Source organism: Serratia sp. szju, assembly GCF_044594185.1.
In the GTDB taxonomy this organism is placed as follows: domain Bacteria; phylum Pseudomonadota; class Gammaproteobacteria; order Enterobacterales; family Enterobacteriaceae; genus Serratia; species Serratia bockelmannii.
The window spans coordinates 1,542,342-1,657,684 of sequence record NZ_CP172576.1 but is presented as its reverse complement, the minus strand read 5'-3'; the positions used below and the strand labels follow the sequence as shown (position 1 = coordinate 1,657,684).

Genomic DNA, 115,343 nt, shown 5'->3' with positions numbered 1-115,343 from the left:
GACGCCGAGCGTATCTTCGTCGGCAAATGCGCCGGCCACCACTGCGTGCCGCAGGAGCAGATCAATCAAATCCTGCTGCAGCAGGCGCAGCAAGGCAAACGCGTGGTGCGCCTGAAAGGGGGCGATCCCTTTATCTTCGGCCGCGGCGGCGAAGAGCTGGAGATGCTGGCAGACGCCAACGTGCCGTTCTCGGTGGTGCCGGGCATTACCGCCGCCTCGGGCTGTTCCGCCTACAGCGGCATCCCGCTCACCCACCGCGACCATGCGCAGAGCGTGCGCCTGGTGACCGGCCACGCCAAGGCCGACGGTGGATTGGATTGGGCGACGCTGGCCGCCGGGCAACAGACGCTGGTGTTCTATATGGGGCTATCGCAAGCGGCTGAAATCCAGCGCCAGCTGATCGCTAACGGGTTGCCAGCCGCCACGCCGGTGGCACTGGTGGAAAACGGCACCTCTTGCCGCCAACGGGTGATCGAAGGGGGGCTCCGCCAACTGGGCGCCTTGTCCCTTCAGGCCACCAGCCCCAGCCTGATCATCGTCGGCAGCGTGGTCAGCCTGCGCAGCAAGCTCAATTGGTTCGCCAGCGAAGAATCGCCTGCCAACCTGGCGCAAATGGCGTAAGACCGACGTAAAAAAAGCGGCCTGTGGCCGCTTTTTCTATTTGCGCCGGCGTTATGCCTGCGGCGGTACGAAACCGACAGCCTGATAGACCTTCGCCAGGGTTTCCTGCGCGCGTGCACGGGCCTTGGCGGCGCCGTCGCGCATGACCTGCTGCAGATAGGCTTCGTCGTTACGGAAGCGGTGATAGCGCTCCTGCAGCTCACCCAGCATGCCGGAGACGGCTTCCGCCACCGCGCCTTTCAGGTGACCATACATCTGGCCTTCGAACTCGGCTTCCAGCTGCGCGATGCTTTTGCCGGTCACACCGGCGAGAATATCCAACAGGTTGGAGACGCCCGCCTTGTTGACCACGTCGTAACGCACGACAGGCGGCTCTTCCGAGTCGGTCATTGCGCGTTTGATCTTCTTGGCCACCGCTTTCGGATCTTCCAGCAGGCCGATCACGTTGTTGCGGTTGTCGTCCGACTTGGACATCTTCTTGGTCGGCTCCTGCAGCGACATCACGCGCGCGCCGGATTTAGGAATAAACGGCTCCGGCACTTTGAACACGTCGCCGTACAGCGCGTTGAAACGCTGGCCCACGTCGCGGCTCAGCTCCAGGTGTTGTTTCTGGTCTTCGCCCACCGGCACCTGGTTGGTTTGATACAGCAGGATGTCTGCCGCCATCAGCACCGGATAGCTGAACAGCCCGGCGTTGATGTTCTCCGCGTAGCGTGCGGATTTGTCCTTGAACTGCGTCATGCGGCTCAGTTCGCCGAAATAGGTGTAGCAGTTCAGCACCCAGCTCAGCTGCGTGTGCTCAGGCACGTGCGACTGCACGAAGATGGTGCTTTTTTCCGGATCGATACCGCAGGCCAGGTACAGCGCCAGCGTATCCAGCGTGGCCTTGCGCAGCTTCTCGGCGTCCTGACGAACGGTGATGGCATGCAGATCGACGATGCAGTAGATGCAGTCGTAGTCGTCCTGCATCTGCACCCACTGACGCAGCGCACCCATGTAGTTGCCGATGGTCAGTTCGCCGGACGGCTGCGCGCCGCTAAATACGATGGGCTTACTCATGTTTAAATTTCCTGATTCTCTAAAGATGACAGCCCAAGAGCGGGCAACAAATCGGCGAAGCGCTCCAACACCCGATCGGGGTGGCTCAGGGCGATCGATTCACCGTAGTTATAACCGTAGGTAAAGCCGACGCTCGGGCAACCGGCGCCCTGTGCGGCTTGAATATCGTTGCGCGAGTCGCCGACGAACAGCAGTTCATGCGCGCGCAGCCCAAGCTTGCCAAGCACCAGGTACAGCGGTGCCGGGTGCGGTTTCTTTTCCGTCACGTCGTCGCCGCCGATCACCAGCGAAAAATAATCGCCAATGCCCAGCGATGCCAGCAGCGGCGCCACGAACGGCGTCGGCTTGTTGGTCACCAGCGCCATCGGGTAACCGTGTGCAGCCAGTCGGGCCAGCGTCTCTTGCACCTGCGGGAACAGGCGGCTGCCGCTGTCAACGGTCTGCGCGTAGAAATGGTCGAAGCGTTCACGTAGCCGGCTGCACTGCGCCGGCGTGCCTTCCGCTTCCGCCCAGCGCAGCGCGCGTTGCACCAGCACGTCGGCGCCGTTGCCGATCCAGGTGCCGACCCGTTCCTCACCCGCTTGCGGCAGGCCCGTCTCTTCCAGCGCCATATCGATGGCCGCCGCCAGACCCGGCGCGCTGTCGACCAGCGTGCCATCCAGATCGAAGGCCAATGCGCGGATCGCGCCGAAATCAGCCATGGGTAACCTTCGCCAGCTCGCCGCGCATCTCATCGATCACCTTGCGGTAGTCTGGCTGGCCAAAGATGGCGGAACCGGCGACGAACATATCGGCGCCCGCGGCGGCGATTTCGGCGATATTATCCACTTTCACCCCACCGTCGACTTCCAAACGGATATCGCGACCGCTGTCGTCAATCAGCTTGCGCACCTGGCGCAGCTTGTCCAAAGTGCCGTGGATGAACGATTGGCCGCCGAAGCCCGGGTTGACCGACATCAGCAGGATCACGTCGATTTTATCCATCACGTAATCGAGGTAGCTCAGCGGCGTCGCCGGGTTGAACACCAGGCCGGCTTTACAGCCGTGCTCTTTAATTAGCTGAATGGTGCGATCGACATGCTCGGAAGCTTCAGGGTGGAAAGAGATATAAGACGCGCCTGCCTTGGCGAAATCAGGCACGATGCGGTCCACCGGCTTGACCATCAGGTGCACGTCAATCGGCGCAGTAATGCCGTAGTTGCGCAGCGCTTCGCACACCATCGGACCGATGGTCAGATTGGGCACGTAGTGGTTATCCATCACGTCGAAGTGCACCACGTCGCCGCCTGCAGCCAGCACGTTAGCGGTATCTTCACCTAACCGGGCAAAATCTGCCGACAGAATGGACGGGGCAATCAAAAACTTTTTCATCCGCTTCTCCAAACGTAGGGTCGAGTTGTTATGCGCCGGGGTGCCCCGGCTTAGCGATACAGCGCCAAAAGCTCGTTCACTTTGCTGCGGCCGAGAATGTTGCGGCTGATTGTGCGGCGCGCTTTCACCACATACAGCGCAGCATTCTGGTACCAGTCGCGCGTCAGCTCGGTATCGTGATTGGAGATCAATACCGGTACCTGGCTCTCTACCGAGAGCTGGTGCGCCAGTTGCGCCAGGCTCTGCTGATCGGCGATGCTGAAGCTGTTGGTGTGGTAAGCGGTGAAATTCGCCGTCGCCGACAGCGGCGCATAAGGCGGATCGCAATACACCACGGCACCGGCCACGGCCTTCGCCATGGTATCGCGGTAATGCTCGCAGACAAAAGTGGCATTGCGCGATTTTTCGGCAAACCAGTAGAGCTCTTCTTCCGGGAAGTACGGTTTCTTGTACCGGCCAAACGGCACATTGAACTCGCCGCGCAGGTTATAGCGGCACAGGCCGTTATAGCAGTGACGGTTCAGGTACAGGAACAGCAGCGCCCGGCGGTAAGGCTCGGTGCTAGTATTGAACTCTTCTCGCAGCAGGTAAAACTGATCCGAGTTATTGAATTCATCGGCGAAAAGCGTGCGGGCATCGCGCACGAAGTCATCCGTGCGCAGCTTAACGATGTTATACAGGTTGATAAGATCGCTATTGATGTCGGCGAGAATGTAGGCGTCGTAATCCGTATTCAGAAAGACGGATCCCGCACCCACGAAGGGCTCGATTAAGCAGTCTCCCGCCGGCAGATGGCGACGAATCTCATCTACCAGCGGGTATTTTCCACCAGCCCATTTTAAAAAAGCGCGGTTTTTCTTCATGCCGTCAATTAGCTACTTATACAATTCAGAGCGGCGGATTGTACTCTGTTTCAGACAGCACATCAGCGCACAAATTTAAATGATTTATTTTTTAAGATCTTGCTGCACTTGGTGTACAGGTCGGACCCACGGTTTTTTCGCCTGCACATCCGCCGGCAACGAAGCAATGGCGCGCTTCGCTTCCGCAGAAGACGCATAGTTGCCGCTCACCAGCACGTACCACGGTTTGCCGTCACGCTTGGTGGCGTACACCAGGTAGTTCTGCAGCTTCTGCTGTTTGGCGTAGGCGTTCAGCGTGTCGGAACGCGAAGCGCTGCTCAGCTGCAAGGTATAGTGGCTGCCCGGCGCAGACTGCAGTGAACTGCCGCTGCTGGCGACCGCTCCCGCTTTCGCGGTGGAAGACGGCTTGGCCGGCGGCGTATACACCGTGGTCGGTGATTTATGCTGCGTCGCGGTCGGTTTGGTGGCGGCGGTTTTCGCCGGCGTTTTATGCTGTTGCGGTGCGGTGCCCTGCACAGGACGCGTCGCTTCGCGCGCCGCGGCGCCGCTCATCACCGTCGCCGGTGCGGTCGGCAGCGTCGACGCTGCGCCGGTCATGCCTTGAGTCGCGGCATCCACCTGCCCCTGCTGCTGCGACAGCGCATCCGCCATGTTGTTGCCCGGCAAATCGACGCGCTGCTGCGCGCCGCCCTGCTGAGGCTGCGTTTGCGCTTCGGTCGGTGTGCCGGAGATCGGCGGAACGCTGACGTTCTGCGGTTGCTGCGGCTGAGTCGCGCTCACGCCGTTGTTATCGTGGGTATCCGTCGTGCCGCCCGGCACGCCGTTATTGGCGGTGGTCAGCGACGAAGAACCGGACAGGTTGATATCGCGGGCCGCGCCGTTTTGCGCGCCGCTCTCCTGAGCCGCTTCATGTTTGGTTGGCGCCTTCAGGGCGGAACCGATGCCGATAATCAGCAGCAACAGCACCAAAATGCCGATGCCAATCATCAAATGCTGGCGCGAAACGGCGAAGCGCGGCGCGGCGGCCGGCTTGCGCGAACGCGTAGGACGACGATCGCTGCTATCAGGTCTGAGATCGTCTTCCGGTTTAAACTCGTCCATCTGAAACCCTCCAACTAGAGGCAAAAGCCCACCACCGTAGACCTACCGTGGCACGGGCAGATTAACCCGATGATGGCAAAGCGACACCCGTCGTGCTCTGCTCACTGTATTAATATAGATGCAAATGGCGGCTAAGCCACTGTTACTTAGTCCGATTTAATTACGCTGCTGCTCAGGCAAGCAGGCGGCGATCGACGCCAGCACCAGCTCATGCCCTACGCCGCCGCGCACTTCCGCCGCACCGATCATGGTCGGCAGCACCAGACGCAGTTCACCCGCCAGCACTTTCTTGTCACGCAACATGTGCGGCAGATAGGATTCCGGCGTCATTTCCTGCGGCCCGCAGACCGGCAAGCCGGCGCGCAGCAGCAGCGCTTTGATACGTTCGATGTCTTCAACAGAGAACTGGCCGAGACGGTGCGCGGTTTCCGCCGCCATCACCATGCCTGCAGCCACCGCTTCACCGTGCAGCCACACGCCGTAGCCCATCTCGGCTTCGATAGCATGACCGTAAGTATGGCCCAGATTCAGCAGGGCGCGCAGACCGCTTTCGCGTTCGTCGGCGGCCACCACCTCGGCCTTCAGTTCGCAGCAGCGGCGGATACAGTAGGCCAACGCCTGCATATCCAACGCCATCAGCGCATCGATGTTATTTTCCAACCAGACGAAGAACTCGCGATCGAGGATGATCCCGTATTTGATGACTTCGGCCAGGCCGGAAGAGAGTTCACGCGTCGGCAACGTTTTCAGGCAATCCAGATCAACCACCACCGAAGCGGGTTGATAGAAAGCGCCGATCATGTTTTTGCCGAGCGGGTGGTTGACGGCGGTCTTGCCGCCTACGGAGGAGTCCACCTGCGACAACAGCGTGGTGGGAACCTGAATGAAGCGCACGCCGCGTTGGTAACACGCGGCGGCAAAACCGGTCAGATCGCCGACAACGCCGCCACCGAGGGCGATCAGCGTGGTATCGCGACCGTGCGGTTTTTCGAGCAGCGCCGCAAACACCTGCTCCAACACCGCCAGAGATTTGTACTGCTCACCATCGGGAAGAATCACCTGATCCACCACGACGCCGCTCTGCTCCAGCACCTGCCGGACACGCTCGAGATAGAGCGGCGCCAGGGTCTGGTTGGTGACCAACATCGCTTGCTCACCCGCCTTTAACGGCATAAAAGAAGCCGGATCGTTAAACAATCCGGCGGCAATGGTAATCGGGTAGCTGCGCTCCCCAAGCGTTACAGTAATTCTCTCCATGTCGCGCTCAGTTCTCTGTATGGTGCGGCGGTGGTTGATCCCCGCAACAGCGGGGAACACAAATCAGTTTTTCGCATTGGCCGACGGCGAACGCGAAAATTGGCAATCAGTTACTTTCCAGCATGTTGATGATCTGGTTAGCAACCACTTTAGCGCTCTGATCGTCGGTGCGGATGGTGACATCGGCAATCTCTTCATACAACGGATTACGTTCTTTCGCCAAGGCTTCCAGCACTTCACGCGGCGGAGAATCAACCTGCAGCAGCGGGCGTTTTTTATCACGCTGAGTGCGAGCCAGCTGCTTCTCGATCGTGGTTTCCAGATAGACCACCACGCCGCGCGCGGACAGACGGTTGCGCGTTTCGCGCGACTTCACCGAACCGCCGCCGGTCGCCAACACAATCCCTTGTTTTTCCGTCAGTTCATTAATGACTTTTTCTTCACGATCGCGGAAACCTTCTTCCCCTTCCACGTCGAATACCCAGCCCACGTCAGCTCCGGTACGTCGCTCAATTTCTTGATCGGAGTCGAAGAACTCCATATTGAGTTGCTGAGCTAACTGACGGCCAATAGTGCTTTTGCCGGCACCCATAGGCCCAACCAGAAAGATATTGCGTTTCTCTGCCATGTTTTTCGGTATTACTAAGACAATTCGTTAATGTTAACCCGCCCCGCCAATCAAATCAGCGGCGGGACCTAAACTGAAACCTCATGAGCGATAGTGCGAGATCAGACGAAAAATTATCTCAACACTCTTGGTAGTTTGGCAACCGAATAAATCGCAATCCACGCCGCGGGAGGGAAACCATATGTTTTTAACGGCGTCTTGACGCTAACAAAAAACCTCGGTGCTCAATTCGGTAACCCTTGTAAGCTAAATCGGCCGCAGCGTCAAACGCAGATCCCCCCAAGGGGATAAAAAAGTGTATCTGCTCATCAACTTTAGGAGATTTGCCGCCCAGCCGACAGGCAGCCGCTTATCCCTTAATCAAGGTCGGCGTAATGAAGATCACCAGCTCGCGTTTTTTCTGTTGTGCGCCACTTTGCCGGAACAAGCCCCCCAGCAGTGGCGCATCTCCCAATCCCGGCACCTTGTCCGCCGTCTTGCCGCTATGCCGTTGAAAAATACCGCCGAGCACCAGGGTTTCACCGCTTTTCACCGTGATCTGCGTCTTAATCTCCTGTTTATCGATGGTCAATGCCTCCCCCGCCCCGCGGCTGATGGCGCGCCCCGGCATATTTTGGCTGATGTGCAACGTCAGCGTGATGCGCCCGTCCGGCAACACTTTCGGCGTCACCTCCATGCCCAGCACCGCCTCTTTGAACTCAATCGCGGTCGCACCGCTGGCGCCGCTCGACACTTCATAAGGGATCTCCGTCCCCTGTTTGATGCTGGCGGTTTGCAGGTGCGCCGTCAGCAAACGCGGGCTGGCGATGATCTCCACCTGATTCTCCTGCTCCAGCGCCGTCAGCTCGAGGCTCAACAAACGCCCGCTGATGCGCGCCAAATGGAAACCGGCGCTCACCGCGCTGCGCTCCAACGGCAGATTAACGCCGAGATTGCCCGGCCGCAGCGGCCGCGTCGGTTTTTCGTCGGCCGCCAATCCCCAACGCACGCCAAGTTCACGCAGGCTTTCGCTGTTGATGGTCACGATATGCGCCGCCAGCTGCACCTGTGCCAGCGGCGCGTCCATTTCCGTCACCCTTTTTTTCAACTGCGCCAGGATTGGCGCCGTGTCGCGCAGTAACAGCGTATTGGTGCGCTTATCCGCCAGCACGCTGCCACGCTCGCTGAGCAAGGCGCCGCGTTGAGCATTGAGGCTTTCGGCAATCTCCGCCGCATCGCCGTTTTGTAACGTCAGGGTCAGGCTGTGCAAAGGCTGCCGCTGCGCCAGCGCTTCTCGCTGCTGTTTTTTTTCCTGCGCGTCCGGCTCCGGGGCGACCAGCATCACGCTCCCCTCCCGCGTCATCGTCAGTTTGCCCATACGCAGGGTCAGCGCCAGCGCCTGAGGCCAGGGCACATTCTCCAGCCGCAGCGTCAGATTGCCGCTTACGCCGGGCGCGACGATCAGGTTCATCTGCCGATAATCCGCCAGCGCCTGCAGGATGACCGTCACTGGCGCATCCTGGAACTCCAGGGAAACCTGCTGTTTATCCTGCGCCTGGACGATGCCGAGCGACAGACACCACAACGCCACGCCCAATCCAGCGAGTCCTTTCATGGTTTGCCATCCTTGTTGTTGTCCATCATGAGCGAGATATCGCCCTGGCTCGCCGGACAATCCGGTTCGGCCGCCAGCGCCGTTAACGTCAGGCTGCGCGCCCGCACCTGCGCCACCTGCCAACGCTCGTCCAGCACCCACTGCTGCGGCCGCAGGCGCAACCACTGCCCTGCCGGCGTCACCACCCAGCCATAGCGCAGCGGCGGTTGCCCGATGACGCCTTTCAGTCGCCAACCCGCCGGCGATGCCTCCTGATGGGCACAAACAGGCAGCGGAGGCGGCGCAAACGGATCGCGCGGTTCTGCACACAAGGCCCACGGCCATAGCAGCCACCACCAACGGCCCGGTCTTTTACTCATCGGCCTGCTCCTCGGCGGCATCCTGCAACACCAACCGCGCCGTCATGCCCTGCGGCGCCGTTTCCACGCTCAATTGTTCGAGACGCAAATCGGCGGGCAGCGCCTCCAACAGCGCCAACAAACCGGCATAATCAATGCGCAAACTCAGCGTTTGCCGCAGCGGTTTTTCCTGCCGCTGCCAGCGCAACAAGGCGCCCCCCGCTTGTTGCAGCACGTTCGCCAGATCGCCGGCGGTGGTCGGACCGATCGGCGTTGGCGGCATAGGGGCTTCCGGCGCCTCGTCCAGTTGGTGCTGTACCATGGAAATCTGTTGCAACAGGCGCTGTTGCCGCTCCGCCGCGTTTTCCCGCTGACGCCATTCGTCTTGCAGCAGCCAACCGCCGCCCAACAGCGCCAGCGTGCCGATGCCCAGCCCTTGCGCCACCAGCAATAGCCAGCCCGGCAAGTTCAGCCAAAAGCGCAGCCCGGATGACAAACGGCTATCCATCACGCCCCCACTGCGCCGCCAGATGAAAGGAATACAGACCGTCGTCCCGTTGCGTTACCTCAGCCAAACGCAGCCGTGGCAACGCAGGCATCCCCGCCAGCCGCCGTTCGAACTGCGTGATGGCCGCAGGAGAGCGGCTCAATCCACGCAGCCGCAGACCGTTCGTCGCATCGCTGTCCAGCGCCGTGAGCCACAGCGGTGGAGGAATGCTGAAGGACAATTGCTGAAGCAACTGCAAATAACGCCGGTTATGTTGGCCGTTGCGCGCCTGCCGTTCGGCGCGGGCGCTGTGCAGCGCTCGCTGCGCCCGCTCTTGCTGCTGCTGATGGGCGAGCAACGTCAAGGCCGCCAGCTCTTCACCCAGCATCGTTAGCCGCGCCTGCCGCTGCGCCTGTTGGTGACGCAGTTGGCTGGCAACCAGAAACAGCGCCAGCAGCAGTAGCATTACCTGCAACAGCAGCGCACCCAGCCAGAAACAGCCGCGCCGCCGATCGCGGCGCTGTCGCCAGGGCAGAAAGTTGACCTGATACATCAGCGATCCTCCTCACGCAGCGCCAGACCACCGGCCAATGCGAATGCCGCAGGATGCGCAGGCAACGGTGGGCGCAACTGCGTGAAGGCGCTGAGCGGCGACCAGGCAAGGCAACCGGCGGGCAAGGCACCTGCCAGCACGCTGCCGGCATAGACCGGCCGATCGTCGCCCGCCGGCATCTGGGCTTGCAGCGTCCGCAGCGCCTGCGCGTCATCGTCGCCCGGCGCCAGACCAAAGGCGAACGCGCCGTCAGCCGGCGCCACCCACAGCCATTCTCGTTCGAGACGGTGCATCAGCCCCGCAGCGGGCGGTACGCCTGCCGCCGTCGCCATCATCCGCAGCGCACAAGGGGTGATATCGACCGCTTGCGGATGCAGGCCAGCCTGACGCAAACAATGCAGCCACTGCTGCAGCTCCTGCCGCCGCGCGGCGGTCAGCAACAGCGCCGCCTCATCCGCCGGCGCGGTGCGATAGTCGAGCGCCAGCGTCTGGCCATCGAGCGGAAACTGCTTCAAACCGTGGCCACCGATATAGTCGCTGCGTTCCGGCTCGCGCAGCCGCGCGTCCGGCTGCGCCATGCGCTGCTGCAACACGCGCTGCGCCGGCAGAGCAATGCGTAAGGAAATATGTCGCGGCAGTTGAACGCGCCATTGCCGCAGCGCCCGGATCAGGAATTCGGAAGGTTCCAGGCAGCCATCGCGTAAAACCGCCTGCGGCAGCGCCTGCTGCCACCAGTGGCGCAACTGCCAGCCATTGCGGCGGCGTTGGGCCGCCACCGCGCGCACGCAGTCGATTTGTATATCCAGCCCCACCTGCCATGCTTGAGGGAACATGTTTCGCAAGCCTCCATAACATCAGATGATAAAAGAACATATCCATGTCGCAGGCTTGCCTTTATACTACCGCGCGGTTGTTTATAAACTGCCCAAATGACTTAGAAATGGGAAATCTCAGGTGAAGTTCGTAAAGTATTTACTAATCCTTGCAGTATGTTGCATCGTGCTGGGAGCAGCCTCGATTTTCGGCTTGTACAAATATGTCGAGCCGCAGCTGCCCGACGTCGCAACGCTGAAAGACGTACGGCTGCAGATACCGATGCAGGTTTACAGCGCCGATGGCGAACTGATCGCCCAATACGGTGAGAAGCGCCGCATTCCGCTGAAACTGGATCAAATTCCGCCGGTGATGGTGCACGCATTTATCGCCACCGAAGACAGCCGCTTCTATGATCACCATGGCGTCGATCCGGTCGGCATCTTCCGCGCCGCCTCAATCGCGCTGGTCTCCGGCCACGCTTCGCAGGGGGCCAGTACCATTACCCAACAGCTGGCGCGTAACTTCTTCTTAAGCCCGGAACGCACCCTGATGCGTAAAATCAAGGAAGCTTTCCTGGCGGTACGCATCGAGCAGATGCTCACCAAGGATGAAATCCTTGAGCTGTATCTGAACAAGATCTATCTGGGTTACCGCGCCTACGGCGTGGGCGCCGCCGCACAGGTCTATTTCGGCAAAGACGTCAGCCAGCTCACCCTGAGCGAGATGGCGACCATCGCCGGCCTGCCGAAAGCCCCGTCTACCTTCAACCCGCTCTATTCGCACGATCGCGCCGTTGCCCGCCGCAACGTGGTGCTGTCGCGCATGCTGGACGAGCATTACATCACGCAGGCGCAGTACGATCAGGCGCGCGCCGAAGATCTGGTCGCCAACTACCATGCGCCGGAAATCAGCTTCTCCGCGCCGTATCTCTCCGAGATGGTGCGTCAGGAGATGATCAAGCGCTACGGTGAAAACGCCTATACCGACGGTTACAAGGTTTACACCACCGTCACCAAACGGCTGCAGCTGGCGGCGCAGGAGTCGGTACGCAACAACGTGCTGGCCTATGACATGCGCCACGGCTACCGCGGCCCATCCAACGTGTTGTGGAAAGTCGGCGAAGCGGCCTGGGATCGCAAACAGATTGTCGACTCGCTGAAAAACTTGCCGAGCTACGGCCCACTGGCGCCGGCGGTCATCACCGCTGCTAACCCGCAGGAAGCGACGGCGATGCTGGCCGATGGCAGCAGCATTGCCCTGCCGATGGCCACCATGCGCTGGGCGCGGCCGTACCGTTCAGACACTCAGCAAGGCCCAACGCCGAAACGCGTCACTGACGTGGTGCAGACAGGTCAGCAGGTATGGGTGCGTAAAGTGAACGACGCCTGGTGGCTGTCGCAGGTGCCGGACGTCAACTCGGCGCTGGTCTCGATCAACCCGAACGACGGCGCGGTGAAAGCGCTGGTCGGCGGCTTCGACTTCAACCAGAGCAAGTTCAACCGCGTGACGCAGGCCCTGCGTCAGGTGGGGTCAAACATCAAACCGTTCCTGTACACCGCCGCGATGGATAAAGGCCTGACGCTGGCCACCATCCTGAACGATTTGCCGATCACCCGCTGGGATGCCGGCGCCGGCACCGACTGGCGGCCGAAGAACTCACCGCCGACCTACGACGGCCCGATTCGCCTGCGGCAGGGGCTGGGGCAATCGAAGAACGTGGTGATGGTGCGCGCAATGCGTGCGATGGGCGTCGACTACGCGGCGGAATATCTGCAGCGCTTCGGCTTCCCGGCACAGAACATCGTGCATACCGAATCGCTGGCGCTAGGTTCCGCCTCCTTCACCCCGATGCAGCTGGTACGCGGCTACGCGGTGCTGGCGAACGGCGGTTACCTGGTTGACCCGTACTTCATCACCAAGATTGAAGACGACAACGGCAATACGGTGTTCGAAGCTAAACCGAAAGTGGTGTGCAGCAGCTGCAACCTGCCGGTGATCTACGGCGACACCCACCGTTCGGCGGTGCTGTCCGACGACAACATCGAAAACGTCGCCACCTCGCAGGAAGGCAGCAACAGCACGGTGCCGATGCCGCAGCTGGAGCAGGTTACCCCGGCTCAGGTGCAGCAGGACGGTGACCAACAGTATGCGCCGCACGTGATCAGCACGCCGCTGGCCTTCCTGATCCACGACGCGCTGAACAGCAACATCTTCGGCGAACCGGGTTGGATGGGCACTGCCTGGCGTGCCGGGCGCGATCTGAAACGTCATGATATCGGCGGCAAAACCGGTACCACCAACAGTTCCAAAGACGCCTGGTTCTCCGGCTATGGCCCGGATACCGTGACGTCGGTGTGGATCGGTTTCGACGATCACCGCCGCGATCTGGGCCGTTCGACGGTATCCGGCGCTATCCCGGATCAGATTTCCGGCGGTGAAGGCGGAGCCAAGAGCGCCCAGCCGGCGTGGGACGACTTCATGAAGACCGCGCTGGAAGGCATTCCGGAGCAGAAAGTCACGCCGCCGCCAGGCATCATCAGCGTCACCATCGACAAAAGCAGCGGCAAGCTCTCCGGCGGTGGCGGCGGCAGCCGTTCCGAGTACTTTATCGAAGGGACGCAGCCGACGGACTACCCATCGCGCGATACCGGCACCACATTGACCGATCCGGGCGGTGAAAGCCACGAGCTGTTCTGATCGAAAAGGGCCAGAGAAATCTGGCCCTTTTTTTATTCGGCGCGAAGCGTATCAGCGCGACGCGCGCAAAAACGCCTCGGAGAGAAACAGCGCGCTGACGTTGCGCGCCTCACGGAAATCCGGTTCCGCCAGCAACGCCATCATGTTGGCGATCGGCCAGCGCACCTGCGGCAAGGGCTCCGGTTCATCCCCTTCCAGGCTCTGCGGGTAGAGATCGTGGGCCAGCACGATATTCATTTTGCTGGAAAAGTAGGATGGCGCCATCGTCAGCTTACTGAGAAAATCAAAGCGCTTCGCGCCGTATCCCACCTCTTCCATCAGCTCGCGGTTGGCCGCTTCCAGCACGCCCTCTCCGGGATCGATCAACCCTTTCGGGAAACCCAGCTCATAGGATTCAGTGCCCACCGCATATTCGCGGATCAGCAGCAGGTCATCGCCAATCACCGGCACGATCATCACCGCTTCGCGATCCGAAGGCCGCATGCGCTCATACACCCGCCGAACCCCGTTGCTGAATTCCAAATCGACCGACTCGACGTTGAACAAACGCGAACGCGCGACCGTTTCCACTTTCAGAATTTTAGGTTTTTGCAGGTGTTTATCCATGATTGCCTCAAAGAGGTTACCCAGGCGTGGACGGGGCAACCGAAATAATGATTGGCGTAACGCACGGCTCGTTGGCGCTCAAATGCTGACCAAATTCGATCCTGATCACATTGTGCGTTAAGGGCAAGCTCCGCCGCAACGAGCATGAACAGTAATTTACTTTCTTTTAACAAGCGTAGCCAGCGGCGGGCGATTTTCCGTACTGATTCAGCAAACAGCACGCATGAAAATAGGATAATGCCGATATCGACGGCAGAGGCCGGTTGCTAGTATCACGCAGGCAAGAATCAGTGATAAAATGGCCTTGCGTCATGAAGGAATGAGATCCAGAGCGAGAATCTGTTTGTTCCCTCATTAGTTCTGGGTGCCTCCTGGCGGTTTACTCCGTATAATATTCAGCTTTTCATCAGGTTGGCGAAATTCACGGGTGTGAGATGGGGATTGCATGAGCACAATAGTGTTGATATTGGCCTTAGTGCTTGTCTGCCTGATTGCCGCCGGCCTGTACCTGTGGTTCAAGGCCCGCAACCCGTCGGCGCTGGCGCACGCGTTGCCGTTTATCAAGCCTGCCCACCGCAAGCTGACCGATGAAGAGCGCGCCGCGGTCGAGTTCTACCTCAATCAGCAAAACAAGCTGAGCAACAAACTGTTGCCCGGCGGCGGCGCTACGCTGCCCGCAGCCAAACTGGCTCTCACCCCGCAAAGCGATAACGTTTATCCCGTCACGCACGCCATCACCCGCTACGGTCTGGCCAGCGACGATCCCAATAAATGGCGCTATTACCTCGATGCCGAAGAGGTGCATCTGCCGCCGTTTTGGGAACCCTACATCACCGCCGACAACCATGTGGAAGTGATCCGAACCCAGACGCTTCCGCTGGTGATTTCGCTCAACGGGCACTCGCTGAAAGATCATATTCACGACCGGCCGCAGCCGCCGGTGGTGACCGCCGCGCCGACCAAAAACGCTTCCATCCGCAAGGAAGAGAGCGAACATGTCGAGCTGGTGAACATTCGTAAGGAAACGCCGGAAGAGCATGCGCTGAACCGGCCGAACGGCATCCGTGAAGCCGTCATCATCTCCGCCGCGCTGCTGCTGCTGTTCTTCAGCCTGATCAGCCCGGTGCTGGTGATCCCGTGGATGATTTTCGTGGCGGTGCTGATGATCGCCTGGGGATGCTGGAACCTGTTCCGCCGTCCGGCGTCACGCGAGCTGAAAGAGATCCACTGCCTGCGCGGCACGCCGAAGCGCTGGGGCCTGTTCGGCGAATCCGGCCAGGGACAGATCAGCAACATTTCACTCGGCATCATCGATCTTATCTACCCGCCGCACTGGCAGCCGTACCTGACGCAAGACTTGGGCAAGACCACCGATGTGGACGTCTACCTCAATCGGCAGGTGGTGCGCCAGGGCCGTTTCCTCTCGCTGCATGACGAAGTGAAGAATTTTCCGCTGCAGCAGTGGGGCCGCAACGCGGTGCTGGTCGCCAGTTCGGCACTGGTACTGCTGTTGTTGCTGATCTATATCCCGCTCAATCTGCCGCTGACCCTCAGCATGGCCTGGCTGCAAGGCGCGCAAAAAGTGGAAGTGACCAGCGTACAGGCGCTGGAAGCTACGCCGCTGCGCATCGGCGACACCCTGAAGGTGCGCGGCAGCGGCATGTGCTATGTGCCGCCGCCGGCCAACGGTGGCGGCGCCGTCAATTTTGCGCCGTTCGATTGCTCCGGCATTTACTGGAACAACGCCGCCCCGCTGCCGCAGCCGGAATCAGAAGTCATAGACAAAGCGACGGCCCTGCTGGCCACGGTCAACAGCCAGCTGCATCCGAGCGGCACCGATCAGAAGATCAACCCGCAGCTGGCCAGCGCCATCGAGAAATCCGGCATGATCCTGTTGGATGACTTTTCTGATATCGTTTTGAAAACACAGGATTTATGCCAGGCAGAAAACGACTGTGTGCGGCTGAAAAACGCGCTGGTCAACCTGGGCAACGCCAAAAATTGGAGCGGCCTGGTGAAACGCGCCAGATCAGGCGCGCTGCAAGGCGTCAACGTCCTGCTGCGCCCGGTAAGCGCCGAGTCGCTGGAAAGCCTGACCAAAGTGGCCACGTCGTCGTTCATCTTCAATGAAACGCGTCTGGCCGCCGCGGCGCTCAACAGCCCGCCGCCGGGCGGTTTCCTGATCCGCAGCGATGAAGGTCGACAGTTGGTCAGCCATCCGCAATCCTCAGCGCCGCAGAGCGAATACAACGCTCTTGACCAGTGGAATGAGTTGCAGCGCCTTTCCACTCTGCTGCTGCATACCCCATTCCAGGCGCAGGGGGTGATCACCAGCCTCAGCGTCGATGCCAACGGCACCCGCCACGTGGCGTTGCACAGCGAACCGGACATGATCACCCTGTGGCGCTACCTCGGTACCAGCCTGCTGTTGCTGGCGGTGGTCGTCAGCCTGGGCTATAACGCCTGGCGGCTGGTACAGCGTCGGCGCATCAATCAGCACCGCGTCGCCGATATCCAGCGTTACTACGACAGCTGCTTCAATCCGCAGCTCAATCCGATGTCAATGCGGCCGATGGCCTGAACCTGACGCCGGGGGTCTCCGCCCTGTCATCTGCTTATGCTACGCTAACGCTATTATTCTCATCTGCGGACCGCCCGTCGGTCCGCCCATGGAGTTTTTATGGTTCCCGAGTTTGATTGGCCGCAGATCGATACCGTGCTGCTGGATATGGACGGCACCTTGCTGGATCTGGAGTTCGACAGCCACTTCTGGCTCAGCCTGGTGCCGCAAGCGCTGAGCGAAAGGCGCGCCATTCCGTTCGACGAAGCCCGTCATATCATTGAACGGGAATATCAGGCGGTGCAGCACACCATGAACTGGTATTGCTTCGATTACTGGAGCGAGCGGTTGGATCTGGACATCTACCGCATGACCAGCGAAATCGGTAGCCGCGCGCGGCTGCGCGAAGACACCGAGCCGTTTTTACGGGCGCTGCGCGACGCCGGTCTGCAAACCATTTTGCTGACCAACGCCCATCCTCACAGCCTGGCGGTGAAAATCGAGCATACCGGCCTCGATCGGCACCTTGATTTATTGTTTTCCACCCACACATTTGGTTATCCGAAAGAAGATCAGCGTCTGTGGCAGGCGGTGCAACAGCACACCGGGTTCAACCCACAGCGCACGCTGTTTGTCGATGACGGCGAGCCGATCCTCGACGCGGCGCGCACTTTCGGCATTCGTTACTGCCTGGGCGTGCAAAACCCGGACTCCAGCACGGCGGAAAAAAGCTTCCAGCGCCATCCGTCGATGCGCGACTACCGTCTGCTGATACCGGCGCTGGCCAAGGGGGAAGCATGAAGGAAAAAGCGACGCGCGACGACGCGGTCCGGCTGGATAAGTGGCTGTGGGCCGCACGCTTCTATAAGACTCGCGCGCTGGCGCGCGAAATGATCGACGGCGGCAAGGTGCATTACAACGGCCAGCGCGGCAAACCGAGCAAGATTGTCGAACTCAATGCCGAGCTTAAGCTGCGGCAGGGCAACGAAGAGCGTACGGTGATCGTGCTGGCGCTGACCAGCCAACGCCGCGGTGCCAACGAGGCGCAGCAAATGTATCAGGAAACCGAAGCCAGCATCGCCAACCGCGAAAAAATGGCGCTGGCGCGCAAGATGAACGCGTTGACCATGCCGCATCCGGACCGTCGTCCGGACAAAAAGGAGCGGCGCGACCTGATGAAATTTAAATTTGGTGAGCCGGAATAACCCCTCACCGTAATGAGAGAAGATTATGTCCAACCATGACCAATTGCACCGTTACCTGTTTGAAAACTACGCGGTGCGCGGCGAGCTGGTTACCGTCAGCGAAACCTATCAGCAGATCCTGAACAACCACGACTACCCGGCGCCGGTGCAAAAGCTACTGGGTGAACTGCTGGTCGCCACCAGTCTGTTGACCGCAACCCTGAAGTTCGACGGCGACATCACCGTGCAGCTGCAGGGCGACGGCCCGCTGAAGCTGGCCGTGATCAACGGCAACAACCGCCAGGAGATGCGTGGCGTTGCGCGCACCCAGGCGCCTATCGCCGACGACAGCACCCTGCATCAGATGATCGGCAACGGCGTCATGGTCATCACCATTTCCCCGACGGAAGGCGAGCGCTATCAGGGCGTGGTCGGCCTGGAAGGTGAAACCCTGGCAGAATGCCTGGAAGCCTACTTCCGCCAGTCCGAGCAGCTGCCAACCCGCCTGTTCATCCGCACCGGCGAAGTGGAAGGCAATGCCGCAGCAGCCGGTATGCTGCTGCAGGTGCTGCCGGCGCAGGACGGCAACCTCGATGATTTCGATCATCTGGTGCAACTGACCAACACGGTCAAAAGCGAAGAGCTGTTCGGCCTGCCGGCCAACGAAGTGTTGTACCGCCTGTACCATCAGGAAGAGGTCACCTTGTACGAACCGCAGGACGTGCAGTTCCGCTGCACCTGTTCGCGCCAGCGTTGCGCCGACGCGCTGATGACCCTGCCGACCGATGAAGTGGCGGACATGCTGGAGCAGGACGGCAACATCGACATGCACTGCGACTACTGCGGCAGCCACTATGTCTTTGACCCGGTTGATGTTGCCGCGTTGTATGCGGGTAACACCGGCGAAAGCGACCAGTTGCACTAAGTAACACCTTTTCGGCGGGCGCCCCCCGCGCCCGCCAACGCCCCCCGTTTGCACGTTTGCTTTTTTCCGTGTGCTATCTCTCAGATAAAAATAACCCCCAATAATATTTTTTTTTTTTTTTTTTTTTTTTTAGTTAAATTTTTATTTGATTGTTTTTTTTATAATAAAAAATTTATTTATAATATAAAAATAATAATAAATAATATAAGAAAAAAGAAAGAATAAATTTTGTATTTAAGATATTGTTAAAATATGATATAATAAGGTATTTTTATAAGTATATTAAGGGAGTTAAAAAAAAAAAACTTTGGGGGGGGGCCCCCCCGGCCCCCCCCCAACGCCCGCCGTTTGCACGTTTGCTTTTTTCCGTGTGCTATCTCTCAGATCGTAACGAAATACCGCCTAAAACGTTAAATATTTGATACCCATCGCGGTTACTCACCGTTAGATCCCTACAATTGCCGCCAGAAATTCTGTGACCAAGGAGTAGTAACATGCGCGTTAAAGGTATAACCCCTCAGGATCTGGCCGCTTACGGCATTCACGACGTTAGCGAAATCGTTCACAACCCGAGCTATGAACTGCTGTTTAAGGAAGAAACAGACCCATCTCTGGAAGGTTTTGAGCGTGGGGTAGTCACCAAGCTGGGTGCCGTCTCCGTCGATACCGGCATCTTCACCGGCCGTTCGCCGAAAGACAAATACATCGTCCGCGACGACATCACCCGCGATACCGTGTGGTGGGCCGATCAGGGCAAAGGCAAAAACGACAACAAACCTCTCAGCCCGGAAGTGTGGGCCGATCTGAAACACCTGGTCACCGAGCAGCTTTCCGGCAAACGTCTGTTCGTGGTGGATACCTTCTGCGGCGCCAACGCTGACTCGCGCCTGAAAGTGCGTTTTATCACCGAGGTGGCCTGGCAGGCGCACTTCGTGAAAAACATGTTCATCCGCCCGAGCGACGACGAGCTGGCTGACTTCGAGCCGGACTTCGTGGTGATGAACGGCGCCAAATGCACCAACCCGAACTGGCAGCAACAAGGCCTGAACTCGGAGAACTTCGTCGCCTTCAACCTGACCGAGCGCATGCAGCTGATCGGCGGCACCTGGTACGGCGGCGAAATGAAGAAAGGCATGTTCTCGATGATGAACTACCTGCTGCCGCTGAAAGGCATCGCTTCGATGCACTGCTCGGCCAACGTGGGCGAGAAAGGCGACGTGGCGGTGTTCTTCGGCCTGTCCGGTACCGGCAAGACCACCCTTTCCACCGATCCTAAGCGTCAGCTGATCGGCGATGACGAGCACGGCTGGGACGACGACGGCGTGTTTAACTTCGAAGGCGGCTGCTACGCCAAGACCATCAAGCTCTCTGAAGAAGCCGAGCCGGACATCTATCACGCCATCAAACGCGACGCGCTGCTGGAAAACGTCACCGTGCTGGCCGACGGCAGCATCGACTTCAACGACGGTTCGAAAACCGAGAACACCCGCGTTTCTTACCCGATCTACCATATCCAAAACATCGTCAAGCCGGTGTCCAAAGCGGGTCACGCCACCAAAGTGATCTTCCTGACCGCCGACGCCTTCGGCGTGTTGCCGCCGGTATCGCGTCTGACCGCCAACCAGACTCAGTATCACTTCCTGTCCGGTTTCACCGCCAAATTGGCCGGCACCGAACGCGGCGTAACCGAGCCAACGCCAACCTTCTCCGCCTGCTTCGGCGCTGCGTTCCTGTCACTGCACCCGACGCAGTACGCCGAAGTGTTGGTGAAACGCATGCAGGCCGCCGGCGCCCAGGCTTACCTGGTCAACACCGGCTGGAACGGCACCGGCAAACGCATCTCGATCAAAGATACACGCGGCATCATCGACGCCATCCTGAGCGGTGAAATCGACAAGGCGGAAACCGTTACCCTGCCAATCTTCGATCTGGCGATGCCGACCGCTCTGCCGGGCGTGAACCCAGAGATCCTCGATCCGCGCAATACCTACGCCAGCCTCGAGCAGTGGCAGGAAAAAGCGCAGGATCTGGCCGAGCGCTTCATCACCAACTTCGACAAATACACCGATACGCCTGCGGGCGCCGCGCTGGTTAGCGCCGGCCCGAAGCTGTAATTCGGTAGCGTTACCTCTTCAGCTAAGGCGCGGATCCCGCGCCTTTTTTTATTTTCATCGATTGCTTTTTAACCAGCAAGGCGAGAAAATAAGTCAATGCAATCATTGATAGCAAAGGAGGTTTAAATGGCGACTATCACCGTCAGAAATCTGGACGACGAAATCAAAGAGCTGCTGCGTATCTCAGCGGCGAAAAACGGCCATTCTATGGAAGAGGAAGCGCGCATGATCCTGAAACAGGCGCTGGTGAAAAAGCCGCCGCGCTATGGATTGGGTACCTGGATGCATCAGCACTTCGCCGAATTCGGCGGCGTTGAGCTGGAGATCCCACCGCGTGACGCCGTGCCGCCACGCATCGTCACCTTTGATGATGAAGATGACAACGCATGATCATTATCGACACCAACGTCATTTCAGAAACGCTGCGTCCCAGCCCGTACTACAACGTCATTAACTGGTTAAATGAAAAGGACAATGACGAGCTCTATCTCAGCGCCATTGTCCTCGCCGAACTGTTCAGCGGCGTCGCCTGCATGCCTGACGGCAAGCGCCAGCGGGATCTCAAGCTGAAATTGGCGGACGCCATTGAATTGAAGTTCGAGGGGCAGATATTGCCGTTTGATGGGCTGTGCGCGATGCAATACGCGGAATTGACGGCAAGGAATCGGCTGCTGGGTAAAGCGATGAGCGTGCCGGATACCCAAATCGCCGCCACCTGCCTGCATTACGGTGCCGCCCTGGCTACCCGCAATACCAAAGACTTCCTCCACTGCGGTATCGAATTAATCGATCCGTGGCAGGCGCCGACCGGCCGCCGGTTGCATGAGGATGCGGCGGAATACTACGTGATGAGCAGAAAGTCCTGACGGGGCCGCAGCGGCGCGGCCCACATCAGAGGTCAGGCGTTTTCCCTGGCCGTTTGATGACCGTTGGTCGACTCTTTTTTCTCCATCGGCAACGGAATATACGCGCGGATCAACAGCCCGCCGCGCTCGCTGGTGCCGATATCCAGTTCGCCGTCATGCGCGTCGATAATACGCTGCACGATCGCCAGCCCCAGACCGGTGCCGCTGGTGCTGCGCGCGCTGTCACCGCGTACGAACGGCTGCAGCAGGTGCTTCAACTCTTCCGGCTTGATACCCGGGCCGTCATCTTCCACCTGGAACCAGCCGCGCTGCAGCTCGCGGCCGCTGCTGACCTTGATCCAACCGTTGCCGTAACGCGCCGCGTTCACCACCATGTTCACCGCCGCCCGCTTAATCGACAGCGGATGCACGTTCATCATCAGTTCGCCCGGTGACAACGCGGTTTCAATCACCCGCTCATAACCGCTCTCCGCCGCAACCACCTCGCCCAAAATGGCGTTCAGGTCGCTGCTTTCGGTCGGCATCTCCTGCCCGGTGCGCAGATAATCGATGAACTGCTCGATGATGGCGTTGCACTCTTCGATGTCTTTATTGATCGACTCGGCCAGATAACCGTCTTCGGCGCTCATCATCTCCGTCGCCAGCCGGATACGCGTCAACGGCGTGCGCAGATCATGGCTGACCCCGGCCATCAGCAAGGTGCGATCGTCCGCCAGCTGCTTGACGCCCGACGCCATCTGATTGAATGCGCGAGTCACCGACCGCACTTCGGAAGCCCCATACTCGCGCAGCGGCGGCGGAATAATCCCTTTGCCCACCTGCAGCGCCGCATGTTCCAGCTCCACCAGCGGGCGGTTTTGAATACGAATAAACAGCCAGGCACCGCCGATCGCGAGCAGCATGATCGCCAGCGTATAACGGAACAGCGGAGAGAAGTCGCCCTGATGGATTTCCGTCAGCGGTACGCGCACCCAGATATCGGGTTGCAGCCAGGTTTTCAGCCACACCACCGGGGAGTTCTTGTTCACCTCCACCCGCACATCGGTCGGCCCGCCGAGCTGCTGCGCCATCTGCTGGCTGAGGAACTGGTAGTGCTGCGCCCAGCGCAGGCCGCTCTCCTCCGCCGCCGAGTTGGTGTAGAGAGAAATGCCCAACTCGCGGTAGATCTCACGACGGAACGCCGGCGGCACTTCCAACAGCGTGCCGTCCTCCAGCTGCAGCCGATCGGTCATCAGCATACGCACTTCGTAAGCCAGTACCTTGTTGAACTGCTGCAGGCTGGGCAGGATGGCGAAGTTCAGCACCACCAGATAGGTCGTCACCAGGCTGACGAACAGCAAAGTGACGATCAACAACAGGGTTCGGGCAAACGAGCTACGCGGTGAAAAGCGCAATCGCCTCATGCCTTGCTGCCGTCCGGGACGAAGACGTAGCCGAGACCCCACACGGTCTGGATATAACGCGGATGCGCCGGATCTTCTTCAACCATGCGGCGCAGACGAGAGATCTGCACGTCGATGGAGCGCTCCATGGCGCTGTATTCGCGGCCACGCGCCAGATTCATCAGCTTATCGCGCGACAGCGGTTCACGCGGGTGGCTGACCAGCGCCTTCAGTACCGCGAATTCGCCGCTGGTCAACGGCATCGGCTCGTCTTCGCGGAACATCTCGCGGGTGCCGAGGTTCAGTTTGAATTTGCCGAAAGCGATCACCGCCTCTTCCTGCGAAGGCGCGCCCGGCAGTTCGTTCGCCTGGCGGCGCAGCACCGCGCGGATACGAGCCAACAGCTCACGCGGGTTGAACGGTTTAGGAATGTAGTCGTCGGCGCCGATTTCCAGCCCCACGATGCGATCGACCTCTTCGCCTTTCGCGGTGACCATAATGATCGGCATCGGGTTGCTCTGGCTACGCAGACGGCGGCAGATGGACAGGCCGTCTTCGCCCGGCAACATCAGATCGAGCACCATCAAATGGAAGGATTCACGGGTCAGCAAGCGATCCATTTGCTCAGCGTTGGCAACGCTGCGAACCTGGAAGCCCTGTTCGGTTAAATAACGTTCTAAAAGCGCGCGCAGGCGCATGTCATCATCGACAACCAGGATCTTATGATTCTCTTGCATGGTATTACTCCCAAAGGCTTTATTGCCTGACTCGAATATTGTTAGAAAACCTTGCCATTTGAGACAGCGTTTAATGGTATGTATTCTAGACGAAATTGTTACAAAGCTTATTCTTTTCCCCATTTATCAACAATTTTCAGTGAATGTCGACGGGGGTTCGTCAAAATTTCGCCCTTTATCGGCACAATGTGGGGCAGCGGCCCAATTTTGTGCAATTTCGCCACCGGGGAAGCGCCCGGTGGCGTTCAGCTGTCGGGTCAGGAGGTCTGCAGGAAACGTGCCAGCTGCCTACGCAGCTGCCGGTTCTCTTGCTGTAGCGCATCAACCCGATCGAGCAGCGTCAGCGCCATGGCGATCCCCGGCCAGTCCAGATCCAGCTCGGCCCGCAGCCTGCGCGCGCGCTGCAGATGGCTCAGCGCCGGATAATCGAACTCCCAGCGCGGCTGCGCCGGCTCCAACGGCACGATCACGCCCAGGCCGACGATCTCGACCAGCTCATCCTCTGAAATCTCCACTCGCTGACACAGCTCCACCACGGTGAATGTGATCTCTTTCTTCATCATGTGCTTTACTCCCATTCCGCGCGCGGGTTGAACGCCGCCTGTTCAGCCAGCTCTCGCCACAGGGCGCTGGCCTTCTCGTTCGGCTTCGGCGGCATCACCACCTTGAGAATGACATACAGATCGCCGGGCTCTTTCTTGCCCGCCAGCCCTTTGCCTTTGACCCGCAGCCGTTTGCCGCTCTGGCTGCCGGCCGGCACGGTCAGCGCGATTTTGCCGGTCAGCGTCGGCACCTCAATGCTGGCGCCGAGCGCCGCTTCCCACGGAGCGAGCGGCGCCACGATGCTCAGGTTGTGGCCATCTATCTCAAACAGCGGGTGCGGCGCGAGGCGGATGACCAGATACAGATCGCCGTTTTGGCCGCCGCCCACGCCGGCAACGCCCTGCCCCTTGAGGCGAATGCGCTCGCCATCGCCCACGCCGGCCGGGATTTTCACGTTCAACGTTTTGTTGGCTTCGCTCACCTGCCGCCCCAGCTCGTCATACACCGGCAGCGTATAGGAGATCTCGCGGCTTTGGCCATGCAGCGTTTCCTCGAGGAACAGCGGCACCTCCATCTCCAGATCCTGGCCGCGGAAGCCATGCCCGCCGTGCGAGTGCGAAGCGGAGCGGTGCCCGCCCGCCGCACGCCCGCCGAACATGCTCTCGAAGAAGTCGGAGAAGTCTTGCGCGTCGGCGCCGCCGCCGTGCCATGAAGCGCTCTGCTGATAGCCGCCGTGATCGCCGCGCGCCTGGCGGCCAAAGTTCGGATCGTTGCGGTGCAGCCGGATCTGATCGTACTCGGCGCGGCGCTCGTCGTCCTTCAGCACCTCATAGGCTTCGGCCAGCTCCTTGAACTTGCTCTCGGCGTCGTCTTCAGTGCTCACGTCAGGGTGATATTTACGCGCCAGCCGGCGGTAGGCCGTTTTGATGGTTTTCAGATCGGCGTTGGGCTCAACGCCCATCGTGGCGTAGTAATCTTTAAATTCCATGCGGTAATACCTTCAATGTGTTGGGTTGTGCGCCAAAATTCCTTGTCTCTCTCGCCAGATATCCTCCTTTCGTCACATTCCTTTTCCGCTATCGCTAAGCATACTCCCGATTGTTAAAAGCTGCGCAAACTGAATAAAAACCGTGCGACAAGGCGCAGGCCCGCGCGCCATTTCTAAAGCCCCCCGCATTCACGTACACTGTGGCGGTGGCCCCATAAAGATAAATCACGATGAGAACTCAACTGATAACCCGTGAAGGGTATGACAAGCTCAAACAAGAGCTGGATTACCTCTGGCGTGAAGAGCGCCCCGAGGTGACCAAAAAAGTGACCTGGGCCGCCAGCCTGGGCGACAGAAGCGAAAACGCCGACTACCAGTACAACAAGAAACGACTGCGCGAGATCGACCGCCGCGTCCGCTATCTGACCAAATGCCTGGAGCAGTTGAAGATCGTCGATTACTCCCCGCAGCAGGAAGGCAAGGTGTTCTTCGGTGCCTGGGTGGAGGTGGAGAATGACGACGGCGAGACCAAACGCTTTCGCATCGTCGGTTACGACGAGATTTTCGGCCGCAAGGATTACATCTCCATCGATGCGCCGATGGCGCGCGCCCTGCTGAAAAAAGAGGTCGGGGACATCGCCACCGTCAATACGCCGCTGGGCGAGGCACAGTGGTACGTAAATGAGATAAACTACCCGAAGTAAGCTTTCAGCTTTTTCCGAACCGCCGCCAACGCCGCCGCCTGAGCTGTTCTCCACGCCGCGGCCGCGCGGCGGCGGCCCGCTTCACTGGCATTTTCCGCGATCAATCCGTATAACTGTCCCCTGTTTATTCACCGTTCTCAATACAGATACCAGACCTATGAATGACCCACTGAGCCGCATTATTGCAACAGAACTGCAGGCCCGGCCGGAGCAAGTCGACTCCGCCATCCGTCTGCTGGATGAAGGTAATACCGTGCCCTTTATTGCACGCTATCGTAAGGAAGTCACCGGGGGCCTGGACGACACCCAACTGCGCCAGCTGGAAACCCGCCTGGGTTATCTGCGTGAACTGGAAGATCGTCGTCAGACCATCCTGAAGTCGATCGATGAACAGGGCAAACTGACCGAACAGCTGGCGGGGGCGATCAACGCCACGCTGAGCAAGACCGAACTCGAAGACCTCTACCTGCCGTACAAACCGAAGCGCCGCACCCGTGGCCAGATCGCCATCGAAGCCGGTCTGGAACCGCTGGCGGACACGCTGTGGCAGGATCCGCAACAGCAGCCGGAACAGCTGGCTGAACGCTACGTCGACGCCGACAAGGGCGTGGCGGACGTGAAAGCCGCCCTCGACGGCGCGCGCTATATCCTGATGGAGCGCTTCGCCGAAGACGCCGCGCTGCTGGCCAAGGTGCGCGACTACCTGTGGAAAAACGCCCATCTGGTGTCCAAAGTGGTCGAGGGCAAGGAAGACGAAGGCGCCAAGTTCCGCGACTACTTCGATCACCACGAACCGATTTCCCAGGTGCCTTCGCACCGCGCGCTGGCAATGTTCCGCGGCCGCAACGAAGGTGTGCTGCAGCTGGCGCTGAACGCCGATCCGCAATTTGAGGAAGCGCCGCGCGAAAGCCAGGCGGAGCTGATCATCATCAATCACCTCAACCTGCGCCTGAACAACGCCCCGGCCGACGCCTGGCGTAAGGCGGTGGTCAACTGGACCTGGCGCATCAAGGTGCTCCTGCACCTGGAAACCGAGCTGATGGGCACGGTGCGCGAACGCGCGGAAGACGAAGCGATCAACGTGTTCGCCCGCAACATGCATGATCTGCTGATGGCCGCGCCGGCCGGCATGCGCGCCACCATGGGCCTCGATCCAGGCCTGCGCACCGGGGTGAAAGTCGCCGTGGTCGACGCGACCGGTAAACTGGTGGCCACCGACACCGTCTATCCGCACACCGGGCAAGCGGCCAAAGCCGCCGCCATCGTCGCGGCGCTGTGCATCAAACACAATGTAGAGCTGGTGGCCATCGGCAACGGCACCGCTTCGCGTGAGACCGAGCGTTTCTATCTCGACCTGCAAAAGCAGTTCAGCGACGTCCGGGCGCAGAAAGTGATCGTCAGCGAAGCGGGCGCATCGGTGTACTCCGCGTCAGAACTGGCGGCGCTGGAATTCCCGGATCTCGACGTGTCGCTGCGCGGCGCGGTATCCATTGCCCGTCGCCTGCAGGATCCGCTGGCGGAGCTGGTGAAGATCGATCCGAAATCCATCGGCGTCGGCCAGTATCAGCACGACGTCAGCCAGAGCCAGTTGGCGAAGAAGCTGGATTCGGTGGTGGAAGACTGCGTGAACGCCGTCGGCGTCGATCTGAACACCGCATCGGTACCATTGCTGACCCGCGTGGCCGGCCTGACACGCATGATGGCGCAGAACATCGTCAACTGGCGCGACGAGAACGGCCGCTTCAGCAACCGTGAACAGCTGCTGAAAGTCAGCCGTCTGGGGCCGAAGGCCTTCGAACAGTGCGCCGGCTTCCTGCGCATCAACCACGGCGACAACCCGCTGGATGCCTCCACCGTTCACCCGGAAGCCTACCCGGTGGTGCAGCGCATCCTGGCCGCCACCGAGCAGGCGCTGCAGGACCTGATGGGCAACGCCTCGGCGGTGCGCAGCCTGAAAGCGGTCGATTTCACCGACGACAAGTTCGGCGTGCCGACGGTCACCGACATCCTGAAAGAGCTGGAGAAGCCGGGCCGCGACCCGCGTCCGGAGTTCAAAACCGCCACCTTTGCCGAAGGCGTGGAAACCCTCAACGATCTGCAGCCGGGGATGATCCTGGAAGGGTCGGTCACTAACGTCACCAACTTCGGCGCCTTCGTGGATATCGGCGTGCATCAGGATGGCCTGGTGCACATCTCCTCGCTGGCGGACAAGTTCGTCGAAGATCCGCACACAGTGGTGAAGGCCGGCGACATCGTCAAAGTGAAGGTGATGGAAGTCGATCTGCAGCGTAAACGCATCGCGCTGAGCATGCGCCTGGATGAGCAACCGGGCGAAGGTTCACCGCGCCGCGGCGGCAACGCGCCGGCACAGGCACGCGACAACGCCAACCGTTCGGCAGGCGGCAACAAGGCCAAACCGCGCAATGCGACGCCGGCCGGCAACAGCGCCATGGGCGACGCGCTGGCGGCGGCATTCGGCAAGAAACGCTAAGTCAGAGCCAATAGGGCGGAGCCTACTCCGCCCTTTCTGATGAATAAAACTTGCGGCATTTCTTGACCCGTCTCAATAAACCATCATCTTTTTATTTCCCGTTCCTGCGTGACCGCCCTCCCATTATTCAGGCAACAAAAATGCCTTCTGCAGCCATTTATTAACAACTCCGTTAACACGCATTTTTCATCTCGCTAATTGTGAGAGAAACACAAATGGTTACCGCTCGCATTACGGTGGAATAATGTTATCGAATTGCCTTTCAGCGGAAATAAATAAAGGGAAAAAGCCATCGATATTTGCAAACAAGAAAACTCGGCTACAAATACGTAACTGATTTAACTCGCCATTCTCATTTGTTCCCAAGTGCAAGCAGTGATAAAACATCGTTAATCAAGACAACGCCATTAAAAACTGCCGTCACCATAATAATTGGTTACAATACCCTTACTTTTTGTATTGAACGCGATAATGATAATTACTATTATTTGCGCTCACTTTATTGCATGACCTTATGGATGAATACCGCCGACGGCGTGGCATTTTCGCCGGCAACGTCCAATTATCATCAGCCCGATGTTCATCGGCACCCGGAAGGTTAATCACATGCAGCTTCAACCTAAACGCACGTATAAGATTGTCGGCTTTTCCGGTGAAATTGCGCCGGCCTACCGCCAGAAATTGTTATCGCTCGGCATGCTGCCTGGCTCTTCATTCGACGTAGTGCGCGTCGCGCCACTGGGCGATCCGATAGAAATTAAAACTCGCCGCGTCAGCCTGGTGCTGCGCAAGAAGGATCTGGCGCTGCTGCAGCTCGACGGCCAGCCCTGACCTCCGTTTGCCGACGCGCTCTTGCGCCGGCGCTGTTCTCCTTGAAGACGACACGCTGAACTATGAAAAAACTCACCATCGGCTTAATCGGTAACCCGAACTCCGGCAAAACCACGCTGTTCAACCAGCTGACCGGCGCACGCCAACGGGTCGGCAACTGGGCGGGCGTGACGGTCGAACGCAAAGAAGGCCATTTCACCACCCCGCAGTCCGACGTGCGGCTAGTCGATTTGCCCGGCACCTACTCCCTGACCACCATTTCAGAGCAAACGTCGCTCGATGAGCAGATCGCCTGCCATTACATTTTGAGCGGCGACGCCGATCTGCTGATCAACGTGGTCGACGCCTCCAACCTGGAGCGCAACCTCTACCTGACGCTGCAATTGCTGGAGCTGGGCATCCCCTGCATCGTGGCGCTGAACATGCTCGACATCGCCAAAAGCCAGCATATCGATATCGACGTCGCCGCGCTGTCGGCGCGCCTCGGCTGCCCGGTAGTACCGATGATCTCCACCCGCGCCGACGGCATCGGCGTGCTGAAACAGATGATCGACAATCATCGCATCAACGAACAGCAGGCGCTGGTGAACTACCCACCGTTGCTGCTGAAAGCGGTCGCCACGCTGAGCAACGCCATGCCGCAAACGCTGCCGGCAGTGCAACGCCGCTGGCTGGCATTGCAGATGCTGGAGGGCGACATCTACAGCCACCGGCTGGCCGGTCCCGCCGTCGCGCTGCTGCCTGCGGCCATTCAGACGTTGCAACAGCAGGAGCAAGAAGACCCGGCGCTGGTGATCGCCGACGCGCGCTACCAGTCTATCGCCACCCTGAGCGACGCGGTCAGCAACTCGCAGCAGGCGATGCCCAACCGCCTGACCGATATGCTGGATAAAGTGATCCTCAACCGCTGGCTGGGCGTGCCGATCTTCCTGTTGGTGATGTACCTGATGTTCCTGCTGGCGATCAATATCGGCGGCGCGCTGCAGCCGATCTTCGATATCGGCTCGGCGGCGATCTTCATTCAGGGCATTCAGTGGCTCGGCTACACCCTGCACTTCCCCGGCTGGCTGACCGTATTCCTGGCGCAGGGCGTCGGCGGCGGCATCAACACCGTGCTGCCGCTGGTGCCGCAGATCGGCATGATGTACCTGTTCCTGTCATTCCTGGAAGACTCCGGCTACATGGCGCGCGCGGCGTTCGTGATGGATCGCCTGATGCAGGCGCTCGGGCTGCCGGGCAAATCCTTCGTGCCGCTGATCGTCGGCTTCGGTTGCAACGTGCCGTCCATCATGGGCGCCCGTACGCTGGACGCCCAGCGCGAGCGCCTGATCACCATCATGATGGCGCCGTTCATGTCGTGCGGCGCCCGTCTGGCGATCTTCGCGGTGTTCGCCGCCGCCTTCTTCGGCCAGGACGGTGCTGGGGTGGTGTTCTCGCTATACATGCTCGGCATCGCGGTGGCGATCCTGACCGGCCTGGTACTCAAATATACCCTCATGCGCGGCGAAGCCTCGCCGTTCGTCATGGAGCTGCCGGTTTACCACGTGCCGCACCTGAAAAGCCTGCTGCTGCAAACCTGGCAGCGGTTGAAAGGCTTCGTGTTGCGCGCCGGTAAGGTGATCGTGGTAGCCAGCATATTCATCGGCGGCCTGAACAGCTTCTCGTTCAGCGGCAAAACGGTCGACAACATCAACGACTCCGCGCTGGCCTCGGTCTCCAAGGTGTTGACGCCGCTGCTGCAGCCGATGGGCGTCCACAGCGATAACTGGCAGGCCACCGTCGGTCTGGTGACCGGCGCGATGGCGAAAGAAGTGGTGGTCGGCACGCTGAACACGCTGTATACCGCCGAGCACATCAACAAAGAGGCGTTCGACGCCGCCAACTTCAACCTGCTCGATGAGCTGGGCGGCGCGCTGAAGGAAACCTGGGACGGCCTGAAAAATACCTTCAGCCTGAGCGTGCTCTCCAACCCGATCGAAGCCAGCAAGGGCGACGGCGAGATGGGCGTCGGTTCGATGGGCGTGATGAGCAGCAAATTCGGCTCCGGCATTTCCGCCTACAGCTACCTGATCTTCGTGCTGCTGTATGTGCCTTGCGTCTCGGTGATGGGCGCCATCGCACGTGAATCAAGCCGCGGCTGGATGACCTTCTCAATCCTGTGGGGGCTGAACGTGGCCTACTCGCTGGCGACGCTGTTCTATCAGGCGGCCACCTTCAACCAACACCCGCAGTACAGCCTGACGGCGATCCTGGCGGTGGTGCTGGTGAACCTGCTGGTGCTGTTCGGCCTGCGCCGGGCGCGCAGCCGCGTCACGGTGCGCCTGGGCAACGCCACGCCGGCGGCTTGTTGCCAGAGCGCCAAAGGGAGCTGTCACTGATGGCCGGGCTGCTGCAGGTGCGCGATGCGCTGGCGCTGCGCGGCAGCGCCCAGGCGCAGCAGCTCAGCCAATCGCTGGCGACGCCGCTGCCGCTGGTGCAGGCGATGCTGGATCGTTTGACGGCAATGGGGAAAGTGGAACGTATCGAACAGGATGGCGGCGCCTGTCTGAGCGGCAGTTGCAAAAGCTGCCCGCAGGGCCAGGGATGCAGCACGGTGTTCTACCGGCTGAAGGCCTGACGATCAGGGGCGCCGCAGCGGCGCCCCTTGCCGTTCAAGGCTTATTGCTTGTCTTTGTAAACTTCGGCGATGGCGCTGAATTTACCGTGTTCGCGGCCCGCCAGGATCACGTAGTATTGACCGCCCTTTTCGTCTGCCAGTTTGGACAGCTCTTCCTTGGCATCCATCGGTGACGTGGTTTCCGCCGTCGTGGTGACGGTGCCGATCTTCTCGTATTTACCCGGATTCTTATCCAGATCTTCCTTGGTCAGCAGGGTTGCCGCCATGGAGCCGAAAGACACCGAACCCAGCACTGCCGCTGCAATAATCATCTTCAATGATTTCATGACACTAACCTCTCAATGGATAATTTATCTGTTATGAAAGCCGTCAAGGATCCATGCGTAGTACCGCAGGCTGCCGCGACATCCTCAGGCCTCGTTGCTTTCCCTGACGGGGCCTGTTTCCCAGAGACGAAACGCCAAAATGAAAAGCGCCGCACGCGGTCTTTTCATTTTGCAGCCAACGCATTGACTCACTAAGTATTGAACAGCTTTGTCTTTTATCCACCCGGCGGCGTTTTTTTTCGCGCTCTATCGTGCGTTTTCACGCTGCATTCAATGTGCTGCAATAAACGCTTCGATCATCGTCACAAATTCATCGGGATGAGAGATAAATGGCGCATGGGCGGCTTTGGCCACGATCTGCGACGTAGAGTTCGGCCAGTCGGCGTCGAGCAGCTCGGCGACCTTGCGCGGCACCAGCCCGTCCAGATAGCCGTAGATCCGCAGCAGCGGCAGCGTCAACTCCGCCAGCGGTGCACGCAGATCGGCTGTGCGCAAGATCTCCAGCCCACCGTTCAGCACCTCGACGCTCGGCGTCGGTTGGTTGAGCACCACCGCTTTCAGTTGGCGCGCATCCTGACGCGCGCTCTCAGTGCCCAGCGTCTGCAGCGCCAGAAAACGCTCGACGGTGCGCTGGAAATCCAGGCTCAGCTGATGCTGGAAACCGCTCAGCACATCCGGGCGGATCCCCGGCCACTCATCGCGGGCGGCAAAGCACGGCGAGGAGGCTACGGTGATAAGCCCCTTGACTCGCTCGGGCTGCATCAGCGCCGCCTGGCTGGCCACCAGCCCACCGAGCGACCAGCCAAGCCACCAGGACTGCGGCGGGGCAGCCGCCAGCACGATTTCCGTCATCTGCTCCAGCGACAGGGCGCCGAACCCCTGGCTACGGCCGTACCCCGGCAGATCGACCAGGTGCAGGCGAAAATGCGGCGTCAGTCGCGCCTGAATGCAACTCCACACTTCGGCGTTCAATCCCCAGCCGTGCAGCAGCACAAGATCGCGTTCGCCTTCGCCTATTGTTTGCCAGTACAGCGCTGTCATTGGTTATTGTCCTTTCATACTTATCCGTCACGGAGACGCTATGCTATCAATCCGCAGCCGTTGTTGGCTATGCCGACAACCGTTGAGCCTGATCCGTCATGGCATCTGCAGCTGTTGCCTGCGTCATCTGCCGGCCCACCCGCCGTGTTGCCCGCGCTGCGGATTGCCCGCCGGGAAGACGCGAACGCCCTGCGGCCGCTGCCTGCAACGGCCACCGCCCTGGCAACGGCTGGTGTTCGTCGGCGACTACGTTGCGCCCCTCAGCCAACTGGTAAAAAGGTTCAAGTTCCACCGCGCGCCCGAGCTGGCGCCGACGCTAGCGCGCCTGATGTTGTTGCGGTGGCAGCAGGCGCGCAGAGAGCAGTATCTGAACAGACCCGACCTGATTTTAGCGGTACCCTTGTATGCAACACGCTGCTGGCACCGTGGTTATAACCAGAGCGATCTGTTGGCCCGGCCGCTGGCGCGCTGGCTGGGCTGCACCTATCAGCCCGCCGCCTTGCGCCGGGTGCGCAAAACCGCCCCGCAACAGCGGCTGAGCGCCGGGGTACGCAGGCGCAATCTGCAACGCGCGTTCGTTTGCGTGGCATCGGTCGCCGGCCGGCATATCGCCCTGGTGGATGACGTGGTGACCACCGGCAGCACCGTCGCGCAGATAGCGGCGCTGCTGCAGCGGCAAGGCGCCGCCTCGGTGCAGATATGGTGCATTTGCCGCACGTTGTAGTGCCACGGCAATGGGCGTATTATAACCGACTATAGAAGTCAACTATTGAGCTAATGCTATGATCCGTATAACAGATACTGCACAGGAACACTTTGCCAAACTGCTGGCAAATCAAGAAGAAGGCACCCAAATCCGCGTATTCGTGATCAACCCGGGCACGCCGACGGCCGAATGCGGTGTCTCTTATTGTCCGCCGGACGCGGTAGAAGCGACGGATACCGAACTGAAGTTCGACAAACTGTCCGCCTATGTCGATGAGCTGAGCGCGCCGTATCTGGAAGACGCCGAAATCGACTTCGTGACCGACCAACTGGGTTCTCAGCTGACGCTGAAAGCGCCAAACGCCAAAATGCGCAAGGTCGATGACGATGCGCCGCTGATGGAGCGCGTGGAATACGTGCTGCAGTCGCAGATCAACCCACAGCTGGCGGGCCACGGCGGCCGCGTAACGCTGATGGAGATCACCGACGACAACATGGCGATCCTGCAGTTCGGCGGCGGTTGCAACGGTTGTTCGATGGTCGACGTCACGCTGAAAGAAGGCATCGAGAAAGAGCTGCTGCAGAAATTCCCGGAGCTGAAAGGCGTGCGTGACCTGACCGAGCACCAGCGCGGCGAGCACTCCTACTATTGATACCCTTCTTACTTGAAGTTGCAGCGTTGTTGGCCGCATGCGCGCCCCCCAGTCACTTACTTAAGTAAGCTCCTGGGGATTTACGCACTTGCCGCCTAGCTGCAACTCCAATTAATTCGGGTATCCGTCATTTGGATGGGACTAAAGTTCTCATCCTTTGACCTAATACAACGACACCTCATCGTCACCCCACCGACACCTTGCGGCGCCGCTTGTCCAAATCCTTCAGTAAGCGGTTTATGTGCGGGTCGGCAAACATCTCCTCCAGCGTCTGGGTCAGCTTGCGCCGCCAGTTAGGGTACTGATCGCTGGTACCGGGAATATTGACCGGATCGGCCATATCCAGCCAGTCTTCCGGCTGCAGGCCGAGCAAGGCGCTGGCGCTGTCGGCGACATAGCGCTGTAGGCCGCGGTTGAGCAGCGGGCTCATGCCGAGCAGCGCTGCCTTCTTGCCCACCTTCTGCGGCACGCAGCCATAACGATGCAATCCATCCAGCAGCCCCTGCTTGGCGCGTTCCCGATCGGCGAACAGCGCCCGCAGGATCTCCGCGTCCGGGTAAAGACCCAGCCGGTTGCCGAGCGTTAGATCGTCGCTTTGCCAGTAGCCGCGCAGCGTCGGCAGATCGTGGGTGGTGATGGTCGCCATCGCCTGCACCGGATAGGCCTGCGGCGCGCGGAAATGGTGTTCACCGTCGCTTTCGAAATAGAGCACTTTGTAGGAATAGACGCCGCTGTCGCGCAGCTTGCCGACGATTTCCACCGGCACCGTGCCGAGATCCTCGCCGATCACCATGCAACGGTGGCGCTGGCTTTCCAGCGCCAACACCGCCAGCAGATCGTCCACCGGGTATTTGACGTAGGCGCCGCGATCGGCGGTTTCGCCATACGGGATCCACCACAGCCGCAGCAGCGCCATGACGTGATCGATGCGCAGCGCGCCGCAGTTGGTCATGTTGGCGCGCAAAAGATCGATAAACGGCTGGTACCCGCGTGCCGCCATCACGTGCGGATCCATCGGCGGCAGGCCCCAGTTTTGCCCCAGAGGCCCCAGAATATCCGGCGGTGCCCCGACCGACGCTTTCAGGCAGTACAGTTCGCGGTCACACCAGGTTTCCGCCCCGCCTTCCGCCACCCCGACCGCCAGATCGCGATACAGGCCAATCGGCATCTGCTGCTGCCGGCTCTGGTCAAAACACTGCGCGAACTGCGTGGCCGCCAGCCACTGCAGCCACAGGTAAAAGCGGACCGCGTTCTGATGTTCGGAGCAGAACAGCCGTACCGCTTCGCTCTGCCCCTGCCGATAGCGCTCTGGCCAGGCCGGCCAGCCCCACTGGTGGGCATCTTTGGCCGCCAGATGGGCATGCAGCGCGTCGAACGCCGCCTGCTGATACAGGCTGTCGCCGCCCTCGCTGACGAACTGTTCGAACGCCTGACGCTGCCCGTCGTTTGGCTTGCGCGCCTGAAACAGCGGAAACGCCAGCTTCAGCGCCGCCAGCTTCAGCTGCATCACGGCGGTGTAATCCACCCACTCCGCGGCGCGCGCCTTGGCCAGCTGCTTCTGCGTCGCCGGCTTCTGCCACCAGCGCTGCGCCGCATCGCTGCGCTGGAAATCCTCCACCGCGTTGACGTCGATATACGCCAGATTCAGCCAGCGGCGCGACGAGGGGCTGTAAGGGCTGGCGCTCTCCGGATTAGCCGGATACAGCGCATGGATCGGGTTGAGGCCAACGAAGGCGCCGCCGCGCTCCCCCACCTGCTCCACCATCAGACGCAGATCGCCGAAATCGCCGATGCCCCAGTTGCGATCGGAGCGCAGCGTATACAGCTGAACGCAAGCGCCCCACAGCTTCTTACCGGTCAGCAAGGCGTCCGGCTCGAAGCAGCGTCTCGGCGCGACGATCAGCCGGCATGGCCACTGCTGCTCGCCCTGGCTCAGCGTCAATTGGTGGTAACCCACCGGCAGATCGCCGGGCAGCGTCAGGGTCTTGCGCGCGCCGATGCGCCCCTGCAGGCATTCGCCGTCTTCACGTTGCAGCGCCCACAGGTACTCGCCTTCGCCCGCCGGGGTCAGCGCCAGCGGCGCGCCCTGATAGAACACCTTGACCGCCGGTAACGGCGGCGGCGCTCCTTCCTGCTCGGCATCGGTTCGGTTCATGGCCGCCAGCAGCTTGCGCTTGGTCTGCGGTTCAATCGCCTGCCGCTTGCCGTGGGCATTGATGAAATCGGCGGCGATCCCCGCCTGCGCTGCCGCCTGATCGATACGCTTGCGATCCATTCGCTCTCCTTAACGTTTGGCTTGCCAGATACGCTGCTGGTAATCGCGGATCGAGCGATCCGAGCTGAACATGCCGACGCGCGCGGTGTTAAGGATAGTCCGCCGCGTCCATTCGTCCCGATCGCGATACAGCTCGTCGACCCGGCGCTGCGCCTGGCAGTACGAGGCAAAGTCCGCCAGCACCAGGTAGGGATCGCCGCCTTCCAGCAGGCTGTGCAGCATCATGTCGAACGCGTGCTTGTCGCCGTGGCTGAAGGTGCCGCTCGCCAGCTCGTCCAGAATCGCCTTCAGGTGCTTGTCCTTCTTGCGGTAGCTGAGCGGATCGTAACCCTTCGCCACTATCGCCTTCACCTGCTCCACGGTATTGCCGAAGATAAAGATATTGTCTTCGCCCACCTGCTCGGCGATTTCGACGTTGGCGCCGTCCAGCGTGCCGACCGTCAGCGCGCCGTTCAGCGCCAGCTTCATGTTGCCGGTGCCGGAGGCCTCTTTGCCGGCGGTGGAGATCTGTTCGGAGATATCCGCCGCCGGGATCATCAGTTCGGCCACCGACACGCGGTAGTCAGGGATGAACGCCACTTTCAGGCGATCTTTCACCAACGGATCGTTATTGATCTTCTCGGCCGCCTGATTGATGGCGTAGATGATGTTCTTCGCCAGGTAGTAGCCCGGCGCCGCCTTGGCGCCGAACAGGAAGACGCGCGGCACGATGTCCAGGTTGGGGTTGTCGCGCAGCTGACGATACAGCGACAGGATGTGCAGCAGGTTCAGGTGCTGGCGTTTGTACTCGTGCAGACGCTTGATCTGCACGTCGAAGATCGCGTCCGGGTCGAGCGTCAGCCCCATTACGCCGTGTACGTAATGGGCCAGCGCCACCTTGTTGTCGCGTTTGATCTGCTGATAACGCTGGCGGAACGCCGCGTCGTCGGCGAATTTCTCCAGCCCGCGCAGCGCGTCGAGATCGCTCGCCCACTCCACCTTCAGCGTCTCGTCGATCAGGCCCGACAGCGCCGGGTTGCACTGTTTCAGCCAGCGGCGCGGCGTGATGCCGTTGGTGACGTTATGGAATTTGTTCGGCCACAGCTGGTGATATTCCGGGAACAGATCTTTCACCACCAGATCCGAATGCAGCTGCGCCACGCCATTGACCGCAAAGCCACTGACCACGCACAGGTTGGCCATGCGCACCTGCTTGTCATGGTGCACCGCCAGTTTGGCCCACACCGCCTCGTCGCCCGGCCAGTGCTTATCCACCAATTTTTTAAACCTGGCGTTGATCTGTTTGATGATGGAGAAATGGCGCGGCAGCAGGCTGCGCACCAGTTTTTCATCCCAGCACTCCAGCGCTTCCGGCATCAGGGTGTGGTTGGTATAGGCGAAGGTGTTGCTGGTGATCGCCCAGGCCGCCTCCCATTCCAGCTGGTGCTCGTCCAGCAGAATGCGCAGCATTTCCGGAATGGCGATGGTCGGGTGGGTGTCGTTCAGCTGGATCACTTCGTACTTCGGCAGCTCTTCAATCTTGCGGCCGGCCTGATGGTGCTTGCGCAAAATGTCCGCCACCGAGCAGGCGCACTGGAAATACTGCTGCATCAGGCGCAGGCGCTTGCCGGCCTGATGGTTGTCGTTCGGGTAAAGCACCTTGGTCAGCTTGTCGGCTTCTACGCCCTGCTTCTCCGCCTGCAAGAATTTGCCGTCGTTGAAATCGCTCAGGTTGAACGGATGCTGATGGGTCGCCTGCCACAGGCGCAGCGGCTGCGCCACGCCGTTGCGATAGCCCAGCACCGGCAGATCCCAGGCTTCGCCGCGCAGGGTGAAGGCCGGGCGCCACCGTTCGCGGCCGTCGGCCTGCTTTTCCAGCTTGCCGCCGATGCCCACGTCCACCGCCAGCGCGGCGTTGTGGCGGAACCACGGGTAGCTCTCGCGTTGCCAGTTATCCGGCGCCTCTTGCTGTTGCCCTTCGCGGAACGACTGGCGGAACAGCCCGTACTGGTAATTCAGCCCATAGCCGGTGGCCGGTTGTTCCACCGTCGCCATCGAGTCGAGGAAACAGGCCGCCAGACGCCCCAGCCCGCCGTTGCCCAGCGCCGGATCGGTTTCCTGCTCCAGCAAATCCGCCAGCTTGACGTTCTGCTCGGCCAGCGCCTGCTCGACGGTGTCGTACCAGCCCAGGTTGATCAGGTTGTTCGCCGTCAGCCGGCCGATCAGAAACTCCATCGAGATGTAGTTCACGTGGCGCAGCGGTTTGGCGCTTTTGCGCGGCGCCGGCTGTGCGGCCAGCTGCTCGGCCAGCGCCGCACTGACGGCTTCCCACCATTGATGTTGCGTCATCTGCTGTGCGGAACTGAGGCCGAACCGTTGCCACTGACGGGCGAGCGCCGCCAGAAAAGCATCCTTCTTGAGCGTAGGCTGTGACATAAGGAAAACTCTCTATCCAGTAAGTGGGTCAAATTGCCGCTATCGTGCCGGTGAGAAAGCCTGACGGCATCATCCCGCCTGGGGATTAGCTGGGGAGGAGGATTGGGGCGTAGCTGGAATTGTGATCTCAGGCACTGTTTGACTCCCTTGCAACGATGCAAAAAAGCCCGCCAACGCGTGCGGCGAGCACTGAGAACGTTAACCATGACGTTAGCACAAGTATTCGCGCTGCTGAAGTTTTGTCCATGGCCGGAAATGCGATCCGCGACCGCATCGCCGCGCGCCGGCGCCAAACGTAAAAAAGTGTGATCGATAGCAACTTAACTCCAAGCCGATGCGGAAGCTTGTTGCAATACGTTTAGGGTTGGCAGAAGTTAGGGGGAGCTATTAATTACGAACCATAAAATAATTAGCGCCACTCCAATCCCGGCGGGAACCGCGATTTATACCCTGGAATACTATGCTGATCCCATCAAAACTGAGCCGCCCGGTACGGCTGCAAAATACCGTGATCCGCGATCGCCTGCTGGCCAAACTGGCCAGCGCGGGCAACTATCGCCTGACACTGGTCAATTGCCCGGCGGGATACGGGAAAACCACGCTGATCGCCCAATGGGCGGCCGGCAAGGCCGATCTGGGCTGGTATTCGCTGGATGAAAGCGACAACCAGCCGGAGCGCTTCGCCAGCTACCTGATCGCCGCGCTGCAGCAGGCCAGCGGCGGCCGCTGCGTCAAGAGCGAGGTGCTGAGCCAGAAACACCAGTACGCCAGCCTGTCGGCGTTGTTCGCCCAGCTGTTTATCGAGCTGGCCGACTGGCACCAGCCGCTGTACCTGGTGATCGACGACTACCACCTGATCACCAACGACGCCATCCACGAAGCCATGCGCTTCTTCCTGCGCCATCAGCCGGAAAACCTGACGCTGATCCTGCTCTCACGCACCCTGCCGCCGCTCGGCATCGCCAATTTGCGGGTGCGCGATCAGCTGCTGGAAATGGGCACGCAGCAGCTGGCGTTCACCCATCAGGAAGCCAAACAGTTCTTCGACTGCCGCCTGGCGGCGCCGATGGAACAGCAGGACAGCAGCCGCCTGTGCGACGAAGTCGAAGGCTGGGCCACCGCGCTGCAGCTGATCGCGCTGTCGGCCCGCCAGTCCGCCTCGTCGGCTCAGCTGTCGGCCAAGCGCCTGGCGGGGCTGAACGCCAGTCACCTGTCCGACTACCTGGTAGACGAAGTGCTGGACCACGTCGATACCGATGCGCGCGCTTTCCTTCTGCGCTGTTCGGTGCTGCGTTCGATGAACGATGCGCTGATCGTGCGACTGACCGGCGAAGACAACGGCCAGCAGCGGCTGGAGGAGCTGGAGCGCCAGGGGCTGTTTATCCACCGCATGGACGACACCGGCGAATGGTTCAACTTCCACCCGCTGTTCGCCTCTTTCCTGCGCCAGCGTTGCCAGTGGGAACTGGCGCTGGAGCTGCCGGGGTTGCACCGCGCCGCCGCCGAGGGCTGGCTGGCGCTGGGGTATCCGGCGGAGGCCATTCACCACGCGTTGGCGGCCAGCGACGTCAGCATGCTGCGCGATATCCTGCTGCAACACGCCTGGTCGCTGTTCCACCACAGCGAACTGGCCTTGCTGGAGGAGTGCCTCAACGCGCTGCCCTATGAGCGCCTGATCCAAAACCCCAAGCTGGCGCTGCTGCAGGCCTGGCTGGCGCAGAGCCAGCACCGCTACAGCGAGGTCAATACCCTGCTGGAGCGCGCCGAGCGCACCATGCGCGAACAGAAAATCGAGATAGACCAAACGCTGCACGCCGAGTTCGACGCCCTGCGCGCCCAGGTGGCGATCAACGCCGGCAAACCGGAAGAAGCCGAGCGGCTGGCGACCGAAGCGTTAAAATTCCTGCCGCTGTCCAGCTACTACAGCCGCATCGTCGCCACCTCGGTGACCGGCGAAGTGCACCACTGCAAGGGCGAGCTGGCGCGCGCGCTGCCGATGATGCAGCAAACCGAACAGATGGCGCGTCGTCATCAGGCCAACCATTACGCGCTCTGGGCGTTGCTGCAGCAGAGCGAAATTCTTATCGCCCAAGGCTACCTGCAGGCCGCTTACGAAACCCAGGATAAGGCCTTCGAACTGATCCGCGAACAGCACCTGGAACAGCTGCCGATGCACGAATTCCTGCTGCGCATTCGCGCGCAGATCCTGTGGTCGTGGTCGCGGCTGGACGAAGCGGAAGACGCGGCGCGCACCGGGCTGAAAATTCTGGCGAACTACCAACCGCAACAGCAGCTGCAGTGCATCGCCATGTTAGCAAAATGCTCGCTGGCGCGCGGCGATCTGGACAACGCCAATACCCATCTGCAGCGGTGCGAAGCCCTTCTGCACGGCGCTCATTATCATCGCGACTGGCTGACCAACACCGACAAATCGCGGGTGATCCACTGGCAGATGACCGGCGACACCCCCGCCGCCGCCCAGTGGCTGCGCCACACCGAAAAACCCGGTATGGCGGACAACCACTTCACGCAGGGCCAATGGCGCAACATCGCGCGGGTGCAGATCCTACTCGGCCAGTATGAAGAGGCCGGCGTAGTGCTGGATGAACTGAACGAAAATGCCCGCCGCCTGCGGCTGGTGAGCGATCTCAACCGCAATCTGCTGCTCAGCAACCAGCTGTACTGGCTGCAAGAGCGCAAGGGCGAAGCGCAGCAGGCGCTGATCGAAGCGCTGTCGCTGGCTAACCGCACCGGCTTTATCAGCCATTTCGTCATCGAGGGCGAAGCGATGGCGCAGCAGCTGCGCCAGCTGATCCAGCTCAACACGTTGCCAGAGCTGGAGCAGCATCGCGCCCAGCGCATCCTGCGCGACATCAACCAGCACCATCGGCACAAATTCGCGCATTTTGACGAGAACTTCGTCGATAAGCTGCTGACCCACCCGCAGGTGCCGGAGCTGATCCGCACCAGCCCGCTCACCCAGCGTGAATGGCAGGTGCTGGGGCTGATCTATTCCGGCTACAGCAACGACCAGATCGCCGGCGAGCTGGACGTGGCGGCCACCACCATCAAGACGCACATCCGCAACCTGTATCAGAAACTGGGCGTGGCCCATCGCCAGGAGGCGGTGCAGCAGGCGCAGCAGCTGTTGAAGATGATGGGGTACGGCGCGTAAAAACCCTGATATCCCTCTGGTCTTAAACGCCGCCGAGTTGGTTACAATAGCGGCGTCCCCCAATAACGAGGCAGTCAGCAGTATGGAACAGTTCGAAGCGATCAACGTTGAGCAGGCGTACACCCGCTGGAAAGAGGGCAGCGCCGCCCTGGTCGACATCCGCGATCCGCAAAGTTTTGAAGCCGGGCATACGCCGGGCGCCTTTCACCTCACCAACGCCACCCTGTCGGCCTTTATGCAGCAAAACGACTTCGAGCGGCCGGTGATGGTGATGTGCTACCACGGCAACAGCAGCCGCAGCGCGGCGCAATACCTGCTGCACCAAGGGTTCGACGCGGTCTACAGCATCGACGGCGGTTTCGAAGCCTGGGCCCGCCAGTACCCGCAAGACGTGGAAACCTCTGCCTGATCCCCGCCGCCCGCTGCGCATCGGCGGGCTTTCCCTTCGATTTTATGCGCGTTTTCGCGGGTTTTTCGCAGATCCGTTTGCCAGCGCTCAGGATTTCGACGTTATAATCGGCCGTCAGGGTCATCGGCGAGCAAGCCGCGGCCAAAATCATTCACTTACGACGGAAGAGCAATGGTTAGAGTAATCGCCATATCCAACCCGCGCCTGGCGCTGGCCTTTGTCGACTATATGGCGACCCAGGGCATCCGGCTTGAGCTGCGCAACAGCGGCGAGGCGGCGGAAATCTGGCTGGCCGACGACAGCCACCTCGAGCAGGTGCAACACGAGCTGCAGCAGTTTCTGGTCGATCCGCTCAACCGCCGTTATCAGGCCGCCAGTTGGCAGACCGGCCATACCGACGCCGGCCTGCACTATCAGAGCGAATCCTACCTGCACACCCTGCGCAGCAAGGCCGGGCCGCTGACGCTCGGCGTGATGGTACTGTGCATCGCGGTCTACATCCTGATGCAGGTGCTGGGTGACGATACCGTGATGTACTGGCTCTCCTGGCCGCAAGACAGCAGCCAATACACACAGCTGTGGCGCTGGGTCAGCCATGCGTTCCTGCACTTCTCCCTGCTGCATATTCTGTTTAACCTGATGTGGTGGTGGTATCTCGGCGGCCAGATGGAAAAACGCCTCGGCGCCGGTAAGCTGTTCGTGCTGGCGGTGGTGTCGGCCTTCTTCAGCGGCTGGGCACAATCGCTGTTCAGCGGCGCGCTGTTCGGCGGGCTGTCGGGCGTGGTCTATGCGCTGATGGGCTATGTGTGGCTGTCGGGCGAACGGGCGCCGGAGCGCGGCCTGATGCTGCCACGCGGCCTGATGGTGTTCTCGGTGCTGTGGCTGGTGGCCGGATATTTCGATATTTTAGGAATGTCGATCGCCAACGCGGCACACGTAGCCGGTTTAGTGTTAGGGTTATTGATGGCATTTTGGGATACGCGTCATCGCGCACACAACGAACAATAACAGCCGGGAGCTGTGCCCAGCGGGCATGGCGGGCGTTTTAGGGGATTATCGTGAAGCAAACACAGCGTCATGACGCAATTATCGAGCTGGTGCGCCTGCAGGGTTACGTCAGCACGGAAGAGCTGGTGGAACATTTTGACGTCAGCCCGCAAACGATTCGCCGCGATTTGAATGACCTGGCCGACCAGAACAAGATCCAGCGTCACCACGGCGGCGCGGCGCTGCCTTCCAGCTCGGTCAACGCTGCCTATAACGATCGCAAGGTGATGTGGTCGGAAGAGAAAGCCCGCATCGCGCAGCGCGTCGCCAGCCAGATCCCGGACGGCGCCACGCTGTTCATCGATATCGGCACCACGCCGGAAGCGGTGGCCCATGCGCTGATGAACCACAAGAACCTGCGCGTGGTCACCAACAACCTCAACGTCGCCACCCTGCTGACCGCCAAGGAAGACTTCCGCCTGATCCTGGCCGGCGGCGAAGTGCGCACCCGTGACGGCGGCATCATGGGCGAAGCCACCCTGGACTTTATCTCTCAATTCCGCCTCGATTACGGCATTCTCGGCATCAGCGGCATCGATATGGACGGCTCGCTGCTCGAATTCGACTATCACGAAGTGCGCACCAAACGCGCGATTATCGAAAATTCCCGCTGCGTGATGCTGGTCACCGACCACTCTAAATTCGGCCGCAACGCCATGGTCAACCTGGGCAACATGAACCTGATCGACTACCTGTTTACCGACCAGCTGCCGCCGCCGAGCGTGATGAAAATCATCGAGCAGTACGACGTGCAACTGGAGCTGTGCTGATCCGCTGTTAACCTGCGGGGCGCGCCGCCGCCCCGTTTCCTACTCCCCGCCCTCTTCATCGACAGCCGTTTGCGCGCTCGTGCCATATCCACATCATTTATGTGACTATCATCACCAAACTGTTACCTCTATCACGCCTAAATGTTTTTGTTTGGTTAAGTCTTGGCTTGCTTGTTGGTTTTTGATTACAATCATGAGCGAAAACGAACATGAAAGAGCTATTTCGAACATCTGGAGGAAGATGACGTGGAAACCAAAGACTTGATCGTTATCGGTGGCGGCATCAACGGTGCCGGCATCGCGGCGGATGCTGCCGGGCGCGGGCTGTCGGTACTGCTACTGGAAGCGCAAGACTTGGCCTGTGCTACGTCTTCCGCCAGTTCCAAACTGATCCACGGTGGCCTGCGCTACCTGGAACACTACGAATTCCGTCTGGTGAGCGAAGCGCTGGCCGAGCGTGAAGTGCTGCTGAAGCTGGCACCGCACATCGCGTTCCCGATGCGTTTCCGCCTGCCGCACCAGCCGCACCTGCGTCCGGCCTGGATGATCCGTATCGGCCTGTTCCTGTACGATCACTTGGGCAAACGCACCAGCCTGCCGGGCAGCAAGGGGTTGCGCTTTGGACCAGAGTCGGTGCTGAAGCCTGAACTGAAGCGCGGTTTCGAATATTCCGACTGCTGGGTCGACGATGCTCGCCTGGTGGTGCTGAACGCGCAGGAAGTGGAAAAACGCGGCGGCGAAGTGCGCACCCGCACCAAAGTGACCCGCGCATGGCGTGAAAACGGCCTGTGGATGGTGGAAGCGGTCGATATCGACAGCGGCAAAACCTTCACCTGGCGCGCCAAAGGCCTGGTGAACGCCACCGGCCCGTGGGTGAAAAACTTCTTCGACGACGGCCTGAAGCTGAAATCGCCTTACGGCATCCGTCTGATCAAAGGCAGCCACATCGTGGTGCCGCGCGTGCACGATCAGCCGCAGTCTTACATTCTGCAGAACGAAGACCACCGCATCGTGTTCGTGATCCCGTGGAATGACGAGTTCTCCATCATCGGCACCACCGACGTGGAGTACAAAGGCGATCCGAAGGACGTGAAGATCGACGAGAACGAAATCGCTTATCTGCTGAAAGTGTACAACGATCACTTCAAGAAGCAGCTGGGCCGCGACGACATCGTCTGGACTTACTCCGGCGTGCGTCCGCTGTGCGACGACGAGTCCGATTCACCGCAGGCGATCACCCGCGATTACACGCTGGACGTGCACGATGAGCAGGGCAAAGCGCCGCTGCTGTCGGTCTTCGGCGGCAAGCTGACCACCTACCGCAAGCTGGCCGAGCATGCGATGGAAAAACTGGCCCACTACTACCCAGGCTGCGGCCCGGCGTGGACCAAAAACGCCACGCTGCCGGGCGGTGACATCGACGGCGACCGCGACGGCTACGCGGCCAAACTGCGCCGTGCGCACGGCTGGTTGCCGGAAGCTCTCGCGCGCCGCTATGCCCGCACCTACGGCAGCCAGAGCGAGCTGATCCTGGCCGGCGCCAACGGCCTCGCCGATCTGGGCGAAGATTTCGGCCACGGTCTGTATGAAGCCGAGCTGCGCTACCTGACCGAGAAAGAGTGGGTCGTAGAGCTGGCCGACGCCATCTGGCGCCGTACCAAGCTGGGTATGTGGCTGGACGAGGCGCAGCAGGCGCGAGTGAAAGCCTGGCTGGCAGAACACGCGAAAACGAAAGCGCTGTCTCTGGCTTCCTGAGCCGCAGCGTAACGAAAAAACGAAAAAGGGCCGATTATCCGGCCCTTTGCTTTTTTCCTGCCCCGCTTTACAGCTTCACCGGCTGAATGTGCCAGATTTCGTCCGCGTATTCCTGAATGGTGCGATCGGAGGAGAAGTAGCCCATGTTGGCGATGTTCAGCACCGCGCGCCGCGTCCATTCGTCCTGATTGAGATAGACCTCGTCCACCTTGTCCTGCGTGTCCACATAGCTGCGGTAATCCGCCAACAGCTGATAGTGGTCGCCGAGGTTGACCAGCGAGTCGAACAGATTGCCATAGCGTTTCGGCTCTTCCGGGCTGAACACGCCGGTGGCGATCTGCGTCAGCGCCTGATGCAGCTCCGGGTCTTGCTCATAGTACTGGCGCGGGTTGTAACCGTTGCGGCGCAGCTCCTCGACCTGCTCGGCGGTATTGCCGAAGATAAAGATGTTCTCCTCCCCCACGTGCTCGCGCATCTCGACGTTGGCGCCGTCCAGCGTGCCGATGGTCAGCGCGCCGTTCAGCGCGAACTTCATATTGCTGGTGCCCGAGGCCTCGGTGCCCGCCAGCGAGATCTGTTCGGACAGATCCGCCGCCGGGATGATGATCTGCGCCAGGCTGACGCCGTAGTTCGGAATGAACACCACCTTCAGTTGGGTATGCACGCGCGGATCGTTGTTGATCACTTTGGCCACGTCGTTGATCAAGCGGATGATCTGCTTGGCGGCATAGTAGGCCGAGGCCGCCTTGCCGGCGAAGATCACCACCCGCGGCACACGCTCGATCTCCGGATCGTCCAGCAAACGGTTATACAGCGTGATGACATGCAGCACGTTGAGCAGCTGCCGTTTGTACTCGTGGATGCGCTTGATCTGCACGTCGAACAACGCATCCGGGTTGACCACCACGTTGAGCGTTTTGGCGATATACAGCGCCAGCCGCTCCTTGTTCTGCCGCTTGGCACGCTGTACCGCCTGCAGGAAGCTCGGGTAGTCGATATTGGCCTGGATCTCGCTCAGCTGGCTGAGATCGGTGCGCCAGGTTTGGCCGATGCAGTCGTCCAGCACCGCCGCCAGCGGCGGGTTGGCCAGCGCCAGCCAACGACGCGGCGTTACCCCGTTGGTTTTGTTGCAGAAACGAGTCGGGAACAGCCGGGCGAAGTCGGCGAACAACGACTGCACCATCAGTTCAGAATGCAGGGCGGAAACGCCGTTGACCTTGTGGCTGGCCACCACCGCCAGCCACGCCATGCGCACCCGGCGGCCGTTGGTTTCGTCGATGATCGAGACCCGCGCCAGCAGATCGTTGTCGCCCGGCGCCACTTCCTGCACCATCTTGAGGAAGTGATCGTTGATTTCGAAAATCAGCTGCAGGTGGCGCGGCAAGATGCGGCCTATCATGTCCAGCGGCCAGGTTTCCAGCGCCTCGCTCATCAGCGTGTGGTTGGTGTAAGAGAACACCTGCTCCACCACTTCCCAGGCGTCGAGCCACTTGAATTTGTGCTCGTCGATCAGCCGGTGCATCAGCTCGGGAATCGACAATACCGGGTGGGTGTCGTTGAGGTGAATGGCGATTTTGTCCGCCAGGTTGTCGAAGGTTTTGTGCATCAGCCAATGGCGATTGAGGATATCCTGTACCGTGGCCGACACCAGGAAATACTCCTGCCGCAGCCGCAGTTCGCGCCCGGAGGAGGTCGAATCGTCCGGATACAGCACGCGCGACACGTTCTCCGAATGGTTTTTATCTTCCACCGCCGCGAAGTAATCGCCCTGGTTGAACTTGCCGAGGTTGATCTCGTTACTGGCCTGCGCGCCCCATAACCGCAGCGTGTTGGTGGCGTCAGTGTCAAAACCGGGGATCACCTGATCGTAGGCAATGGCCACGACTTCTTCGGTCTCCAGCCAACGCGCCTTGGCGCCCTCCTGCTGCACGCGGCCGCCGAAGCGCACCTTGTAGCGGGTGTTATGGCGCGGAAACTCCCACGGATTGCCGTACTCCAGCCAGTAGTCCGGCGATTCCATCTGTTGGCCGTTGACGATGTTCTGCTTGAACATGCCATATTCATAGCGAATGCCGTAGCCGCGCCCCGGCAGCGCCAGCGTGGCCAGCGAGTCGAGGAAGCAGGCCGCCAGCCGGCCCAGACCGCCGTTACCGAGCCCGGGGTCGTTCTCTTCCTCCAGCAGCTCCGCCAGGTTCAGCCCCATCTCATTCAGCGCATTGTCGATATCCTGATAGATGCCCATCGACAGCAGCGCGTTAGACAGGGTGCGGCCGATCAGGAACTCCATCGACAGGTAATACACCTGCCGCACGTCTTGAGACAGCTGGGCGCGGTTGGAACGCAGCCAGCGCTCCACCATGCGATCGCGCACCGCGAACAGCACGGCGTTCAGCCAATCGTGCCGGTTGGCGATAGCCGGATCCTTGCCGACGATAAACATCAGCTTATAGGCGATGGAGTGTTTCAGCGCTTCCACACTGACCGTAGGTGAGGTGTAACTAAACGGTGAAGTCATGGCTTTTTAATCCCTTGTAGGGAGCCCCGCCATTCGCCGCGGAATAGCGGGCTCCGCTGAACATGGACGCGGTACGCCGCGCCCCGACAATCTACCCTTACGGCTGCCCGCCGTGCGTCAACCCGAGACGCGAAACGCGGGCTACAAGCGTTGATAAAGCGATAAATACTCTTTCGCCGCCACCGGCCAGCCGAAGTCCACGCTCATGGCGTGACGCTGAACGTGGCGCCAGTGTTTCGGCCGGCTCCACAGCACCATGGCGCGGCGGATGGCGTTGCCCAGCGCAACGGCGTCGCAATCGTCGAACACAAATCCGCTGGCGGTGCCGTCGGCCAGGTTCTCTAGGGCGCAGTCCACCACCGTGTCCGCCAGCCCGCCGGTACGGCGCACCAGCGGCAGCGTGCCGTATTTCAGGCCGTAGAGCTGCGTCAGGCCGCAGGGCTCGAAGCGGCTCGGCACCAGAATGACGTCGGCGCCGCCGATGATGCGGTGGGAGAAGGATTCGTGATAACCGATCTGCACGCCGACCTGCTCAGGGTAGTCGGCGGCGGCGGCCAGAAACGCCTGCTGCAGCACCGCGTCGCCGGCGCCCAGCAGCGCCAACTGCCCGCCCTGCGCCAGCAATTCGGGCAACGCCTGCAGCACCAGATCGAGGCCTTTCTGGCTGGTCAATCGGCTCACCACCGCGAACACCGGCAGCGATTCGTCCACCTTCAGCCCCATGGCCTTTTGCAGATGCAGCTTGTTTTTGACCTTGTTTTTCAGATCGTCGGCGTCATAGCGGGCGCTCAGCCGCGGGTCGTGGGCCGGATCCCAAATTTTGTCGTCCACGCCGTTGAGGATGCCGCTCAACCTGCCTTGCCGCTGCCGCTCCTGCAGCAGCCCCTCCATGCCGTAGCCAAACTCCGGCCGGGTGATCTCGCGCGCATAGGTCGGGCTGACGGCGGTCACGTGGTCGGCATAAAACAGCCCGGCCTTGAGGAACGACATCTGGCCGTAGAACTCCAGGCCATAGACGTTGTAAAACGACGCCGGCAGCCACAGCTCGGTCACGTGATGGGCGGAGAACAGCCCCTGGTAGGCCAGGTTGTGCACCGTGAACACCGAACGCGCCGGGTGGCCGTTGGCGGCCAGATAGGCGCAGCTGAGACCGGCGTGCCAGTCGTGGGCGTGCACCAGCTGCGGGCGCCAGTAGCGATCCAGCCCCTTGGCCAGCTCGCAGGCCATCCAGCCCAGCAGCGCAAAGCGCCGGTGGTTGTCGGGGTAGGCGTACATGGACTGATCGTGGTACGGGCTGCCCGGCCGGTCATACAGCCAGGGCGCATCGATCAGGTAAATGCCCACGCCATGATAGGTGCCGTAACGCAGGCCCACCCGACCGGCGAACGAATCGATTTCCGCCACCAGCACGGTGTCCGGAATGCCGTTGCGTACGTCAGGGAAAGCGGGCAATAGCACCCGAACATCGGCGCCTTCGGCGATTTGCGCCGCCGGCAGTGCGCCAACCACGTCTGCGAGTCCGCCCGTTTTCAGCAGGGGGAACATTTCAGAACATACGTGTAAGACCTGCATTATCACTCCTGAAAGTCGGCCGAAGGCCTCTGGATAAGAAATAAAGCAGGCTTGCCGCTGTTATGTGTGCCGCGTTGCGCAAGCCATCGAACCGTTCATCGGGCGGCAGGCTATCGTTCTGCCGCCCACGTTAACTCACAATTTTGACAACATTTCGCGCGTCACCAGCACGATGCCGCCTTCCGAGCGATAAAAACGCTTGCTGTCCTCATCGGCGTTTTCCCCGATCACCATGCCCTCCGGAATGTGGCAGGCGCGGTCGATGATGCAGCGCCGCAGGCGGCAGGAACGGCCGACGTTCACGTCAGGCAACAATACGGTAGAGTCGATGGTGCAAAACGAGTTCACTCGCACGCGCGGGAACAGCACCGAATGCACCACCACCGACCCGGACACGATGCAACCGCCGGACACCAGCGAATTCATGGTCATGCCATGGCTACCGGAGCGATCCTGCACAAACTTGGCCGGCGGCAGCGGTTCCATGTGGGTGCGGATCGGCCAGGCGCGGTCGTACATGTCCAGCTCCGGCGTCACCGACGCCAGATCGAGATTGGCGCGCCAGTAGGCGTCCAGCGTGCCCACGTCGCGCCAGTACGGCGGCAGATCGGGGTTGGACGTCACGCAGGATAAGGTAAACGGATGTGCCCACGCCGCCTGCTGCGCGGTGATTTTCGGGATCAGATCCTTGCCGAAGTCGTGGCTGGAGCCGGGGGTCGACATATCCTCCTCCAATAGCTGGAACAGGTAGGCGGCATTAAAAATATAGATGCCCATGCTGGCCAGCGACATATCCGGGTTGCCCGGCATCGCCGGCGGATCGGTGGGTTTTTCCAGAAACTCGATGATGCGATCGCTTTCATCCACCTTCATCACGCCGAATTCGCCGGCTTCGCTGCGCGGCACCGGCAGGCAAGCCACAGTGCACTGAGCGCCCTTCTCGACGTGGTCGATCAGCATGCGCGAATAATCCATCTTGTAGATGTGATCGCCCGCCAGGATCACCACGTATTCGGCCTCGTAGCGGCGGATGATATCCAGGTTCTGGTACACCGCGTCGGCGGTGCCTTTGTACCAATGTTCGGTGCTGAGTCGCTGCTGGGCCGGCAGCAGATCGACGAACTCATTCATCTCCTCGTTGAGGAACGACCAGCCGCGCTGAATGTGCTGCACCAGCGTGTGCGACTGGTATTGGGTGATCACGCCGATGCGGCGGATGCCGGAGTTCAGGCAGTTCGACAAGGCGAAGTCGATGATGCGGAATTTGCCGCCAAAGTGGACGGCGGGCTTGGCGCGGGTGGAGGTCAAATCTTTCAGACGTGAACCGCGGCCGCCGGCCAGGATCAGCGCTACGGATTTAATCGGCAACTGGCGCGCCAACATCAGGGGGTCTTTATTTTCAAACCTAACCATAGCGGACTCCTTTTATTATTTCCGTACCAGTACGCAAAGCGAGCACGCGGCCTGGTGCCAGGCGGGCAATACCGCCCGTGAGTCTTCCTGAGTGAACGGGGCGACAACCTGCCAATCGCCTTCCGGCAACCTCATCTCCGTCGTTTGCGGCGTGGCGTTGATCAGCAGCAGCCAGCGCTGCGACAGCAGGATCTGCATGAGCGGCTCGCCCTGCTCCCACTGCTGCGCGTCGAGCGCCTGCCCTTGCGCGTTCAGCCACTGCACGCTGCCGTCATCCTGCTGCCACCAGCGGTCCTGCTGCAACGCGGGGATCTGGCGGCGCAGCGCGATCAGCGCCGCGACGTAATCGGTCAGCGCGTCGTCCGCCGTGGCCCAGTCGAGCCAGGTGGTGGCGTTGTCCTGACAATAGGCGTTGTTGTTCCCCTGCTGGCTGTGTCCCTGTTCATCGCCGGCCAGCAGCATCGGCGTTCCCTGGGACAGCAACAGCGTACCGAGCATCGCCCGCTGGCTGGCCCTGCGGCGTTGCACAATGGCGTCGTCGGCCACCAGGCCTTCGACGCCGTGGTTGTTGCTGAAATTGCGATCGCTGCCGTCGCGGTTGCCCTCGCCGTTGGGCTGATTGTGTTTCTCATTGAAGCTGACCACGTCTTGCAGGGTAAAACCATCATGGGCGGTCAGCATATTGACGGTGGCGTAAGGCGCTCGCCCGCGCTGGTTATACAGATCGCTGGAAGCGGCAAAACGCCGGGCGAACTGGCCGAGCGACACGCCGCTCTGCAGCCAGAAACGGCGCATGTCATCGCGGTAATGGTCGTTCCATTCGGCGAAGCGGCCGGGAAACGCCCCCACCTGATAGCCACCGGGGCCAACGTCCCAGGGTTCAGCGATGAGCTTGCAGCGCGACAGCACATCGTCCGCCAGCATCGCCTGGAACAGCGGGGCATCGCGATCGAACTCCGGCGTGCGGCCGAGCACGCTGCCCAGATCGAAACGGAAGCCGTCGACGTGGCACTCCCGTACCCAAAAACGCAGGCAATCCATCACCCAGGCCACGCCTTGCGGCTGATCCAACCGCAGCGTGTTGCCGCAGCCGGTGTCGTTGACATAGTCCCCTTCGGGCGTCAGCCAGTAGTAGCTCAGGTTATCGATGCCGCTCAGCGACAGCATCGGCCCGTCCCTATCCAGCTCGGCGCTGTGGTTAAACACCACGTCCAGGATCACCTCGATGCCGGCTTGGTGCAGCGCCTTGACCGCATCGCGGAATTCGTTCAGCGGCGTGGCATCGGTGCTCAGGCTGGCGTAGCGGTTGTCCGGCGCATAGGGCGCCAGCACGTTATAGCCCCAATAGTTGATCAGCCCCAACCGCTGCAGGCGCGGTTCGGAGGTATGTTGCTGCACCGGCAGCAGTTCCAGCGCGGTGATGCCGAGGCGTTTGAAGTGGGCGACCATCGCCGGGTGCCCCAATGCGGCGAAGCTGCCGCGCAGCGCCGGCGGGATCTTCGGGTGCAGCAGCGTCAGGCCGCGCACGTGCGCTTCATAAATCACCGTCTGGCCCCAGGGCGTGGCAGGCGGGCGATCGTCCTGCCAGTCATACCGTTCGTCCACCACCACACATTTCGGCATTAGCTCTGCGCTGTCGTGCGGGTCCGGCTGCTCGTAACCGCCGTGCAGGTGCGGGTGGTCCCCCACCGGCCCTTCCACCGCGCGCGCGGCTGGATCGAGCGCCAGTTTGTTGGGGTTGAAACGCTGTCCGTTCGCCGGGTCAAACGGGCCGTAGACCCGGTAACCGTAACGTTGCCCCGGCCTTCCGCCCGGCAAATAGCCATGCCAGATATCGCCGCTGCGCGCCGGCAGCGGCAGGCGCACTTCGCGCTGCTGGCCGTCGAACAGGCACAGCTCCACCCGCTCGGCGTGCGCCGAGTACAGGGTAAAGTTGATGCCTTCGCCGCCGTAATGCGCGCCCAGCGGCGCGGCGAGGCCGGCCGTCAGCTCCGTCATGGCGCCTCCCGCAGCAGATAAATGGTCGCCAGCGGCGGCAGCGTTACGCAGATGGAGAAGTCGCGGCCGTGGCTGCCGACCGCTTCAGAAGAGACCCGCCCCTGATTGCCGGCGTTGCTGCCGTGATAGTGGTGCGAATCGGTATTGAGGATCTCGCGGTAGTCACCGGCGCGCGAGAGGCCGATGCGGTAGCGGTAGCGCGGCACCGGGGTAAAGTTGCTGATGGCGATCAGCTCATTGCCCTGCGAATCGTAGCGCGCGAAGGCGAACACCGAGTTATCGTGATCGTCGACCACCAGCCACTCGAAGCCGTCCGGCCGGTAGTCGCGCTCGTACAGCGGCGCCTGCTGCCGGTAGCAGTGGTTCAGATCGCGCACCAGCCGCTGCACGCCGTTATGCCAGTTATCCAACCCTTCCAATAAATGCCAGTCGAGGCTGGTATCGAAATTCCACTCGCGCCCCTGCGCGAATTCGCAGCCCATAAACAGCAGCTTTTTGCCCGGATGCGCCCACATAAACCCGTAATAGGCGCGCAGGTTGGCGAACTTTTGCCAGGCGTCGCCCGGCATGCGGTCGAGGACCGATTTTTTGCCGTGCACCACTTCATCGTGCGAGATAGGTAACACGAAGTTCTCGGTATAGGCATACAGCATGCCGAAGGTCATCTGGTTGTGGTGATATTTGCGGTGCACCGGATCGCACTTCATATAATTGAGCGTGTCGTGCATCCAGCCGAGGTTCCATTTGTAGTGGAACCCCAGGCCGTTGGCGTCCGGCGGCAGAGTGACGCCGGGATAGTCGGTGGACTCCTCCGCCAGCGTCACCGCGCCCGGCTGCGCCTGGCCAATAGTTTGGTTGGTATAACGCAGGAAGGCGATGGCCTCCAGGTTCTCGTTGCCACCGTAGTAATTCGGCACCCACTCGCCGTCGGCGCGGCTGTAGTCGCGATAAATCATCGACGCCACCGCATCGACCCGCAGCGCATCGATACCGAAACGCTCCAGCCAATACAGCGCGTTGCCCGCCAGGTAGTTGCGCACCTCGTGACGGCCGTAGTTGTAGATCAGCGTATTCCAGTCCTGGTGGTAGCCCTCACGCGGATCGGCGTATTCGTACAGCGCGGTGCCGTCGAAATTCGCCAGGCCGTAGGCGTCGCTCGGGAAGTGCCCCGGCACCCAGTCAAGGATCACGTTGATGCCCGCCTCATGCGCCGCCGCCACGAACGCCCTGAAATCGGCCGGCGTGCCGAAGCGACGGGTCGGCGCATACAGCCCCAGCGGCTGATAGCCCCAGCTGCCGTCGAACGGGTGCTCGTTGATCGGCAGCAGCTCGATATGGGTGAATCCCATGTCCTTCACATAGTCGATAAGCTGCACCGCCAGCTCGCCATAGCTAAGCCAGAAGTGATTATCGGTGTGGCGGCGCCATGAGCCGAGATGCACCTCGTAGATGGCGATCGGCTGGTCAAAATCGTTGGCGCGGCGGCGCGCCGGCGTCGACGACACCCCCTCCGGCAGCGGCGCCACCAGCGAGGCGGTATCCGGGCGCATCTGCGCCTCAAAGGCGTAAGGATCGGCTTTCAGCTGGGTATTGCCGTAGCAATCGACGATTTCATATTTGTACAGCTGGCCGGCCCGCACGCCGGGCAGGAACAGCTCCCAAATGCCGTTCTCACGCCGCAGACGCATCGGATGGCGGCGGCCGTCCCAGAAGTTGAACTCCCCCACCACCGAGACGCGCTGGGCGTTGGGCGCCCAGACCGCAAAACTGACGCCGTCGATGCCATCCAGCGTAACGAGGTGGGCGCCCAGCCGTTCATAGGGACGCAAATGCGTGCCCTCGGCCAATAGCCAACTGTCGATATCCTGCAGCAGCGGGCCAAACCGGTAGGGATCGTCGACAGTCTGTTGGTGATCGCGCCAGCTGACCTGCAGCTGATAGCGGAAAGGATTTTTTCGCCGCGGCACCACGGCGCTGAAGAAACCGCGCGGATCGTCGCAGTTCAGCTGCACCAGCCGCCGGCCGGTTTGCTGTTCTACCAGCCAGACTGCGCCGGCGTCCGGCAGCAGCGCGCGCACCTGCAGACCGTTATCGGTCGCATGCATGCCAAGCAGAGCAAAAGGGTCGGCGTAATGGCCGGAGATGATCTGATCAATCACGTCACGATCGGGAAGTACAGGCATAGTCTTCTTCCTTAGATTAACAGCATGATCTAAGCACGGCTTGTTGGTTATTCCTTGGCCGTTTTGGTCATCATGCAATGCATTCGGACTCTAAAGCGTGATTGCGGTCGGTTATTGACCAATCTTTACTCTGCCGACCTGAATTTCGCTCTTTATGCTTATTTTTTGAAATATTTCAGTCATGGTGAAAAAGTGTTCACCCATGCGTTAAGCATAGCCAATGTCTGTTAAAAACTGCTCAGCATTGCTCAGGAAAATTCTTCATTAAGAAAACTGCCAGCCCGGCGGCGTCTGAATGCGGCGGCCGACGAGGCGATATGCGGGGTGGAGCCCAGTGAAACGAAGCTTGCGGTGACGTTGTCCGACGCGGTGCGCGGCGAACAAAAAGGCGGAAAATAAGGCTTTAGGGGGCTGAAATCAGCCAGCCCCCAGGAAGTGCGGGTTTACAACAGGATGCGCAGCATGCGGCGCAGCGGCTCGGCCGCGCCCCACAGCAGCTGGTCGCCCACGGTGAACGCCGACAGGTACTCTGGCCCCATGTTCAGCTTGCGCAGACGGCCGACCGGCGTATTCAGCGTGCCGGTCACCGCCGCCGGCGTCAGTTCGCGCATGGTCAGCTCGCGGTCGTTCGGGATCACGCGCACCCAGTCGTTGTGCGTCGCCAGCATCTGCTCGATTTCCGGCAGCGACACGTCTTTTTTCAGCTTCAGGGTGAACGCCTGGCTGTGGCAGCGCAGCGCGCCCACGCGCACGCACAGGCCATCGACCGGGATCACGCTGCCGGTGTTCAGAATCTTGTTGGTTTCCGCCTGGCCTTTCCACTCTTCGCGGCTCTGGCCGTTGTCGAGCTGCTTGTCGATCCATGGGATCAGGCTGCCGGCCAGCGGCACGCCGAAGTTATCGGTCGGCAGTTTGCCGCTGCGGGTGGCTTCGGTCACCTTGCGCTCGATATCCAGAATGGCGGAAGCCGGGTCCTGTAGCTCTTTCGCCACGTCGGCGTGCAGCATACCCATTTGGGTCAACAGTTCGCGCATGTGGCGCGCGCCGCCGCCGGAGGCCGCCTGGTAGGTGGCGACCGACGCCCACTCCACCAGATCGTTAGCGAACAGGCCGCCGAGGGACATCAGCATCAGGCTGACGGTGCAGTTGCCGCCGACGAAGGTTTTGATGCCTTTGTCCAGGCCCTGCTGGATCACCGCGTGGTTGACCGGATCCAGGATGATAATGGCGTCGTCCTGCATGCGCAGCGACGAGGCCGCGTCGATCCAGTAACCCTGCCAACCGCTGGCGCGCAGCTTAGGATAGACTTCGTTGGTATAATCGCCGCCCTGACAGGTAATAATGATATCGAGCGCGCTCAGTGCGTCGATGTCATACGCATCCTGCAGCGTGCCTTGCTGGCCGCCGAAGGCCGGCGCGGCAGAACCGTGCTGCGAGGTGGAGAAAAAGACCGGGCGAATGGCGTCGAAATCGCGCTCTTCCGTCATGCGTTGCATGAGAACCGAGCCGACCATTCCGCGCCAACCGATGAAACCAACGTTTTTCATAATATCTGTATCCCGCCCGGATAAGGGCTTATGTAGGTGATAACGAGTTGTGTGCAATATCTCCTCACCTTACAAAATGTCGGCGCGGGCGCAAAGTGAATTTATTCGATGGCTGAGGATTTCTCAGCAATCCTTCTTATAGGCAAGGACGCGGCCGAAAAGGCCGAGGCGTTTTCCCGATCACGAGGTCACCATGACAGAGATGATTTCCGCTACGGTATTGCTGTTTTTAATTATGGATCCGCTGGGCAATCTGCCGATTTTCATGTCGGTGCTCAAGCATCTGGAGCCGCGCCGCCGCCGGGTGGTGCTGATCCGCGAGCTGCTGATCGCCCTACTGCTGATGCTGATCTTCCTGTTCGCCGGCGAGAAAATTCTGGCGTTCCTCAACCTGCGTACCGAAACCGTCTCCATTTCCGGCGGCATCATCCTGTTTCTGATCGCCATCAAGATGATTTTCCCCACGCAGGAGGGGAACAGCTCCGGGCTGTCCGCCGGCGAGGAGCCGTTCCTGGTGCCGCTGGCGATCCCGCTGGTGGCCGGGCCATCGATTCTGGCGGCGCTGATGCTGCTGTCGCACCAGTATCCGCATCAGCTGCCCCATCTGGTGGCAGCGCTGTTGATCGCCTGGGGTCTCTCTGCGGCCATTTTGCTGATGTCGAACCTGTTCCTGCGCCTGCTGGGCAGCAAAGGCGTCAGCGCGCTGGAGCGGTTGATGGGGCTGATTCTGGTGATGCTGTCGACCCAGATGTTCCTGGACGGCGTGCGGGCTTACATGAAGCTGTAGGCGCCTGGCGGCGCCGACAACGGCCCGCGCTCAGCGGGCGGTAACGCGGCGAATATAGGCGAGCGTATCGGCGACCACGCCGTCCAGCGGCTGGTTGATGTCAATCGCTTGCACATCCGGCTCCTGCTCGCCCGGCTCTTCCAACGTGGCGAACTGCGAAACCAGCATCTGCGGTTTGAAGAAGTGACCTTTGCGCTGCTTCAGGCGCTCCTCGATCACCGCCTTGTCGCCTTTCAGGTAGAGGAAATGCAGGTTGCTATTCCCTTCGCGCAGGCGGTCACGATAGCTTTTTTTCAACGCCGAGCAGACCAGCAGCGACACGGGATTGGTGCGTTGCATGGCGAAGATGGCGTCGTTCAAGGCCGCCAGCCACGGGGCGCGATCGTTGTCGTCCAGCGCGTGCCCGGCAGCCATTTTGTTAATGTTGGCGCGCGGATGCAGATAATCGCCGTCCAGCATGGCGGCCTCGGCCTCGTGGGCGACAGTGCTGGCTACGGCGGATTTGCCGCTGCCGGATACGCCCATCAGGATAAATACGTGATTCTGCGGATTGCTCATTGTGTCATGCCCCTATGGGAACTGGCGCGAGCGCGCCAAATGCGTCCCAACTGATAAAGATACTCTGGAACGCCGACGCCCCGCAGGGCGCCGGATAAAGATTATACGACCGTCGCCAGCAGCAGACAGCCCACCAGGCCGCACACCGAGATGATGGTTTCCAGCACCGACCAGGATTTGATGGTTTCCATGATGCTCAGGTTGAAATACTCCTTGAACAGCCAGAATCCCGGATCGTTGACGTGCGAGAAGATGACGCTGCCGGAGCCGACCGCAATCACCATCAGCTCAGGGCTGACGCCGGTGGTAGCGATCAGCGGCGCGACGATGCCGCCGGCGGTGATTGCCGCCACGGTGGCGGAACCCAGCGCCAGACGCAGCGCGGCGGCAATTGACCAGGCCATCAGAATCGGCGAAACGTTGCTGCCTTCCATCAGGCCGGCGATGTACTGCTCGACGCCGCTGTCCACCAGCACCTGTTTAAAGGCGCCGCCACCGCCGATGATCAACAGCATCATCGCGATGATTTTAATCGAGTCGGTGATGGTGCCCATCACTTCATCCATGGTGCGGCCACGGTTCAGGCCGAAGGTGAAGATGGCGATCAGCACGGCGATCAGGGTCGCCATCACCGGGTCGCCGAAGAACTCGGCGAAGCGCAGCAGGCTGTGGCCCTTCGGCAGCACCATTTCAGCCACCGCGCGCAGCGCCATCAGGATCACCGGCACCAGCGACGTGGCAACGCTGACGCCAAAGCTCGGCATCTCCGCGTCGGTAAAGGTTTTCGGGTTGTACAGGCCTTCCGGCACCGGCTTGTCGATGCCTTTCAGGAAGCGGGCATAGACCGGGCCGGCCAGGATCACCGTCGGGATCGCCAGCAGCGTGCCGTACAACAGGGTTTTACCCATGTCAGCATGGAAGATGGTGGCGATGGCGGTCGGGCCTGGATGCGGTGGCAGGAAGCCGTGAGTCACCGACAGCGCGGCGGCCATCGGCACGCCGACGTACAGCAGCGGAATGCGTGCGGAGGCGGCGATGGTGAACACCAGCGGCAGCAACAGCACGAAGCCCACTTCGTAGAACAGCGCGAAGCCGACGGTGAAGCCGGTCAGCACCACCGCCCATTGAATGTGTTTTCTGCCGAACTTGTCGATCAGCGTGGTGGCGATGCGCTGTGCGCCGCCGCAGTCCGCCAGCAGCTTGCCGAGCATGGCGCCGAAGCCCATGATCAGCGCCAGGCTGCCCAGCGTACCGCCCACGCCGGCCTTGATGGAGCCGATGACCTTATCGACCGGCATACCCTGTGCAATCCCGACCGCCAGGGCAACCAGAACCAGAGAGATAAAGCCGTTCAGCTTGAAGCGGATCATCAGCAGCAGCAGCAGCGCTACGCCGCCTGCAACAATCACTAATGGCATAGTTTTTCTCCAACCTTTTATCGCGACTCTCTTTACGATAGGCGTAAAGCGTGCGGTTGTTTTATTTTTAGGCTCTTTCCCGGTGTTTAAGAAGAGCTGTAGGTGTTGTTGAGTCAGAGGTTCAGTCTTGCAGCAAGATGACCGCACACTCTTTGTTACCGGTATCATGATACCGGTAACAACATGAGCGCCGGAACCGGGTAAGCGGCTAAAATTCGCGTTCTGGGACAGAGATCAAACTTATGTCGGCAACGAGCGGCGGGCTTACAGGCGGGATAACCAGCGCGCCTCAGGGCGCGCTGCAAAAAGAAAGGGTGTTAAAACAGAACGTTAAAATGGCTCAGATACTGCCACCGGGGATCACAGTGAAACCGACGTCCACCATGCGTGGGCACACCGTTTCACCGCGCAGCCGGGCCAGCAAGCGCTCGGCGCCGATCTGCCCCATGCGTTCACGCGGCGTCAGCACGCTGGCCAGCTTCGGCACCATCACCTGGCCGATGTCATGGCCGTGGAAGCCGGCGATCGCCATGTCCTGCGGGATCGACAGCCCCTGCCGCTGGCACTCGAAGGCCGCGCCGATCGCCAGGTCATCGTTGGTGCAGAAGATACTGTCGATCTGCGGATAGTCGCGCTGCGCCACGCGCAGCAGTTCACCGCCGGCGGAATAGGAGGAAGATCGCGCGGTCATGATGCTGTACGGTTCCAGGCCGGATTCACGCATCGCCTGCTCATACCCCTGCTGCTTGATGATGGTACGTTCATCCTGACGGGCGCCGAAATAGACCACGTGACGGTGGCCGTGCGCGATGATCTGCTGGGTCATCTGGCGCGCCGCCTCGAAGTTGTTGAAGCCCACCGCCAGATCGATGCACGGCGAGACGCAGTCCATCAGCTCCACCACCGGAATGCCCGCCACCTCGATCATTTTCAGGGTGCGCGGCGTGTGATGGCGCTCAGACAGGATCAGGCCGTCGATATTGTAAGACAGCAGCGAGGTCAGACGTTCTTCTTCACGCTCCGGCAGGTAGCCATAGTGCGCCAGCATGGTCTGGTAGTTGTGCGCGTCGGTCACGCTTTCGATGCCGCGCAGCACTTCGGCGAACACCTGGTTGGTCAACGACGGCAACAGCACGCCAATCGCCCGGCTGGTGGCGTTGGAGAGGATGTCCGGCGCGCGGTTGGGGATGTAGCCCAGCTCATCCAGCGCGACGGCGATTTTTTGCTGCAGGGCGACGGAAACCTGGTCGGGATTGCGCAGATAACGGCTCACCGTCATCTTGGTCACGCCCACCTTGTCCGCCACATCCTGGAGTACCGGCCGTTTTTTCTTCATTATCAATGAACTGACTAACCATGAATGGGCAGTCATTTTAGCAAAAAAAACGGCGGGCCGATATTGTCGGTTATGCGACGGCCAACGCAAAAAGGGCTCACATCGTGAGCCCTTCATACGCAGACAAAGGGGAAAAAGCGTGGTTTCTCCCCCTTTGTGACGATCAACCGAAAATCAATAAATTGATTTTCCTTGTTTTTATATGTTTTGCCGGCGTTAAGTCAGGCAACGTCGGCAGGCTAGTCACTCACCTCAAGGGCTCACACCGTGAGCCCTTGATATTTACCGCTTAATCACACCGGCGGCAGATCGAACAGCAGGATTTCGCTCTCTTCGTCGGCCTGGATCGTCAGTGCCGATTCATCCCACACCGCGAACGCGTCGCTGATGCCGGCGGTCTGGCCGTTGACCGAGACCTTGCCGCGCACCACCTGGATCCAAACGCGACGGCCGGCGGCGATCGGGCATTCCCCCTGCTCGCCTTTATTCAGCGCCCAACGCGACAGCGTCATATCCTGGAACACCTTCAGCGAGCCGTCACGCGCATCCGGCGACAGCACCAGCTGACGGCCCTGCGGCGCGTCGAACATGCGCTGCTCATAGCGTGGCTCAAGCCCGACCTGATCCGGGATGATCCAAATCTGGTACAGGTGCAACGGACGATCCTGATTGGCGTTGTACTCGGAGTGACGCACCCCGGTGCCCGCACTCATGATCTGGAATTCACCGGCCTGGATCTGCTCCTTGTTGCCCATGCTGTCCTGATGTTCCACCGTGCCGCTCAGCACGTAGGTCAGGATTTCCATGTCTTTATGCGGGTGAGTACCGAAACCCTGCCCTGCATCGATCATATCTTCGTTGATCACCCGCAGCGCCGAGAATCCCATAAAGTTCGGATCGTAGTAATCGGCAAATGAGAAGGTGTGCCAGCTATCCAGCCAGCCATGATTGGCGTGGCCGCGGTCTTCCGCTTTACGTACATAAATCATATTCAACTCTCCTCAATGTTTTTTTACAGTCTAGTCCTGCCAGCAGAATAAGAAAGCGTAAAAAACTCATGCCTCTGTTCAAAAATTTCGATGGAATGAAACAGCGGATGGGCAGCGGATTTGTTGAAGGCGGAAACGGCTGAAAAAAGGGCAAAAAAAAAGCCAGCACCCGAGCTGGCTAAGTAAACACTGGAAGCAATGTGAGCAATGTCGTGCCTTCGCAGCGAGAGTATCAAGGGTTGATGCCCTCCCCGGAACGCATCGCAATAATAATCATTATCATTCGCACCTGTAAAGCGTTTTTTTTGACCCGTTGAAATAATATTGACTCAAGGCAGTAAACGGATAAATTCAGAGGTTATTCAACCGGTAAGCAAAAGGAGCAGCGACATGAGCGAGATCGTGATACGCCACGTGGAAACAACGGATGCGCAAGCCCTGCATCATCTTTATTCGCAGACGCCCGTCTACCGCGATACGCTGCAGCTCCCGCTACCGTCCGTCGAGTCCTGGCAGAAGCGACTCGCCAATCCCGAACCGGGCACGCATAACCTGGCGGCCATCATCGACGGGCAGCTTGCCGGCCAGTTGGTTGTGATGCTGAATCAGCGCGTTCGCCGCCGCCACGTCGCCACCTTCGGCATCGGCGTCGATCCGCGCTACCACGGCAAAGGCGTCGGCAGCCGCCTGATGCGGGCGATGATCGACCTGTGCGACAACTGGGCCGCCATCGAGCGCATCGAACTGACGGTGTTCACCGACAACCCGGCCGCCATCGCGCTATACCGCAAGTTCGGCTTCGAGATAGAGGGCACCAGCCGCGGCTATGCCATGCGCGATGGCGTGCTGGTCGACGCCTACCATATGGCGCGTTTGCGTTCCGGGCAGCCGCACGGCGATGCGTAATATTCCCCACCCGCAGGGGCCGCTGTGCCGGCCCCTGCATATCAACCGCCGAACCTTTTTACACGCGCTGGCCGGCCTGACCGCCGCCGTCGGCATATTCTCTCCTCTCACCCCATTAGGTGCCGCTATGCCAACTTCCGCCGCCGGGCGTCCAGGCTCCCGCAACCTGATTACCGATGTGCCCGGCCTGAAGGTCGGCGTGGCGCAGGACAGCCGAGTGCGCACCGGCGCGACGGTGATCCTGCCGGACAGCCCGGCGATTGCCGCCGTGGACGTGCGCGGCGGCGGCCCCGCCACCCGGGAAACCGACGCGCTCGGTGAGGACAATTTGGTACAGACCATCGATGCGCTGACGTTCAGCGGCGGTTCGGTTTACGGTCTGGCGGCGGCGGATGGCGTCGCAGCCTGGCTGGGGCAACAGGGTAAAGGCTACGCGCTGCGCCCAGCACCCGGCGTGCCGGTCTCCCCTATCGTGCCCACCGCCTGCCTGTACGATCTGGCCAACGGCGGCGACAAAAACTGGCAGCTCACGCCGCCGTATCGCCAGTTGGGCATCGAGGCGGTCGGCAAGGCCGGCCTGGACTTTCCGCTGGGCACCGTCGGGGCCGGCTACGGCGCCATGACCGGCATGGGCAAGCTGAAAGGCGGCCTCGGTTCGGCGTCGATCGTGGCCACCAACGGCGCTACCGTCGGCGCGCTGGTGGCGGTCAACAGTTTGGGTGCGGTGGTCGCACCCGGCACCCGCGCCTTCTGGGCGACGCCTTATGAAATTAACGGTGAATTTGGCAACGGCGGCGCGGCGGCGCTGGCGCAACTGCATGCGCAGGGTGAAGACGGGATGGTGCAAGAGCCGCAGGGCGGCAGAAAGAACACCACCCTGGCCTGCATCGCCACCGACCTGGCGCTGACGCGAGTGGAGTTAAAACGGGTGGCCATCATGGCGCAAGACGGTATGGCGCGCGCTATTCGCCCGCTGCACAGCCCGTTTGACGGCGACGTGGTGTTCGCCCTGTCCACCGGGCAGCGCGAGGTACAGGGCAGCCGCGAACTGGCGGTGCTGCAAATCGGCGCGCTGGCGGCGGATACCCTCGCTCGGGCGATCGCCCGTGGCGTGCATGCCGCCACACCATGGCCAGGCAGCCAGGTCGCAACCTGGCAAACGCTCGGCGGCTAACGCGCCGCCATCAAAAAAGGGGCGCTGGCAGCGCCCCTCGATCTTTATTCACCCTTACCGCTTAAATACCGGCGGTTTCCCGAATATAGCGGCGCGCTTTCACCGCATACTCGAACGGGTTGGCCAGCGCCGGATCCTGCTCGGCCTCCACCACCATCCATCCCTTGTAACCGCGCTCGTCCAGCAGCTTGAACACCGGCCTGAAGTCGATCACGCCATCACCCGGCACGGTGAAGGTGCCCTTCTTCACGCCATCGAGGAAGCTCAGCTTGTTGGCCTTCACTTCCGCCACCACCTCATCGCGCACGTCCTTCAGATGGACGTGGTTGATGCGCGGCAGATACTTCTCCAGGATCGCCATCATCGCCTGCTGGCTGCCTTCCGAATAGTAGGCGTGCCCGGTATCGAACAACAGGTAAACGTCGTCGTTGACCATGCTCATGTAGCGATCGATTTCGGCGGTAGTCTGAATGCCAGTACCCATGTGGTGGTGCAGACACACCTGCATGCCTTTGCCGGCGGCGATCTTCGCCAGCTCGTTGTAACCGTCGGCCACGCGCTGCCACTCTTCATCGCTGAAATACGGCTTCTCTTCGAACACGCCTTTGGTGGTGCCCTGAATGCTCTTGCTCTGCTCGGAGCAGCCAATCACCCTGGCGCCCATGGCATGCAGGAAATTCATGTGGTTGATAAATTCATCGATGGTTTTGTCTTTTTGGCCGTCGGCGAAAAAGGTGCTGAACCAGGCGTTGCAGATCTGAATGCCGCGAATATCCAGCATCGGTTTCAGCACCGCCGGATCGCGCGGGTATTTGCTGCCCACTTCGCTGCCGGTGAAACCGGCCAGCGCCATTTCGCTGACGCACTGCTGGAAGGTGTTTTCCTTGCCCAGATCGGGCATGTCGTCGTTGGTCCAGCCAATTGGCGCGATGGCCAATTTCACGTTGTCTTTATTCATGGTCTGCCTCGGTCCTTGGAGGGCCGCCGGTGCAAATGACGCCGGCGAGCCAAATAAGATTATTTGCCCAACAGCTCTCTTTCGATGCGCTCTCTGGTCGCCACCGCCTGGCTCGGCATCTTTTCCGGATAGCCGAACAGCGAGGTGCAGATGATCGATTCGCCGCCGGCCTTGAAGCTGCGGTTGGCAAATTCCATGTCGCGCAGCGTCTGGAACAGGGCGTCGAAATTCACCTCACCTTCGCCGATGCCGACGTGCTGATGCACCGCGGCGTCAACGCCCGGCGGATTGACGATATAACGGCAATGCTTGGTGTGATTCATGGTGTCGGCAATCAGCACGTGGGAAAGATCGTCCCCGGCGTACTGCAACATGCCGGCCACATCGCCCTGCCCCTTGTCGTAGTAGAAGGTGTGCGGCACGCTGTAGAGGTATTTGACGTGGTCGCTGCGCAGCGATTTCACCAGATCGGCGGTTTCGTTACTCAGCTCACAGAAGTCCCACGGGTGCGACTGGATCTCCATACGGATACCTTCACGCTCGATGATCGGCAGCAGCTCCTCCATCGAGCGATACCACAGCTCCTCGCAGATCTCCGGCTCGTTGGGGTTGCCGGCCAGTTCGGTGTTGATCACCTGCACGCCCATTTCCACCGCGATCTCGATCATCCGTCGCCAGTTTTTGACCGCCGCCTGGCGGCGATCTTCGCCCGGCCCGGACCAGCGATACACCACGATAAATGAGGAGATCTCCACGCCGGTCGCTTTCAGGGCGTTTTTATACTCCGCCATGATTTCGCGGCTGGCCTTCGGATGCTTGTAAAACGGGTTGATCTGCGGGTGCGGCGACTGCTCGATGTATTTATAGCCCCAGTCCGCCACCTGCTGAACCATTTTGGTCACGCCCAAATCCCGGATAACGTCGACATCAAAAGCGATCTTCATGGTCACTCCTCTGCAATCATGGGTACGGGGTTCAAGCCGATGGCTTGTTGTAAAACGCCGGGCGCGCCGGCAGGGTCACCGGTACGATCTCACCGCTGAGCTGGGCCGCCACACAGGCGTCGGCGGTCACGGCGGCGGCGTAGCCGTCCCAGGCGGAAGGCCCGGTCAGCTGGCCCGCGGCCACGTCGTTGATGAACCCCTGCAGCTCGACGTCATAGGCGTCGATAAAGCGATCTTTCCAGTCGGTCAGGATTTCGGTCGACAGGCGGGCGCCGCTGCGCATCTGCACCGAGGACGGCTCCGGCAGTTTGGCAATGCCGGTTTCCCCCACCACTTCACACTGAATGTCGTAGCCGTACTGGCAGTTGACGAAAATTTCGACGTCGATGCGCGTGCCTTTGGCGGTTTCGAACAACACAATCTGCGGATCTTTCAGATGCGGGAACGCCTTCGGGCTCTTGCGTGGGAACACCACCTGCACCGACACATAGTCGTCGTCGAGCAGCCAGCGCAGCACGTCGATTTCGTGGATCAGGGTATCGGTGATCGCCATATCGGTGGTGTAGGCCTCGCCGACCGTCGGGTTGCGGTGCGCGCAGTGCAACATCAGCGGTTCGCCGATCTGGCCGCTGGTCAGCACCTGTTTCAGCGCGCGATAGCCCTGGTCATAGGGGCGCATAAAGCCGACCTGCACCAGCCGCTTGCCGTGCTTCGCTTCGGCATCGACGATGTTCTTGCAGCCCTGCGCGGTCACCGCCAGCGGCTTCTCGCAGAACACCGGTTTGCCGGCGGCGATGGCCGCCAGCACGAATTCTTCGTGGCTTGGCCCCCAGGAGGTGACCAGCACCGCCTGCACGTCGGCGGCCTTGATCAGATCGTGGCCGTTGTCATACACCCGCGCATCCAGCTGCAGATCGCTCACCACCTTGGCGGCGTTGTCGCGATTGATGTCGTTCACCGCCACGACGCGGGCGCCCTGCAAAACTTTGCTGCAGCGACGGATATGATCGCGGCCGATGGCGCCGGTGCCGATAACCCCAATGTTCAATGTCATTTTCGCTACCCTCTGGAAAGTGTGTTGTGTTCGAAAACGAATCAGTAATCGCGCGCCTTATCGATGTTTTCCTGCAGCTTGCGCGCCACTGCGACGATTTTCTCGCTGTCGGCCACCTGAGCGCCGCCCACGCGCCACCAGCTGAGATACTTGTGCACCATGGTCTTCGGCAGCACCTTGATGTCCAGCAGCGTGGACACGGTCTGCCTGCGGGCGTCGGCCAGCGCATCGAGCAGTTGCTGCTCGGTGGTGACGCGATAGGTTTTACAGCCGTAAGCCGCCGCCAGCATGGCGAAATCGACCGGCACCAGTTTGCCGTCGAGCTTGCCGCCCTCTGGATTGCGGAAGCGGAATTCGGTGGTGTAGCTGTCCATGCCGTGTTCCATCTGCAGGTTGTTGATGCAGCCGTTGGTCATGTTGTCGAACAGCACCACGTTGATCTTGCAACCTTCCTGAATCGAGGTGACCAGTTCGGAATGCAGCATCATGAAGGCGCCATCGCCCACCATCGCGTACACCTCACGCTGCGGCTCGGCCAGCTTGACCCCCAATGCGGCGTTCACCTCGTACCCCATGCAGGAGTAGCCGTATTCCACGTGATAACCGTGCTCGCCGCGGTTGTGCCACACCCGCTGCAGATCGCCCGGCAGGCTGCCGGCGGCGGCCACGATCACGCTGTCCGGCGGGAGCTCGCGGTTCAGCACCCCCAGCACCCGGCTTTGCGTCATCGCCGAGTCGGTCTGAGCGATAAATTCGGCGAACACCCGCTCGCGATCGAGGTGATCGTCGATCTCCGGCACAAAGCCTGCGCCGCTGTATTCCACCGCGTAAACCCGCTCGGTCTCTTCATGCTGGGCAGCGCGCGCCGCGGCGATGGCGTCGCCCCAGCCGGCGCGGTACTCGGTTTGCGTCAGCAGCGCGCCCAGTTCGCTCAGGGCCTCGCGGGCGTCCGCCAGCACCTGCACGCCGTCGAGCTTGCCGGCGTCGAAGGCGCTGACGTTGATATTGAGGAAGCTGACGTCCGGGTGTTGAAACAGCCATTTGGACGAGGTGGTGAAATCGGTGTAACGGGTGCCGACGCCAATCACCAGATCGGCCTGGCGGGCCAGCGTGTTGGCCGCCAGGCAGCCGGTTTCGCCGATGCCGCCAAGGTTGAATTCATGGTCACTCGGCACCGCGCCTTTGCCGGCCTGGGTCTCGGCGAACGGAATGCCGAAGCGCTCGGCGAATTCGCGCAGCGCCCGCCCGGCCTGCGAGTATTTCACGCCGCCGCCGCACACCAGCAGCGGTTTGCGTTTGGCCGTCAGCAGCGCCAGCGCGTCCGCCAACATGCTGTCGGTCGCCGGACGGCGATCGAGCCGGTGCACGCGTTTTTGGAAGAAATAGTCGGGGTAGTCGTAGGCTTCCCCCTGCACGTCCTGCGGCAGACACAGCGTAACCGCGCCGGTTTCCGCCGGATCGGTCAACACGCGCATCGCATTGATGCAGGCGCTCATCAGCTGTTCCGGTCGCACGATGCGGTCCCAGTATTTGCTCACCGCGCGGAACGCGTCGTTGGTGCTGATGCTGAGATCGTAAGACTGTTCGATTTGCTGCAGCACCGGGTCCGGCTGGCGGGAAGCGTAAACGTCGCCCGGCAGCAGCAATAAAGGAATGCGGTTGGCGGTGGCGGTGGCCGCGGCGGTGATCATATTGGCGGCGCCGGGGCCGACCGATGAAGTGCAGGCGTAGATCTGCCGGCGCAGTTTTTGTTTGGCGAAGCCGATCGCCGCATGGGCCATCCCCTGCTCGTTGCGGCCCTGATGCACCCGCAGATCGCCGCTATCCTGTTCCAGCGCTTGCCCCAGCCCCAGCACGTTGCCGTGGCCGAAAATCGCGAAAATGCCCGCGACGAATTTGGTTTCCACCCCGTCGGCCAGCAGATACTGGTTATCGAGAAATCTGACGAGCGCCTGCGCCATGGTTAGCCTGATCTTGCCCATTTACTCACCCTTTAGATTGAGGGCCGCCCCGGAAAGGGCTCGCGCCGAGCCGACAATCCCGTGTTTGTATTACGCGGCGGCAGCTATTATCTTGAGCAGGCGATGCCCGCTGCTCACGAAGTCGACAACCTGAAACGTGAAGCGATTATAAACAAATATATTTTTCATAAAATCACATTATAGAAGAAACATTTCATTTTGCGATAAAGATCGCATATTACATGAAAAGCCCGTTTCATCTCGTGATTCAGCCTTTACTGGCTTCGCGCCGCGCACCGGCCGATAACAACCGTTACCACACGGGCTGACAGCCTTTTATCCTGATCTAATCCCCTTTTCTGCGCGCGCCCGGTCGCCGTCTTATGGCCGCGTCATCGGCTTTTCCCGTTCTCCTGTCGATGTTTTAAACGCATCACATTTTCGGGGTGTAAATTTCATTCTATATTGAAATTGAAATTTTCATTCCCCATACTATCCCCATGCTTCCTGCAGGGCGCCACGCTCGGGCCGCCGCCGGAGTTTTGCTTAAACAGAAGGAAACGGGTATGGCTACACAAGAAAAACAGCTTGATGTCATTTGTCTCGGGCGCATCGCCGTCGATTTCTATGCTCAGCAGATCGGCGCGCGGCTGGAAGACGCCGGCACATTCGCCAAGTACCTCGGCGGATCTTCCGGCAACGTGGCCTACGGCACCGCCATTCAGGGGTTGAAATCCGGCATGCTGGCGCGCGTCGGCGATGAACACATGGGCCGCTTTCTGCGCGAAGAGCTGCAGCGCGTCGGGGCCGATACTCGCTGCCTGATCACCGACAAACGTCGGTTAACCGGCCTGGTGATCCTCGGCATCAAGGATCAGGAAACCTTCCCGCTGATCTTCTACCGCGAAAACTGCGCGGACATGGCGCTGACGCCCGACGACATCGACGAGGCCTACATTGCTTCCGCGCGCGCGCTGGCCATCACCGGCACGCACCTGTCGCACCCGAACACCCGCGCCGCGGTGCTGAAGGCGCTGGAATACGCGCGCCGCCACGGCCTGCGCACCGCGCTGGACATCGATTACCGCCCGGTGCTGTGGGGGTTGACGTCGCTGGGCGACGGCGAAACCCGCTTTGTGGAATCGGATCAGGTAACGCGCGAGCTGCAGGAGGTGCTGCACCATTTCGATCTGATCGTCGGCACCGAAGAGGAATTTCATATCGCCGGCGGCAGCACCGACACGCTGACGGCGCTGAAAAACGTGCGCCGGGCCACGGCGGCCACGCTGGTGTGCAAGCGCGGCGCGCAGGGCTGCTCGGTGTTCGAAGATGACATCGCCGACGACTGGGAACAGGTGAAGCTGCACGCTGGTGTGCGAGTGGAGGTGCTGAACGTGCTGGGAGCCGGCGACGCCTTTATGTCCGGCCTGCTGCGCGGCTACCTGAACGATGAGGGCTGGGATCAGGCCTGCCGCTACGCCAACGCCTGCGGCGCATTGGTGGTCTCGCGTCACGGCTGCGCCCCGGCCATGCCGACCAAACGGGAGCTGGATGACTATCTGCAGCGTGAACAACAGGTCACGCGCCCGGACCGCGACGCACGCCTGAATCACCTGCACCGGGTCACCACCCGCAAGCAACAGTGGCCGGAATTGTGCGTATTCGCCTTCGATCACCGCAAGCAGCTGGCGGACATGGCGCGCGAAGCCGGCGTCAGCGAGGAACGCATTCCGCGCCTGAAAACCCTGCTGTTAACGGCGGCGCAACAGGCTGCCGCGCAGGCCGGCCTCAACGGCAACAGCGGCATTCTGGCCGACACCACCTACGGGCAGGCGGCGCTGAACGAAATCACCGGTCAGGGATGGTGGATTGGCCGGCCGGTGGAGCTGCCCAGCTCGCGCCCGCTGCGCCTGGAGCACGGCAACATCGGTTCGCAATTGATCGACTGGCCGCAGGAGCACGTGGTGAAGTGCCTGGTGTTTTATCATCCGCACGACGCGGCAGAACTGCGCCGCGAACAGGATGAGCTGATCGCCGACGTCTACCGCGGCTGCTGCAAATCCGGCCATGAGCTGCTGCTGGAAGTGATCCTGCCGGACGGCAACGCCGACAAGGACGAGCGCTATTACCTGGAGATGATTGAACACTTCTACCGGTTGGGCATTCAGCCGGACTGGTGGAAACTGCCGCCGCTGAGCGCGGAAAACTGGCAGCAGGTCGGCGCGCTGATCGACGCCTACGATCCCGACTGCCGCGGCGTGCTGATCCTGGGGCTCGACTCCCCAGAGGCGGTGCTGAAGGCGGGCTTTGCCGCCGCCGCAGATGCGCGCTGGGTGAAAGGCTTCGCCGTCGGCCGCACTATTTTCGGCCAACCTTCGCGCCGCTGGCTGCAGGGGGAAATCGACGACGCGGCCCTGATCGAGCAGGTGAAACAAAAATACCTGACGCTGATCGGTTTCTGGCGCCAGTACCGTCCACAGGCGGGCGGCACGCACTGACAGCGAGAGCAGGTTCACGTCCCCTTAAGGCCATTTCGCCGCTTTAAGGGGATTTTTTTGCCCATTTTCTGTGAAGTCGCGCAATGTGCGATCGAATAAATCGCTTTTTGAGGAAATGAAATTTCCGCTCCGTCTGTTAAAATACCCTGTCAATATTTCAGGCGTCAGGCCAATGCGCCTTCACCCCACTGCGAGCCGAATGGATGAACAACCCAACTCAACTTTCGCTGTTACAGGACGAGATCCGCCACCGTTATGAAACGCTGAGCAAGCGTTTGAAGCAGGTGGCGCGCTATATTTTGGATAACAGTAACAGCATCGCTTTCGATACCGTTGCCTCCATCGCCGCACAGGCCAGCGTGCCGCCTTCCACCCTGATCCGTTTCGCCAACGCCTTCGGTTTCAGCGGCTTCAACGAAATGAAGCAGGTGTTCCGTCAGCATCTGATGGAAGAGACGGTGAACTATACCGAGCGCGCGCGCCTGTTCCGCCAAACCTCCACCGACGACAACGTCGCGCCAGAGAAGCCGGCGGAGATTCTCAACGTATTCACCATGGTCAACGCGCAGGCGCTGCAGCAGCTGGCGATGCAGATCGCTCCCGAGCAGCTGGATCGCGCCGTCGAGCTGCTCAACAACGCTGAAAACATCTACGTGATCGGCCTGCGCCGCTCGTTCAGCGTCGCTTCCTACCTCACCTATGCGCTGCGCCATCTGGAGCGCCGCGCGTTTCTGATCGACGGCCTGGGCGGGATGTTCACCGAACAGCTGAGCATGGTGAAACCGAAGGACGTGGTGATCGCCATCAGCTATTCGCCATATGCCCGCGAGGCGGTGGAACTGGTGGAATTGGGCGCCAAGCGCGGCGCGCAGCAGATCGCCATCACCGACAGCCAGGTCAGCCCGCTGGCCGCCTTCAGCGACGTCTGTTTCGTGGTGCGCGAAGCGCAGGTGGACGGGTTCCGCTCGCAGGTGGCTTCGATGTGCCTGGCGCAGACGCTGGCGGTCTCGCTGGCGCTGAATAACGCCCGGGACGAGTAAGGCTGACAAAAAAGCCCGGCAAGCCGGGCCTCAGGCGCTTATTGCGCGGCGGGATAGCCGTCGCCGTTAATCCAGGCGTGGTCTTTTTCCCAGGTGAATTTCCACTGCCGCACCGGCCCGGCCATCACGTTGAGGTAATAGTTGTCGTAACCCGCCAGCGTCGCCACCGGGTGATAACCGCGCGGCACTTTCACCACGTCACGATTGTAGACCGGCATGCACTCATCGAGCGTGCGATCGTCGGTATAGACGCGCTGCATGCAGAACCCCTGCTCCGGCTGTATGCGGTGATAGTACGTCTCTTCGAGATAGGTTTCGTGCGGTGAGTCTTCTTGATCGTGCTTGTGGCTCGGGTAGGAGCTGGTATTGCCCTCGTCGGTGTAAACCTCCACCACCAGTAGACTGTCGGCCGGCTCACTGTCCGGCAGAATGTTATGCACCAACCGCTGGTTACGCCCCTTGCCGCGCCGCTCCACGCCGATATCCGCCGGCGTAATCAGCCGTGAAGGCAGGTGGCCGCTGCCGGGTGCGCTGCACACCGCCAGCTCCAGATCGGTTTCTGCCCGCACGTCGATGCGATCGTGGTGCGGCACATACACCGCGTAAGGCGGCGTACGTTCGAACGGGCTCATGCGTTTACCGATATGCGGGTATTCGGCGCGCAGCGTGGCGACGGAGGCGATACCGGCAACCAGCACCAGGCACAGTTCCTGGTCGCCGCACTCAAGCTGCAGCGACTGCCCGGCGGCCAGGCGGTAAACGTCAAAGCCGACATAGCGCCAACCGGCATTTTCCGGCGTCACGTGCTGAATACGCCCCTCGGCATTCGGCGTCTGACATTTGGCAAGCAGTGAAGACATCTCGATTCTCCTGTTAATGACCCGTGCAAAGGCCGCTGCCCCGAAGGAGCAACGGCCTGGCCTGAATATGACAGCGCTTAACCCAGCGTCGGCATGCTGAATTCGGACACCGTCTGCTGCCCGGCCGGCCAGCGTGCGGTGGCGGTCTTCATGCGCGTGTAGAAGCGCACGCCGTCGGTGCCGTGCACGTTCAACGCGCCGAACACCGAGCGCTTCCAGCCGCCGAAGCTGTGGAACGCCATCGGCACCGGCACCGGCACGTTGACGCCGACCATCCCGGCCTGCACTTCCTGCACGAACTGACGCGCGTAGTGGCCGCTGCCGGTAAAGATGGCGCTGCCGTTGCCAAACTCATGGCCGTTGACCGTGTCGATGGCGGTGCGATAGTCCGGCACCCGCACGATGCCCAGCACTGGCCCGAAGATCTCTTCGCGGTAGATGCGCATATTCGGCTTCACATGGTCGAACAGCGTGCCGCCGACGTAGTAGCCTTCAGGGTAGCCCGGCACCTGATAATTGCGGCCGTCGGCCACCAGGGTTGCGCCTTCTTCCACGCCCAGATCGATGTAGCCCAGCACCTTTTTCTGGTGGGCAGACGACACCAGCGGCCCCATTTCATTCTCTTCGCCACCCTGCTGCAAGCCCGGCCCGACGCGCAGCTGCGCGATCAGCGGCTTCAGTTTGGCGATCAGTTTGTCGGCGGTATCGTCACCGACCACCACGGCGATCGGCAGCGCCATGCAACGCTCGCCGGCGGAGCCGAACGCACCGCCCATCAACGCGTTGACCGTGGCGTCCAGATCGGCGTCCGGCATGACGATCGCCTGGTTTTTCGCCGCGCCGAAGGCCTGTACCCGCTTGCCGTGCGCGCTGGCAGTGGTATAGATATGTTCCGCCACGGTGGAGGAGCCGACGAAGCTCACCGCCTGAATGCGCGGATCGGTGCACAGCTGCGCCGCATCTTCATTGGCGCAGTGCACCACGTTGAACACGCCGTCCGGCAGGCCGGCTTCTTTCAGCAGCTCCGCCAGGCGCACCGAGGCCGAAGGCACCAGCGCCGGCGGCTTGAGGATAAAGGTGTTGCCGCAGGCCAGTGCGATGGGGAACATCCACATCGGCACCATCGCCGGGAAGTTGAACGGGGTAATGCCCGCCACCACACCCAGCGGCTGCATCAGCGAGAAGCTGTCGACGCCGCTGCCGACGTCCGGCGAATACTCTCCCTTGATCAGATGCGGGATACCGCAGGCGAATTCGACCACTTCCATGCCGCGCGTCAGTTCGCCCAGCGCATCCGAATACACTTTGCCGTGCTCGCTGACGATAAGCTCGGCCAGCTCGTCGCGGTGTTGTTCCAACAGCGCCTTGAAATTGAACATGATGCGCGCACGGCGCAGCGGCGTGGTGCGCGACCAGTCGGCGAACGCCCGATGCGCCACGTCGATGGCCTGTTTGACTTCGGCGGCGGTGCTCTGCGTGACGCGCCGCTCAACCTGCCCGCTGGCTGGGTTGTGCACGTCGATGGTTTGATTGCTGCTGCTCAGGCACACCTGCCCGTCAATAAAATTACCCACGGTTTTCATGTCACGCCCTCTTTTCAAGTCCGCTGTCGCCAGGCCACTCACAGGCGGCGCGGCGTTAATCGTCCCGCTCGCCAAACTCCGTCGGCAAGCCGGCTAAATCCTGACCGGATGCAGCAAACTCTATTTCATTGAAAAAAAAGTTTCAAATAAATTGTTTTGAAAAATTTGTTTTTAGTGCGTGAGGTCGCAATTTTGCGGTGTCGATCGGATTGGCGCTTTCATTGCCGTGCCAGGGAAAGCACAACAGCGGCGGAGAAAACAGAGCTAATACACACTGACTTTGCTACAGAAAACCCGCACTGAGCCTGCTCTGCCGTCGTTACCGTCCGCCCCCGAACGCCCAAGGCGCCTGGCGCAGAGGTGACGGTTTTTTTTGAACTGGATCTAAAAATCAATATTCCATTATTCACTAATTATGAAATAAATGTTCTTGTTTGTTCCAGCATTTATCGACGACATCGCCTTGATGACAGGCACGGTTCACACCCTTCCGCTCGCCCTCTTCCCGACACCCCGACCGTGCGGACGGAAGCCAGGATAAAAATCGGAGCAACACATGTCATATCAGCGTAAGCACAATACCGGCTACATATTGCGAATTTGCGGCATCGCCGCCCTGGGCGGCATTCTGTTCGGCTACGATACCGCCGTGATCTCCGGCGCGATCGAAGCGTTGAAAACCTATTTCGATCTCAGCCCGGCCGAAACCGGTTGGGCCGTCTCCAACGTGGTGATCGGCTGCGTGGTCGGCGCCTTCGCCGCCGGGCCGCTGGCGGCGCGCTGGGGCCGCAAAAAGGCGCTGATGCTGGCGGCGCTGCTGTTCACCGTGTCCGCCGTCGGCGCCGCATTGGCCCCGACCTTCACCTGGTTCGTCATCTACCGCATCATCGGCGGGCTGGCGGTCGGCATTGCCGCCACCGTGTCGCCGATGTACATGTCGGAGGTGTCGCCGAAAGACATGCGCGGGCGGGCGCTCAGCATGCAGCAATTCGCCATCGTCTTTGGCCAGATCGTGATTTTCTACGTCAACTTCAAAATCGCCAGCATCGCCAGCGAAGCCTGGCTGGTGGAAATGGGCTGGCGCTGGATGTTCGCCTCGGGCGTGATCCCCTGCATTCTGTTCTGCATCCTGGTGTTCGTCATTCCTGAATCGCCGCGCTGGAACGTGATGATGGGCCGCGACGATCAGGCGCTGGCGATGTTGACCAAGGTCTCCAACGCCGCCCACGCGCAGAATCTGCTGAAAGAAATCAAAGACTCGCTGCAGCAGGATCAACAGCAGCAGCACCGGAAGCTGAACTACGGCGATGTGCGGGTGCGGTTTATCCTGTTCGTCGGCTGCATGATCGCCATGTTACAGCAGGTCACCGGCGTCAACGTGATGATGTACTACGCGCCGGTGGTGCTGAAAACCGTCACCGAAAACGCGCAGGAAGCGCTGTTCCAGACCATCTGGATCGGCGTGCTGCAGCTGGTCGGTTCGGTCATCGGCGCCATGCTGATGGATCGCATGGGCCGCATTCCGCTGATGCGTTACGGCACGCTGGGCGCCATCGCCGGCCTGCTGCTCACCTCGTACGCGCTCTACACCCAGGCCACCGGCTATTTCGCGCTGTTCGGCATGCTGTTCTTCATGGTGTTCTATGCGCTGTCCTGGGGCGTCGGCGCCTGGGTGCTGGTGTCGGAAATCTTCCCGAACCGCATGCGCGCGCAGGGGATGAGCATCGCCGTCGGCTGCATGTGGGTCGCCAACTTCGCGGTGTCGCAGTCGTTCCCGATGATCAACGACCACCCTTACCTGTTCTCGCATTTCCACGGCGCCTTCCCGATGTGGATCTTCGCCGCCTGCTGTCTGTTCAGCTACTGGTTTATCGGCCGCTATATTCCGGAAACCAAAGGCGTCTCACTGGAAAAAATGGAGCAGGTGGTGATGGCCAAACGCCACCGCCAATCCCTGCCCGACGGCAAGCCGCTGCCGCTGGAAAACGGCAAATCCTGATCTCTCAACCCTGACCGCTGGAGTCATGCCCATGAACATTGCGCTGGACCGCTTCTGCATTAACCGCAAGATCGCGCCGAATCTCAATCTGGACCATTTTTTCCGCCTGGTGAAACGCTGCGGGCTCAGCAAAGTTGAGCTGCGCAACGACATGCCCAGCGGCAAGGTGACCGACGATCTGAGCGACGCGCAGCTCAACGCGCTCGCCGCGCAATACGGCATCGAAATCGTCACGATCAACGCCCTCGGCATGTTCAATCTGATGGATGACCCGGCGGCGCTGCAGCAGCGCGCCGAAGCGTTGCTGGCGCAGGCGCAGGCCATCCACAGCCGGGCGCTGGTGCTGTGCCCGCACTGCAGCGCCGACGACACGCGCAGCGAGCAGCAAAAACGCGACGACACCCTCGCCGCGTTGCGGCTGCTGGCACCGCTGTTTGCGCGCTATGGCGTACAGGGATACGTCGAACCGTTGGGCTTCGGCATCAGCTCGTTGCGATCGTCGCTGCTGACCCAGGCGCTCATCCGCGACTCGGGCGCGCCGTACCGTATCGTGCTCGATACGTTCCACCACTATCTGAGCGGCGTGACGCAAGCCGACTTCGACGCGCAGATCCAGGTGGCGCAGATCGGCCTGGTGCATCTGTCCGGCGTGGAGGACGGGCGGGATAAAGGCACGTTGAGCGACGAAGAGCGCATTATGCTGAGCGAGGGCGATCGGCTAGAGAGCCGCCGCCAGGTACAGAACCTCGAACGCCTGGGCTACACCGGCGTCTATGCCTTCGAGCCCTTCTCTTCACAACTGGACGGCTGGAGCGAGGCGGATATCGAACGGGAAATCCGCCAGAGCATCGCCCTGCTGCAAGGGTAAAAAAACGGCCTCCGCGGAGGCCGTTTTTCATGGCGTTACTTCAGGTTGCCGACCACCAGCTGGTGGCGCTCGTTGTAAAACTTACGGTAGGCCAAATAGCAGGCGATGATGGTTGACAGGCTGGCAGTAGAAAGCAGCATGAAGGTCACCATAATCTGGTATTTGATCGCTTTCACCGGATCGATACCGGCAAAGATCAGCCCGGACATCATGCCCGGCAAGCTAACCAGCCCAACGGTTTTCGCCGAGTCCACGGTCGGGATCAGCGAAGCGCGGATGCTGTCGCGGATCAGCGCCGCCGACGCGAACTTGGGCGTCGCCCCCAGGCTGAGCATCTCCTGAATCTTCTGCTGCTCGCCTTTGAAACGCTGGCCGAGGTTGGTGTAGCACAGCCCCACCGCCACCATGGCGTTACCGGCGATCATCCCGGAGATGGGGATCACCTGCATCGGCGTAAATTCGATGGAGCCGGTCAATACCAGCACCGCCAGCGTCAGCACCGCGCCGGTGGTAATGGCGATAAACGACGTCACGAACGCGTGTTCGATGTACTTGCTGCGTTTCTTGGCGTTGTAGGCCGCGTTAAAGCAGATGAACAGCACCATCAACACGGTGAGAACGGCGTTATCCAGGTCGAAAATATACTTCAGCACGTAGCCGACGATGATCAGCTGCACCACCGCGCGGCAGATGCTCCAGATAATGTCCTTTTCCAGCGCCAGTTTTTCCCGGTGGCTGATCAGGATGGCGACCACCACCAGCACCATCGACAAGCCCAAGGATTCGTTGGTGATGTTATGCTGATTCATGCTGTTGCTCCTGTTGCTCGGCGCCATGCGCGCACAGGGTGATCACCTCGTCCGCATGCGCTATCTCTTCGGTATCGTGCGTCACCCACAGCACCGCCAGCCGGTGTTCCGCCACCAGTTGATGCACTATTTCGTTGACGTTGCGCTTATTTTCCTCGTCCAACGCGCTGGTGATCTCATCGAGCAACAGCACCCGCGGCATAAACTGCAGGTTGCGGATCAGGGACACGCGCTGCTTCTCCCCGCCGGACAGTTCATTGATGCTTTTGGTCAGCATCGCCTCCGGCAGGCCGAAACGCGCCAGATCGGCCTTCATTTTTCGCTCGGCCGGCGGCTGTTGACGGATCTGGTAGGGCAGCGCCAGATTGTCGTAAACCGTATTGCCGAACAGTGACGGCGTCTGGAAGCAGTAAGAGACCTGCTTGCGATACGCCTCCGGCGACATCTCGTCGATCGCCTGGCCGTCGAAATAGAGCTTTCCGCTGGTCGGATCCATTAAGGAAGAGATGATTTTCAGCAGGGTGCTTTTCCCGCAGCCGGAAGGCCCGGTGATCAGTTTGAACTCGCCTTCACCCAGCGTGAAAGAGACGGAATCCAGGATCACCTGGCTGTCTATTTGATAATGAATATCATCCAATCTCAGTATGTCTTTCTTTTCCTTCATTACGATGCCGGCTCCCTACACCTGTTCCCGTCTGAACGATAAGTATATGGCCGCAAAAAACATCTTAGCAATGGCTGTGCGGATGACAGTGAACGAAGAGGGAGGATTGACGGAGCGAAACGCCCCGTCAAATGATAAATTTAATTAATGATTAGCTGTGGGAATAGTCAAAAGCGACCACCAGGGTCGAATCACTCTTTTTTTATCGCTGCCTGTTCGTCGCAGCTGTACCAACGGAGAGAATTGTTGATGCTGCGGTGGGTGCAGTGAACCTTGCCCTCCTTTTCCAGCGCCAGCAGCAGGGTGCGGGTGGTATAAATATTTTCGCCGCATTTATCCGCCAGCTCGCGCGTCTTCGGCCACTGTTCCGGCGGGGGATGATGGTCCCCGGCCCCTTCCACACGCTCCCTGCACAATCCTTGCAACACATCCAGCATCAGCGATTTTCTACTTTCAAACGTTTTCGGCACCTTGGCCATAGCATTCCTCCTGAGTGGTTACTGCTGAGCACCCCGCTCACGGCTGCACGTCAGCGATGCGCAGGGTGTAAATCATGGTGGCATTCGGGGGGATCGCCGGCGGGCTGCCCTGTTTGCCGTACGCCAGCGCCGGCGGCACCACCAGCGTGATCGAGCCGTGGCGCTGCAGCTTCTCGATAGCGGCGCGAAACAGCGGCGGATAGCGCGTCAACGGCTGCGAGATCACCGTCCCCGCCAGCTCCATGTCTTTGACCACCCGCCCGTCGGTCAGGCTTTCGCGCACCACGATATCTACCCGATCGTCGGTGCCGATCGCCCCGCTGCCGGCATAGTCCACCCGGTAGTAGAAACCGAGCGCATCCTGCTTGACGCCCTCCTGACGGGTAAAAGCGGCCAGATAGTCTTTACCGTCCAGAGGCGGAGCCTGCGTCTGCTGCGCCTGCTGCAAGCGCTGATGCGCCGTGCGCAGCGCGCTGTCGATGGCGGCCTCATCCAGCCGCAACCGCCCGGCCAGGGTATCGGCGATGCCCGCCAACAACAGCGGACTCTCCGCCTCCAGCCCCGCGCGCCGGTTCTCCTGCTGCAGATGCAGAATGTCGCGCCCGAGCGACACGCCGGCGGCATATGCCAGCTTGTCCGCCTCACTGGCCAGCACGGGTGGCTTGGCCGCCTGCTGCCGTTCGGCCAGCAAGGTCTCTACCCGCTGCTGCTGCTGTGCCAGTTGCGCCGCCAAACTTGCGCTGCGCTGTTCGGCCCGCGTGAGCGAAGCGGCCAATGCGCCCACCTCTGGCACCGGCGCAACGGCTTGCCGCAATCCCTTCAGGGCATCGGCCAGCGGCCGAATATCGACGACGACCCGCTCCCGTTTCGCCGCCGCCGCGGCCTGAGCCGCCGCCAACTGCCGCTCCAACTGACGGATTTTCTCCGCCTGTTGTTGCAAAGACTGCTTCAGCGACGTTAAACGAACGCTGTCTGCCCCGACGATGGCGGCCGGTTTGGTGGCCGGTTTGGTGACCGGTGCGGGCGCCGATTTACGCACGGTTTCTTCCCTGGGCGCGGCCGGTGGTGCCTGCCGTTGTTCGGCAAACTTCAACAGCGCGGGAATGCCGTCATCGGCGGCGCAAACGGCCCCGCTCGCCGCTAACAGCAAAAGAACCATCGCCCATCCCTGCGCGCATCGCTTCATGGCTACAGATTCTCAACCCGGCTGGACAGATCGGACATCAGCTCATGCTCGACGTCGGCGCAGAATTTCTCGGTTTTATATTGATAAAGAGCATCTATCGCTTTACGGGTACTCTCATCCACGTTGCCGCGTACCCCGGCATATCCGGAGGCGTTGGAAAGAAGGCCGTTAAAATAGGCGATGCGTTTTTGGTAACTTTGCGGATTAATATTCTTTAATGAATTAACCCGTTGCTGACAAAGTGCGATGCGTTGCTCATCGGATTTATCATTAGGATTATTCTGTGAGATTTTTTTCACGGAATTCAGTTTTGTCTTGCTCCCGCCCGCACAGCCAGAAAGCGCCATAAAAGACAGCAGAAATATAGCCAAACCCATCCAGCGGCGCCCGCTGCAAGCATTAATCATCGTTATCATTCCGTTTATAATCCTTTAATTGTCACTTAGGTCATCATTATGTGGCGAACGGCAGCAGCACATGCCTTAATTTGATTAATCAAAATGGGTTAGGCGGTGAAAAATCCCTATACCGCAATGCGATAGGATAATTCACTACCGGTGTAATTGTTATTTAATTGTTAATCAATTAGGCTTAAACGCGAACTAAACGCGAATAAGAAACCCAATCTCTCGTGAACAAAAAACCATGAAACAACAACAAAAACAATGAATTATGTTTTATATTTTGTTTCTAAAGGGAAATGCATCATCTGCTGCCTAAGGGCGATATTAGCAAAACAATATTGTGAATTGTAGGTATCACCCTATTTCCCCCGATCTAATATCTCGCATATCGTTATTTATATAGTGATTTATACTGGATAATATTTGTATACGATCTATTGATTTTAAAGCAAATATGTTTCTTTTTCCTTTTGGTTTTATATTCTGAATTTGACTTAATTTAATAAAATCTATTTCCAAGCAATACTATTATTTGCAAGAATATTCCCAGCAACACGCCACACGTAAAACTCGTATTTTATTTACCAGAAAATCCATTGTCGATTTTCCAAATCTCGTTATTTCTCATAAATAACGGATGTCGGCGTATTGCCCAGAGCAAAAGGATCTGGCTCCAACCGCACGGACGGCGACATGGCGTTGCCGCCGCCGCGGGGGATTTAGATGTGCTGTTCTTTTATTTAAAAACTCTCTACAGGAACCTGAGAAATGAAACTGAATAAATTAATGCTGGCAACCGTGATTGCTTTCGCTTCCGCCTCTGTTGCTCATGCCGCATCTAATCAGGGCAGCGGTAAAGTCACCTTTACCGGCGAAATTATCGATGCGCCATGCAGCGTCGCGCCGGAATCCGTTGACCAAACCGTGCCGATGGGCCAGATCAGCAGCCGCATCCTGGCCAACCAGGGTAAATCCAGCATGCAGCCTTTCAACATCGAACTGAAAGATTGCTCCATCTCCACCATGAAAAACGTCAAAGTGACCTTTACCGGCACGCCTGATCCGGTCAACAACAAACTGCTGGCCCTGAGCGGCACGGCAACCGGCGCCGGCATCGTGATCTACGACAACCTGCACTCCAAAGAAGTGGAACTGGGCACCGCAACCGACGGTCAGGGTCTGAACGACGGCGACAACTCGCTGAAATTCGCCGCTTACCTGCAGGGCAGCAGCGCCTCAAGCGCCGTGGTACCAGGCGACTTCACCAGCGTGGCGAACTTCACCCTGGCTTACCTGTAATACCCCACAGGGGATGTCTCAGGGCATCCCCCGCTTTATTGCATGCCGCGGATACCGGCAAGGGAACAGGGAAAGACAGGGAGACGCCAGCATGACTATCCGCCTTTGCGGCCTGTTGCTCATCGCGCTCAGCGTCGGCAGCGCGGCGGCGGCAGTGAAAAATCAGGGCCACGGCAAAGTCAGCCTGGGCGGCACCATCGTTGAAACGCCGTGCGGCATCGCCAGCGACAGCCTGGATCAAACCGTCGATTTCGGTCTGATCTCCATGACTGATGCCTCTCAGGACGGGCAATCGGTGCTGATCGGCAGCCGCCGTCATTTCACGATCAAACTGGTGAACTGCGAACTGGCCAGCCAGGTGAAGCCTGACTTCATCTATCGCGCGGCCAACGTCACCTTCGACGGCACCGCCGACAGCCGGGATCCTTCCCTGCTGGGCGTTTACGGCGAGGCGCAGGGCGTGGCTATCGAGCTGTTGACCGATGCCGGCACCCCGATCCCGCTCGGCAGCACGACGGCGGATTACCAGATCGTCGCCGGCGACAACACGCTGCGCTTTGGCGCGCAGTTGCGCCTGCATCCCGATAAGGCGCGGGCGGGCGGCTTCAGCTCTCTGGCCAAATTCACCCTGTCTTATCTCTAGCGCCGGCGGGCGCTGCACAGCATTACGTATTCAGGTCGCACGGATGACCTGCTATTGGGCGCGGACTTGCCATGAGTGATTATGCTATGACGTCATTACTGACACGGAAACACCTACCTCTTCTCGTCATTCTATCTTTCCTCTGGGTGCGTCCGGCATTTTCCGCCACGGAATTCAATACCGACGTCCTGGATATCGGCGAGCGCAGCAAAGTGGATCTTTCGCGTTTCTCCGATGCCGACTACGTCATGCCCGGCGCTTATTTGCTGGACATCAAGATCAACCAGAAAACGCTGCCCCAGCGCAGCATTCAGTATTTCCCGTCGCCGGATAACAAGAGCGGCAGCCAGGTGTGCCTGCCGCCTGATCTGGTGGAAAAAATGGCGCTGAAAGAAGAAGCGGCCAAAAAAGTCACCCTGTGGCACGACAACCAGTGCGCCGACATTCGCGGCATCAAAGGCGCGACCGTCTCCGATCGCATCGGCGGCGGCGTGCTGGCGATCACCATCCCGCAGGCGTGGATGAAATACTCCGATCCCGACTGGACGCCGCCCGAACAGTGGGACGACGGCATTCCCGGCCTGCTGCTGGACTACAACCTGAGCGGCCAGTTAGGCAAGCAGAATCACAACAACAACACCGCCCAGAACCTGAGCAGCTACGGCACGCTGGGCGCCAACCTGGGCCCCTGGCGCCTGCGCGCGGACTACCAGGCCAATTACAATCAGCAGGCCGGCGATCGCAGCACCGGCTTCGACTGGAACCAGATCTACGCCTACCGCGCGCTGCCGATGCAGGCCGCCAAGCTGACGCTGGGTGAGATTTATCTCGACTCCGGGGTGTTCGACGCCTATCGCTTCACCGGCCTCAATCTGGCCAGCGACGAGCGCATGCTGCCGCCGAACCTGCAGGGCTACGCGCCGGAAGTGCGCGGCATCGCCAAGAGCAACGCCAAGATCACCGTCTCGCAGGAAGGCCGCACGCTGTACGAAACCACCGTGCCCGCCGGGCCGTTCGCCATTCAGGATCTCAACAGCTCGGTGCGCGGCAAGCTGGACGTCAAGGTGGAAGAGCAGGACGGCACCGTCTCGACCTTCCAGGTGGATACCGCCACCATTCCGTACCTGACCCGCCCGGGCTACGTGCGCTACAACGTGGCGCTCGGCAAAACCTCGGCCTACGACCACCGCACCCAGGGCCCGCTGTTTTCCGCCAGCGACTTCTCCTGGGGGCTGAGCAACGCCTGGTCGCTGTATGGCGGGGCGCTGCTCGGCGGCGACTATAACGCCTGGGCGCTCGGCCTCGGCCGCGATCTGAACGTGTTCGGCGCCATGTCGCTGGACGTCACCCAGTCGATCGCCCGTCTGCCCGGCGAGCCGACCGCCAGCGGTATGTCGTTCAAGCTCAACTACGCCAAACGCTTCGACGAGCTGAACAGCCAGATCACCTTCGCCGGCTACCGCTTCTCGCAGCGCAAGTTCATGAACATGTCGCAGTACCTGCAGGAGCGTTACGGCGATTACGACAAGAATTACAACGGCCGCCAGAAAGAGCTGTACACCATCACCGCCAGCAAAACCTTTATGGCGGAAGACAGCGCCAAGGCGATCACCGCCTACCTGACCTACTCGCACCAGACCTATTGGGATGCGCGAACCCAGGACCGTTACGGGCTGTCGGCCAGCAAGCTGTTCAGCGTCGGCGATATCAGCAACATCACCGCCTCGCTGTCGGCTTACCGCACCTATTACCAGGGCCGCACCGACGACAGTGTGATGCTCAACTTCACCGTGCCGATCGGCGACCGTCGGCGCGTCGGTTATGCGCTGCAAACCAACAACGGCGATGTCACGCAGACCGCGTCGTACAACGACTACAGCGATCCGGACAATACCTGGCAGGTCAGCGGCGGCTTTAATCAGTCCGGCAAATCGCTGGCGCGCGGGTACTACACCCACAACGCCTCGTTTGGCTCACTGAACGCCAGCGCCTCTTACCAGCAGGACAGCTACTCGTCGATCGGCGGCTCGTTCCGCGGCGGCCTCACTGCGACCCGGCACGGCATCGCGGCGCACCAGAACTCGAGCAACGGCGGCAGCCGCATGATGCTCGACACCGACGGCATCGCCGGCGTGCCGATCAACAACGGCCGCGCCTACAGCAACCGTTTCGGGCTGGCGGTGATTTCCGACATCACCAGCTACTACAACACCGACACCCGCATCGACGTCAACAAGCTGGCGGACGACGTCGAGGCCACCCGCGCCGTGGTGCAAGGCACGCTGACCGAAGGCGCCATTGGTTACCGCCACTTCGAGGTGGTGAAAGGCAGCAAGCTGCTGGCCACCATTCGCCTCGCGGACGGCAGCGAGCCGCCGTTCGGCGCCGCGGTGCTGAGCGAGAAAGGCCGCGAGGTCGCGGTGGTCAACGACGGCGGCTCGGTCTACCTGACCGGCGTGCAGCCGGAGGAAAAACTGGACGTCGCCTGGGAAGGCCAACGCCGCTGCCGCATCGTGATCCCGGGCGCCGCCAAGCCGCTGGACCAGCTGTTGCTGCCGTGCGCCACCCTGTAATCCGTAACGCTGAGAAATAATGACATGAACACACACCCGATAACGCTACTGACCGCCGCCGGCCTGGCCCTGAGCGCCGTACTGCCTACCGCCGACGCGGCGATATCGCTGGATCGCACGCGCGCCGTCTATGTGAGCGACGCCAAATCGATCAGCCTGAATATCGTCAATGAAAACAAAGAGCTGCCCTTCCTGGCGCAGTCCTGGCTGGAGAACGAGCAGCACCAGAAAATCACCTCGCCGCTGGTGGTGCTGCCGCCGTTGCAGCGCGTGGAGCCAAGCGAGCGCAGCGTGGTACGCATCACCAAGACGCCGGAGGCGGATCGCCTGCCGCAGGATCGCGAGTCGGTGTTCTACTTCAACCTGCGCGAAATTCCGCCGAAAAGCACCAAAACCAACGTGATGCAGCTGGCGCTGCAAACGCAGATCAAGCTGTTCTACCGGCCGAAGGCCATCGTCGCGCCCAAGGGCCAGGTGTGGCAGGAAAAGCTGGTGTTCCGTAAAAGCGGCGGCGCTATCTCCGTCGATAACCCGACGCCGTTTTACATCACCCTGACCGGCATGACGCGGCAGACGCAAAAACAGGGCGGCGGCGCGATCGGCGGTTTTCAGCCGCTGATGCTGAAGCCGAAATCCAGCGAAAGCCTCAAGCTGCACGATACCGGCATGAACAGCTTCGTCATCACCTACATCAACGACTACGGCGGCCACCCCGAACTGCGCTTCGCCTGCAACGGCAGCGTTTGCACCGCCGTGCCCGAGAAAAAATAAGGAGGTCCAGCATGGCTGAATTCACCGATCGACTGCGCCCGCTGCTGCTCGGCGCACTGCTGTGCGGCGGCGGCGCGATGGCGGCAACGCCGCTGGGCGTGATCGAAGGCACCACCGGCACCGTCAGCTTTCACGGCGGCCTGCTCAGCTCCCCCTGCAGCCTGACGCCGGACAGCCGGGATCAGTCCGTCGATCTGGGCGACGTCAGCGCACGCGACTTCCGCAACGCCGGCGATCGCAGCGCGCCGGTGCGTTTTCGCCTCTCGTTCCGCAACTGCCTGCTGGGCGCGCGCGCGCTGGCGGATAACCCGGCCGGCCCGCGCAACGGCGACGCCGGCCGCCTCTACCTGCAGGGTGAGCAGGCCGCCACGCTGGTATTTCTTGGCGAAAGCGACGTCGACAACCCGTCGTTGCTGAAGCTGAACGGCGGCGTACAGGGCATCGGCCTGCGGCTGCAAGACCAGCAGGGCCAGGTGCTGGAGCTGAATCAGCGCAGCCGCCCTTACATTCTGCAGCCCGGCAGCAACACTCTGTGGTTCAGCGCCAGCGTGGAATCCACCCAGCGGGCGGTGATGGCCGCCGGGTTCGCCGCCGTGGCGCACATTCAGGTGATTTACCTGTGAGGCTCGAGAACGCGATGAAAACACAACTGACCAAACTCTGCCTGCCGCTGGCGATCGCACTGGCGGCCCCCGCCGCCTGGGCCAACGGCTACGTCACGCCGGACGGCGGCCCCAAACAGTTCTATATCGACCTCAATCAAAGCAACATCACCAACCAGGTAGGGTTCACCAAACTGTTTCCCTATGATCTGGGCGGCACCTATACCGGCAAGGTGTACTGCGATACCCCTATTCCCACCAGCCCGCACTTTTACAAGTCGGATTCGGCGTTGCCCCCCTCCGACTACGGCAACGGCTATTTAAAACTGAATGACTTTTTGGATTTAAAAGCCGAGGTGTGGATTGCCGGCAACAAGAATGCCTACGTCACCGTGCCTTTTTACAACGAATCGAATTTGCTGAGCCAACACCGTTGCCAGCCGCCGTACTTACAGGTCAACAACTACGGCAGCGGTTCCAAAGGCAAGATCACCTTCCGGGTGCGCAAAAAGATCATTAACGGCGTCGAGATTAACGATCGGCAGATCATCGAGATGTACGGCCGCCTCGGCTCGACCGACGGCGGTTTCGGCCCCAATCCGATGGCGCAGGTGTTTATCCAGTCCGCGATCCTCTATGTACCGGATAAATGCGTGGTGAACGAAGGCCAGCTGATCAACGTCGAGTTCGGCGAGATCGGCGGCAGCGATCTCAACGGCTCGAACTATCCGCAAAGCATTCCGGTGCGCTTCCAGTGCGAGGGCGGCAGCTTCGAGGACGGCACGCTGAACATCAAGCTGGCGGTGTCGGGCACGGCGGCTTCCTTCAGCAACGAGGTGTTCAAAACCGACAAGAACGATCTCGGCATCCGGCTGACGCACAACGGCCAGTTGGTTATCCCGAATGAGTTTTACCCGGTGCCGAACATCGGCAACGGCGGCTCCTGGAACCTGGTGGCGGCGCCGTTCGCCAACGGCGGCGCAGAGATCGGCGAAGGGGAATTCAACGCATCGGCCACCATCGTGGCGGCATTCCAGTAACCGAGGGAGGAACGGAAAATGCGTCTACGCGCTTTAGCGCTGCTGAGCTGCGCGCCCTGGTGGGTTGCCATACCGGCGGCGGCGAACACCGAGCTTATCGGCGCGCCGGTGCAGTTCCACGGCACCGTGGTGAGCCGCCCGTGCAATATCGAACCGCAGTCCGCCGATCAGCTGGTTGAGATGGGCACGGTGATCGTCAAAACCCTGTACCGCTACGGCCACACCACGCCGGTGCCGTTCAGCATCAAGCTGACCGACTGCAAGACCACGGTGTTCAAATCCGTCAGCGTGACCTTCAGCGGCACCGAAGACGGAGAGCTGCCGGGCAAGCTGGCGATCAACAACGGCGCGAACGGCGCCGCCATCGCCCTGTTCGATCATCAGGGAGCGGACATCGACCTGAATAAGGCCACCAGTGCCGTCGCGCTGCAAAACGGCCCCAACAGCCTGAACTTCACCGCCTATGTGCAGGGGCAGCCGAGCGCGATCCAGAACCAAAGCATTACCGAAGGCGAATTCACGTCCGTCGCCAATTTTGTGCTGGCGTACCAATAAGCCCGCACCACCCCAGGGAAATCAGGAAAACGACCGGCGCGCGAACGCCGGCAATGGGCCGTCACCGTTCGCTCCGGCGCGGTGCCACGGCCCTTTTAAGGAGCCACCCATGCCAGATATTCGCTTCACGCTGTTCGACAGCGATAACTTCTACCAGCAGGGGCTGCGTCTGCTGCTGCAGGACTATCTGCACTCCCTGAACGAATGCCAGCGTCTGTACCCGCAGTTCTCGCCGCTGGCGCTGCAGGCGTTGGATAACATCGAAATCGTGTTTCGCACGCCGGAAGAGCGCTGGGGTTGCGCCTGCTGCTACCAGAGCGCCTACGGCATCCCGCGCCAGCGGCAGCTGACCCTGCTGATCCTCGACGACACGACCCAGCAACAGGTGAAAAACCTGCCGCCGCTGTTCAGCATCCATCGGCGCGATTCGGCCTATGCCATCCGTCTCAAGCTGCAGATGGCGCTGGAAAAGTTCATCCAGCATCCGTGGGTGGCGCTGCACGCCGCCGGCCTGTGGAAATGCCAGGCCTGCCGCATCGCCGCGCTCAGCCACTGCGAAAAAAAGGTGCTGGGTTTGATGAGCAGCGGCATGTCCGCCTGCAGCATCGCCGGCCTGCTGCAGCGCAGCCAGAAAACCATCAGCGCCCATAAGCGTTCGGCGATGCGCAAGCTTAACGTGCGTAAAAACAGCGAGTTGAATAAGGTGCTGCTGAATCAGCGGGGGCTAAGCTGAGCGACAACAGGCTCGCGAGTGATATCAGAGTGGTTTACTCTGAATACTCATTTTTGTACTGCAAAGCGAGCCGGAATACATGCCCAGAACAGCCCAAGTCGTTGACGTCCCCGCCCTCGGCGAGATTGACCGCCAGGCGGGGCAGCTTAGCCACCAGCTGGCGCAGGCCCTGCGCCGGGCTATCCACAAAGGCGATCTGAAAGCGGGCGATCTGCTGCCTTCGACACGCCGGCTGTCGGCGGCGCTGAATCTGGCGCGCGGCACGGTATTGGAGGCCTTTGCTCAGCTGACGGCGGAAGGCTTTCTCGAACCGCAGCCCGGTTCCGGCACCCGGGTTGCCCACTATCAGGCGCCGCGCCGCACGCCACGCGCCACGGTACAGGCGAGTTCGGCGGTAGCGGTTCCGCTTTCTTCACAGGCGCAGCATCTGGCGCGCTTCGCCGCCCAGGTGCGGGCGCTGCCGCCGGTGCCGTTCACCGTCTCGGTGCCGATCGGCGATACCGCGCCCGACGATATCTGGCGGCGGCTCGGCAACCGCATCCGGGCGCGCGGCCCCGGCGCCCCGTCGGGCTACGGCGATCCGCTGGGCGCGTTGCCGCTGCGCGAAGCCATCTGCGACTATGTGCGCCGTTCCCGCTCGGTAAATTGCACGCCGCAGCAAATCCTCATCACCGCCGGCACCCAGCAAGGACTGTATCTGGCCGCGCAGATCCTGCTGGACGCCGGCGACAGCGCCTGGGTCGAGGACCCCGCCTACGCCGGCATCACCGCCCTTTTTAACAGCCTGTTTCGCGATCGGCACATGATCAGGGTACCCGTCGCTAACGACGGCATCGACGTCGCCGCCGGCGTGCGCCTGGCCGCCGACGCCCGCGCCGCCTTTGTCACGCCGTCGCATCAATACCCGCTGGGCATGCCGATGAGCATGGCGAAACGAAGCGCCCTGCTGGCCTGGGCCAAAGAGCGGCAGGCCTGGATCGTGGAAGACGATTACGACAGCGAGATGCGCTACGCCGGCCACCCGTTCCCCTCGCTACAAGGGTTGGCGCCCGAGCGGACGCTTTATCTCGGCACCTTCAGCAAGGTGCTGTTCCCTTCGCTGCGGCTGGGTTACGCCATCGTGCCGCCGCCGCTGGTCGACGCCTTTTGCGGCGCCCGGATCCTGATGGATCGTCACCCGCCCAGCGCGGATCAACACGTACTGGCCGCCTTTATCGCCGAAGGGTATCTCGACCGGCATATCCGCAAAATGCGCGGCGTCTACGCTGAGAAACGCCGGGTGCTGATCGAGGCGATCAACACGCATATCCCCGCCGATTTGGCGGTAGTGCAGCCCTGCGATCAGGGCATGCACATGGTGCTGTGGCTGAGGAAAGATCTCGATGACGTGCGGGTCGCCCAGTGCGCCAACGAAGCCGGGTTGGCGCTGCGGGCGGTGTCGCCGATGTATGCGCCCGGCCACGGTGAACCGGGTCTGGTGCTGGGATTGGGCGGTTACCATGATCGCCAGGTACAGCAGGCGGTGAAACGGCTCGGCGAAGTGATCCTGGCCTGCGCCGGCAGCGGCGCCTAGCGGGAAAAACGCTTGGCGCCGAACACGCAAACCACCACGCCGGCCATCACGGCGATCATCATCGGCTGAACGGTTTCCTGCAGCAGCCAGGCCGCCAGCATCAGGCCGAAGAACGGCTGCAGCAGCTGCAGCTGCCCGACGGCGGCGATGCCGCCCTGCGCCAGGCCGCGATACCAGAAGATAAACCCAATCCACATGCTGAACACCGAGACGTACACCAGCGACAGCCAGGCGGCACCGCTGACGGCAGGCCAAGTGGCCGGCGCCGCCCACCACGCCGCCACCAGCGTCAACGGCAAGGCAACCACCAGCGCCCAGGAGATCACCTGCCAGCCACCGATCCGGCGCGACAGCACCGCCCCTTCGGCATAACCCAGACCGCACAGCAGCACCGCGCCGATCATCAGCGCATCCCCCTGCCAGGCACCGCCGCTTTCCTGGCTCAGCGCGAACGCCCCCACCAGCGCGGCCCCGATACCGGAAAAGGCCCAAAAAGCGGGCTTGGGCCGCTCTCCGCCGCGCAAGACGCCAAAACCGGCGGTCGCCAGCGGCAGCAGGCCGATATACACCAGCGAATGCGCCGAGGTGGTGTGCTGCAGCGCCAGCGCCGTCAGCAGCGGGAAGCCGATGACCACGCCGAGCGCCACAAACAGCAGCGGCGGCAAATCGGCCCGCGTCGGCCGCGCCTGGCGGGTGATCAGCAACGCGCACAGGGCCAGCAAGGCGGCGATCGCCGCCCTGACTGCCGTCAGAAACAGCGGATCGAGCTCCAGCACCGCCACCCGCGTGGCGGGCAGCGAGCCGCTGAAGATAATCATGCCGAGGAAGCCGTTCATCCAGCCCTGAGCGGAATGCCCGACAACGGGATGAGCGGGGGTAACAACGAGAGTTTTTTCAGACTGACTGTCCATGATGCGAACGCTCCGCACGCCTGAGGCATACCGAAATCGGCAACCCGCGAGGCGAGGTCATAGTGAAAGAGAACAGCATTCCCCGGCGTCGCTTGCCGGGGTTGCGTTCTATTTTTCAGATAAAGCGGCTCACGGACAGGTCCAGATAGCGAGATTTTCACTGTGCCGGTTGCCAAAGCGCATCGCTAACGCCGAAGAAGGGCGTTTTTCGGGCTGTCCTTGGCCGTTTGGCGCCGCCGCCTGCGGGGTATCATGGACTTTTATGCGTTTTTGCAGAACAGGACAAGGTGCGGTGCCGTGGTGAAACCCTTCTTACGCAGTGGCAGTTTGGATGATGTGCTCGCTTTAGGCGAGAACGGGCAACCGATCTACGCCTGCGCGCAGCAGCTGCGGGAAACCCTGCGTCTTCGCCGGCATCCGCAGGCCGCCGACTGTCTGGCGATCCCCCAGCCGAACGAAAGCGGCACCCGCATCGACTGGTATGCGCCCTTCCCGGGAAAGGTGACCTCCTGGCTGGCGGCAAGCGACGCCCAGCGCGCGCAGGCGGTGCGCCACCTGGAACACTGTCTGGCGACCTTCCGCAGCCTGACGGAACAGACCCGGGCGACCGATCATCCCAGCCACCGCCTGTTCGGCGCGCTGCTGGCCAAAGCGATGCATATTCCCGATCCCAACCACGTCTACCTGGTAGACGACCGACCGGTGCTGACCTTTTGGGGCTTTATCAAACCGCAGGCGCAGAGCCCGGACGATCCGTTAGCCTGCCTGCGCCCGCTCGAATCGGAAGTGGAAAAACCGGCGCCGATCGCCGCCGCACCACGCAAGCCGGCCGTTGTTGAACCGGCAAAACCAACACCGGCCGCCGAGCCTGAACCGGTACTCGCTCCGGCGGCCCCCGTCGAATCCCCTGCCGTCGTGCGCCCGCGTCGGCGCCACGCGCTGTGGCTGTTACCGGTACTGCTGTTAGGCAGTGCGGCGCTGGCCGCCTGGCTGCACCGCTCACCGCCGCCGCAACCGGCGATGCCGGCTGAGGTGCACCCTCCGGCACCACCGGAAAAAACCGCCGCGCCATTGCCTAAGCTGCGCTTGCCGCTGGCGCACGCCACGCTGATGCCGCCGCCCCCGGCGCCGGTCATCCCGCAGCCGGCGGACAAAAATGCGCTGGTGCTGCCACCCGAGGCGGTGAAGGCCGGCTCCACCCGTTTCCTTAACGGCAAATGGCGCGCCACGGTGGCGCTGAAAGATCCGATCACCGGCAAACGCCCCAGCCTGCAATACCGCCTGAACGCGGGCAAAGGCAACGCCATCATCGCCTACGGCGACGGCGTCACCTGTCGGGTCGCGGTCGAAGCCGGCCTGATGCAGTCCGGCAATCTGGTGATCAACAGCCGCACCAAGGCACGCTGCAGCGACGGCAGCCGCTATCAGATCCCGGAAATCGTCTGCCGCCAAGGCGAGACCGGCGCGGCGGAGTGCACCGGCCGCTACGATGCGGACACCACCTATCCCATGACGTTCAAGCGCGAGAGTAAATGATGCTGGCCCCCCTTACTGACTACAAACACGGCGTTACGCTGATTCAGGACAGCGGCATTCAGTTTCTGGACTTTGCCCTGACGCCGCGGCTGGACGCCGAGTTTCCCGGCAAATTCGTGCGCAAGACCGCCAGCGGCCCGCTGCTGCGCCTGCAATGGGAGGCCGAGAGCGGCAAATACCAGTTGCCGGCCGTGGGCGACCAGGGCGCCGAAGTGGTGCGGCCGGAGTTCAGCTATCCGCTGCAGCAGTCGCTGCACCTGCTGGATAAGCTCTGGCTGCCGTTGCCGTTCCTGCGCTACACCACCTCGGGAATGTTTTTATCGGGCCCGGATAACTGGGCACGTCTGCAGGTGGTGCAGTTGGATGAGCCGGATCAGGACGGTAACCTGCTGCGCGTGGTGCTGGCCTTCGACACCCGCGCCGCCGCGCCCGGCCAGGAAGCATTGGCGCCGGGCGAAAGCGATCTCGGCACCGGGCTGAACTTCACGCTGGCGCACCGCAACCACGAGCTGGGCGAGTTCCTCGATCTGACCTGGGTGGACGGCTGGCTGCGCGAGGCGTTCAGCCAGCGCGCCACCGAGCGGGAACAGCGCGCCGAGGCGGAGATCAACGCCGGGCTGAAAACCTTCGAGTATCAGGCGCACTACCTCAACCTGTTGCACATGCTCGGCCATCAGCTGACGGTGCCGCAGATAAAAATGGTGACGGCGACGCTGCAACAACCGGCGATCGACGTCGATCTGGTGCTGGACGTCGGCAATTCTCACACCTGCGGCGTGCTGGTCGAGGACCATCCGGAAGAGAGCAACGGCCTGAAGCAAACCTATGAGCTGCAGCTGCGCTCGCTGTCCGAACCGCATCAGGTCTACAACGAACTGTTCGAGAGCCGGGTGGAGTTTTCTCGGGCCGCGTTCGGCAAGCCGCATCTGTCCTTCCAGAGCGGACGCGACGATGCCTTCCAATGGCCGTCCATCACCCGCGTCGGCCATGAAGCCGCGCAATTGGCGCAGCGACGCGAAGGGCATGAAGGCACCACCGGCATCTCCAGCCCACGGCGTTATCTGTGGGACGAGGAGCGCTATGCGCCCGGCTGGCGCTTCAACGAGCGGCACGAGCCGATGGCCGCCGCCGCGCCGTTGACCACCCTGATCAACGATGAGGGCGTGCCGCTGTCCGCCCTGCCGACGGCCGAACGGCTGCCGGTGTTCGCCGCCCATTACAGCCGCAGTGCGGTGATGAGCCTGATGTTGAGCGAGCTGTTGGCGCAGGCGCTGATGCAGATCAACAGCATCGCCCAACGCAGCCGCATGCCGAACGCCACCGCGCCGCGCCGTTTACGCGCCATCATCCTGACGCTGCCTTCGGCGATGCCGAAGCCGGAGCGCGAGATCTTCCGCCGCCGCATGCAGGAAGCGATTGGGCTGGTATGGAAAGCCCTCGGCTGGCACCCGCAGGATGCGCCGTTCAACGGCGAGCACACCCGCTTCCCGGCGCCGCAAGTGCAGATCGAGTGGGACGAAGCCACCTGCGGCCAGATGGTCTATCTGTACAACGAAACCCAGGTGAACTTCGCCGGCCGCACCGACGCCTTCTTCGCCGCCATGGCGCGGCCCGATCGGCCGCTGGCGCCGGGTGAACAGCCCGGCAAGACGTTGCGCATCGCCTCCATCGACATCGGCGGCGGCACCACCGATCTGGCGATCACGCACTACTCGCTCGATGACGGCGTAGGCAACAACATCAAAATCAACCCGCGCCTGCTGTTCCGCGAGGGCTTTAAGGTCGCCGGCGACGATATCTTGCTGGACATCATCCAGCAGTTTGTCCTGCCCGCCGTGCAACAGGCGTTCGAGGCCGCCGGCGTGAGCGCCGCCGCGGCACTGATGGACAAACTGTTCGGCAACGAAGGGCGCATGGACGGGCTTTCCACCCTGCGTCAGCAGGCCGCGCTGCAGATCTTCATGCCCGCCGGGCGCGCGCTGCTCGGTGCCTATGAGCAGTACGATCCGCTGGACAGCCGGGCGGAAATCGCCGCCAACCTCGGCGATCTGCTGCCGCAGCCGCCGACGCCGCAGGTGCTGGCGTTTATCAACGGCGAAGTGCAGCGCGAAGCCGACAGCGACGCCTTCGATATTCTGCACACCCCGCTGGTGACCCGCCTGGCCGATCTGCACGCCGCCTTCTTGTCCGATCGCATCGGCATCGGCCGCTGCCTGCGCCTGCTGGCCGAAGTGGTGGCGCTGTATACCTGCGACGTGCTGCTGCTGACCGGCCGCCCGGCGCGTTTCCCCGGCGTGCAGGCGCTGCTGCGCCACCTGCAGCCGCTGCCCGCCAGCCGCATTCTGCCTCTCGAGGGCTACCACACCCGCAGTTGGTACCCGTTCAACAAACGCGGCCGCATCGACAACCCGAAATCCACCGCTGCCGTGGGCGCCATGCTGTGCCTGCTGGCGATCGATCTGCGGCTGGAGAGCTTTTACTTCAACGTCGGCGATTTCCAGCCCTACTCCACCATTCGCTATCTGGGCATGCTGGACGGCAACAACATGCTGGCGGACGATAACGTCTATTACCGCGATATCGATCTGGATCGCGCCGATTTCGCGCTCGATCCCGCCGTCAGCTTCCAGCTGCGCGGCCCACTGCGTCTGGGCTTCCGCCAGTTGGACAACGAACGTTGGCCGGCCTCCCCGCTCTATACGCTGACCATCAATGACGCCCAGCTGGCGCGCAAGCTGGCCGGCGACGCGGTGATCGGCCTGCGTCTGGCCATCACCGCCAGCGCCGAACAGGGCGCCGAAAGCGTCAAGATCGCGCAGGCGGTGCTGGCCGACGGCAGCCCCGTCCCGGCTCACCACCTGCAACTGAAACTCAATACCCTGGCTGCCAGCGCCTCCGGTGCGACCCACTACTGGATAGACAGCGGGAGCATTTACCCACGATGAACACGCAAACCCTCGCCCCTGCGGCTCCGAATAACGCGCTCAGCGCCGGCATTGTGCAGGCGATCGACTGGGTGGACGCCACACGCCGACAATCCGCCCGCCTGGAGCGGGAAGCCGATCGCCTGACGCTGCGTCTGCGCGGTTGCCATAACCGCGCCGTCCAGTTGGAAAACACCCGGCCTGCGCAGGTCGCCATCGGTTTGTATGGCCACAACGCCGCCGCCAAGGCCCATCTGCTGGCGGCGCTGGCGCCTGGCGCCAAACGCTTCAACGCGGACCTGTCGCTCGCGGTGCGCTACTGCACGGCGGCCGAAACGGGGCCCGCCGATTATCCGATCGCCCTCGCACTGCTCAACGAAGCGCAGTGGTTGGCCATCACGATCGACGCCGCCGCGATGCGCGGCTTTCGCCCGGACTGGGACGCCCGCGCCATCGCCAGCCATTTGCAAGCGTTGGCGCGCCACCGCCAAGCCGTCGCCCTCGATGGCCTCGATGGCAACGCCGTGCTGGCGCTGTGGGACAACCAACGCCGCCACGGCGGCAAAGAGCAACCCACGCTCGACAGGCACTTCTGGCCGCAGGCCGTGGCGCTGGCGCCGCAGCTGAGCATCGACGATCGCGCGCGCCTGTTTGCACCGCTGTGGGGAGAGGAGGCGACGTTGACGGCGCGTTATCGCCAGTTGGCGCACGCGCTGCATACCCTCGGCGGCAGCCGACAGGTTCATGCCCCGCGCCACGCGTTGGCGCTGCTGACCGCAAGCGCCGCACCGGAAAACGCCACGATCGCCGTCATGACCGAAAACGGCGATGAACGGGAGATCGCACTGAGCGATCTGGCCTGGCTGACCGCAGAAGTGACCACCCTGCTGCCGCAAACGGCGCAGGCAGGCTTGCCCGCCGACGTGGCGCTGATCGACCTGCCCGGCAGCCGCAGCTGTCCGCAGGCGGAGCCGGCGCAACGTCTGCAGCAGGCGAAGCGCGCCCATTTACTGGCCCGTTGCGCCGACGGCCTGCACGCCAGCCTGCTGCTGGTGACCGATGCCGCCGCCACGCCGCAGGACGCCGCGCGCGTCGGCCAGGCGCTCGGCGATTGGGTCAACCACACCCAGGGGGAAACCCCGGCGCTGCGCCAACGCCGCAAGCCCGGTTTAATCTGGGCAATCACGCCGTTCGACTCGCGTCAGGAAGGCAAAGCACGGCCCGACGACGCCGTCCAGCGTCAGGTCGGCGAGCCCGGCGACAGCTGGGCCACGCTGCTGGCGCTGGATGAACAGGACTGTCGCCGCATGGTGAACTACCTGGCCGCTCAGGCGCGTCCGGCCCACAAGCAAGCGCGCCTGCTCGAACAGCGTGAGGAATTGCAGCGCGAGCTGACGGAAAGCCTGCTCGGCAACTGGCTCACCGCCGCCGATCCGCACGCGACGCAGCAACGCGCGCAGCAGCTGCTGCGCGCACTGCAGGCACAGGCCGGCCGCCACGGCGAACTGCTGGAGCGGTTGCTACCCCAGCGCGATACGCTGCGCCAGCTTTATCAGCAACAGCAGCACACCGCACCGGTTCCGACGATGGCGCCTTCACCGTTCGGGCTGGATATCGATCTGTTCGGCGAGCAAGACCCTGCGGCGCCCGGCGAGCAGCCCGCATCGCCTTTTGCCGCACGGATCTTCGCAGACTGGGTCAATCATCTGCGTGCGCTGCCGGACAGCCGCCGGTTGCTGGATCTGCTCGGCGTCGAGAAACCACACCTGGAATTGCTGGTCGATGCGCTGATCGGCGCCGCCTGCCGCCTGCGGCTCGACGACGAACTGGAGCGCGCACTGTGCGCCGGGGGCCTGCCGGAACAGGGTGAAGATCGGCAGATCAGTCAGGCGCTGGCGCTACTGGGCGACTTCGTCGCCTGGCTCGGCTTCCCGCGGCGCGATGTGGCAACGCGCCCCGAAAGCCGCGTCAATCCCGGCCAGCCGATCTTTACCCCGCCGCCGCAGCCGGCGGTGGATTGGAGCGGCCAGCAGCGGCTAACCCGGCTGGCGCCGACGCCGACCAAGAATACCGCGTTTTATATCTATGACTGGCTGATCGGCCTGCAAACCCTGCTGGCGGAGAATGCCGCGCAGGCGCAGCCCGCGCTGGCAGACGAGCAGCGCGCCGACCTGGCGGCGATCGTCGCCACCCTGCGCGCTGTGCCGTAGCGGGCGCAATCCGGGCCGGGCGCCGCCGCGTAATCAGTGGCAGGCCGGCCCTGCCGACATCACTTCGCGAAAATGGGTGACCAGCGGGCGCAGGTTGGCCTTGTGCCACACTGCCCACAGCTGCGTGGTGTATTGCATCCAGGGCAGCTCGCGCAGCACCACGCCCTGCGGCGCGTTATGCCGCAGGCTGTGCTGGATCAGCGTCATCCCCAACCCGGCGGCGACCAGCCCCAGCGCGGTCAGCGGCTCGCCCGCTTCCAGCCGAATATCCGGATCAAACCCGGCCTTCACGCAGGCCGCCACGAAGTCGTCGCGCGAATGGGCATCCTCTTTGTGGATCACCGAGATCCAGGCCTGATCGGTGAGATCCGCCGGCTGCAGCGTCTCCCTTTCAGCCAGCGGATGCGTCTGCGGCAGGGCCAGCAGCATGCGATCGTCTAACACCTGCGTATAGTCCAAATCCTGATCGTCGCGATCCGGCGCCGTATTGACCAGCGCCACGTCCAGGCTACGCTGCCGCAGCCCTTCGAGCTGCATGGAAGAAGGCTGGCTGTAAAGCACGATGTGCACATCCGGCCGGGACACCCGCAGCGCCCGCAATGCGTTCGACAAAACGCCGGAGTGCATCGCATTTTCGATATAGCCGATGCACAGCCCGCCGTCTTCCCCCCGTCCCAGGCGGCGCCCGAGCGACTCAAGCCGGTTGGCGTGCGTCAATAGCGCGCGGGTTTCGGCCAGAAACGTCTGGCCGTCGGCCGTCAGGCGGATGCGCTGCTGATTGCGCTCAAACAGCATCAACCCGAGGCGCTCCTCAAGCTGGGAAATCTGCCTGCTCAGTGGGGACTGGGAAATGTGCAGCCGTTCGGCGGCGCGGCCGACGTGCTCCTCTTCCGCCACCGCGACAAAGTATTTCAACTGACGTAAATCGATCATGTGAGACCTCAAAGGACTTAACTTAGACGAATTATGTCCTATCAAGTCACAACTTGCCACGTTATCTTTAGCCTCGTGACGGGGCAGACAGGTATGAGCCCCATAAGTTTCCCTGAAAAGATAACGTATTGAGGATCGACTATGAGCATCAAAAATATTTTACCCGGCAAGATCGGTTTGGGCGGCGCGCCACTCGGCAATATGTTCCGCAACATCCCGCAAGAGGACGTGCAAGCCACCGTCAGCGGCGCCTGGGATCTGGGCATCCGCTACTTCGACACCGCGCCGCTCTACGGTTCCGGCCTGTCGGAAATCCGCATGGGTGAAGTGCTGTCGCAATACCCACGTGACGAGTATGTGCTGAGCACCAAAGTGGGCCGCATCATGCTGGACGAAGAAGAAGACACCTCCGCCCGCGATCTGGGTGAGAAAGGCGGTTTGTTCGAACACGGTTTGAAGAACAAGATCGTCAACGACTACTCCGCCGACGCCACGCTGCGTTCCATTGAAGACAGCCTGAAGCGCCTGAAAACCGACCGTCTGGACATCGTCTGGATCCACGATCCGGCCCAGGACTTTTACGGCGACAACTGGATTGAGCAGTTCAACATCGCTCGCACCGGCGCTTTCCGCGCGCTGACCCGTCTGCGTGAAGAAGGGGTGATCAAGGCCTGGGGCCTCGGCGTCAACCGCGTCGAGCCTTGTGAACTGGCGCTGGGCCTGAGCGAAACGCAGCCGGACGCTTTCCTGCTGGCCGGCCGTTACAGCCTGCTGGATCATGAACGCGCCCTGCAGCGTTTGATGCCGGAAGCCCTGGCGAGCAACGTCGACATCGTCGTCGGCGGCCCTTACAACTCTGGCGTGCTGGCCGGCGGCGAGCACTACGAATACCAGAAAGCGTCCCCGGCGGTGCTGGCAAAGGTAGCGCAAATCAAGGCGATCGCCGCTCGCTTCCAGGTCGACGTCAAAGCCGCCGCGCTGCAGTTCTCGCTGGCTAACCCGGCGGTCGCCGCCGTGATCCCCGGTTCGAGCCGCCCTGGCCGCATGGCCGAAGATCTGGCTGCGCTGGACGCCGTTATCCCGGCTGAATTCTGGGCCGAAATGCGCCGTCAGAAACTGGTGGCCGACAACGCGCCGCTGCCGATTCGTTAAGTTTTATGGGGCCGCATGGCCCCATTACCCCCATTAACTCGATGAGATACATGATGAAACTGGATCTATCAGGCAAAGTCGCCGTCGTCAGCGGCTCCACCTCCGGCATCGGCCTCGGCATCGCGCGCGGGCTCGCCAAAACGGGCGCCACCGTCGTGATCGTCGGCCGTCAGAAAACCGGGGTCGATAACGCTATCGCCGACATCAGCGCCAACGTGCCCGGCGCGCAGGTGCGCGGCGTGGTCGCAGATCTCGGGACGGAACAAGGGGCTGCCACCCTGTTCGCCGCGGAACCGAAAGCCGACGTGCTGATCAACAACCTGGGCATTTTCAACGATAAAGACTTCTTTACCGTGCCCGACAGCGAGTGGATGCACTTCTATAACGTCAACGTCCTCTCGGGCGTGCGTCTTGCGCGCCACTATGCGCGGAGCATGACCGAGCAGGGTTGGGGACGCATTATTTTCGTGTCGTCCGAATCCGGCGTCGCCATCCCGGCGGACATGATCAACTACGGCGTCACCAAAAGCGCCAACCTGGCGGTGTCTCACGGCCTGGCGAAACGCCTCGCCGGCACCGGTGTGACGGTCAACGCCATCCTGCCGGGGCCAACCTTTACCGAAGGCCTGCAAGAAATGCTGGCGGATGCGGCGGCCAAATCCGGGCGCAGCGCACGCGATCAGGCCGACGAGTTCGTTAAAACCGAACGCCCAAGCTCCATCATTCAGCGCGCGGCGGACGTCGATGAAGTGGCCAACCTGGCCGTTTACCTCGCGTCTCCGCTGTCTTCGGCCACCACCGGCGCGGCGCTGCGCGTTGACGGCGGCGTCGTAGATACGCTGGCAATGTAACCCTGTACCCGAAACCGATATTAAGAGAGAAAGAAAATGGCTACTACATCCGTCTCTATGGACATCCCGGCATCTGCCGACACCGTATGGCAACTGATCGGCGGCTTCGACGCCCTGCCTGACTGGCTGCCGTTCATCCCGAAAAGCGTCGTTTCTGAAGGCGGCCGCGTGCGTACCTTAACCACCGCCGACGGCGGTACCGTCATCGAGCGGCTGGAAGCGTTCGACAATCGTCAACGCAGCTACAGCTACTCCATCATGCAAGCGCCGTTCCCGGTGGTGAATTACCTGTCCACCCTGTCAGTGCACGCCACCGACGACGCCAACGTGGCGCGCGTGGAATGGTCGGGCAGCTTCACGCCGGTCAACATCAGCGACGACGAGGCCATCGCCCTGTTCAGCGGCATCTACCAGGGCGGCCTGGATGCGCTGAGCGGCAACTTCCCTCGTTAACGCTTAAACACTTAAGCCCCACGGTCGATGGCTGCACCCATCGGCCGTTTTTTTTTGGGGTTTGGGTGCACGAGCGGGCACGCCGCGCAGCAGGATAAATCCGTCATCGCCGCTTATGCTGTAAAGGAGATGTTCATTTGAGGAGATGACCGTGCGCCCCTTCAACTTGCAACGGCTGGATCATGTGGTTCTGCGCGTGCGCGATATGCAGAACAGCCTGCGTTTTTATACCCAGATCGTCGGCTGTGATATCGCCAAACAGCGACCGGATTTGGGGCTGGTGCACCTGCGCGCCGGTGCCTCCATGATCGACCTGGTGGACATCAATGGCGTGCTGGGGAAAAAAGGCGGCGAAGCGCCCGATCCTCATAGGCAAAATGTCGATCACGTCTGCCTGCGCATCGATCCGTTCAACGAAGAGGCGTTGTTGACCTATCTGCGATCGCAGGGGATCGGCGTTGATCCCGCCGAATCGCGCTATGGGGCGGAAGGCGACGGGCCGTCCATTTATTTCAGCGATCCGGACGGTAATCGCGTGGAATTGAAAGGGCCGGCGGGATGAGATTAACGGGCCATAGAAAATGGCAATGCTGATCAGTTAGCGTTTTTCTGCAGGCGTTCGTGACATTTTCGGTCGATAAAAGTGAGATGCCCCATGTGGCTCACGCACCTCGGCCCCTCCAATTGCCGTTCATATTGGCCACAGAGAAATGCGGGACATTTACGGCAATTCCCCTGCACAGAACGCCCAGAGGCTGGATAAAAAAATGCCACTCAGGCTTAAGTGAGCGGCATTGCATAGAAAATGGAGCCTTATCGGCCCCATCTGTTTGAACGCCACGGGTAGGTGTTCCACGCACCAACAATAAGCTGCTAGCTTATGGTTCTATCAATGTCATTGGCTATGAGAGGCGCTGCCCCATATGAGAAAACCGATCGCCTCGGTGATTTTTGTCCTGGTATTCGCTGTCTTGCCGAACATCATTCCCTCTCGGCTGCTGCTGACACCGGACATGGCGTGGGAAATGGTTCACAAGTCTAATGAATGGGGTCTCGGCGATCCGCAAGCGCTTTCGACAACCTGCCTGCTAATGCTTTATGCCGCTGTCGCGGGGTTGTGTCTGCGTTTTATGCCAAAAAAATCGGCCTAACCCGTCACTGCTGAACGTTAACGCCCCTGCGCTGCCAGCGCCTGGGCGCAGGCCCAGGCCGAGCTCCAGGCCCACTGGAAGTTGTAACCGCCCAACCACCCGGTCACGTCCACCACTTCGCCGATAAAGTAGAGCCCCGGCGCCTTGTGGGCTTCCATCGTCTTGGAAGAAAGTTCGTTGGTGTCGACGCCGCCGAGCGTCACTTCCGCCGTGCGGTAGCCTTCGGTGCCGTTCGGCTGCACGCGCCAGTTCTGCAACAGATCCACCAGCGCCGCCTGCTGCGGCGCATTCAGCTGCTTCAGCGTCGCCTCCGGCAATTGTCCCAGGGTCTGCAAGCACTCCACCAGCCGCTTCGGCAAGTGCAGCGCCAGGGTGTTTTTCAGGCTTTGGTTCGGGTGCTGCAAGCGTTGTTCATCCAGGAAGCCCGCCAGATCCAGCTCGGGAAGTAAGTTAACGCTCACATACTCACCCGGCAGCCAGTAGCTGGACAGCTGCAGCACCGCCGGGCCGGACAGGCCGCGATGGGTGAACAGGATGCTTTCACGGAAGCTGACGCCGTTCTCGGCGGTGATCACCGCCGGCACCGAGACGCCGGACAGCGTCTGTACATGCTCCAACAGCGGTTTATGCAGGGTAAACGGCACCAGGCCGGCGCGCGTCGGCAGCACCTTAAGGCCGAACTGCTCAGCCAGTTTGTAACCGAACGGCGACGCGCCCAACCCCGGCATGGATAATCCGCCGCTGGCCACCACAAGTGAGCGAGCGCTCACTTTTTCACCATTCAGCGCCAGCGCGTAGCCATTCTCGGTTTTCTCTACGTCCAGCACTTCGCTGCGCAGGCGCATCGTCACCTGACCCAGCTCGCACTCTTTGACCAGCAGATCCACCACCTGCTGCGCCGAATCGTCGCAGAACAGCTGCCCCAGCGTTTTTTCATGGTAGGCGATGCCGTAACGGTTGATCAGATCGATGAAGTCCCACTGGGTGTAGCGCGCCAGCGCCGACTTGCAGAAGTGCGGGTTGTTCGACAGATAGGCCGCCGGTTCGGCGTACATGTTGGTGAAGTTGCAGCGCCCGCCGCCGGACATCAGGATCTTGCGGCCCGGTTTTTTGCCGTTGTCGAGCAGCAATACGCGGCAACCGAGTTGCCCCGCCTGCGCGGCGCAAAACATGCCGGCGGCGCCCGCCCCAATCACTACGACATCAAACTGTTCCACCTGAGCCTCACTTATCAAAACCACAATCGCGACAAAAGAGCGCCATATTACGCCGTTTCGCCGCCGGTCACCGCCAAATTCACGGCGGCAGATTGTAAAGCCCCGGCGGCGCCAACGCCATAGTAAGAAAATATTACAGAGGTCAGAGCAGATTAACGCGTTGATATTCCATATTTTTGTTATAGGCGCGTCATCGTTTCGTCATGTCCAAATCAAAAAAACGTCATATTTTCCTTTTCCCCGGCACCGGTTGTCACTGATAATGCGCGGCGTTCATGTCCACAAACTGGCGTAACGCTTATGCTGCATTTGTTCGCTGGCCTGGATTTCCATACCGGCCTGATGTTAATTCTCGCATTGTTGTTCGTGTTGTTTTATGAAGCCATCAACGGTTTTCATGATACGGCCAATGCGGTCGCTACAGTTATTTATACCCGCGCCATGCGCTCGCAACTTGCGGTCGTGATGGCAGGTTTGTTCAACTTTCTTGGCGTAATGCTCGGCGGTTTGAGTGTTGCTTACGCCATCGTCCACTTGCTGCCTACCGATCTGTTGTTGAACGTCAGTTCAGCACACGGATTAGCCATGGTCTTCTCCATGCTGCTGGCGGCAATCATCTGGAACCTCGGCACCTGGTATTTCGGTCTGCCGGCCTCCAGTTCCCATACGCTGATAGGCGCAATCATCGGTGTCGGTTTAACCAACGCCCTGATGACCCACACCTCGGTCGTGGATGCGCTTAACGTCCCGAAAATGATTGGCATTTTCCTTTCTCTGCTGTTCTCGCCGCTGGTCGGCATGATGGTGGCGGGAGTGATGGTGTTTGCCTTGCGCCGCTATTGGAGTGGCACCAAGAAACGCCAGCGTATCCACATGACCCCTGCGGAACGTGAAAAGGTCGACGGCAAACGCAAGCCGCCGTTCTGGACCCGTATCGCGCTGATCCTGTCGGCGATTGGCGTCAGCTTCTCGCACGGCGCCAACGACGGCCAGAAAGGTATCGGCCTTATCATGCTGGTGCTGATCGGCGTTGCGCCGGCTGGCTTCGTGGTCAATATGAATGCAACCGGTTATGACATCACCCGTACGCGTGATGCCGTGACCCACCTGCAGCAATATTACCAGCAGCACGGCGACGCGCTGTCGCATGCGGTGTCGCTGACGCCGCTGGTGCCAAGCCCGGATGACGAAGCCGCGCCTGGCAAGCCTGCCGAGTTCCACTGCGACAGTTCGCGCGCCATGCCGGCGATCGAGCTGGCTCAGGGCATGCTGACCAACCTGCAAAGCTACGATCAGCTGACGGTTGACCAGCGCAGCCACCTGCGCCGCCTGCTGATGTGCGTGACCGACACGGCGGATAAAGTCGCCAAGCTGCCGGAAACCTCATCCGCCGACCAGCGTTTCCTGAAGAACCTGCGTCAGGATCTGCTGCAGACCGTCGAGTACGCGCCGATGTGGATCATCGTCGCCGTCGCGCTGGCGCTGTCGCTCGGCACCATGGTGGGCTGGAAACGCGTGGCCACCACCATCGGCGAGAAGATCGGCAAGAAAGGCATGACCTACGCCCAGGGCGTATCGGCCCAGATGACCGCAGCGCTGTCTATCGGCGTGGCGAGTTATACCGGCATGCCGGTCTCCACCACCCACGTCCTCTCTTCGGCGGTTGCCGGGACGATGATCGTGGACGGCGGCGGCGTGCAGAGCAAAACCGTGAAGAACATCCTGTTGGCCTGGGTACTGACCCTACCAATCTCGATCCTGCTTTCCGGTGCGCTGTATTGGGTTGCGTTGAAGCTGATCTAAGCGATAAGCATCATGAGGAAGGCGGCCACTGGGCCGCCTTTTTTTTGCCTGCATCAAGGGAAACAGAAAGGCATTAATACCAGATCATCAGCGCTATCAGGCTGATGACCACCAGGCCGCACAGGGCCGAGGTCAGCATAAACTGCCCGCGCACCCGCTCGCAGCGGCGGATAAACTCCGGATCGTGATGCTCGACATAGCGCTGCGCGAAGATATAGCGCACCAGCCTCAGCTGCTTGCTGGGTTGCCCGTGGGCGGTGAAAAAACCGCCGCCGTCGACGTACTGGTACAGCAACGGGTCACAGCCGCGCAATACCACCAGCAACGCGCGCAGAGAAGAGTAATACCGCACCATGTTTACCACACACACCACACATAAGGCCCAAAACAGCGCGACGGTACTGATCATGATTACCCCCTCAAGGCGTTGTTATCCGCGGCCTTCCGCCGGGTCCAACCGCCCTACCTCATTACCCGATACTCTGCTGGAGCTTACCGCTCTCATCCCCTTTTTTGCCTGCACGGACCATGCCCATAACCCACCGCCTCCGGAGACGTTACCGCACCGCACAGAGAGATTTGCACGGCGTGGTTCCACTCAGAGGGGAAATGATGAGGCCCATATCCATCATTGTAGGTTAATGAAACGCAAACTGGCCTGAGCAGTGGATAAAATTTACCGCCCTGTGCCGAAAAGTCACCTGCCGGGACGTTATAAGCGATAACCGCCCGTTTTCGATTAGGCGGTTTTTATGGATAGTCTATCCCGCGCCACGCCGCTGATCTTTCCCCCCACGCTGGCTAGACTCAGGTTTCCGTTACGTTCATCCAAGGAAACTGTTATGGCAAACCATTCAATCAAGGGAAAAACCGTCCTCATCGCCGGCGGCGCCAAGAACCTCGGCGGGCTGATCGCGCGCGATTTGGCTGAGCAAGGCGCCAAAGCGGTGGTGATCCACTACAACAGCGCCGCCTCCAAAGCCGAAGCGGAGAAAACCGTCGCCGCCATTCAGGCCGCCGGTGCGCAAGGCGTCGCGCTGCAGGCCGATCTGACCACCGCGGGCGCGGTCGAGAAGCTGTTCGCCGATGCGGTCGCCGCCGTCGGCAAGCCGGATATCGCCATCAATACCGTCGGCAAGGTGCTGAAAAAGCCGATGGTCGACATCAGCGAAGCCGAGTACGACGAGATGACCGCGGTCAACGCCAAAACCGCGTTCTTCTTCCTGAAAGAGGCGGGCAAGCACCTTAACGACAACGGTAAAATCTGCACGCTGGTCACCTCGCTGCTCGGCGCCTTCACGCCGTTTTACGCCGCTTACGCCGGCACCAAAGCGCCGGTGGAGCACTTCACCCGCGCCGCCGCCAAGGAGTTCGGCGAGCGTGGCATCTCCGTGACGGCGGTCGGCCCCGGCCCGATGGACACCCCGTTCTTCTACCCGGCTGAGGGTGCGGACGCCGTGGCCTACCACAAGACGGCGGCGGCGCTGTCGCCGTTCAGCAAAACCGGCCTGACCGATATCGAAGACGTGGTGCCGTTCATCCGCCATCTGGTCAGCGACGGCTGGTGGGTAACCGGCCAAACCATCCTGATCAACGGCGGCTACACCACCAAATAAGTTCGACGGGGGGCGGAGATGCCCCCGCACCTGCTCGCGCGCAACCGCGTCATACGGCTACACTCTCTGTCAGAAACGGCGCCAAGGAACAGCAGGTCACGAGATGGACAGATTCAATCAATACCGCGTATTCGTGCAGGTGGCAGAAATGGGCAGCTTTATCCGGGCGGCCCACGCGCTGGAGGTGCCGCGCGCCTCGGTGTCCGCCGCCGTGCAACAACTGGAAACGCAGCTGGGCGTGCGCCTGCTGCACCGCACCACACGGCAAGTGCGCCTAACCGCCGACGGCGAACAGCTGCTCGAGCGGCTGCGCCCGCTGCTGGCCGAGGTGGAAGACATCGATCAGTCGTTTCAGGCCAGCCAGCGGCAGGCCTCCGGGCGGCTCAGCGTCGACGTGCCGAGCCGCATCGCTCGTCGGTTGATCGCCCCGGCGCTGCCTAGCCTGTTGCGGCGCCACCCTCATCTGCAACTGGTGCTCGGCTCCGCCGATCGCGCCATCGATCTGGTGCAGGAAGGGGTCGACTGCGCGGTGCGCGTCGGCGATCTGCACGACAGCAGCCTGGTGATGCGCCCGCTCGGCCATATCGCGCTGATCAACTGCGCCAGCCCCGCCTACCTGAGCGAATTCGGCCATCCGCGCCAGCCCGCCGACCTCGCTGAGGGGCACTGGAGCATCGGTTACGCCTCGCCCAAAACCGGCCGCGAATCCCCCTGGGAATACCTGACCGACGACGGCCATACGCAACGCCTCGAACTGCCCAGCCGGGTGGTGGTCAACAACGCCGAAAGCTATATCGCCTGCTGCAGCGCCGGGCTGGGACTGATGCAAATCCCGCGCTACGACGTGCAACACCTGCTCGACGCCGGTGAACTGGTGGAAGTCCTGCCCGGTTACCGCGCCGCCTCCATGCCGATCGCCCTGATCTACCCCCATCGCCGCCAGCGATCGCGCCGCCTGGCGGTGTTTCATGAGTGGTTTGAAAGCCTGCTGCAGCCGCATCTGGAGCGCTGATTGCACATTTAGCGCTATACTTTGTTTAATAACGCTTATAATTCAAGCGGTCAGACCGTTAAAGCCCGCATAACCCATAGGCTTTTACGCCGCGCGGGTGTACAACGAAAGGTATCGGGCGGAGAGATTTTCGATGCGGCGCAGTGTGATCGCCCCAACATATCATTGCGTTATCCGAATGATACTATGGAACCAAAAGCGCCAGGCGGGTAAACGGAACGCCTGCTAACCCTTTTTAATCGGCATGTTTATGGAAGGAGTATTCTTATGGCTTACAAACACATACTGATCGCGGTGGACCTATCCCCGGAAAGCAAGATCCTGGTAGAAAAAGCCGTCTCGATGGCGCGGCCGTACAACGCTAAAGTTTCTCTGATCCACGTCGATGTCAACTATTCCGACCTCTATACTGGCCTGATCGACGTCAATCTCGGCGACATGCAAAAACGCATCTCTGAGGAAACCCATCAGGCGCTGACCGAGCTGTCGCAGAACGCCGGCTACCCGATCACCGAGACCCTGAGCGGCAGCGGCGATCTGGCGCAGGTATTGGTCGATGCCATCAAGAAATACGACATGGACCTGGTACTGTGCGGCCACCATCAGGACTTCTGGAGCAAGCTGATGTCTTCCGCTCGCCAGCTGATCAATACCGTGCACATCGATATGCTGATCGTGCCGCTGCGCGACGAAGAAGACGAATAAAGTAAGCGCTTGCTAACTTAACTACCCAACGCCCGCGCCCTGCGGGCGTTTTTCATGCCGCCACGCCGATTAATCGCTTGATAATCAACCGCCCTCCGATGATATAGTCGCTAAAGACACAACATCCTCCCCCGGGCATCACCCACACCCAAATCTATAAGAAATAGCGGGGGAAACTTAATGCGAAAAGGAGTTATCCATGGAATATGCCGTATCGGTAGAGTCTTTCCTGTCCTCGTTACAACGCCATAACCCCCACCAGCCGGAATATCTGCAGGCGGTGCGCGAAGTGTTCACCTCGCTGTGGCCGTTTATCGAGCGCAACCCGCGCTATCGCGAACAGGCGCTGCTGGAACGCCTGGTAGAGCCCGAGCGCATCATTCAGTTCCGCGTCAGCTGGGTGGACGATCGCGGCCAGGTGCAGGTCAATCGCGCCTTCCGCGTGCAGTTCAACTCGGCCATCGGCCCCTATAAGGGCGGCATGCGCTTCCACCCATCGGTAAACCTGTCGATCCTGAAGTTCCTCGGCTTTGAGCAGACCTTCAAGAATGCGCTGACCACCCTGCCGATGGGCGGCGGCAAAGGCGGCTCCGATTTCGATCCGAAGGGCAAAAGCCAGGGCGAGATCATGCGCTTCTGCCAGGCGCTGATGACCGAGCTGTACCGCCATCTGGGGCCGGACACCGACGTGCCGGCCGGCGACATCGGCGTCGGCGGCCGTGAAGTCGGCTTTATGGCCGGCATGATGAAGAAACTGTCCAACAACACCGCCTGCGTATTTACCGGCAAAGGGCTCTCCTTCGGCGGCAGCCTGATCCGCCCCGAGGCGACCGGCTACGGCCTGGTGTACTTTACCGACGCCATGCTGCAGCGCCACGGCCTGGGCTTTGAGGGCATGCGGGTGGCGGTGTCCGGCTCCGGCAACGTGGCGCAGTACACCATCGAAAAAGCGCTGGAGCTGGACGCGCGCGTGATCACCGTATCGGATTCCGGCGGCACCCTGGTGGACGAAGACGGCTTCACTACCGAGAAGCTGGCACACCTGGCGGAGATCAAAAACCAGCGTTACGGCCGGGTGGCGGACTACGCCCGCGAACGCGGCCTGACCTATCTGGCGGGCCAGCAGCCGTGGAACGTGCCGGTGGATATCGCCCTGCCGTGCGCCACCCAGAACGAACTGGATCTCGAGGCGGCGCAGACGCTGATCCGCAACGGGGTGAAGGCGGTGGCGGAAGGCGCCAACATGCCGACCACCATCCAGGCCACCGACGCCTTCCTCGACGCCGGGGTGCTGTTCGCACCCGGCAAGGCGGCCAACGCCGGCGGCGTGGCCACGTCGGGGCTGGAGATGGCGCAAAACGCCGCGCGCATCGGCTGGCGGGCGGAAAAAGTGGATGTACGTTTACAACATATCATGGCGGATATTCACCATGCCTGCGTGGAATACGGCGGCGAGGGCAAGCAAACCCACTATGTACACGGCGCGAATATCGCCGGTTTCGTCAAGGTCGCGGAGGCGATGCTGGCCCAAGGCGTGCTGTAATCCGTCGTAAAGGTGATCTTGTTCACACATCGATTAAATGCTTCAATGCCGGCCTCTGCGCCGGCATTATTTTATGCCTTCACGCCATCAGAATGATGCAACCTAGTTAAATAAAAGTTAATAAATAGTTATTTACTACCATTTAATTGGTAGTAAATTTACCACCATCAAATAATTAAACATTTATTTAACACTAAATACGCCAATATTTTACTTAAATGTGCGCAGATCACATTTCATTAACTTCAGCTACGCCCCCTCTTCCATTCCTTTGTAATCTGCAGCGGTGGAAAAACCGCCACCCCTACAGATAAAAAAAGGTACAGCTAATGAAATTTAACCTCGCATTATTAAATGCATGTGTGGTTTCTGCGTGCATGTTATCGACAACACCTGTGTTCGCCGCTGATAAGTATGAGATTGCCGTAGTCGCCAAAGTGACCGGCATCCCGTGGTTCAACCGCATGGAAGTGGGCGTCAACGAAGCGGCGAAAAAACTCGACGTCAACGCCTACCAGACCGGCCCTTCTACGCCGGATCCGGCCGCGCAAGTCAAGGTGATTGAGGATCTGATCGCCAAGAACGTCAACGCCATCATCGTGGTGCCGAACGACGCCAAGGTGCTGGAACCGGTGCTGAAAAAAGCGCGCGACAAAGGCATCGTGGTGCTGACCCATGAATCCCCGGACCAGCAGATCGGCCAGTGGGACATCGAGACCATCGACAGCGAGAAATACGCGCAGGCCAACGTCGATGAGCTGGCGAAAGACATGGGCGGCAAAGGCGGCTATGCGATCTACGTCGGTTCGCTGACCGTGCCGCTGCACAACGCCTGGGCCGACTTCGCCATCAAATACCAGAAAGAAAAATACCCGGACATGTTTGAAGTCACCTCGCGCTTGCCGGTGGCGGAAAGCATCGACAAATCCTACGCCACCACGCTGGATCTGATGAAAACCTATCCGCAGATGAAGGGCATCATCGGCTTCGGTTCGCTCGGCCCGATCGGCGCCGGCCAGGCGGTGGCCAAGAAACGCGCCAAGGACAAAATCGCAGTGGTGGGCATCGCCATGCCGGCGCAGGCCGCCCCTTACCTGATGCGCGGCGACATCAAGAAAGCGCTGCTGTGGGATCCGAAAGACGCCGGTTATGCGCTGGTGACGGTGGCCGACCAGCTGTTGCAGGGCAAGGAAGTGAATAAGGACCTGTCGATCGAGGGCCTCGGTAAGGCCGACGTCGATATGGAACACAAAGTGATTCGGTTTAATAAGATTTTGGAAGTGACCAAAGACAACGCCAAATCGCTCGGATTCTGATTTTTCGCGTAATTTCGCCACACCGGGAAAGAAGTTAAACCCTCGTAGGGGCGCAGCGTTGCTGCGCCCAGGGCTTCGGCCGCTACGCAAGCACAGGTTAACGTTATGACAGCCTCCCCCGCATTTATCACCCTGGAGAATATCAGCAAGCGATTCCCAGGCGTGCTGGCATTAGACCAGATCAACCTGACGCTGAATAAAGGCGAAGTGCACTGCCTGGCCGGGCAAAACGGCTGCGGCAAAAGCACCATTATTAAAATCATCTCCGGCGTCTATCAGCCGGAAAAAGGCGCCAACATTTCGCTGGAAGGCAAACTCTTCCACGCCCTGACGCCGCAGCTGTCCGGTTATTACGGCATACAGGTGATCTACCAGGACCTGTCGCTGTTCCCTAACCTGACGGTGGCGGAAAACATCGCTATCCACCGTTACCTGCCCGGCGGCCACTTCTGGGTGCGCAAGCGGGTGATGCGCCAGACGGCGCTGGACGCCATGGCACGGGTCGGCGTACACATCGATCCCGATAAAAAGGTGGAAAAATTGTCGATCGCCGATCGGCAGCTGGTGGCGATTTGCCGCGCCATCGCCGCCGAAGCGCGGTTGGTTATCATGGACGAACCGACCGCCTCGCTGACCCGCCAGGAAGTCGACGGCCTGCTGCGGGTGGTTAACGAACTGAAGGCGGCCGGCATCTGCGTGGTGTTCGTCAGCCACAGATTGGACGAAGTGATGGAAGTCGCCGATCGCATCAGCGTAATGCGCGACGGCAAGCTGGTGGGCACCTGGCCGGCCAGCGAACTGGACAGCCATGAACTGGCGTTCCTGATGACCGGCCAACGCTTCCATTACAGCCCGCTGCCGCCGCTGCCGCCGGCTGAACAAGCGCCGCTGCTCGAGGTGCGCAACCTCAGCCGCGGCGAAAAATACCGCAACGTCAATCTGGCGCTGCGCGGCGGCGAGATCGTCTCGATCGTCGGCCTGCTCGGCGCCGGCCGCACCGAACTGTGCCTCAGCCTGTTCGGCATGACGCGGCCGGACAGCGGCGAGATCCGCATCGAGGGCCGCACGGTGCAGCTGCACAACAACCGCGAAGCGGTGCGCCACGGCATCGGCTATGTGTCGGAAGATCGCCTGACGCAGGGGTTGATCATGGAGCAATCGATCTACGACAACACCATCGTCACCGTCTTCGATCGGCTGCATACCTCGCTCGGGCTGTTGGATCACGCCAAGGCGACCGAGCTGGTCAACCGGCTGATCCGTGATTTGAACATCAAGGTGTCCGACAGCGCATTGCCGGTGAAAACCCTGTCCGGCGGCAACGCCCAACGTATCGCCATCGCCAAATGGGTGGCGACCCAGCCGAAGATCCTGATCCTCGACTCGCCTACCGTCGGCGTGGACATTGCCAACAAAGAGGGGATCTACCAGATTGCCCGCGATCTGGCGCAGCTGGGCATGGCGGTGCTGATGATCTGCGACGAGATCCCGGAAGCCTATTACAACAGCCATCGGGTGATGGTGATGCGCAAGGGCGAACTGATCGCCGAATTCGCGCCGCACCAGAGTACCGAACAACAGATCGCCGAGGTGGTGAATGGATAAGTCATTATTGGCCCGCCTGGCCGGGCGGCACGAGTTTTATCTCGGCCTGTTGGTGCTGCTGCTGGCGATCGGCCTAAGCGCCGGCACCGATGAGTTTCTGACGCTCGGCAACCTGACCGACGTCGCCACCAGCTACGCCATTCTCGGCATTCTGGCCTGCGGGCTGTTCGTGGTGCTGATCGCCGGCGGCATCGACATTTCGTTCCCGGCGGTCACCGCCATCGCCCAGTATGTGATGGCCAGTTGGGTGATCCAGCACGGCGGCAGCTTCCCGCTGGCGTTCGCCCTGGCGATCGGCGTCGGCCTGCTGCTCGGGCTGGTGAACGGTTTCCTGGTGTACTGGCTGAAGGTGCCGGCGATCATCATCACCATCGCTACCCTTAACCTGTTCTACGGCCTGCTGGTGTAC

99 protein-coding genes (2 of these 99 cut by a window edge) are annotated in these 115,343 nt (G+C 60.9%); 53 read left to right on the top strand and 46 right to left on the bottom strand.

Translation table 11 applies throughout. From position 1 onward, the window contains the following. Window positions 1-621, top strand: partial view of a siroheme synthase CysG gene (gene cysG, locus RE418_RS07800; RefSeq protein WP_089181412.1) — the final stretch only. The gene continues 783 nt to the left of window position 1, outside the view; the window shows 621 of its 1,404 coding nt (coding positions 784-1,404); the start codon falls outside the window, past its left edge; its stop codon occupies window positions 619-621. 51 nt (window positions 622-672) lie between these two features. On the opposite strand, the gene trpS is transcribed toward cysG, so the two are convergent. The 12 genes from trpS to pilM form a co-directional block, all read right to left on the bottom strand. Further along, window positions 673-1,680 carry a tryptophan--tRNA ligase gene (gene trpS, locus RE418_RS07795; RefSeq protein WP_089181413.1) on the bottom strand — a complete coding sequence of 336 codons (1,008 nt, stop codon included), beginning with the start codon at window positions 1,678-1,680 and terminating at the stop codon, window positions 673-675. Window positions 1,681-1,682: 2 nt separating this feature from the next. Continuing rightward, complete coding sequence (locus RE418_RS07790) at window positions 1,683-2,381, bottom strand: phosphoglycolate phosphatase (RefSeq protein WP_089181414.1); 699 nt, start codon at window positions 2,379-2,381, stop codon at window positions 1,683-1,685. Further along, window positions 2,374-3,051: a ribulose-phosphate 3-epimerase gene (rpe, locus tag RE418_RS07785; RefSeq protein WP_060448461.1), complete on the bottom strand. Its 678-nt coding sequence runs from the start codon at window positions 3,049-3,051 to the stop codon at window positions 2,374-2,376. Before rpe ends, RE418_RS07790 begins: the two co-directional genes overlap by 8 nt. 50 nt (window positions 3,052-3,101) lie before the next feature. Continuing rightward, window positions 3,102-3,914, bottom strand: coding sequence for an adenine-specific DNA-methyltransferase (gene dam / locus RE418_RS07780; RefSeq protein WP_025304536.1), 813 nt, complete (start codon window positions 3,912-3,914; stop codon window positions 3,102-3,104). An 84-nt stretch (window positions 3,915-3,998) separates the two neighbouring features. Continuing rightward, the gene (locus tag RE418_RS07775) at window positions 3,999-5,015 is read right to left on the bottom strand and encodes an SPOR domain-containing protein (RefSeq protein WP_273853185.1); all 1,017 of its coding nucleotides are present in this window, start codon (window positions 5,013-5,015) and stop codon (window positions 3,999-4,001) included. A 156-nt stretch (window positions 5,016-5,171) separates the two neighbouring features. After that, the gene (aroB, locus tag RE418_RS07770) at window positions 5,172-6,272 is read right to left on the bottom strand and encodes a 3-dehydroquinate synthase (RefSeq protein WP_089181416.1); all 1,101 of its coding nucleotides are present in this window, start codon (window positions 6,270-6,272) and stop codon (window positions 5,172-5,174) included. 106 nt (window positions 6,273-6,378) lie between these two features. Next, window positions 6,379-6,900, bottom strand: coding sequence for a shikimate kinase AroK (gene aroK, locus RE418_RS07765; protein ID WP_004391482.1), 522 nt, complete (start codon window positions 6,898-6,900; stop codon window positions 6,379-6,381). Window positions 6,901-7,249: 349 nt separating this feature from the next. After that, complete coding sequence (gene hofQ, locus RE418_RS07760) at window positions 7,250-8,494, bottom strand: DNA uptake porin HofQ (RefSeq protein ID WP_080287124.1); 1,245 nt, start codon at window positions 8,492-8,494, stop codon at window positions 7,250-7,252. Beyond that, a complete protein-coding gene (locus RE418_RS07755; protein ID WP_025304540.1) occupies window positions 8,491-8,853 on the bottom strand; it encodes a HofP DNA utilization family protein in 363 nt (120 codons plus the stop codon). Before RE418_RS07755 ends, hofQ begins: the two co-directional genes overlap by 4 nt. Further along, window positions 8,846-9,340, bottom strand: coding sequence for a hypothetical protein (locus RE418_RS07750; RefSeq protein ID WP_025304541.1), 495 nt, complete (start codon window positions 9,338-9,340; stop codon window positions 8,846-8,848). The genes RE418_RS07755 and RE418_RS07750 overlap by 8 nt, the downstream gene beginning before the upstream one ends. After that, the gene (locus tag RE418_RS07745) at window positions 9,333-9,872 is read right to left on the bottom strand and encodes a PilN domain-containing protein (RefSeq protein ID WP_025304542.1); all 540 of its coding nucleotides are present in this window, start codon (window positions 9,870-9,872) and stop codon (window positions 9,333-9,335) included. The genes RE418_RS07750 and RE418_RS07745 overlap by 8 nt, the downstream gene beginning before the upstream one ends. After that, the gene (gene pilM / locus RE418_RS07740) at window positions 9,872-10,705 is read right to left on the bottom strand and encodes a type IV pilus biogenesis protein PilM (RefSeq protein WP_025304543.1); all 834 of its coding nucleotides are present in this window, start codon (window positions 10,703-10,705) and stop codon (window positions 9,872-9,874) included. Before pilM ends, RE418_RS07745 begins: the two co-directional genes overlap by 1 nt. 121 nt (window positions 10,706-10,826) lie before the next feature. Here pilM and mrcA point away from each other — a divergent pair, with 121 nt between their 5' ends. Further along, window positions 10,827-13,385, top strand: coding sequence for a peptidoglycan glycosyltransferase/peptidoglycan DD-transpeptidase MrcA (gene mrcA / locus RE418_RS07735; RefSeq protein ID WP_025304544.1), 2,559 nt, complete (start codon window positions 10,827-10,829; stop codon window positions 13,383-13,385). 51 nt (window positions 13,386-13,436) lie between these two features. Here mrcA and nudE read toward each other — a convergent pair whose 3' ends face one another. Further along, window positions 13,437-13,991 (bottom strand): ADP compounds hydrolase NudE, encoded by a 555-nt coding sequence (gene nudE / locus RE418_RS07730; protein WP_015379304.1) that lies wholly within the window; start codon window positions 13,989-13,991, stop codon window positions 13,437-13,439. A 445-nt stretch (window positions 13,992-14,436) separates the two neighbouring features. Here nudE and RE418_RS07725 point away from each other — a divergent pair, with 445 nt between their 5' ends. From RE418_RS07725 to RE418_RS07695, 7 genes are all read left to right on the top strand, one after another. Continuing rightward, window positions 14,437-16,572 (top strand): intracellular growth attenuator family protein, encoded by a 2,136-nt coding sequence (locus RE418_RS07725; RefSeq protein WP_025304545.1) that lies wholly within the window; start codon window positions 14,437-14,439, stop codon window positions 16,570-16,572. A 99-nt stretch (window positions 16,573-16,671) separates the two neighbouring features. Next, complete coding sequence (gene yrfG, locus RE418_RS07720; protein ID WP_089181417.1) at window positions 16,672-17,352, top strand: GMP/IMP nucleotidase; 681 nt, start codon at window positions 16,672-16,674, stop codon at window positions 17,350-17,352. Continuing rightward, window positions 17,349-17,756: a ribosome-associated heat shock protein Hsp15 gene (hslR, locus tag RE418_RS07715; RefSeq protein WP_025304547.1), complete on the top strand. Its 408-nt coding sequence runs from the start codon at window positions 17,349-17,351 to the stop codon at window positions 17,754-17,756. The genes yrfG and hslR overlap by 4 nt, the downstream gene beginning before the upstream one ends. 25 nt (window positions 17,757-17,781) lie before the next feature. Continuing rightward, window positions 17,782-18,660 carry an Hsp33 family molecular chaperone HslO gene (gene hslO / locus RE418_RS07710; protein ID WP_025304548.1) on the top strand — a complete coding sequence of 293 codons (879 nt, stop codon included), beginning with the start codon at window positions 17,782-17,784 and terminating at the stop codon, window positions 18,658-18,660. A 494-nt stretch (window positions 18,661-19,154) separates the two neighbouring features. After that, window positions 19,155-20,774: a phosphoenolpyruvate carboxykinase (ATP) gene (gene pckA / locus RE418_RS07705; protein ID WP_043138920.1), complete on the top strand. Its 1,620-nt coding sequence runs from the start codon at window positions 19,155-19,157 to the stop codon at window positions 20,772-20,774. Window positions 20,775-20,900: 126 nt separating this feature from the next. Further along, window positions 20,901-21,164, top strand: a complete 264-nt coding sequence (locus RE418_RS07700) for a FitA-like ribbon-helix-helix domain-containing protein (RefSeq protein ID WP_004930730.1) — start codon at window positions 20,901-20,903, stop codon at window positions 21,162-21,164. Further along, window positions 21,161-21,640: a type II toxin-antitoxin system VapC family toxin gene (locus tag RE418_RS07695; protein WP_016930378.1), complete on the top strand. Its 480-nt coding sequence runs from the start codon at window positions 21,161-21,163 to the stop codon at window positions 21,638-21,640. The genes RE418_RS07700 and RE418_RS07695 overlap by 4 nt, the downstream gene beginning before the upstream one ends. 32 nt (window positions 21,641-21,672) lie before the next feature. Here RE418_RS07695 and envZ read toward each other — a convergent pair whose 3' ends face one another. The 4 genes from envZ to cbpA form a co-directional block, all read right to left on the bottom strand. Further along, window positions 21,673-23,043, bottom strand: a complete 1,371-nt coding sequence (gene envZ, locus RE418_RS07690) for a two-component system sensor histidine kinase EnvZ (protein WP_015379311.1) — start codon at window positions 23,041-23,043, stop codon at window positions 21,673-21,675. Continuing rightward, complete coding sequence (gene ompR, locus RE418_RS07685; RefSeq protein WP_004709363.1) at window positions 23,040-23,759, bottom strand: two-component system response regulator OmpR; 720 nt, start codon at window positions 23,757-23,759, stop codon at window positions 23,040-23,042. Before ompR ends, envZ begins: the two co-directional genes overlap by 4 nt. 257 nt (window positions 23,760-24,016) lie before the next feature. After that, window positions 24,017-24,322 (bottom strand): chaperone modulator CbpM, encoded by a 306-nt coding sequence (locus RE418_RS07680; RefSeq protein WP_004930739.1) that lies wholly within the window; start codon window positions 24,320-24,322, stop codon window positions 24,017-24,019. A 5-nt stretch (window positions 24,323-24,327) separates the two neighbouring features. Then, window positions 24,328-25,290, bottom strand: coding sequence for a curved DNA-binding protein (gene cbpA / locus RE418_RS07675; RefSeq protein ID WP_025304550.1), 963 nt, complete (start codon window positions 25,288-25,290; stop codon window positions 24,328-24,330). A gap of 230 nt (window positions 25,291-25,520) precedes the next feature. Here cbpA and greB point away from each other — a divergent pair, with 230 nt between their 5' ends. From greB to RE418_RS07650, 5 genes are all read left to right on the top strand, one after another. Further along, complete coding sequence (greB, locus tag RE418_RS07670; RefSeq protein WP_025304551.1) at window positions 25,521-25,994, top strand: transcription elongation factor GreB; 474 nt, start codon at window positions 25,521-25,523, stop codon at window positions 25,992-25,994. A gap of 157 nt (window positions 25,995-26,151) precedes the next feature. Beyond that, window positions 26,152-28,485, top strand: coding sequence for a Tex family protein (locus tag RE418_RS07665; protein ID WP_025304552.1), 2,334 nt, complete (start codon window positions 26,152-26,154; stop codon window positions 28,483-28,485). Between the two features lie 606 nt (window positions 28,486-29,091). Beyond that, a complete protein-coding gene (gene feoA / locus RE418_RS07660; protein WP_043139125.1) occupies window positions 29,092-29,316 on the top strand; it encodes a ferrous iron transporter A in 225 nt (74 codons plus the stop codon). Between the two features lie 62 nt (window positions 29,317-29,378). Continuing rightward, window positions 29,379-31,694: a Fe(2+) transporter permease subunit FeoB gene (gene feoB, locus RE418_RS07655; protein WP_089181418.1), complete on the top strand. Its 2,316-nt coding sequence runs from the start codon at window positions 29,379-29,381 to the stop codon at window positions 31,692-31,694. Then, complete coding sequence (locus RE418_RS07650; RefSeq protein ID WP_033639206.1) at window positions 31,694-31,933, top strand: FeoC-like transcriptional regulator; 240 nt, start codon at window positions 31,694-31,696, stop codon at window positions 31,931-31,933. Before feoB ends, RE418_RS07650 begins: the two co-directional genes overlap by 1 nt. Window positions 31,934-31,974: 41 nt before the next feature. Here RE418_RS07650 and RE418_RS07645 read toward each other — a convergent pair whose 3' ends face one another. Both RE418_RS07645 and bioH read right to left on the bottom strand, forming a co-directional pair. Continuing rightward, window positions 31,975-32,259, bottom strand: coding sequence for a YdgH/BhsA/McbA-like domain containing protein (locus RE418_RS07645; RefSeq protein ID WP_004930765.1), 285 nt, complete (start codon window positions 32,257-32,259; stop codon window positions 31,975-31,977). A 270-nt stretch (window positions 32,260-32,529) separates the two neighbouring features. Continuing rightward, window positions 32,530-33,300, bottom strand: coding sequence for a pimeloyl-ACP methyl ester esterase BioH (bioH, locus tag RE418_RS07640; protein ID WP_025304556.1), 771 nt, complete (start codon window positions 33,298-33,300; stop codon window positions 32,530-32,532). A gap of 40 nt (window positions 33,301-33,340) precedes the next feature. On the opposite strand from bioH, the gene gntX reads away from it, so the two are divergent. Further along, complete coding sequence (gntX, locus tag RE418_RS07635; RefSeq protein ID WP_025304557.1) at window positions 33,341-34,024, top strand: DNA utilization protein GntX; 684 nt, start codon at window positions 33,341-33,343, stop codon at window positions 34,022-34,024. Between the two features lie 58 nt (window positions 34,025-34,082). Continuing rightward, entirely contained in the window at window positions 34,083-34,658 is a 576-nt protein-coding gene (gene nfuA, locus RE418_RS07630; RefSeq protein ID WP_025304558.1) for a Fe-S biogenesis protein NfuA, read from the top strand. Between the two features lie 184 nt (window positions 34,659-34,842). Here nfuA and malQ read toward each other — a convergent pair whose 3' ends face one another. Together malQ and malP are read right to left on the bottom strand one after the other, a co-directional pair. Continuing rightward, window positions 34,843-36,933 carry a 4-alpha-glucanotransferase gene (gene malQ, locus RE418_RS07625; RefSeq protein ID WP_089181419.1) on the bottom strand — a complete coding sequence of 697 codons (2,091 nt, stop codon included), beginning with the start codon at window positions 36,931-36,933 and terminating at the stop codon, window positions 34,843-34,845. Between the two features lie 9 nt (window positions 36,934-36,942). Then, complete coding sequence (gene malP / locus RE418_RS07620; RefSeq protein ID WP_049205569.1) at window positions 36,943-39,348, bottom strand: maltodextrin phosphorylase; 2,406 nt, start codon at window positions 39,346-39,348, stop codon at window positions 36,943-36,945. Between the two features lie 460 nt (window positions 39,349-39,808). Here malP and malT point away from each other — a divergent pair, with 460 nt between their 5' ends. The 5 genes from malT (at window position 39,809) to glpD (ending at window position 46,504) form a co-directional block, all read left to right on the top strand. After that, a complete protein-coding gene (gene malT, locus RE418_RS07615; RefSeq protein WP_089181420.1) occupies window positions 39,809-42,523 on the top strand; it encodes an HTH-type transcriptional regulator MalT in 2,715 nt (904 codons plus the stop codon). An 82-nt stretch (window positions 42,524-42,605) separates the two neighbouring features. Beyond that, a complete protein-coding gene (gene glpE / locus RE418_RS07610) occupies window positions 42,606-42,932 on the top strand; it encodes a thiosulfate sulfurtransferase GlpE (protein WP_004930790.1) in 327 nt (108 codons plus the stop codon). A 171-nt stretch (window positions 42,933-43,103) separates the two neighbouring features. Further along, window positions 43,104-43,940, top strand: a complete 837-nt coding sequence (gene glpG / locus RE418_RS07605) for a rhomboid family intramembrane serine protease GlpG (RefSeq protein ID WP_049205574.1) — start codon at window positions 43,104-43,106, stop codon at window positions 43,938-43,940. A gap of 50 nt (window positions 43,941-43,990) precedes the next feature. After that, window positions 43,991-44,749, top strand: a complete 759-nt coding sequence (locus RE418_RS07600; protein WP_004930797.1) for a DeoR/GlpR family transcriptional regulator — start codon at window positions 43,991-43,993, stop codon at window positions 44,747-44,749. Window positions 44,750-44,995: 246 nt separating this feature from the next. Continuing rightward, window positions 44,996-46,504, top strand: a complete 1,509-nt coding sequence (glpD, locus tag RE418_RS07595) for a glycerol-3-phosphate dehydrogenase (protein WP_043138961.1) — start codon at window positions 44,996-44,998, stop codon at window positions 46,502-46,504. 67 nt (window positions 46,505-46,571) lie between these two features. Here the strand turns inward: glpD and glgP are convergent, their stop codons facing one another. The 6 genes from glgP to asd all read right to left on the bottom strand — a co-directional run bounded on the left by glgP (window position 46,572) and on the right by asd (window position 57,732). Next, window positions 46,572-49,019: a glycogen phosphorylase gene (gene glgP, locus RE418_RS07590; RefSeq protein ID WP_025304564.1), complete on the bottom strand. Its 2,448-nt coding sequence runs from the start codon at window positions 49,017-49,019 to the stop codon at window positions 46,572-46,574. A 141-nt stretch (window positions 49,020-49,160) separates the two neighbouring features. Continuing rightward, complete coding sequence (gene glgA / locus RE418_RS07585; protein ID WP_089181421.1) at window positions 49,161-50,591, bottom strand: glycogen synthase GlgA; 1,431 nt, start codon at window positions 50,589-50,591, stop codon at window positions 49,161-49,163. Between the two features lie 135 nt (window positions 50,592-50,726). Further along, a complete protein-coding gene (gene glgC / locus RE418_RS07580; RefSeq protein ID WP_025304566.1) occupies window positions 50,727-52,004 on the bottom strand; it encodes a glucose-1-phosphate adenylyltransferase in 1,278 nt (425 codons plus the stop codon). Window positions 52,005-52,019: 15 nt separating this feature from the next. After that, window positions 52,020-54,002, bottom strand: coding sequence for a glycogen debranching protein GlgX (gene glgX, locus RE418_RS07575; protein WP_089181422.1), 1,983 nt, complete (start codon window positions 54,000-54,002; stop codon window positions 52,020-52,022). Then, window positions 53,999-56,185 carry a 1,4-alpha-glucan branching enzyme gene (gene glgB, locus RE418_RS07570; protein ID WP_089181423.1) on the bottom strand — a complete coding sequence of 729 codons (2,187 nt, stop codon included), beginning with the start codon at window positions 56,183-56,185 and terminating at the stop codon, window positions 53,999-54,001. Before glgB ends, glgX begins: the two co-directional genes overlap by 4 nt. A gap of 443 nt (window positions 56,186-56,628) precedes the next feature. Beyond that, the gene (gene asd, locus RE418_RS07565) at window positions 56,629-57,732 is read right to left on the bottom strand and encodes an aspartate-semialdehyde dehydrogenase (RefSeq protein WP_016930397.1); all 1,104 of its coding nucleotides are present in this window, start codon (window positions 57,730-57,732) and stop codon (window positions 56,629-56,631) included. Window positions 57,733-57,925: 193 nt separating this feature from the next. Here asd and RE418_RS07560 point away from each other — a divergent pair, with 193 nt between their 5' ends. Next, entirely contained in the window at window positions 57,926-58,519 is a 594-nt protein-coding gene (locus RE418_RS07560) for a YhgN family NAAT transporter (RefSeq protein ID WP_004930825.1), read from the top strand. A 30-nt stretch (window positions 58,520-58,549) separates the two neighbouring features. On the opposite strand, the gene gntK is transcribed toward RE418_RS07560, so the two are convergent. The 4 genes from gntK to RE418_RS07540 form a co-directional block, all read right to left on the bottom strand. After that, window positions 58,550-59,077, bottom strand: a complete 528-nt coding sequence (gntK, locus tag RE418_RS07555) for a gluconokinase (RefSeq protein WP_016930399.1) — start codon at window positions 59,075-59,077, stop codon at window positions 58,550-58,552. Between the two features lie 101 nt (window positions 59,078-59,178). Further along, complete coding sequence (gene gntT, locus RE418_RS07550; RefSeq protein ID WP_016930400.1) at window positions 59,179-60,495, bottom strand: gluconate transporter; 1,317 nt, start codon at window positions 60,493-60,495, stop codon at window positions 59,179-59,181. 340 nt (window positions 60,496-60,835) lie between these two features. After that, window positions 60,836-61,831 carry a gluconate operon transcriptional repressor GntR gene (gntR, locus tag RE418_RS07545; RefSeq protein ID WP_025304569.1) on the bottom strand — a complete coding sequence of 332 codons (996 nt, stop codon included), beginning with the start codon at window positions 61,829-61,831 and terminating at the stop codon, window positions 60,836-60,838. A gap of 293 nt (window positions 61,832-62,124) precedes the next feature. After that, window positions 62,125-62,820 (bottom strand): pirin family protein, encoded by a 696-nt coding sequence (locus tag RE418_RS07540; protein WP_025304570.1) that lies wholly within the window; start codon window positions 62,818-62,820, stop codon window positions 62,125-62,127. 390 nt (window positions 62,821-63,210) lie between these two features. Between RE418_RS07540 and RE418_RS07535 the strand changes: the two genes are divergently transcribed. Together RE418_RS07535 and RE418_RS07530 are read left to right on the top strand one after the other, a co-directional pair. Next, window positions 63,211-63,726, top strand: a complete 516-nt coding sequence (locus RE418_RS07535; RefSeq protein WP_049209126.1) for a GNAT family N-acetyltransferase — start codon at window positions 63,211-63,213, stop codon at window positions 63,724-63,726. Further along, window positions 63,719-64,900 carry a P1 family peptidase gene (locus tag RE418_RS07530; RefSeq protein ID WP_049205584.1) on the top strand — a complete coding sequence of 394 codons (1,182 nt, stop codon included), beginning with the start codon at window positions 63,719-63,721 and terminating at the stop codon, window positions 64,898-64,900. Before RE418_RS07535 ends, RE418_RS07530 begins: the two co-directional genes overlap by 8 nt. A gap of 61 nt (window positions 64,901-64,961) precedes the next feature. Here RE418_RS07530 and iolE read toward each other — a convergent pair whose 3' ends face one another. From iolE to iolD, 4 genes are read right to left on the bottom strand one after another with little or no spacing between them, the layout of a single operon-like run. Beyond that, window positions 64,962-65,858: a myo-inosose-2 dehydratase gene (gene iolE / locus RE418_RS07525; protein ID WP_019455194.1), complete on the bottom strand. Its 897-nt coding sequence runs from the start codon at window positions 65,856-65,858 to the stop codon at window positions 64,962-64,964. 59 nt (window positions 65,859-65,917) lie between these two features. Beyond that, window positions 65,918-66,802, bottom strand: coding sequence for a sugar phosphate isomerase/epimerase family protein (locus tag RE418_RS07520; RefSeq protein ID WP_049205585.1), 885 nt, complete (start codon window positions 66,800-66,802; stop codon window positions 65,918-65,920). A 31-nt stretch (window positions 66,803-66,833) separates the two neighbouring features. Beyond that, entirely contained in the window at window positions 66,834-67,856 is a 1,023-nt protein-coding gene (locus tag RE418_RS07515; RefSeq protein WP_025304575.1) for a Gfo/Idh/MocA family protein, read from the bottom strand. Between the two features lie 41 nt (window positions 67,857-67,897). Continuing rightward, on the bottom strand, window positions 67,898-69,838 hold the full coding sequence (gene iolD / locus RE418_RS07510) for a 3D-(3,5/4)-trihydroxycyclohexane-1,2-dione acylhydrolase (decyclizing) (protein ID WP_089181424.1): 1,941 nt from the start codon (window positions 69,836-69,838) through the stop codon (window positions 67,898-67,900). Between the two features lie 545 nt (window positions 69,839-70,383). Between iolD and iolC the strand changes: the two genes are divergently transcribed. Together iolC and RE418_RS07500 are read left to right on the top strand one after the other, a co-directional pair. Further along, window positions 70,384-72,315: a 5-dehydro-2-deoxygluconokinase gene (iolC, locus tag RE418_RS07505; protein ID WP_025304577.1), complete on the top strand. Its 1,932-nt coding sequence runs from the start codon at window positions 70,384-70,386 to the stop codon at window positions 72,313-72,315. A 203-nt stretch (window positions 72,316-72,518) separates the two neighbouring features. Beyond that, the gene (locus tag RE418_RS07500; protein WP_004930856.1) at window positions 72,519-73,355 is read left to right on the top strand and encodes a MurR/RpiR family transcriptional regulator; all 837 of its coding nucleotides are present in this window, start codon (window positions 72,519-72,521) and stop codon (window positions 73,353-73,355) included. A 38-nt stretch (window positions 73,356-73,393) separates the two neighbouring features. Here the strand turns inward: RE418_RS07500 and iolB are convergent, their stop codons facing one another. Both iolB and RE418_RS07490 read right to left on the bottom strand, forming a co-directional pair. Then, window positions 73,394-74,215 carry a 5-deoxy-glucuronate isomerase gene (iolB, locus tag RE418_RS07495; RefSeq protein WP_025304578.1) on the bottom strand — a complete coding sequence of 274 codons (822 nt, stop codon included), beginning with the start codon at window positions 74,213-74,215 and terminating at the stop codon, window positions 73,394-73,396. 77 nt (window positions 74,216-74,292) lie between these two features. Further along, on the bottom strand, window positions 74,293-75,798 hold the full coding sequence (locus RE418_RS07490; RefSeq protein WP_025304579.1) for a CoA-acylating methylmalonate-semialdehyde dehydrogenase: 1,506 nt from the start codon (window positions 75,796-75,798) through the stop codon (window positions 74,293-74,295). Window positions 75,799-76,354: 556 nt separating this feature from the next. On the opposite strand from RE418_RS07490, the gene RE418_RS07485 reads away from it, so the two are divergent. Both RE418_RS07485 and RE418_RS07480 read left to right on the top strand, forming a co-directional pair. Further along, a complete protein-coding gene (locus tag RE418_RS07485; protein ID WP_025304580.1) occupies window positions 76,355-77,797 on the top strand; it encodes a sugar porter family MFS transporter in 1,443 nt (480 codons plus the stop codon). Window positions 77,798-77,828: 31 nt separating this feature from the next. Continuing rightward, the gene (locus RE418_RS07480; protein WP_025304581.1) at window positions 77,829-78,665 is read left to right on the top strand and encodes a TIM barrel protein; all 837 of its coding nucleotides are present in this window, start codon (window positions 77,829-77,831) and stop codon (window positions 78,663-78,665) included. Window positions 78,666-78,700: 35 nt separating this feature from the next. Here RE418_RS07480 and fetB read toward each other — a convergent pair whose 3' ends face one another. The 5 genes from fetB to RE418_RS07455 form a co-directional block, all read right to left on the bottom strand. After that, the gene (gene fetB / locus RE418_RS07475; protein ID WP_025304582.1) at window positions 78,701-79,474 is read right to left on the bottom strand and encodes an iron efflux ABC transporter permease subunit FetB; all 774 of its coding nucleotides are present in this window, start codon (window positions 79,472-79,474) and stop codon (window positions 78,701-78,703) included. Beyond that, window positions 79,461-80,138, bottom strand: coding sequence for an iron efflux ABC transporter ATP-binding subunit FetA (gene fetA / locus RE418_RS07470; protein ID WP_089181425.1), 678 nt, complete (start codon window positions 80,136-80,138; stop codon window positions 79,461-79,463). Before fetA ends, fetB begins: the two co-directional genes overlap by 14 nt. Before the next feature lie 191 nt (window positions 80,139-80,329). Beyond that, window positions 80,330-80,617: a FaeA/PapI family transcriptional regulator gene (locus tag RE418_RS07465; protein ID WP_049209130.1), complete on the bottom strand. Its 288-nt coding sequence runs from the start codon at window positions 80,615-80,617 to the stop codon at window positions 80,330-80,332. Window positions 80,618-80,654: 37 nt separating this feature from the next. Next, a complete protein-coding gene (locus RE418_RS07460; RefSeq protein ID WP_233494366.1) occupies window positions 80,655-81,776 on the bottom strand; it encodes an FKBP-type peptidyl-prolyl cis-trans isomerase N-terminal domain-containing protein in 1,122 nt (373 codons plus the stop codon). 29 nt (window positions 81,777-81,805) lie between these two features. Next, window positions 81,806-82,180, bottom strand: coding sequence for a hypothetical protein (locus RE418_RS07455; protein ID WP_373275267.1), 375 nt, complete (start codon window positions 82,178-82,180; stop codon window positions 81,806-81,808). Between the two features lie 795 nt (window positions 82,181-82,975). Here RE418_RS07455 and RE418_RS07450 point away from each other — a divergent pair. The 9 genes from RE418_RS07450 (at window position 82,976) to RE418_RS07410 (ending at window position 91,996) form a co-directional block, all read left to right on the top strand. Then, complete coding sequence (locus RE418_RS07450; protein WP_015379342.1) at window positions 82,976-83,506, top strand: fimbrial protein; 531 nt, start codon at window positions 82,976-82,978, stop codon at window positions 83,504-83,506. A 91-nt stretch (window positions 83,507-83,597) separates the two neighbouring features. Next, the gene (locus tag RE418_RS07445; protein WP_033645330.1) at window positions 83,598-84,149 is read left to right on the top strand and encodes a fimbrial protein; all 552 of its coding nucleotides are present in this window, start codon (window positions 83,598-83,600) and stop codon (window positions 84,147-84,149) included. 71 nt (window positions 84,150-84,220) lie between these two features. After that, window positions 84,221-86,722: a fimbria/pilus outer membrane usher protein gene (locus RE418_RS07440; RefSeq protein ID WP_033645331.1), complete on the top strand. Its 2,502-nt coding sequence runs from the start codon at window positions 84,221-84,223 to the stop codon at window positions 86,720-86,722. A gap of 24 nt (window positions 86,723-86,746) precedes the next feature. Then, window positions 86,747-87,493: a molecular chaperone gene (locus RE418_RS07435; RefSeq protein ID WP_049294961.1), complete on the top strand. Its 747-nt coding sequence runs from the start codon at window positions 86,747-86,749 to the stop codon at window positions 87,491-87,493. An 11-nt stretch (window positions 87,494-87,504) separates the two neighbouring features. Beyond that, window positions 87,505-88,116 (top strand): fimbrial protein, encoded by a 612-nt coding sequence (locus RE418_RS07430; protein WP_049294962.1) that lies wholly within the window; start codon window positions 87,505-87,507, stop codon window positions 88,114-88,116. A 14-nt stretch (window positions 88,117-88,130) separates the two neighbouring features. Continuing rightward, window positions 88,131-89,135, top strand: a complete 1,005-nt coding sequence (locus RE418_RS07425; RefSeq protein WP_025304590.1) for a fimbrial protein — start codon at window positions 88,131-88,133, stop codon at window positions 89,133-89,135. A gap of 18 nt (window positions 89,136-89,153) precedes the next feature. Further along, window positions 89,154-89,690 carry a fimbrial protein gene (locus RE418_RS07420; RefSeq protein ID WP_025304591.1) on the top strand — a complete coding sequence of 179 codons (537 nt, stop codon included), beginning with the start codon at window positions 89,154-89,156 and terminating at the stop codon, window positions 89,688-89,690. A gap of 109 nt (window positions 89,691-89,799) precedes the next feature. Beyond that, a complete protein-coding gene (locus tag RE418_RS07415; protein WP_043139025.1) occupies window positions 89,800-90,423 on the top strand; it encodes a LuxR family transcriptional regulator in 624 nt (207 codons plus the stop codon). Between the two features lie 79 nt (window positions 90,424-90,502). Next, window positions 90,503-91,996, top strand: a complete 1,494-nt coding sequence (locus RE418_RS07410) for a PLP-dependent aminotransferase family protein (RefSeq protein WP_043139028.1) — start codon at window positions 90,503-90,505, stop codon at window positions 91,994-91,996. On the opposite strand, the gene RE418_RS07405 is transcribed toward RE418_RS07410, so the two are convergent. Continuing rightward, window positions 91,993-92,907 (bottom strand): DMT family transporter, encoded by a 915-nt coding sequence (locus RE418_RS07405; protein ID WP_049205608.1) that lies wholly within the window; start codon window positions 92,905-92,907, stop codon window positions 91,993-91,995. The genes RE418_RS07410 and RE418_RS07405 overlap by 4 nt on opposite strands. 297 nt (window positions 92,908-93,204) lie before the next feature. Between RE418_RS07405 and RE418_RS07400 the strand changes: the two genes are divergently transcribed. From RE418_RS07400 to RE418_RS07390, 3 genes are read left to right on the top strand one after another with little or no spacing between them, the layout of a single operon-like run. Further along, window positions 93,205-94,443, top strand: coding sequence for an SrfA family protein (locus RE418_RS07400; protein WP_089181427.1), 1,239 nt, complete (start codon window positions 93,205-93,207; stop codon window positions 94,441-94,443). Beyond that, complete coding sequence (locus RE418_RS07395) at window positions 94,443-97,388, top strand: virulence factor SrfB (RefSeq protein ID WP_199559665.1); 2,946 nt, start codon at window positions 94,443-94,445, stop codon at window positions 97,386-97,388. The genes RE418_RS07400 and RE418_RS07395 overlap by 1 nt, the downstream gene beginning before the upstream one ends. Further along, window positions 97,385-99,577: a virulence factor SrfC family protein gene (locus RE418_RS07390; RefSeq protein ID WP_399676014.1), complete on the top strand. Its 2,193-nt coding sequence runs from the start codon at window positions 97,385-97,387 to the stop codon at window positions 99,575-99,577. The genes RE418_RS07395 and RE418_RS07390 overlap by 4 nt, the downstream gene beginning before the upstream one ends. A 33-nt stretch (window positions 99,578-99,610) precedes the next feature. Here RE418_RS07390 and RE418_RS07385 read toward each other — a convergent pair whose 3' ends face one another. Further along, complete coding sequence (locus RE418_RS07385) at window positions 99,611-100,510, bottom strand: LysR substrate-binding domain-containing protein (protein ID WP_025304598.1); 900 nt, start codon at window positions 100,508-100,510, stop codon at window positions 99,611-99,613. Window positions 100,511-100,651: 141 nt separating this feature from the next. Between RE418_RS07385 and RE418_RS07380 the strand changes: the two genes are divergently transcribed. The 5 genes from RE418_RS07380 (at window position 100,652) to RE418_RS07360 (ending at window position 104,117) form a co-directional block, all read left to right on the top strand. After that, window positions 100,652-101,662: an aldo/keto reductase gene (locus RE418_RS07380; protein ID WP_025304599.1), complete on the top strand. Its 1,011-nt coding sequence runs from the start codon at window positions 100,652-100,654 to the stop codon at window positions 101,660-101,662. Between the two features lie 53 nt (window positions 101,663-101,715). Further along, a complete protein-coding gene (locus RE418_RS07375) occupies window positions 101,716-102,513 on the top strand; it encodes an SDR family NAD(P)-dependent oxidoreductase (RefSeq protein WP_025304600.1) in 798 nt (265 codons plus the stop codon). 36 nt (window positions 102,514-102,549) lie between these two features. After that, window positions 102,550-102,966 carry an SRPBCC family protein gene (locus RE418_RS07370; protein ID WP_049294966.1) on the top strand — a complete coding sequence of 139 codons (417 nt, stop codon included), beginning with the start codon at window positions 102,550-102,552 and terminating at the stop codon, window positions 102,964-102,966. 145 nt (window positions 102,967-103,111) lie between these two features. Then, window positions 103,112-103,528, top strand: a complete 417-nt coding sequence (locus RE418_RS07365) for a VOC family protein (RefSeq protein ID WP_049205612.1) — start codon at window positions 103,112-103,114, stop codon at window positions 103,526-103,528. 361 nt (window positions 103,529-103,889) lie between these two features. Continuing rightward, window positions 103,890-104,117, top strand: a complete 228-nt coding sequence (locus tag RE418_RS07360) for a hypothetical protein (protein WP_049209142.1) — start codon at window positions 103,890-103,892, stop codon at window positions 104,115-104,117. A 17-nt stretch (window positions 104,118-104,134) separates the two neighbouring features. Here RE418_RS07360 and RE418_RS07355 read toward each other — a convergent pair whose 3' ends face one another. Then, window positions 104,135-105,334, bottom strand: a complete 1,200-nt coding sequence (locus tag RE418_RS07355) for an NAD(P)/FAD-dependent oxidoreductase (RefSeq protein ID WP_089181431.1) — start codon at window positions 105,332-105,334, stop codon at window positions 104,135-104,137. Window positions 105,335-105,634: 300 nt separating this feature from the next. Between RE418_RS07355 and pitA the strand changes: the two genes are divergently transcribed. Then, on the top strand, window positions 105,635-107,137 hold the full coding sequence (gene pitA / locus RE418_RS07350) for an inorganic phosphate transporter PitA (RefSeq protein WP_025304605.1): 1,503 nt from the start codon (window positions 105,635-105,637) through the stop codon (window positions 107,135-107,137). Window positions 107,138-107,210: 73 nt separating this feature from the next. Here the strand turns inward: pitA and uspB are convergent, their stop codons facing one another. Continuing rightward, on the bottom strand, window positions 107,211-107,546 hold the full coding sequence (gene uspB / locus RE418_RS07345) for a universal stress protein UspB (protein WP_016930435.1): 336 nt from the start codon (window positions 107,544-107,546) through the stop codon (window positions 107,211-107,213). A 433-nt stretch (window positions 107,547-107,979) separates the two neighbouring features. Between uspB and RE418_RS07340 the strand changes: the two genes are divergently transcribed. The 7 genes from RE418_RS07340 to RE418_RS07310 all read left to right on the top strand — a co-directional run. Further along, window positions 107,980-108,753, top strand: a complete 774-nt coding sequence (locus RE418_RS07340; protein ID WP_025304606.1) for an SDR family oxidoreductase — start codon at window positions 107,980-107,982, stop codon at window positions 108,751-108,753. A 103-nt stretch (window positions 108,754-108,856) separates the two neighbouring features. Further along, window positions 108,857-109,765 (top strand): LysR family transcriptional regulator, encoded by a 909-nt coding sequence (locus tag RE418_RS07335; RefSeq protein ID WP_089181432.1) that lies wholly within the window; start codon window positions 108,857-108,859, stop codon window positions 109,763-109,765. A gap of 267 nt (window positions 109,766-110,032) precedes the next feature. Continuing rightward, window positions 110,033-110,470, top strand: a complete 438-nt coding sequence (gene uspA / locus RE418_RS07330) for a universal stress protein UspA (RefSeq protein WP_004930988.1) — start codon at window positions 110,033-110,035, stop codon at window positions 110,468-110,470. A 199-nt stretch (window positions 110,471-110,669) separates the two neighbouring features. Next, window positions 110,670-112,013 carry an NADP-specific glutamate dehydrogenase gene (gdhA, locus tag RE418_RS07325; protein ID WP_021505207.1) on the top strand — a complete coding sequence of 448 codons (1,344 nt, stop codon included), beginning with the start codon at window positions 110,670-110,672 and terminating at the stop codon, window positions 112,011-112,013. A 329-nt stretch (window positions 112,014-112,342) separates the two neighbouring features. Beyond that, a complete protein-coding gene (locus RE418_RS07320) occupies window positions 112,343-113,329 on the top strand; it encodes an autoinducer 2 ABC transporter substrate-binding protein (RefSeq protein ID WP_025304608.1) in 987 nt (328 codons plus the stop codon). 105 nt (window positions 113,330-113,434) lie between these two features. Beyond that, the gene (locus RE418_RS07315; protein ID WP_025304609.1) at window positions 113,435-114,934 is read left to right on the top strand and encodes a sugar ABC transporter ATP-binding protein; all 1,500 of its coding nucleotides are present in this window, start codon (window positions 113,435-113,437) and stop codon (window positions 114,932-114,934) included. Further along, window positions 114,927-115,343 carry the 5' end (the start) of an ABC transporter permease gene (locus RE418_RS07310; protein WP_015379367.1) on the top strand. Its footprint extends 573 nt past the window's final position, so the window shows 417 of its 990 coding nt (coding positions 1-417); it begins with the start codon at window positions 114,927-114,929; its stop codon lies off the right edge, out of view. Before RE418_RS07315 ends, RE418_RS07310 begins: the two co-directional genes overlap by 8 nt.

What these genes read in the sequence shown, in the direction of transcription:
- glgP (WP_025304564.1), bottom strand. Translation starts at nt 49,019, where the DNA reads ATGACTTCACCGTTTAGTTACACCTCACCTACGGTCAGTGTGGAAGCG.
- RE418_RS07485 (WP_025304580.1), top strand. Translation starts at nt 76,355, where the DNA reads ATGTCATATCAGCGTAAGCACAATACCGGCTACATATTGCGAATTTGC.
- malQ (WP_089181419.1), bottom strand. Translation starts at nt 36,933, where the DNA reads ATGGATCGCAAGCGTATCGATCAGGCGGCAGCGCAGGCGGGGATCGCC.
- yrfG (WP_089181417.1), top strand. Translation starts at nt 16,672, where the DNA reads ATGGTTCCCGAGTTTGATTGGCCGCAGATCGATACCGTGCTGCTGGAT.
- RE418_RS07315 (WP_025304609.1), top strand. Translation starts at nt 113,435, where the DNA reads ATGACAGCCTCCCCCGCATTTATCACCCTGGAGAATATCAGCAAGCGA.
- RE418_RS07435 (WP_049294961.1), top strand. Translation starts at nt 86,747, where the DNA reads ATGAACACACACCCGATAACGCTACTGACCGCCGCCGGCCTGGCCCTG.
- RE418_RS07440 (WP_033645331.1), top strand. Translation starts at nt 84,221, where the DNA reads ATGAGTGATTATGCTATGACGTCATTACTGACACGGAAACACCTACCT.
- glgB (WP_089181423.1), bottom strand. Translation starts at nt 56,185, where the DNA reads ATGCCTGTACTTCCCGATCGTGACGTGATTGATCAGATCATCTCCGGC.
- RE418_RS07405 (WP_049205608.1), bottom strand. Translation starts at nt 92,907, where the DNA reads ATGGACAGTCAGTCTGAAAAAACTCTCGTTGTTACCCCCGCTCATCCC.
- feoB (WP_089181418.1), top strand. Translation starts at nt 29,379, where the DNA reads ATGAAAAAACTCACCATCGGCTTAATCGGTAACCCGAACTCCGGCAAA.
- RE418_RS07755 (WP_025304540.1), bottom strand. Translation starts at nt 8,853, where the DNA reads ATGAGTAAAAGACCGGGCCGTTGGTGGTGGCTGCTATGGCCGTGGGCC.
- RE418_RS07530 (WP_049205584.1), top strand. Translation starts at nt 63,719, where the DNA reads ATGCGTAATATTCCCCACCCGCAGGGGCCGCTGTGCCGGCCCCTGCAT.
- malP (WP_049205569.1), bottom strand. Translation starts at nt 39,348, where the DNA reads ATGTCACAGCCTACGCTCAAGAAGGATGCTTTTCTGGCGGCGCTCGCC.
- RE418_RS07725 (WP_025304545.1), top strand. Translation starts at nt 14,437, where the DNA reads ATGAGCACAATAGTGTTGATATTGGCCTTAGTGCTTGTCTGCCTGATT.
- RE418_RS07410 (WP_043139028.1), top strand. Translation starts at nt 90,503, where the DNA reads ATGCCCAGAACAGCCCAAGTCGTTGACGTCCCCGCCCTCGGCGAGATT.
- asd (WP_016930397.1), bottom strand. Translation starts at nt 57,732, where the DNA reads ATGAAAAACGTTGGTTTCATCGGTTGGCGCGGAATGGTCGGCTCGGTT.
- RE418_RS07415 (WP_043139025.1), top strand. Translation starts at nt 89,800, where the DNA reads ATGCCAGATATTCGCTTCACGCTGTTCGACAGCGATAACTTCTACCAG.
- gntK (WP_016930399.1), bottom strand. Translation starts at nt 59,077, where the DNA reads ATGAGCAATCCGCAGAATCACGTATTTATCCTGATGGGCGTATCCGGC.
- iolC (WP_025304577.1), top strand. Translation starts at nt 70,384, where the DNA reads ATGGCTACACAAGAAAAACAGCTTGATGTCATTTGTCTCGGGCGCATC.
- RE418_RS07745 (WP_025304542.1), bottom strand. Translation starts at nt 9,872, where the DNA reads ATGTATCAGGTCAACTTTCTGCCCTGGCGACAGCGCCGCGATCGGCGG.
- RE418_RS07340 (WP_025304606.1), top strand. Translation starts at nt 107,980, where the DNA reads ATGGCAAACCATTCAATCAAGGGAAAAACCGTCCTCATCGCCGGCGGC.
- RE418_RS07535 (WP_049209126.1), top strand. Translation starts at nt 63,211, where the DNA reads ATGAGCGAGATCGTGATACGCCACGTGGAAACAACGGATGCGCAAGCC.
- trpS (WP_089181413.1), bottom strand. Translation starts at nt 1,680, where the DNA reads ATGAGTAAGCCCATCGTATTTAGCGGCGCGCAGCCGTCCGGCGAACTG.
- cbpA (WP_025304550.1), bottom strand. Translation starts at nt 25,290, where the DNA reads ATGGAATTTAAAGATTACTACGCCACGATGGGCGTTGAGCCCAACGCC.
- RE418_RS07455 (WP_373275267.1), bottom strand. Translation starts at nt 82,180, where the DNA reads ATGGGTTTGGCTATATTTCTGCTGTCTTTTATGGCGCTTTCTGGCTGT.
- RE418_RS07490 (WP_025304579.1), bottom strand. Translation starts at nt 75,798, where the DNA reads ATGAAAACCGTGGGTAATTTTATTGACGGGCAGGTGTGCCTGAGCAGC.
- rpe (WP_060448461.1), bottom strand. Translation starts at nt 3,051, where the DNA reads ATGAAAAAGTTTTTGATTGCCCCGTCCATTCTGTCGGCAGATTTTGCC.
- iolD (WP_089181424.1), bottom strand. Translation starts at nt 69,838, where the DNA reads ATGGGCAAGATCAGGCTAACCATGGCGCAGGCGCTCGTCAGATTTCTC.
- RE418_RS07750 (WP_025304541.1), bottom strand. Translation starts at nt 9,340, where the DNA reads ATGGATAGCCGTTTGTCATCCGGGCTGCGCTTTTGGCTGAACTTGCCG.
- greB (WP_025304551.1), top strand. Translation starts at nt 25,521, where the DNA reads ATGAGAACTCAACTGATAACCCGTGAAGGGTATGACAAGCTCAAACAA.
- RE418_RS07320 (WP_025304608.1), top strand. Translation starts at nt 112,343, where the DNA reads ATGAAATTTAACCTCGCATTATTAAATGCATGTGTGGTTTCTGCGTGC.
- pitA (WP_025304605.1), top strand. Translation starts at nt 105,635, where the DNA reads ATGCTGCATTTGTTCGCTGGCCTGGATTTCCATACCGGCCTGATGTTA.
- RE418_RS07395 (WP_199559665.1), top strand. Translation starts at nt 94,443, where the DNA reads ATGCTGGCCCCCCTTACTGACTACAAACACGGCGTTACGCTGATTCAG.
- uspA (WP_004930988.1), top strand. Translation starts at nt 110,033, where the DNA reads ATGGCTTACAAACACATACTGATCGCGGTGGACCTATCCCCGGAAAGC.
- RE418_RS07420 (WP_025304591.1), top strand. Translation starts at nt 89,154, where the DNA reads ATGCGTCTACGCGCTTTAGCGCTGCTGAGCTGCGCGCCCTGGTGGGTT.
- gntT (WP_016930400.1), bottom strand. Translation starts at nt 60,495, where the DNA reads ATGCCATTAGTGATTGTTGCAGGCGGCGTAGCGCTGCTGCTGCTGCTG.
- uspB (WP_016930435.1), bottom strand. Translation starts at nt 107,546, where the DNA reads ATGATCAGTACCGTCGCGCTGTTTTGGGCCTTATGTGTGGTGTGTGTG.
- RE418_RS07480 (WP_025304581.1), top strand. Translation starts at nt 77,829, where the DNA reads ATGAACATTGCGCTGGACCGCTTCTGCATTAACCGCAAGATCGCGCCG.
- bioH (WP_025304556.1), bottom strand. Translation starts at nt 33,300, where the DNA reads ATGACAGCGCTGTACTGGCAAACAATAGGCGAAGGCGAACGCGATCTT.
- RE418_RS07450 (WP_015379342.1), top strand. Translation starts at nt 82,976, where the DNA reads ATGAAACTGAATAAATTAATGCTGGCAACCGTGATTGCTTTCGCTTCC.
- ompR (WP_004709363.1), bottom strand. Translation starts at nt 23,759, where the DNA reads ATGCAAGAGAATCATAAGATCCTGGTTGTCGATGATGACATGCGCCTG.
- gdhA (WP_021505207.1), top strand. Translation starts at nt 110,670, where the DNA reads ATGGAATATGCCGTATCGGTAGAGTCTTTCCTGTCCTCGTTACAACGC.
- RE418_RS07385 (WP_025304598.1), bottom strand. Translation starts at nt 100,510, where the DNA reads ATGATCGATTTACGTCAGTTGAAATACTTTGTCGCGGTGGCGGAAGAG.
- RE418_RS07430 (WP_049294962.1), top strand. Translation starts at nt 87,505, where the DNA reads ATGGCTGAATTCACCGATCGACTGCGCCCGCTGCTGCTCGGCGCACTG.
- aroB (WP_089181416.1), bottom strand. Translation starts at nt 6,272, where the DNA reads ATGGAGAGAATTACTGTAACGCTTGGGGAGCGCAGCTACCCGATTACC.
- RE418_RS07370 (WP_049294966.1), top strand. Translation starts at nt 102,550, where the DNA reads ATGGCTACTACATCCGTCTCTATGGACATCCCGGCATCTGCCGACACC.
- dam (WP_025304536.1), bottom strand. Translation starts at nt 3,914, where the DNA reads ATGAAGAAAAACCGCGCTTTTTTAAAATGGGCTGGTGGAAAATACCCG.
- gntX (WP_025304557.1), top strand. Translation starts at nt 33,341, where the DNA reads ATGCTATCAATCCGCAGCCGTTGTTGGCTATGCCGACAACCGTTGAGC.
- RE418_RS07425 (WP_025304590.1), top strand. Translation starts at nt 88,131, where the DNA reads ATGAAAACACAACTGACCAAACTCTGCCTGCCGCTGGCGATCGCACTG.
- RE418_RS07335 (WP_089181432.1), top strand. Translation starts at nt 108,857, where the DNA reads ATGGACAGATTCAATCAATACCGCGTATTCGTGCAGGTGGCAGAAATG.
- RE418_RS07645 (WP_004930765.1), bottom strand. Translation starts at nt 32,259, where the DNA reads ATGAAATCATTGAAGATGATTATTGCAGCGGCAGTGCTGGGTTCGGTG.
- RE418_RS07380 (WP_025304599.1), top strand. Translation starts at nt 100,652, where the DNA reads ATGAGCATCAAAAATATTTTACCCGGCAAGATCGGTTTGGGCGGCGCG.
- fetB (WP_025304582.1), bottom strand. Translation starts at nt 79,474, where the DNA reads ATGAATCAGCATAACATCACCAACGAATCCTTGGGCTTGTCGATGGTG.
- pckA (WP_043138920.1), top strand. Translation starts at nt 19,155, where the DNA reads ATGCGCGTTAAAGGTATAACCCCTCAGGATCTGGCCGCTTACGGCATT.
- RE418_RS07775 (WP_273853185.1), bottom strand. Translation starts at nt 5,015, where the DNA reads ATGGACGAGTTTAAACCGGAAGACGATCTCAGACCTGATAGCAGCGAT.
- RE418_RS07695 (WP_016930378.1), top strand. Translation starts at nt 21,161, where the DNA reads ATGATCATTATCGACACCAACGTCATTTCAGAAACGCTGCGTCCCAGC.
- RE418_RS07665 (WP_025304552.1), top strand. Translation starts at nt 26,152, where the DNA reads ATGAATGACCCACTGAGCCGCATTATTGCAACAGAACTGCAGGCCCGG.
- RE418_RS07700 (WP_004930730.1), top strand. Translation starts at nt 20,901, where the DNA reads ATGGCGACTATCACCGTCAGAAATCTGGACGACGAAATCAAAGAGCTG.
- feoA (WP_043139125.1), top strand. Translation starts at nt 29,092, where the DNA reads ATGCAGCTTCAACCTAAACGCACGTATAAGATTGTCGGCTTTTCCGGT.
- glgX (WP_089181422.1), bottom strand. Translation starts at nt 54,002, where the DNA reads ATGACGGAGCTGACGGCCGGCCTCGCCGCGCCGCTGGGCGCGCATTAC.
- RE418_RS07360 (WP_049209142.1), top strand. Translation starts at nt 103,890, where the DNA reads ATGAGAAAACCGATCGCCTCGGTGATTTTTGTCCTGGTATTCGCTGTC.
- nfuA (WP_025304558.1), top strand. Translation starts at nt 34,083, where the DNA reads ATGATCCGTATAACAGATACTGCACAGGAACACTTTGCCAAACTGCTG.
- RE418_RS07375 (WP_025304600.1), top strand. Translation starts at nt 101,716, where the DNA reads ATGAAACTGGATCTATCAGGCAAAGTCGCCGTCGTCAGCGGCTCCACC.
- glpE (WP_004930790.1), top strand. Translation starts at nt 42,606, where the DNA reads ATGGAACAGTTCGAAGCGATCAACGTTGAGCAGGCGTACACCCGCTGG.
- hslR (WP_025304547.1), top strand. Translation starts at nt 17,349, where the DNA reads ATGAAGGAAAAAGCGACGCGCGACGACGCGGTCCGGCTGGATAAGTGG.
- RE418_RS07365 (WP_049205612.1), top strand. Translation starts at nt 103,112, where the DNA reads ATGACCGTGCGCCCCTTCAACTTGCAACGGCTGGATCATGTGGTTCTG.
- RE418_RS07650 (WP_033639206.1), top strand. Translation starts at nt 31,694, where the DNA reads ATGGCCGGGCTGCTGCAGGTGCGCGATGCGCTGGCGCTGCGCGGCAGC.
- RE418_RS07500 (WP_004930856.1), top strand. Translation starts at nt 72,519, where the DNA reads ATGAACAACCCAACTCAACTTTCGCTGTTACAGGACGAGATCCGCCAC.
- RE418_RS07465 (WP_049209130.1), bottom strand. Translation starts at nt 80,617, where the DNA reads ATGGCCAAGGTGCCGAAAACGTTTGAAAGTAGAAAATCGCTGATGCTG.
- glgA (WP_089181421.1), bottom strand. Translation starts at nt 50,591, where the DNA reads ATGCAGGTCTTACACGTATGTTCTGAAATGTTCCCCCTGCTGAAAACG.
- fetA (WP_089181425.1), bottom strand. Translation starts at nt 80,138, where the DNA reads ATGAAGGAAAAGAAAGACATACTGAGATTGGATGATATTCATTATCAA.
- aroK (WP_004391482.1), bottom strand. Translation starts at nt 6,900, where the DNA reads ATGGCAGAGAAACGCAATATCTTTCTGGTTGGGCCTATGGGTGCCGGC.
- RE418_RS07515 (WP_025304575.1), bottom strand. Translation starts at nt 67,856, where the DNA reads ATGACATTGAACATTGGGGTTATCGGCACCGGCGCCATCGGCCGCGAT.
- RE418_RS07460 (WP_233494366.1), bottom strand. Translation starts at nt 81,776, where the DNA reads ATGGTTCTTTTGCTGTTAGCGGCGAGCGGGGCCGTTTGCGCCGCCGAT.
- gntR (WP_025304569.1), bottom strand. Translation starts at nt 61,831, where the DNA reads ATGAAGAAAAAACGGCCGGTACTCCAGGATGTGGCGGACAAGGTGGGC.
- nudE (WP_015379304.1), bottom strand. Translation starts at nt 13,991, where the DNA reads ATGGATAAACACCTGCAAAAACCTAAAATTCTGAAAGTGGAAACGGTC.
- malT (WP_089181420.1), top strand. Translation starts at nt 39,809, where the DNA reads ATGCTGATCCCATCAAAACTGAGCCGCCCGGTACGGCTGCAAAATACC.
- hslO (WP_025304548.1), top strand. Translation starts at nt 17,782, where the DNA reads ATGTCCAACCATGACCAATTGCACCGTTACCTGTTTGAAAACTACGCG.
- RE418_RS07790 (WP_089181414.1), bottom strand. Translation starts at nt 2,381, where the DNA reads ATGGCTGATTTCGGCGCGATCCGCGCATTGGCCTTCGATCTGGATGGC.
- RE418_RS07540 (WP_025304570.1), bottom strand. Translation starts at nt 62,820, where the DNA reads ATGATTTATGTACGTAAAGCGGAAGACCGCGGCCACGCCAATCATGGC.
- RE418_RS07520 (WP_049205585.1), bottom strand. Translation starts at nt 66,802, where the DNA reads ATGAAGATCGCTTTTGATGTCGACGTTATCCGGGATTTGGGCGTGACC.
- RE418_RS07680 (WP_004930739.1), bottom strand. Translation starts at nt 24,322, where the DNA reads ATGATGAAGAAAGAGATCACATTCACCGTGGTGGAGCTGTGTCAGCGA.
- RE418_RS07560 (WP_004930825.1), top strand. Translation starts at nt 57,926, where the DNA reads ATGACAGAGATGATTTCCGCTACGGTATTGCTGTTTTTAATTATGGAT.
- envZ (WP_015379311.1), bottom strand. Translation starts at nt 23,043, where the DNA reads ATGAGGCGATTGCGCTTTTCACCGCGTAGCTCGTTTGCCCGAACCCTG.
- hofQ (WP_080287124.1), bottom strand. Translation starts at nt 8,494, where the DNA reads ATGAAAGGACTCGCTGGATTGGGCGTGGCGTTGTGGTGTCTGTCGCTC.
- iolB (WP_025304578.1), bottom strand. Translation starts at nt 74,215, where the DNA reads ATGTCTTCACTGCTTGCCAAATGTCAGACGCCGAATGCCGAGGGGCGT.
- RE418_RS07390 (WP_399676014.1), top strand. Translation starts at nt 97,385, where the DNA reads ATGAACACGCAAACCCTCGCCCCTGCGGCTCCGAATAACGCGCTCAGC.
- glgC (WP_025304566.1), bottom strand. Translation starts at nt 52,004, where the DNA reads ATGGTTAGGTTTGAAAATAAAGACCCCCTGATGTTGGCGCGCCAGTTG.
- glpG (WP_049205574.1), top strand. Translation starts at nt 43,104, where the DNA reads ATGGTTAGAGTAATCGCCATATCCAACCCGCGCCTGGCGCTGGCCTTT.
- RE418_RS07445 (WP_033645330.1), top strand. Translation starts at nt 83,598, where the DNA reads ATGACTATCCGCCTTTGCGGCCTGTTGCTCATCGCGCTCAGCGTCGGC.
- iolE (WP_019455194.1), bottom strand. Translation starts at nt 65,858, where the DNA reads ATGAATAAAGACAACGTGAAATTGGCCATCGCGCCAATTGGCTGGACC.
- pilM (WP_025304543.1), bottom strand. Translation starts at nt 10,705, where the DNA reads ATGTTCCCTCAAGCATGGCAGGTGGGGCTGGATATACAAATCGACTGC.